The organism is Paraburkholderia fungorum (assembly GCF_046027605.1).
Classification (GTDB): domain Bacteria; phylum Pseudomonadota; class Gammaproteobacteria; order Burkholderiales; family Burkholderiaceae; genus Paraburkholderia; species Paraburkholderia fungorum_F.
This window is the reverse complement of sequence record NZ_JAQQEF010000001.1, coordinates 56,800-172,142: the sequence shown is the minus strand read 5'-3', so window position 1 is coordinate 172,142 and position 115,343 is coordinate 56,800. Positions and strand designations below refer to the sequence as shown.

Annotated in this window: 96 protein-coding genes and 3 pseudogenes (1 of these 99 running past the window's edge); 73 read left to right on the top strand and 26 right to left on the bottom strand. The window is 62.0% G+C overall.

From position 1 onward, the window contains the following. Nucleotides 1-383 precede the first annotated feature (383 nt). From PQR53_RS00770 to PQR53_RS00760, 3 genes are all read left to right on the top strand, one after another. Complete coding sequence (locus PQR53_RS00770; protein WP_408450606.1) at nucleotides 384-1,475, top strand: TIGR03118 family protein; 1,092 nt, start codon at nucleotides 384-386, stop codon at nucleotides 1,473-1,475. A 352-nt stretch (nucleotides 1,476-1,827) separates the two neighbouring features. Then, nucleotides 1,828-1,956, top strand: coding sequence for a hypothetical protein (locus PQR53_RS00765; RefSeq protein ID WP_408451172.1), 129 nt, complete (start codon nucleotides 1,828-1,830; stop codon nucleotides 1,954-1,956). Nucleotides 1,957-2,171: 215 nt separating this feature from the next. Then, a complete protein-coding gene (locus tag PQR53_RS00760) occupies nucleotides 2,172-3,338 on the top strand; it encodes a porin (RefSeq protein WP_408451141.1) in 1,167 nt (388 codons plus the stop codon). Between the two features lie 55 nt (nucleotides 3,339-3,393). Here the strand turns inward: PQR53_RS00760 and PQR53_RS00755 are convergent, their stop codons facing one another. Continuing rightward, entirely contained in the window at nucleotides 3,394-3,651 is a 258-nt protein-coding gene (locus PQR53_RS00755) for a hypothetical protein (RefSeq protein ID WP_408450604.1), read from the bottom strand. 138 nt (nucleotides 3,652-3,789) lie between these two features. Between PQR53_RS00755 and PQR53_RS00750 the strand changes: the two are divergent. Beyond that, a pseudogene (locus PQR53_RS00750) lies at nucleotides 3,790-4,107 on the top strand (histidine kinase); the annotation flags it as partial. Nucleotides 4,108-4,296: 189 nt separating this feature from the next. Here the strand turns inward: PQR53_RS00750 and PQR53_RS00745 are convergent. The 3 genes from PQR53_RS00745 to PQR53_RS00735 form a co-directional block, all read right to left on the bottom strand. Beyond that, entirely contained in the window at nucleotides 4,297-5,619 is a 1,323-nt protein-coding gene (locus PQR53_RS00745) for an SUMF1/EgtB/PvdO family nonheme iron enzyme (RefSeq protein ID WP_408450602.1), read from the bottom strand. A 131-nt stretch (nucleotides 5,620-5,750) separates the two neighbouring features. Further along, a complete protein-coding gene (locus PQR53_RS00740; RefSeq protein ID WP_408450600.1) occupies nucleotides 5,751-6,407 on the bottom strand; it encodes a helix-turn-helix domain-containing protein in 657 nt (218 codons plus the stop codon). Nucleotides 6,408-6,791: 384 nt separating this feature from the next. Then, complete coding sequence (locus tag PQR53_RS00735; RefSeq protein WP_408450598.1) at nucleotides 6,792-7,259, bottom strand: universal stress protein; 468 nt, start codon at nucleotides 7,257-7,259, stop codon at nucleotides 6,792-6,794. Nucleotides 7,260-7,552: 293 nt separating this feature from the next. Between PQR53_RS00735 and PQR53_RS00730 the strand changes: the two genes are divergently transcribed. Further along, nucleotides 7,553-8,242, top strand: a complete 690-nt coding sequence (locus PQR53_RS00730; RefSeq protein ID WP_408450596.1) for a FadR/GntR family transcriptional regulator — start codon at nucleotides 7,553-7,555, stop codon at nucleotides 8,240-8,242. Nucleotides 8,243-8,488: 246 nt separating this feature from the next. Here PQR53_RS00730 and PQR53_RS00725 read toward each other — a convergent pair whose 3' ends face one another. Beyond that, the gene (locus PQR53_RS00725) at nucleotides 8,489-9,082 is read right to left on the bottom strand and encodes an acyl-homoserine-lactone synthase (protein WP_408450594.1); all 594 of its coding nucleotides are present in this window, start codon (nucleotides 9,080-9,082) and stop codon (nucleotides 8,489-8,491) included. Between the two features lie 155 nt (nucleotides 9,083-9,237). Between PQR53_RS00725 and PQR53_RS00720 the strand changes: the two genes are divergently transcribed. Continuing rightward, nucleotides 9,238-9,555: a helix-turn-helix domain-containing protein gene (locus PQR53_RS00720; protein ID WP_408450592.1), complete on the top strand. Its 318-nt coding sequence runs from the start codon at nucleotides 9,238-9,240 to the stop codon at nucleotides 9,553-9,555. On the opposite strand, the gene PQR53_RS00715 is transcribed toward PQR53_RS00720, so the two are convergent. Continuing rightward, a complete protein-coding gene (locus PQR53_RS00715) occupies nucleotides 9,539-10,243 on the bottom strand; it encodes a helix-turn-helix transcriptional regulator (RefSeq protein ID WP_408451140.1) in 705 nt (234 codons plus the stop codon). The genes PQR53_RS00720 and PQR53_RS00715 overlap by 17 nt on opposite strands. A gap of 750 nt (nucleotides 10,244-10,993) precedes the next feature. Here PQR53_RS00715 and PQR53_RS00710 point away from each other — a divergent pair. The 6 genes from PQR53_RS00710 (at nucleotide 10,994) to araD (ending at nucleotide 18,233) form a co-directional block, all read left to right on the top strand. Next, entirely contained in the window at nucleotides 10,994-11,938 is a 945-nt protein-coding gene (locus tag PQR53_RS00710; protein ID WP_408450590.1) for an SMP-30/gluconolactonase/LRE family protein, read from the top strand. Nucleotides 11,939-12,212: 274 nt separating this feature from the next. Further along, nucleotides 12,213-13,382 (top strand): extracellular solute-binding protein, encoded by a 1,170-nt coding sequence (locus PQR53_RS00705; protein WP_408450588.1) that lies wholly within the window; start codon nucleotides 12,213-12,215, stop codon nucleotides 13,380-13,382. A gap of 142 nt (nucleotides 13,383-13,524) precedes the next feature. Next, on the top strand, nucleotides 13,525-14,604 hold the full coding sequence (locus PQR53_RS00700; RefSeq protein ID WP_408450586.1) for an ABC transporter ATP-binding protein: 1,080 nt from the start codon (nucleotides 13,525-13,527) through the stop codon (nucleotides 14,602-14,604). Then, the gene (locus PQR53_RS00695; protein ID WP_408450584.1) at nucleotides 14,601-15,488 is read left to right on the top strand and encodes an ABC transporter permease; all 888 of its coding nucleotides are present in this window, start codon (nucleotides 14,601-14,603) and stop codon (nucleotides 15,486-15,488) included. Before PQR53_RS00700 ends, PQR53_RS00695 begins: the two co-directional genes overlap by 4 nt. Beyond that, nucleotides 15,488-16,417 carry an ABC transporter permease gene (locus PQR53_RS00690; protein ID WP_408450582.1) on the top strand — a complete coding sequence of 310 codons (930 nt, stop codon included), beginning with the start codon at nucleotides 15,488-15,490 and terminating at the stop codon, nucleotides 16,415-16,417. The genes PQR53_RS00695 and PQR53_RS00690 overlap by 1 nt, the downstream gene beginning before the upstream one ends. 76 nt (nucleotides 16,418-16,493) lie before the next feature. After that, nucleotides 16,494-18,233: an L-arabinonate dehydratase gene (araD, locus tag PQR53_RS00685; RefSeq protein ID WP_408450580.1), complete on the top strand. Its 1,740-nt coding sequence runs from the start codon at nucleotides 16,494-16,496 to the stop codon at nucleotides 18,231-18,233. Between the two features lie 19 nt (nucleotides 18,234-18,252). On the opposite strand, the gene PQR53_RS00680 is transcribed toward araD, so the two are convergent. Together PQR53_RS00680 and PQR53_RS00675 are read right to left on the bottom strand one after the other, a co-directional pair. After that, nucleotides 18,253-18,858, bottom strand: coding sequence for a short chain dehydrogenase (locus PQR53_RS00680; protein ID WP_408450578.1), 606 nt, complete (start codon nucleotides 18,856-18,858; stop codon nucleotides 18,253-18,255). 207 nt (nucleotides 18,859-19,065) lie between these two features. Continuing rightward, nucleotides 19,066-19,518 (bottom strand): DUF3005 domain-containing protein, encoded by a 453-nt coding sequence (locus PQR53_RS00675; RefSeq protein ID WP_408451139.1) that lies wholly within the window; start codon nucleotides 19,516-19,518, stop codon nucleotides 19,066-19,068. Between the two features lie 325 nt (nucleotides 19,519-19,843). On the opposite strand from PQR53_RS00675, the gene PQR53_RS00670 reads away from it, so the two are divergent. The 3 genes from PQR53_RS00670 to PQR53_RS00660 all read left to right on the top strand — a co-directional run bounded on the left by PQR53_RS00670 (nucleotide 19,844) and on the right by PQR53_RS00660 (nucleotide 22,173). Further along, a complete protein-coding gene (locus tag PQR53_RS00670; RefSeq protein ID WP_323046938.1) occupies nucleotides 19,844-20,077 on the top strand; it encodes a hypothetical protein in 234 nt (77 codons plus the stop codon). A gap of 175 nt (nucleotides 20,078-20,252) precedes the next feature. Beyond that, nucleotides 20,253-21,182 (top strand): serine O-acetyltransferase EpsC, encoded by a 930-nt coding sequence (gene epsC, locus PQR53_RS00665; protein ID WP_408450576.1) that lies wholly within the window; start codon nucleotides 20,253-20,255, stop codon nucleotides 21,180-21,182. 187 nt (nucleotides 21,183-21,369) lie between these two features. After that, complete coding sequence (locus PQR53_RS00660; protein ID WP_408450574.1) at nucleotides 21,370-22,173, top strand: AraC family transcriptional regulator; 804 nt, start codon at nucleotides 21,370-21,372, stop codon at nucleotides 22,171-22,173. Nucleotides 22,174-22,639: 466 nt separating this feature from the next. On the opposite strand, the gene PQR53_RS00655 is transcribed toward PQR53_RS00660, so the two are convergent. The 3 genes from PQR53_RS00655 to PQR53_RS00645 form a co-directional block, all read right to left on the bottom strand. Further along, a complete protein-coding gene (locus PQR53_RS00655) occupies nucleotides 22,640-23,155 on the bottom strand; it encodes a metal-dependent hydrolase (RefSeq protein ID WP_408450572.1) in 516 nt (171 codons plus the stop codon). Between the two features lie 141 nt (nucleotides 23,156-23,296). Further along, a complete protein-coding gene (locus PQR53_RS00650; RefSeq protein WP_408450570.1) occupies nucleotides 23,297-23,650 on the bottom strand; it encodes a sugar ABC transporter ATPase in 354 nt (117 codons plus the stop codon). Between the two features lie 295 nt (nucleotides 23,651-23,945). Continuing rightward, nucleotides 23,946-25,097 (bottom strand): porin, encoded by a 1,152-nt coding sequence (locus tag PQR53_RS00645; RefSeq protein WP_408450568.1) that lies wholly within the window; start codon nucleotides 25,095-25,097, stop codon nucleotides 23,946-23,948. A gap of 636 nt (nucleotides 25,098-25,733) precedes the next feature. Between PQR53_RS00645 and PQR53_RS00640 the strand changes: the two genes are divergently transcribed. After that, nucleotides 25,734-26,306, top strand: a complete 573-nt coding sequence (locus PQR53_RS00640) for a hypothetical protein (protein ID WP_408450567.1) — start codon at nucleotides 25,734-25,736, stop codon at nucleotides 26,304-26,306. 189 nt (nucleotides 26,307-26,495) lie between these two features. Further along, on the top strand, nucleotides 26,496-28,478 hold the full coding sequence (locus tag PQR53_RS00635) for a PhoX family protein (RefSeq protein WP_408450565.1): 1,983 nt from the start codon (nucleotides 26,496-26,498) through the stop codon (nucleotides 28,476-28,478). A 110-nt stretch (nucleotides 28,479-28,588) separates the two neighbouring features. On the opposite strand, the gene PQR53_RS00630 is transcribed toward PQR53_RS00635, so the two are convergent. Then, nucleotides 28,589-29,023 (bottom strand): hypothetical protein, encoded by a 435-nt coding sequence (locus tag PQR53_RS00630; protein WP_408450563.1) that lies wholly within the window; start codon nucleotides 29,021-29,023, stop codon nucleotides 28,589-28,591. Between the two features lie 251 nt (nucleotides 29,024-29,274). On the opposite strand from PQR53_RS00630, the gene PQR53_RS00625 reads away from it, so the two are divergent. The 6 genes from PQR53_RS00625 (at nucleotide 29,275) to ggt (ending at nucleotide 36,121) form a co-directional block, all read left to right on the top strand. Continuing rightward, complete coding sequence (locus PQR53_RS00625; RefSeq protein WP_408450561.1) at nucleotides 29,275-29,970, top strand: CDP-alcohol phosphatidyltransferase family protein; 696 nt, start codon at nucleotides 29,275-29,277, stop codon at nucleotides 29,968-29,970. After that, a complete protein-coding gene (locus PQR53_RS00620; RefSeq protein ID WP_408450559.1) occupies nucleotides 29,967-30,788 on the top strand; it encodes a HalD/BesD family halogenase in 822 nt (273 codons plus the stop codon). The genes PQR53_RS00625 and PQR53_RS00620 overlap by 4 nt, the downstream gene beginning before the upstream one ends. Next, on the top strand, nucleotides 30,785-31,804 hold the full coding sequence (locus PQR53_RS00615) for a flippase-like domain-containing protein (RefSeq protein ID WP_408450557.1): 1,020 nt from the start codon (nucleotides 30,785-30,787) through the stop codon (nucleotides 31,802-31,804). The genes PQR53_RS00620 and PQR53_RS00615 overlap by 4 nt, the downstream gene beginning before the upstream one ends. Nucleotides 31,805-31,830: 26 nt before the next feature. Next, a complete protein-coding gene (locus PQR53_RS00610; protein ID WP_408450555.1) occupies nucleotides 31,831-32,595 on the top strand; it encodes a phosphocholine cytidylyltransferase family protein in 765 nt (254 codons plus the stop codon). Nucleotides 32,596-32,859: 264 nt separating this feature from the next. Next, nucleotides 32,860-34,263, top strand: coding sequence for an MFS transporter (locus PQR53_RS00605; protein WP_408450553.1), 1,404 nt, complete (start codon nucleotides 32,860-32,862; stop codon nucleotides 34,261-34,263). Between the two features lie 124 nt (nucleotides 34,264-34,387). Then, nucleotides 34,388-36,121 carry a gamma-glutamyltransferase gene (gene ggt, locus PQR53_RS00600; RefSeq protein ID WP_408450551.1) on the top strand — a complete coding sequence of 578 codons (1,734 nt, stop codon included), beginning with the start codon at nucleotides 34,388-34,390 and terminating at the stop codon, nucleotides 36,119-36,121. A 191-nt stretch (nucleotides 36,122-36,312) separates the two neighbouring features. Here the strand turns inward: ggt and PQR53_RS00595 are convergent, their stop codons facing one another. After that, complete coding sequence (locus PQR53_RS00595) at nucleotides 36,313-37,359, bottom strand: S1C family serine protease (protein WP_408450549.1); 1,047 nt, start codon at nucleotides 37,357-37,359, stop codon at nucleotides 36,313-36,315. A 286-nt stretch (nucleotides 37,360-37,645) separates the two neighbouring features. Here PQR53_RS00595 and PQR53_RS00590 point away from each other — a divergent pair, with 286 nt between their 5' ends. Next, nucleotides 37,646-38,125: a VOC family protein gene (locus tag PQR53_RS00590; protein ID WP_408450547.1), complete on the top strand. Its 480-nt coding sequence runs from the start codon at nucleotides 37,646-37,648 to the stop codon at nucleotides 38,123-38,125. A 192-nt stretch (nucleotides 38,126-38,317) separates the two neighbouring features. Beyond that, nucleotides 38,318-39,244 carry a polyphosphate kinase 2 gene (gene ppk2 / locus PQR53_RS00585; protein ID WP_408450545.1) on the top strand — a complete coding sequence of 309 codons (927 nt, stop codon included), beginning with the start codon at nucleotides 38,318-38,320 and terminating at the stop codon, nucleotides 39,242-39,244. Nucleotides 39,245-39,375: 131 nt separating this feature from the next. On the opposite strand, the gene PQR53_RS00580 is transcribed toward ppk2, so the two are convergent. Then, the gene (locus PQR53_RS00580; RefSeq protein ID WP_408450543.1) at nucleotides 39,376-40,962 is read right to left on the bottom strand and encodes an inorganic phosphate transporter; all 1,587 of its coding nucleotides are present in this window, start codon (nucleotides 40,960-40,962) and stop codon (nucleotides 39,376-39,378) included. A 411-nt stretch (nucleotides 40,963-41,373) separates the two neighbouring features. Here PQR53_RS00580 and PQR53_RS00575 point away from each other — a divergent pair, with 411 nt between their 5' ends. Then, entirely contained in the window at nucleotides 41,374-42,243 is an 870-nt protein-coding gene (locus tag PQR53_RS00575) for a CHAD domain-containing protein (RefSeq protein WP_408450541.1), read from the top strand. A 136-nt stretch (nucleotides 42,244-42,379) separates the two neighbouring features. Here PQR53_RS00575 and PQR53_RS00570 read toward each other — a convergent pair whose 3' ends face one another. After that, nucleotides 42,380-43,435, bottom strand: coding sequence for a VTT domain-containing protein (locus PQR53_RS00570; protein WP_408450539.1), 1,056 nt, complete (start codon nucleotides 43,433-43,435; stop codon nucleotides 42,380-42,382). Nucleotides 43,436-43,767: 332 nt separating this feature from the next. Here PQR53_RS00570 and PQR53_RS00565 point away from each other — a divergent pair, with 332 nt between their 5' ends. Further along, entirely contained in the window at nucleotides 43,768-44,673 is a 906-nt protein-coding gene (locus PQR53_RS00565; RefSeq protein ID WP_408450537.1) for a DMT family transporter, read from the top strand. A 41-nt stretch (nucleotides 44,674-44,714) separates the two neighbouring features. Here PQR53_RS00565 and folE read toward each other — a convergent pair whose 3' ends face one another. Next, nucleotides 44,715-45,347, bottom strand: a complete 633-nt coding sequence (gene folE, locus PQR53_RS00560; protein ID WP_408450535.1) for a GTP cyclohydrolase I FolE — start codon at nucleotides 45,345-45,347, stop codon at nucleotides 44,715-44,717. 123 nt (nucleotides 45,348-45,470) lie between these two features. Continuing rightward, complete coding sequence (locus tag PQR53_RS00555; RefSeq protein ID WP_408450533.1) at nucleotides 45,471-46,400, bottom strand: LysR family transcriptional regulator; 930 nt, start codon at nucleotides 46,398-46,400, stop codon at nucleotides 45,471-45,473. A 1,139-nt stretch (nucleotides 46,401-47,539) separates the two neighbouring features. Between PQR53_RS00555 and PQR53_RS00550 the strand changes: the two genes are divergently transcribed. From PQR53_RS00550 to pcaC, 5 genes are all read left to right on the top strand, one after another. Next, the gene (locus tag PQR53_RS00550) at nucleotides 47,540-48,244 is read left to right on the top strand and encodes a 3-oxoacid CoA-transferase subunit A (RefSeq protein WP_179740586.1); all 705 of its coding nucleotides are present in this window, start codon (nucleotides 47,540-47,542) and stop codon (nucleotides 48,242-48,244) included. A gap of 11 nt (nucleotides 48,245-48,255) precedes the next feature. Next, on the top strand, nucleotides 48,256-48,915 hold the full coding sequence (locus PQR53_RS00545) for a 3-oxoacid CoA-transferase subunit B (RefSeq protein ID WP_179740587.1): 660 nt from the start codon (nucleotides 48,256-48,258) through the stop codon (nucleotides 48,913-48,915). Nucleotides 48,916-49,455: 540 nt separating this feature from the next. Continuing rightward, nucleotides 49,456-50,835 carry a 3-carboxy-cis,cis-muconate cycloisomerase gene (locus PQR53_RS00540; RefSeq protein ID WP_408450531.1) on the top strand — a complete coding sequence of 460 codons (1,380 nt, stop codon included), beginning with the start codon at nucleotides 49,456-49,458 and terminating at the stop codon, nucleotides 50,833-50,835. Nucleotides 50,836-50,840: 5 nt separating this feature from the next. Further along, a complete protein-coding gene (pcaD, locus tag PQR53_RS00535) occupies nucleotides 50,841-51,632 on the top strand; it encodes a 3-oxoadipate enol-lactonase (RefSeq protein ID WP_408450529.1) in 792 nt (263 codons plus the stop codon). Beyond that, entirely contained in the window at nucleotides 51,629-52,030 is a 402-nt protein-coding gene (pcaC, locus tag PQR53_RS00530; RefSeq protein WP_323045984.1) for a 4-carboxymuconolactone decarboxylase, read from the top strand. Before pcaD ends, pcaC begins: the two co-directional genes overlap by 4 nt. A gap of 53 nt (nucleotides 52,031-52,083) precedes the next feature. Here pcaC and PQR53_RS00525 read toward each other — a convergent pair whose 3' ends face one another. Next, nucleotides 52,084-52,785, bottom strand: coding sequence for a TetR/AcrR family transcriptional regulator (locus PQR53_RS00525; protein ID WP_408450527.1), 702 nt, complete (start codon nucleotides 52,783-52,785; stop codon nucleotides 52,084-52,086). Nucleotides 52,786-53,179: 394 nt separating this feature from the next. On the opposite strand from PQR53_RS00525, the gene PQR53_RS00520 reads away from it, so the two are divergent. The 11 genes from PQR53_RS00520 to PQR53_RS00470 all read left to right on the top strand — a co-directional run bounded on the left by PQR53_RS00520 (nucleotide 53,180) and on the right by PQR53_RS00470 (nucleotide 67,305). Continuing rightward, nucleotides 53,180-54,787, top strand: a complete 1,608-nt coding sequence (locus PQR53_RS00520) for a 6-hydroxynicotinate reductase (RefSeq protein ID WP_408450525.1) — start codon at nucleotides 53,180-53,182, stop codon at nucleotides 54,785-54,787. Nucleotides 54,788-54,845: 58 nt separating this feature from the next. After that, nucleotides 54,846-55,784 (top strand): UPF0280 family protein, encoded by a 939-nt coding sequence (locus PQR53_RS00515; protein ID WP_408450523.1) that lies wholly within the window; start codon nucleotides 54,846-54,848, stop codon nucleotides 55,782-55,784. Further along, a complete protein-coding gene (locus PQR53_RS00510) occupies nucleotides 55,760-56,350 on the top strand; it encodes an amino acid synthesis family protein (RefSeq protein ID WP_408450521.1) in 591 nt (196 codons plus the stop codon). Before PQR53_RS00515 ends, PQR53_RS00510 begins: the two co-directional genes overlap by 25 nt. Nucleotides 56,351-56,410: 60 nt before the next feature. Then, on the top strand, nucleotides 56,411-56,995 hold the full coding sequence (locus PQR53_RS00505; protein WP_179740595.1) for an amino acid synthesis family protein: 585 nt from the start codon (nucleotides 56,411-56,413) through the stop codon (nucleotides 56,993-56,995). A gap of 18 nt (nucleotides 56,996-57,013) precedes the next feature. After that, nucleotides 57,014-58,954 carry an ABC transporter permease gene (locus PQR53_RS00500; RefSeq protein WP_408450519.1) on the top strand — a complete coding sequence of 647 codons (1,941 nt, stop codon included), beginning with the start codon at nucleotides 57,014-57,016 and terminating at the stop codon, nucleotides 58,952-58,954. Next, entirely contained in the window at nucleotides 58,951-59,760 is an 810-nt protein-coding gene (locus PQR53_RS00495) for an ABC transporter ATP-binding protein (RefSeq protein WP_408450517.1), read from the top strand. The genes PQR53_RS00500 and PQR53_RS00495 overlap by 4 nt, the downstream gene beginning before the upstream one ends. After that, nucleotides 59,757-60,470, top strand: coding sequence for an ABC transporter ATP-binding protein (locus tag PQR53_RS00490; protein ID WP_408450515.1), 714 nt, complete (start codon nucleotides 59,757-59,759; stop codon nucleotides 60,468-60,470). Before PQR53_RS00495 ends, PQR53_RS00490 begins: the two co-directional genes overlap by 4 nt. Before the next feature lie 74 nt (nucleotides 60,471-60,544). Then, a complete protein-coding gene (locus PQR53_RS00485) occupies nucleotides 60,545-61,744 on the top strand; it encodes an amidohydrolase family protein (RefSeq protein WP_408450513.1) in 1,200 nt (399 codons plus the stop codon). A gap of 31 nt (nucleotides 61,745-61,775) precedes the next feature. Further along, entirely contained in the window at nucleotides 61,776-62,282 is a 507-nt protein-coding gene (locus tag PQR53_RS00480; RefSeq protein WP_408450511.1) for a (2Fe-2S)-binding protein, read from the top strand. Beyond that, nucleotides 62,279-65,893, top strand: a complete 3,615-nt coding sequence (locus tag PQR53_RS00475) for a molybdopterin cofactor-binding domain-containing protein (RefSeq protein WP_408450509.1) — start codon at nucleotides 62,279-62,281, stop codon at nucleotides 65,891-65,893. Before PQR53_RS00480 ends, PQR53_RS00475 begins: the two co-directional genes overlap by 4 nt. Nucleotides 65,894-66,096: 203 nt before the next feature. After that, nucleotides 66,097-67,305 (top strand): ABC transporter substrate-binding protein, encoded by a 1,209-nt coding sequence (locus tag PQR53_RS00470; RefSeq protein ID WP_408450507.1) that lies wholly within the window; start codon nucleotides 66,097-66,099, stop codon nucleotides 67,303-67,305. A gap of 726 nt (nucleotides 67,306-68,031) precedes the next feature. Here PQR53_RS00470 and PQR53_RS00465 read toward each other — a convergent pair. Continuing rightward, nucleotides 68,032-68,283 (bottom strand): hypothetical protein, encoded by a 252-nt coding sequence (locus tag PQR53_RS00465; RefSeq protein ID WP_007178046.1) that lies wholly within the window; start codon nucleotides 68,281-68,283, stop codon nucleotides 68,032-68,034. A gap of 294 nt (nucleotides 68,284-68,577) precedes the next feature. On the opposite strand from PQR53_RS00465, the gene PQR53_RS00460 reads away from it, so the two are divergent. Then, a complete protein-coding gene (locus PQR53_RS00460; protein WP_408450505.1) occupies nucleotides 68,578-69,105 on the top strand; it encodes a DUF6496 domain-containing protein in 528 nt (175 codons plus the stop codon). Between the two features lie 100 nt (nucleotides 69,106-69,205). On the opposite strand, the gene aptA is transcribed toward PQR53_RS00460, so the two are convergent. Then, nucleotides 69,206-70,534, bottom strand: coding sequence for an omega-aminotransferase AptA (aptA, locus tag PQR53_RS00455; protein WP_408450503.1), 1,329 nt, complete (start codon nucleotides 70,532-70,534; stop codon nucleotides 69,206-69,208). Nucleotides 70,535-70,752: 218 nt separating this feature from the next. On the opposite strand from aptA, the gene PQR53_RS00450 reads away from it, so the two are divergent. Continuing rightward, on the top strand, nucleotides 70,753-72,168 hold the full coding sequence (locus PQR53_RS00450) for an aminotransferase-like domain-containing protein (protein ID WP_408450501.1): 1,416 nt from the start codon (nucleotides 70,753-70,755) through the stop codon (nucleotides 72,166-72,168). 12 nt (nucleotides 72,169-72,180) lie between these two features. Here the strand turns inward: PQR53_RS00450 and PQR53_RS00445 are convergent, their stop codons facing one another. Together PQR53_RS00445 and PQR53_RS00440 are read right to left on the bottom strand one after the other, a co-directional pair. Continuing rightward, on the bottom strand, nucleotides 72,181-72,804 hold the full coding sequence (locus PQR53_RS00445; RefSeq protein WP_408450499.1) for a LysE family translocator: 624 nt from the start codon (nucleotides 72,802-72,804) through the stop codon (nucleotides 72,181-72,183). A 365-nt stretch (nucleotides 72,805-73,169) separates the two neighbouring features. Continuing rightward, nucleotides 73,170-73,931 (bottom strand): FadR/GntR family transcriptional regulator, encoded by a 762-nt coding sequence (locus tag PQR53_RS00440; RefSeq protein WP_408450497.1) that lies wholly within the window; start codon nucleotides 73,929-73,931, stop codon nucleotides 73,170-73,172. A 730-nt stretch (nucleotides 73,932-74,661) separates the two neighbouring features. Between PQR53_RS00440 and PQR53_RS00435 the strand changes: the two genes are divergently transcribed. From PQR53_RS00435 to PQR53_RS00375, 13 genes and pseudogenes are all read left to right on the top strand, one after another. Beyond that, nucleotides 74,662-75,078: a tripartite tricarboxylate transporter TctB family protein gene (locus PQR53_RS00435; RefSeq protein WP_408451138.1), complete on the top strand. Its 417-nt coding sequence runs from the start codon at nucleotides 74,662-74,664 to the stop codon at nucleotides 75,076-75,078. A gap of 6 nt (nucleotides 75,079-75,084) precedes the next feature. Then, a complete protein-coding gene (locus PQR53_RS00430; protein ID WP_408450495.1) occupies nucleotides 75,085-76,641 on the top strand; it encodes a tripartite tricarboxylate transporter permease in 1,557 nt (518 codons plus the stop codon). A 160-nt stretch (nucleotides 76,642-76,801) separates the two neighbouring features. Then, on the top strand, nucleotides 76,802-77,689 hold the full coding sequence (locus tag PQR53_RS00425) for a fumarylacetoacetate hydrolase family protein (protein ID WP_408450493.1): 888 nt from the start codon (nucleotides 76,802-76,804) through the stop codon (nucleotides 77,687-77,689). A gap of 116 nt (nucleotides 77,690-77,805) precedes the next feature. After that, nucleotides 77,806-78,807, top strand: coding sequence for a tripartite tricarboxylate transporter substrate binding protein (locus tag PQR53_RS00420; RefSeq protein ID WP_408450491.1), 1,002 nt, complete (start codon nucleotides 77,806-77,808; stop codon nucleotides 78,805-78,807). A 2-nt stretch (nucleotides 78,808-78,809) separates the two neighbouring features. Beyond that, a complete protein-coding gene (locus PQR53_RS00415) occupies nucleotides 78,810-79,280 on the top strand; it encodes a (2Fe-2S)-binding protein (protein ID WP_408450489.1) in 471 nt (156 codons plus the stop codon). Continuing rightward, nucleotides 79,277-81,436 (top strand): xanthine dehydrogenase family protein molybdopterin-binding subunit, encoded by a 2,160-nt coding sequence (locus PQR53_RS00410; RefSeq protein ID WP_408450487.1) that lies wholly within the window; start codon nucleotides 79,277-79,279, stop codon nucleotides 81,434-81,436. Before PQR53_RS00415 ends, PQR53_RS00410 begins: the two co-directional genes overlap by 4 nt. A 42-nt stretch (nucleotides 81,437-81,478) precedes the next feature. Continuing rightward, the gene (locus tag PQR53_RS00405) at nucleotides 81,479-82,159 is read left to right on the top strand and encodes a molybdate ABC transporter substrate-binding protein (RefSeq protein ID WP_408450485.1); all 681 of its coding nucleotides are present in this window, start codon (nucleotides 81,479-81,481) and stop codon (nucleotides 82,157-82,159) included. A 197-nt stretch (nucleotides 82,160-82,356) separates the two neighbouring features. Beyond that, a complete protein-coding gene (locus PQR53_RS00400; RefSeq protein WP_408450483.1) occupies nucleotides 82,357-83,526 on the top strand; it encodes a porin in 1,170 nt (389 codons plus the stop codon). Nucleotides 83,527-83,751: 225 nt separating this feature from the next. After that, a complete protein-coding gene (locus tag PQR53_RS00395; RefSeq protein WP_408450481.1) occupies nucleotides 83,752-84,522 on the top strand; it encodes a molybdate ABC transporter substrate-binding protein in 771 nt (256 codons plus the stop codon). Nucleotides 84,523-84,708: 186 nt separating this feature from the next. Then, nucleotides 84,709-85,656 (top strand): alpha/beta hydrolase, encoded by a 948-nt coding sequence (locus tag PQR53_RS00390; RefSeq protein WP_408450479.1) that lies wholly within the window; start codon nucleotides 84,709-84,711, stop codon nucleotides 85,654-85,656. Nucleotides 85,657-85,825: 169 nt separating this feature from the next. Beyond that, nucleotides 85,826-85,939, top strand: a pseudogene (locus PQR53_RS38940) (IS6 family transposase); the annotation flags it as partial. Nucleotides 85,940-86,217: 278 nt separating this feature from the next. Then, a complete protein-coding gene (locus PQR53_RS00380; RefSeq protein WP_408450475.1) occupies nucleotides 86,218-86,967 on the top strand; it encodes a hypothetical protein in 750 nt (249 codons plus the stop codon). 150 nt (nucleotides 86,968-87,117) lie between these two features. Further along, nucleotides 87,118-90,357, top strand: coding sequence for a CHAT domain-containing protein (locus tag PQR53_RS00375; protein ID WP_408450473.1), 3,240 nt, complete (start codon nucleotides 87,118-87,120; stop codon nucleotides 90,355-90,357). A 90-nt stretch (nucleotides 90,358-90,447) separates the two neighbouring features. Here PQR53_RS00375 and PQR53_RS00370 read toward each other — a convergent pair whose 3' ends face one another. Next, nucleotides 90,448-91,230 carry a hypothetical protein gene (locus PQR53_RS00370; protein ID WP_408450471.1) on the bottom strand — a complete coding sequence of 261 codons (783 nt, stop codon included), beginning with the start codon at nucleotides 91,228-91,230 and terminating at the stop codon, nucleotides 90,448-90,450. Between the two features lie 548 nt (nucleotides 91,231-91,778). Between PQR53_RS00370 and PQR53_RS00365 the strand changes: the two genes are divergently transcribed. The 6 genes from PQR53_RS00365 to PQR53_RS00340 all read left to right on the top strand — a co-directional run bounded on the left by PQR53_RS00365 (nucleotide 91,779) and on the right by PQR53_RS00340 (nucleotide 99,890). Next, nucleotides 91,779-93,278: a metallophosphoesterase gene (locus PQR53_RS00365; RefSeq protein WP_408450469.1), complete on the top strand. Its 1,500-nt coding sequence runs from the start codon at nucleotides 91,779-91,781 to the stop codon at nucleotides 93,276-93,278. A gap of 2 nt (nucleotides 93,279-93,280) precedes the next feature. After that, a complete protein-coding gene (locus tag PQR53_RS00360; protein WP_408450467.1) occupies nucleotides 93,281-95,302 on the top strand; it encodes a CHAT domain-containing protein in 2,022 nt (673 codons plus the stop codon). Between the two features lie 51 nt (nucleotides 95,303-95,353). Next, nucleotides 95,354-95,938: a hypothetical protein gene (locus PQR53_RS00355; RefSeq protein ID WP_408450465.1), complete on the top strand. Its 585-nt coding sequence runs from the start codon at nucleotides 95,354-95,356 to the stop codon at nucleotides 95,936-95,938. A 7-nt stretch (nucleotides 95,939-95,945) separates the two neighbouring features. Further along, a complete protein-coding gene (locus tag PQR53_RS00350; protein WP_408450463.1) occupies nucleotides 95,946-97,313 on the top strand; it encodes a TRAFs-binding domain-containing protein in 1,368 nt (455 codons plus the stop codon). Nucleotides 97,314-97,786: 473 nt separating this feature from the next. Beyond that, complete coding sequence (locus tag PQR53_RS00345) at nucleotides 97,787-99,133, top strand: hypothetical protein (protein ID WP_408450461.1); 1,347 nt, start codon at nucleotides 97,787-97,789, stop codon at nucleotides 99,131-99,133. A gap of 103 nt (nucleotides 99,134-99,236) precedes the next feature. Further along, a complete protein-coding gene (locus tag PQR53_RS00340) occupies nucleotides 99,237-99,890 on the top strand; it encodes a hypothetical protein (RefSeq protein ID WP_408450459.1) in 654 nt (217 codons plus the stop codon). Between the two features lie 182 nt (nucleotides 99,891-100,072). Here PQR53_RS00340 and PQR53_RS00335 read toward each other — a convergent pair whose 3' ends face one another. Continuing rightward, nucleotides 100,073-100,429: a phospholipase D-like domain-containing protein gene (locus tag PQR53_RS00335; RefSeq protein WP_408451137.1), complete on the bottom strand. Its 357-nt coding sequence runs from the start codon at nucleotides 100,427-100,429 to the stop codon at nucleotides 100,073-100,075. Nucleotides 100,430-100,491: 62 nt separating this feature from the next. Between PQR53_RS00335 and PQR53_RS00330 the strand changes: the two genes are divergently transcribed. Continuing rightward, entirely contained in the window at nucleotides 100,492-100,923 is a 432-nt protein-coding gene (locus tag PQR53_RS00330) for a response regulator (protein ID WP_408450457.1), read from the top strand. A gap of 68 nt (nucleotides 100,924-100,991) precedes the next feature. On the opposite strand, the gene PQR53_RS00325 is transcribed toward PQR53_RS00330, so the two are convergent. Further along, nucleotides 100,992-101,321: an ArsR/SmtB family transcription factor gene (locus tag PQR53_RS00325; protein ID WP_408451136.1), complete on the bottom strand. Its 330-nt coding sequence runs from the start codon at nucleotides 101,319-101,321 to the stop codon at nucleotides 100,992-100,994. An 87-nt stretch (nucleotides 101,322-101,408) separates the two neighbouring features. Here PQR53_RS00325 and PQR53_RS00320 point away from each other — a divergent pair, with 87 nt between their 5' ends. The 5 genes from PQR53_RS00320 to PQR53_RS00300 all read left to right on the top strand — a co-directional run bounded on the left by PQR53_RS00320 (nucleotide 101,409) and on the right by PQR53_RS00300 (nucleotide 106,577). Then, a complete protein-coding gene (locus tag PQR53_RS00320) occupies nucleotides 101,409-102,506 on the top strand; it encodes an NADH:flavin oxidoreductase/NADH oxidase (protein ID WP_408450455.1) in 1,098 nt (365 codons plus the stop codon). 86 nt (nucleotides 102,507-102,592) lie between these two features. After that, nucleotides 102,593-103,279, top strand: coding sequence for a dihydrofolate reductase family protein (locus PQR53_RS00315; RefSeq protein WP_408450453.1), 687 nt, complete (start codon nucleotides 102,593-102,595; stop codon nucleotides 103,277-103,279). A 504-nt stretch (nucleotides 103,280-103,783) separates the two neighbouring features. Next, nucleotides 103,784-104,212, top strand: a complete 429-nt coding sequence (gene phaP, locus PQR53_RS00310; RefSeq protein WP_408450451.1) for a TIGR01841 family phasin — start codon at nucleotides 103,784-103,786, stop codon at nucleotides 104,210-104,212. A gap of 626 nt (nucleotides 104,213-104,838) precedes the next feature. Further along, nucleotides 104,839-105,288, top strand: coding sequence for a DUF2844 domain-containing protein (locus PQR53_RS00305; protein WP_408451135.1), 450 nt, complete (start codon nucleotides 104,839-104,841; stop codon nucleotides 105,286-105,288). An 11-nt stretch (nucleotides 105,289-105,299) separates the two neighbouring features. Beyond that, nucleotides 105,300-106,577, top strand: coding sequence for a DUF3443 domain-containing protein (locus tag PQR53_RS00300; RefSeq protein ID WP_408450449.1), 1,278 nt, complete (start codon nucleotides 105,300-105,302; stop codon nucleotides 106,575-106,577). Between the two features lie 458 nt (nucleotides 106,578-107,035). On the opposite strand, the pseudogene PQR53_RS00295 reads toward PQR53_RS00300, so the two are convergent. Beyond that, a pseudogene (locus tag PQR53_RS00295) lies at nucleotides 107,036-108,100 on the bottom strand (zinc-binding metallopeptidase family protein); the annotation flags it as partial. A 402-nt stretch (nucleotides 108,101-108,502) separates the two neighbouring features. Between PQR53_RS00295 and PQR53_RS00290 the strand changes: the two are divergent. The 3 genes in view from PQR53_RS00290 to PQR53_RS00280 are tightly spaced (at most 47 nt apart) and all read left to right on the top strand, a layout consistent with a single transcriptional unit that may run on beyond the window. Continuing rightward, nucleotides 108,503-111,979, top strand: a complete 3,477-nt coding sequence (locus PQR53_RS00290; RefSeq protein WP_408450447.1) for a transglutaminase family protein — start codon at nucleotides 108,503-108,505, stop codon at nucleotides 111,977-111,979. Between the two features lie 47 nt (nucleotides 111,980-112,026). Further along, complete coding sequence (locus tag PQR53_RS00285) at nucleotides 112,027-114,696, top strand: circularly permuted type 2 ATP-grasp protein (RefSeq protein WP_408450445.1); 2,670 nt, start codon at nucleotides 112,027-112,029, stop codon at nucleotides 114,694-114,696. After that, nucleotides 114,693-115,343, top strand: the 5' portion of a protein-coding gene (locus PQR53_RS00280; protein WP_408450443.1) for a transglutaminase family protein. The gene runs 240 nt beyond the window's last position; 651 of the gene's 891 nt are visible here — the first part of the coding sequence; its start codon is at nucleotides 114,693-114,695; its stop codon lies off the right edge, out of view. Before PQR53_RS00285 ends, PQR53_RS00280 begins: the two co-directional genes overlap by 4 nt.

Sequence of the window (115,343 nt, the reverse complement as noted above, 5' to 3'; positions counted from 1 at the left end):
ATTGGCTATGGGTTGCTCATCTGCGAGAGCTGGCATTGCCCGAAAGCCAGGCTGACGCTTGAAGTGCTGCATTCCCACAATGCTTCACAACCGGGAGACCGGTGTGCCCGCGAGGGTGCGCTCACGCTCAGGGGCGCGCATCACCCCCCCACAGTTTGAACCTCAGGTGGCTCAAATACGGATCGCACGGAATAAACACGCGTGCTTGATCGTTCAATGCGCAATGACGACGCACTGCCGACGCGAAGGTCGCGGGGCAAGGGTGCCATCGACGCCGCCGCGGCTTGGTGCGTTCGTTCAGAACAGAAAAGGGTCGACGCGCGTTTTCAGTGGTCGTGCCGCGCGGGGACTATGAGCAAATCATTTAAAGTTCAGGAGGTGACATGCATAAACTTGCAACTGTTCTCTCGCTTGCTGGAGCGGCCACGCTCGCGCTTGCTGCGTGCGGCGGCAATTCAGACAACAACATGCCCGCGGCGATCGCCGGTACATTCAAGTCGACCATTCTCGTGTCCGACGGCAGCGTCGCCGCGCAGCACGTCGACCCCAATCTGCAAAACGGCTGGGGCATCGCGTTCGGTCCGACCACCCCCGTCTGGGTATCGGACAACAATACACAGAAGTCGTCGCTGTATGACGGCAGTGGCGTGGTGCAGTCGCTCGTCGTCACACTGCCGCCGGCCGCAAGCGGTCAGCCCGCGAGTCCGACTGGCATCGTTTTCAACAGTACGACGGACTTCGCCGTCACGGCGAATGGCGCAACCGGCAACGCGGCATTCATTTTCGCCACCCTCGCCGGAACGATCGCGGCCTGGTCGCCTAAGGTACTGGCGATGCAGGCTGTCACAGTTCACGATGACGGCGCGGGCGCAGCGGAATACACAGGCCTGGCGATCGCCAGCAACGCCGGCGCAAGCACGCTGTACGCCGCCGATTTCCATAACGGCAAAGTCGATATGTTCGACAAGACTTTCACGAAAGTCTCGGCTGCCGGCGCCTTCAGCGATCCGAACGTACCGGCGGGTTTTAATCCGTTCGGCATCCAGGCCGTCGGCAATACGATTTATGTGGCCTATGCGAAGCTCGGGCCCGATGGTCACAGAGATCAAAGCGGTGCAGGCAACGGCGTGGTGGATGCATTCGATACTGCCGGCCACCTGGTCAGGCGCATCGCGTCAAACGGGCCGCTCAATTCGCCGTGGGGAATCGCCATGGCGCCGGCCAATTTCGGCGCGTTCAGCAATGACCTACTGATCGGCAACTTCGGCGACGGCACCATCAATGCGTTCGATCCTGTGACTGGCGAGTCGAAAGGGCCGCTCACGCAGGCCAATGGTTCGAAAGTGACACAGCCCGGACTCTGGGGCCTGGCGTTCGGCAACAACGTCGACAACCAGCCTTCCAACACGCTGTTTTTCGCGGCGGGGCCAACGGCGACGACGGGTGTATATGGACGGATAGATTCGTCGATGTAGCCGGCTGAAAGTCCAGGCGTTCGGTGCGGGAGCTGGGCAGTAGTGGCGCTTTTCGACGATAGTAAAAGACCGAAGGAAAAGGTCAACGTATTGGAATGAACCAGGACCCACCATCGTTATGGACAGTAACGTGACAGGGCGACGCCATATGGCGCTGCCCGTACAGCCCGCACTGCGGGCTTTTTTTAACCGGGTTCGAAGCGTGTCCGGGTGCGTGACGTAAGTTGCTCCCGCCCGAGAGCGACTCCGGGTCGCCAAAATACTGTCTCGATGGCGACCATCAGTGCTCAGAGAGCGAGTCACACGAAGCGACGAAGGAATCGCGACGACACTAGACACGGTCGACCTCAAGATGCAAGTCGACACGAGCGGGCGCGTGCATGTGCGTCGCGTGAACGTGACGGGCAACACGCGTACGCGCGACGAAGTGATACGCCGCGAAACGCGCCAGATCGCCCATCCATATCCTCCCGATAACTAATCCCGGCTAACGCTTGTTCAGCCGCGGTCGCTCACGTTATGCGAGCTGCAAGAACTCTCGCGGACTCGTTTTCTGAAAGTCAGAGGAATAAATTGGGCCGGCGTTCGTTTCGTTCATTGGCTTTGATTTGCCCTCTTTCTTCTGCTTCGGCATCGTCGGACCTGCGTGTGCTTTCCACGCGCTGCGGGCGACGCCGGCATCCTGCGAGTTTGCTAATGAAAAAAGTCATAGTGACATGTGCTTTTGTTGTGTCTGTCCCTGCCGCGCACGCGCAAAGCAGCATTACCTTATACGGCATCATTGACGAGGGCTTCGAAGCAATCAGCAATGCACCTGTTGCCGGCAGCAAAAGCGGCGGCAGACTGTTTCGACTCGATGCCAACAACGGGCTGAATGGGTCCCGTTGGGGACTCAAAGGATCCGAAGATCTCGGCGGCGGCCTCAAGGCGATCTTTACGCTCGAGAGCGGCTTTGAACTCAACACCGGCAATCTCGCGCAAGGCGGCGATGAATTTGGCCGTCAGGCCTTTGTCGGATTGTCGAGCGACCGGTATGGCGCCGTGACGCTCGGGCGGCAATATGATCCCATCATCGACTACGTCGGAATATACGAGTTCGGTGATTCAAATCTTGGCTCGGATCACGCGGCACATCCCGGCGACCTCGACAATTTCAACTTCACACGTCGCCAGAACAATTCAGTCAAGTATCAGAGTCCCAACTACGGCGGTTTGAGTTTCGAAAGTCTCTATAGCTTCGGCGGCGTGCCAGGCTCGCTTGCAACCAACCAGGCGTACTCTTTCGGAGCCCATTTCGTGAGAGGCCCGCTTGGCATGTCCGTGGCATATTCACACGTCAACAATCCGGCGGCGTCCTTGTTCGGGAGCAATCCAACCGATACCGCGACGTCGAATGGGCTGACCGCGAGCCCGATCTACAGCGGCTATGCGTCGGCAAGAACGTACCAGGTAGTGGCGGCCGGCGGTTCTTATAGGTTCGGACACGTCGTCGTCGGCGCGACCTATTCGAACATTCGCTATTCGAACATTACCGCGCTTAGTGGAAGCAGTGCGGATTTCAACGACGCGGAAGTCAGCCTGCAGTACCTGATTGCCCCGGATTGGTCGGTTGGAGCGGCCTATAACTTCCTGAAAGGGAACGCCGTGACTCAAACCATTGGGGGCGCCAAATACAATCAGATCTCCGCCGGTGTGAATCACACGCTGTCCAAGCGCACCGATGTCTATATTTCAGGCGCATGGCAGACGGTTAGCGGAGACGACTCGACCGGGCACGCGGCGGTCGCGAACATCGCCGATTTGCCGCCTTCTTCGAATCGTCATCAAGCGGTCGCTCGCGTCGGAATCCGGCATAAGTTCTAGTCTTACTGCGTGATCCGCATTCGGCTGCCGAGTGGCAGGCAACGCAAGGCGGCAATCAGGTGCGAGGCAGACTACGTCTGAATCCTGCTGAGGCCCAGTCACTGGCCTCGGGATCGGTGAGCGCTTCTTGTGCCGGCACCCAGCGCAGGCCAGACTCTGTAGCCAGGGCAACGGAAAGTTTCCCAGCTTCGAACGCGATGCCGACGTAGCGACCGAGCTTGCCCCGGAAGGACGTCGGGGCCCAGAGCACCGTACGTTTCAGGGGGAGGATCTCGCGACGGGTCGTGCGACCCTTGGTGGAGATCTGCTTCATGGTTTCCTCAGCGCAAGCGCAATTGAACTCAAAACGACAGACGCCATCGGATTTGCCGTCCTCGTCTCTGCGCGCAGCTGGCGCAGATATATTCAGCAGAAGGCGCGGACGATCCAGGCCTAGATCGAGCAGGCCGAAATGCGGATCGCGTACGAGGAGCAGAGGTCCCGTGCCCTACAGGCCGAAATAGAAATCGAGAAAGAGCGCTCGCGGCGCCTGCAAGCTGAGGTCGACGCGGCGACAGCGCACGCCGCGCTGATGGAAAGAGAGAAAGACCTCGCCCAATCGCAACTGAAGTTGTTGCGCAAACAGATCGAGCCGCACTTCTTTTTCAACACATTGGGCAGCGTGCAGTATCTGGTTCAGAAGGATCCGCCTGCGGCCGTGCGCATGCTTACCCACCTGATCCGGTATCTCCGGGCGACGCTTTCGCAGATGAAGGGCGAATCGTCTTCACTTGGCTCTGAGTTCGAGTCGGCACGCGCGTACCTCGAGATCATGAAAGAACGTATGGCAGCTTCTCGCTTGACTTCCAATACGGTTGCTTTTCTATTTGAATGGCTGCTCTTGTGCGATCGAACCAATCCGCCTCAGGATTGTCCCCCTATCGACCTGTCCGAGAAAATCAGACCACTGCACTATTGCTTAAATGGTCAACGCCTTCACACACCGAAATCCCGCATACACATACTGGTAGTGCGGCTGAAACCAGTTCCGGAAAGCCGGCCGCAACATGCATTGCGCGGTGCGCGGCGAACCCCCTTTGATCACGTAATGCTGCCCGTCGAAAAAGTTGGCGGAGTAGCCCGGATAGAACGGAAACGCTTCAAATCCCGGCAGTGCGTCGAACACCGTCGAGGTCCACTCCCAGCCATTGCCGAACTGACCTTCCACGCCGAACGCGCTGACGTTGTCGGGATGCGCATCGACCGGTTGCGGGTCCCAGCTGCGGAAATCGAAATTGCCCGACATCGCGTGCGGTGCGCCGTGCGCGGCGCGTTGCCATTGTGCTTCGCTGGGCAGTGCCTTGCCGGCCCAGCGCGCGTAGGCGCTGGCTTCGGCATGACTCACGTAGGCGGGCCAGTCGAGCGGCAGCGGCACTTCGTCGAACATCGTGCGTAGTGTCCATGCACTGTTCTGATCGCTTCCCGCTTGCTTCGCCCAGCAGGCCGGATGCTCGATATGTTCGGCTTCCTTCCAGGCCCAATCCTTTTCCGTCCACCACCTGGGTTCGCGATAGCCGCCTGCCTCGATGAACTCGCGAAACGCGCCGTTCGTCACCATGTGGCGGTCGATCTCGAACGCCGGCACCTCGACGCGCATTTCGCCGAACTCGTTGTCCCAGCCAAAATGCCCGCTCTCGCGCGACATGCCGAGCACCGTTGCACCGGCCGGCACGCTGACCATCGACGACAGCGCTTCGCGCGGTTCAGATCGCGTAAGCACCGGCTCCCGCAACTCGGAGACCTTCTGCGCGAGCGGCAACTGATGCAGCATGTACGCGAGCGTTTCAGCGTGCATCAGCCGATGCTCGATCGCGACGTTCAGCAGCTGCGCGGACGCCTGAGCCTGTGTGCCTTCCCGGCCGACCCGCGCCGAGTCGCTCAGCGCATCGAGCTCGCGGTCGATCTGCTCGCGGGCGCGCAGCGCGTAGCCACGCACGGCGTCGAGCGACGGCCAGTCGCTGGGTTGGTCGGTGGGAAAGCCGCCGTCGACAGGATCGATCCCGAAAGCGAACAGCTGGTCGAGGTGCGGATCGAACGCCGGCAGATCGCACACGCGCTGATCGAAAAGATTACGATCGAAAGCTTCCAGATGGCCGACGTAAAACACGATCCGGTGGCGCTCGCGGATCGGCCGTTCGTACAGAAACTCGGGTTTGACGATGGAAAACAGGGCGTCCGTAATTTGACGCGCGTCGATCAGACGCTGGACTAGCGGGTGATGCGGAGCGGGGTCGCGATTCATTTCGCCAAGTCTCCTTGCGGGGGAGGGACTAAAGACTGTACCCGCTCGCAGGAGCCGTGCCAAGACGAATGCGCGCTAAAAAGCAGTTCGACCGAGACCTGGCTGCGCGGGCCAAGTCCTGCGCGCAAGGCTTATACCTTCTGCAAGCCTTCCAGATCGACGATCCGGATGTGTTTGCCTTGTGTGTCGATCAGGCCGCGCTTTTGAAATCTTGACAGGGTGCGGCTGACGGTTTCGAGCGTCATGCCGAGGTAGCTGCCCATGTCCTCACGCGTCATGCGCAAGTTGAATTCCGCCGATGAATAGCCGCGTTGCGCGTTGCGTTCCGACACGTCCAGCAGAAATGCCGCCACGCGTTCGTCCGCGGAAAGTGAGCCGAGCACCATCATCTGCCCAGCTTCGCGGACGATCTGCTCTCCCAGCAGTTTGTGCAGGCGGTCCTGCATCGAACTGATTTCCCGGCACAAGGACTTGAGGGCAGGGTAGGGAACGATACAAACGGTGCTGTCTTCCAGGGCGACGGCGCTGCATGCATGCGTGTCTTCACTGATGCCGTCGAGACCGAGCGCTTCGCCCGCGAGGCGCAGCCCGGTGACCTGTTCGCGGCCGTCGCGGTGCGCCATGACGGTTTTCATCGAACCGGAACGCACGGCGTAAATACTATCGAAGCGGTCGCCGCTGCGATACAGTGCTTCGCCGCGCTGCACAGAGCGCGCGGTGCAAATGAGTGCTTCGAGTTTGGTGAGTTCGTCGGGCGATAGGCCTTGTGGCATGCAGAGCGCCCGCATCGCACAACTCGAACAGCGCGCGGCGGTGCGTGCTGTTGCTCTCACCGGCGCGGCACGACGGCCGCCGCGCGCCGGCGGAGAAATCAGACTGGGATCGGCAGCGCCAGAGGAGCGAGTCACAGCGTTAGGAGTAAGCATGGTCTGCAGCCATTGTCAGGGTAACGACCCATTGTCCCACCGCTCATGGCCCCCGCTTAGCGACAAAATGACGCGTTTGGACAGTTAGGCATCTTGAGCGATGTCACCCTTGCGTTGCTGTTTGTGGTTATGGACTGCTATGCATCATCGCGAGCGTGCGCCGTTCCGATTTTGGAGATAAAAGCTGCGCGTGCCGCTGCTCCATGCGGCACAAGCACGCGCTTTGCAATGTGCGTCACCACGCGTTCAGGTGGCTTCGCCTTCCTTACCTGCCGCGGACGGAATCAACAGGACGGGCAGGCTCGCCTGACGCACGCAGCGCTCTGCGACGCTGCCGAGTATCAGTCGCTGAAAACCGCGCCGGCCATGCGTGCCCATCACCAGCAGATCGGCGTTGAACTCGGCAGCCGCTTTTAGCACGACCACCGAAACATCGTCGAGCGAGGAGGCCTCGCCCACCGCGAGTTCACCCTTGACACCTTGCGCCGCCATAGCCTGGGCGAATTCCGCGCCGAGTTCCTTGCCCTCCTCGATCAGGCGGTTACGCAGAACGGACGGGTCGTAACCGGGCGCTTCGAAATACATCGGCGTGTTTTCGACCACGTAGAACGGCTGTATGACGGCGCCGGTGGATTTCGCGAGCGCGAGCGCTGCTTCGAATGCACGGCGCGAGGTGTGGCTGCCGTCGACCGCTACAAGGATGCGTGTGTACATATCGACTCCGCGTCTGAAGGAATTTGGATGCCGCGCCGTTTGGCCGGCCGGGCTCGTTGACGACTGATTGATTATCGATGCGAGCTTAAATGATCGCTGAAAAAGATGCATCCAGTCAGGATGTAAATCAAATACTTGTCAAATTTCAAGATGGTAGCGCTTTACGCGGCAAATACCGTGTAGCGGGCGTCTGCGGCATTCCTGTGGGACGAGGGCGCATATAATGAACGAAGATAGGGCCAGGTTTGCCTTACAATAAAAACCTATTCAGACAAGCTGCTTTCGCACCGCTGATGAACGAGCGTAAAACAACGGGTTTGCCCGACAAGATATACGGCGACATACTCAATCGCATTCTTGAAGGCGAGTATAAGGAAGGCGAGCGGCTGCCCACCGAGCATGCGCTGGCCGAACGCTTTGCGACGTCACGGCCGACCGTACGCGAGGCGCTCGCACGCTTGCGCGCGGACGGCATCATCATGACGCGGCACGGTTCAGGCACCACGGTTGCCCGGCGGCCGGACCCGGATGTGCGCCGCTTTGCGCCGCTCGAAACGCTGTCGGACATCCGCCGCTGTTATGAATTTCGCATCGTGACCGAAGCGGGCGCGGCGGAGCAGGCAGCGCTCAAGGCCGATGCCGACGACATCGCCGCGATCCAGCATGCGTGGGACCAACTGGAACGCATCATCGAAACTCAAGGCATCGGCGTGCAGGACGATTTCATGTTTCACCTGGCGGTGGCGCGTGCGTCCAGAAATCCGTTTTTCATCACGGTCATGTCATTCATCGAAGAACAGATTCTGTTCAGCATGAACCTGTCGCGCAATCTTTCGCTCGTGAAGACGTTGGCGCGGCGGCGGCTCGTGCAGGCCGAACATCTGGCCGTGCTCGAGGCGATCCGCCGTAAGGACGGCCCCGCTGCGGGGAGGGCCATGCGCGCGCACCTCGAGAATGCGCTCGAGCGGATGTTCGGTTCCTGATATTCCGCGCGTCTCGTCCCGTGGGCCGCCACTATGGGATAGGGGCTAGTTTGCTGCTGCGGGGCAGCCTCGACATTGCGTCCCGGCGCCCGGAAACCGGCGCCCGGCGCCCGGAAACCGGAAACCGCAGCCGAGGCAATCGCAACCTTGCAACGGCGCTCCGGGCACCCACACCCCGCGTATCTTCGGTCACGCGAGCCGCACCCCGGGCAGCCACACGCTCCGAAGCGGACTCGCCCCCAAACGCTAAGCTGCAGCAGCCATCGGTCCGAACAGGGCTGTGCGGGTCTTCGGACTGACCGCGATATCCAGTGCCACCGCCCGTTCCACGCCAATCTGCAGCGGCGACCCGAGCCGGCTGATGTCAATTCCGGTCTTGCGCAGCAGCCGTTCGATCGGCGTCGTGGTCACCGTGACGTAGCGCGTGATGCCCATCCGGTCGGCGAACGTCACGAGTTCGTGAATTGCCTGCATCGTCAGGTCGGCGAAGCCGAACGATTGCTCCTCGCCGCCGGTTTCGATCGCGAACCGGCTCAATTCCCAGATATGCCGCCCGACCGGCGCATCCGCGCCATGCAGCAGTTGCGGGAAGGTGTCCTTCAGCATGTTCGGCCCCTCCGTCGGCATCAGGCGCCAACAGCCCCGCACCTGGCGGTCGTCGCCCTGAATCAGCATGTAATGCGGCCCGAGCGCGTCGTAGCCGTCGATCTCCATACCCGCAATGGTGGGAATGTCCCACCCGAGCCGCCCGTGAAAGACCCGAGCCCGCAGGCGATACATCTCGTTGATGTCCGCGTTGTTGAATTCTTGCCGCATACCAATCCGGATCGCTGTTTGCATGACGTTCTCCTGAACGTGTTGGAAATACCCAATACGCAAGGAAACTTATGCATTTTGAATCGTTCTGCCACCTACCTACCTAGATAGGTGTGCATGCTGATCGGATAAAGCAGAATTCGAGATAAGCCTCAGCCCTCAACCGACGGGACCCAAAAATGGAACTTCTCGAGAATCACTGGCAAGCACAACCTTCCGTCCACACCCGTCCTGCGGAGCCTTCTTCGGCGGTGGATCGCGTTCTGATCATTGCCTACCGCAAGAAGAAAAAAGAGAGTCAGCGCCGCTTCTGGGCACGCTTCGGCGTGACGCAGTCACGGGGTAGCCGGTTCGAATCGGGCGCCGAGATTCCGGCGCCGGTCTCGATCTTGTTAGGCCTCTATTTCACCAAAACTGTTTCCGACGCCGATCTGGGCCGCGCGGAACGGGTGCTGTACAGCCGCGACGCAGCCGCCTTGCTCAACCCGGGTCAATAAGCCCCAACTGCGCGGCGATTACGGCCGCCGCGCGTCGCGAAGTCACGCCGAACTTGGTCCTGATGTTCTTCATGTGGAAGTTCACCACGGCTTCCGAACAGCTCAGGATATGGGAGATTTCCCACGTGGATTTGCCGCGCGCGGTCCATTTCAGACATTCGCGTTCGCGCGGCGTCAGCTTGGGCAACAACGTCTGAGCGTGCGTATTCAAATGGCGCTGACTGGTATCGATCACCAGATCGCGCAGCAACACCAGATTCGGCAATGCAACGTTGACATGGCGCCAGAAGGCGTCGGTCGGGTTGCTGTCGTTGACGAAGCACATCATGCCGGCTTCCTGGTTCGGCCCATGAATCGGCAATGTCACGCCCGCTCGCAGCCCGTGCGCACGGGCTTCCTCGTACATCGACTGCTGCGGCGCGGTCGTAAAAATGTCCGGCGACCAGATCAGCGGCGCGGCGCGCGTCGCACAATGCGCAACAGTCGGGTCGATGTGGACGAGCCCCTGCTCGTCGTAAGTGCGCCGCCAAGTCGGCGCGTAGGTGCTGCGCACATAGGCGTCTTCAAGGCGAATGGTCGGACGCGGCAGCATGGCGATCAGAAGCCTGTCGAAACCCCACGTGTCGGCAAGGCCCGCGATCGCACTGAACCATTCCGCTTCATCCGCGGCGTTCAGTAGTGGCGCCATTTCCTCGATAAAGTGTAGCGACAATTTAGTTCTCTTAGACTCGCAAACATCCTGTTGCGGTTAATTGCGGTACGACATTCCGTCCGGCTGTTTTTCTATCTTCACAATCTATCACTAAAAATCATTTTTCAAGCCGAGGGCGATTTCTAAAAACGGCATCAGCGTTGGCTGCCGACAAAGAAAACAACCGACTCCTTATAACGGATTTTTTGACCCAATTAACATTCACGGGTCGATAAAGTGTGTAATTTTCTCGTAGTAGCGGTTTTCATGATTTTCTGATTAGCAGTGTTATTGTCAAACCAATTTGAATGACTGTGGACGTCGAAAACTTCGGGCGAAACTACGTTAATTGCCGAATTGGAAATCTCCGCTTAACTCCTCCGTTATTCATAAACATCCCTTGCTAAGCGCTATTGTCATATAAAAGCGACGCGCCGGAGCTTGCCGGCTTCGCTTTCTCGCTTTGACGCCGACCCAGCAGACGCGATGGCATTAGTACGCCAGTTGTTTGACAACATTGTGAGGCCGATGCTAATTTGAACGTCCAGTCCCGTGTGTTTGAGGCGTGCGACGCAGATCCAGCTAGCATGGGAGTGTCAGTTCGCGCCGAAGCCACGTTGCATTGATGCCGCATCGGCGTCGCGTTAGCATCGATCACGCGCGCCTGCGCCGCAGCATGTTGGCATGCCGGGCGCAACGCGCTGCCACCTGCTTTCCCCATCCATTTCCATTACCCAAAGCCTACGTATGACCGACAACAACCGCCGCTATCCCGATCCCTCTGTCCGTGTGCTCGATCCGCGCTTCAAGTCGCTGATCCTGGCGTCCGCTTCTGTCGAGTGTCTGTATCAGGGCGCGCGCTGGTCGGAAGGGCCGGTCTGGTTCGGCGACGGACGTTATCTGCTGTGGAGCGACATTCCCAACGACCGCATCCTGCGCTGGGACGAAACCAGCGGTGCGGTGACCCCGTTTCGCCAGTCGTCGAACAATGCGAACGGCCATACGCGCGACCGCCAGGGCCGCCTCGTCAGCTGCGAGCACCTGACGCGCCGCGTCACGCGCACCGAGTACGACGGCTCGATTACCGTGCTCGCCGACCGTTACCGCGGCAAGCGTTTCAATTCACCAAATGATGTGGTCGTGAAGTCGGACGGTTCGATCTGGTTCAGCGATCCGACCTTCGGCATCGACGGTTTCTATGAGGGCGAGCGGCAGGAGTCGGAGCTGCCCGCGTGTGTGTATCGCATCGACGGCCAATCCGGCGAAGTGACCGTCGTCGCCGACGACGTACTGGGCCCGAACGGCCTCGCGTTTTCACCGGATGAATCAGTGCTGTACATCGTCGAATCGCGTGGCGTGCCGCGCAAGATTCGTGCATTCGACGTGGACGTCGGCGGTGATAGCACGGCGCTGTCGAACAACCGTGTGCTGATCGACGCCGGCCCGGGCACGCCGGACGGCTTTCGCGTCGACGTTCACGGCAATCTCTGGTGCGGCTGGGGCATGGGCACTGACGAACTCGACGGCGTGCGTGTCTTCACGCCGCAGGGCGAGCCGATCGGCCATATCGCGTTGCCGGAACGCTGCGCGAACGTCTGCTTCGGCGGGCGCCATCGTAACCGGTTGTTCATGGCGGCAAGCCACGGGTTGTATTCGCTATATGTGAATACGCAGGGCGTTCAGGGCGGATGAATGCGCAGCCTGAACGCGCAGCGTAGGTGTGACTTGCCTGACCACCCGGTGCGCCACGCGCGCACCGACTCCGGGTTTGCCCTTGTATAAAACGCGCAAACCGTTGAACCACAAGGATTACGTAACAAAATAGCCACTTTCGTGCACCGGACCCCGCGGCGAGTATTTGCTTGACATCGACAGTTCCGCTTCGCTATGTTCCATTGGTAGAGAGAGACACCGCCAGCAGCGCATCTGACCGGCGGACTTCCATACCAAGAAGCGAGGAGACGCAATGACTGTTTCAGGCAGGTTGGCGCTCAGACTGGTGACCGTATGTTTCGTGGCAAGCGCCACATGTGCATCCGTGGCGCACGCCGCGGATCCGGTAACGCTCAATATCGTCGACGTGGCCGGCGATCTTCAGCTCACGCAAAAGGGTTTCGAGGCTTTCAAGGCGAAGTATCCGAATCTCGTCGCCAATCTCACGTTCACCAATGCACCCGCCCCGCAGTTGCCCGGCAAGATCAAGGCGATGCAGGGCGCCGGCCGCTCCGATATCGACCTCGTCCTGACCGGCACCGACGCGCTGGCGGCCGGCATCGAACAGAATCTCTGGATGAAGCTATTGCCGGACAATGCCGCGGCATTCCCCGGCGTGCTCGACAAATACGCGCCCGGTCCACGCAAGATGCAGGATCTCGCGCAAGGCTACGGTCTCGAAGTCGCTTATATGCCGGCGGGTCCGCTGCTGGAATACAACCCCGCCAAAGTCAGCGATCCACCCAAAACGCCTGAGCAACTGCTGCAATGGTGCAAGGCCCATCCGGACAAGCTGATCTACGCGCGGCCGGCGAACTCGGGTCCGGGCCGCACGTTCCTGATGGGCCTGCCTTACATACTCGGCGACAAGGATCCGCAAGATCCGATTCATGGCTGGGACAAGACGTGGGCCTTCCTCAAGCAACTGAACGATTGCATTCCTTACTATCCGGGCGGCACCTCGGCGGTGATGAAAGAGCTTGGCGAAGGCACGCGCGACATGACCGTGACGGTCACGGGCTGGGACATCAATCCGCGCGCGCTGGGCATCGTGCCGGCGGAATTCCGTGTGCAGGCATTCGACAACATGACGTGGGTGAACGACGCTCACTACATGGTGATTCCGAAGGGCGTGCCGAAGGAAAAGCTCGAGGTGATCTACAAGCTGATGAACTTCATGCTCGAACCGGCGCAACAGGCCATGACTTATGACGATGGTTATTTCTACCCGGGCCCCGCGATCAAGGGCGTGAGCGCCGATCAGGCGCCCGCGCATAGCCAGGAAGTGCTGAAAAAATACGGCCGCCCGGAATACGCGAAGCTGCTGGCCGAGCGTCCGCATGTCTTGCCGTTGAATGCGACCGCGATGGTCGCGGCTTTCAAGAAGTGGGACAGTGACGTCGGCGCGCAGAAGACCAAGTAACCGCTGACTGAGTCCGGGCTACTCGCGCGGCGAGTCTGCCCGGATTCGCGTGTCATGCATGCTGGAAGCCGCCGGAAGCATCACGCGCATCCGGTCTATCAGGTCTTCGCGATTCGTGCGCCACGTGTATCAGGAAACCGCCATGAAGCATCACTTTGAACAGTTGCGGCTCGATTCGGTGAGCCGTAGTTTCACGAATGCGGAAGGCCAGGCGGTCGCGGCGTTGCAAGGTCTCGATCTGAATATCCGGCGTGGCGAATTCATTGCGTTGCTGGGGCCGTCCGGTTGCGGCAAATCGACGGCGCTCAATTGCATCGCCGGTTTGCAGCCATTGAGTGGTGGCGGCATCTGGCTCGACGAGAAACGCATCGACGTTTTGCCGCCGGAGAAGCGCGGCTTCGGCATGGTGTTCCAGAACTACGCGCTGTTTCCGCATATGAGCGTGCTCGATAACGTCGGCTTCGGCCTGAAGATGCGCGGGGTCGGCAGGAGCGAGGCCGTGCGCCGGGTGCGGGAAGCGTTGCAGCTCGTGCAACTGGTCGGCCATGAACGCAAGCTGCCGGGACAGCTCTCCGGTGGTCAGCAGCAACGCGTGGCGATAGCGCGGGCGATTGTGATCGAGCCGCCGTTGATCCTGATGGACGAACCGCTGTCGAATCTCGATACGAAACTGCGCATTGAAATGCGTGCCGAGATTCGCCGCATCCATAGCCAGCTCGAACGCGCGACGCTCTACGTCACGCACGATCAGGACGAAGCGCTTTCCATGGCGGACCGCATCGTCGTGATGAAAGAGGGCGTGGTGCAGCAAATCGGCACGCCGAAAGAGGTCTACACGCGGCCGCAGAATTTGCATGTGGCGCGTTTCATGGGCTATCGCAACGTGGCCGAATTTGCGCTCGAAGGCACGCAGGGCGAGAGCGTTGCGCTCAACGCGAACGGCGTGCGTCTGCTCGGCACGCCGATGGCCGGGTTCTACAGCAAGCGTGTGAGTGTCGCGTTGCGCCCCGAGGATATGGAGCGTGCGGCACCTGGCGCGGACAACGCCTTCGACGCGCTGGTGACAACCGTGGAATACGGCGGCCGCGATTCATTGCTGCGGGTGAAGACCGCGTTCGGCGACCTGTGGGCGCGCATCGCGGGAGAGTTCGAAGAGGGTGAACGCATCAGCTTGCGTGTACCGCCGTCACGCACGCTCGTCTATGACGGAGAGGCCGCATGAACACGCCCACGCTGTCGCCGCCACGCGGACCCTTTGCGCCCCGCGACGCCAAGGCGTGGCTGGTCACGCCGGCTTTGATCTTCATCGTCGCGTTGTTCATCTATCCGTTTGCGTATGGTTTGGTGCTGTCGTTCCGGCCGATGAACGGCGGCGGACTGTGGGCCAACTATCTGACGTTCTTCACCGACACGTCGATGTGGCCGACCGTTCTCGTCACGCTCAAGCTCGCTGTGCCGGCTACGCTGATCAATGTCGGCGTGTCGGTTCCCGTGGCGTTCGCGCTGCGTCGCAATTCGCCTTATCAGAAATTCGTCACGACGCTGCTGGTGATTCCCGTCACGCTTGGCACTGTGCTGATCGCCGACGGCATGCTCACCTACTTCGGACCAAACGGCTGGTTTCCGCAGGCGTTGCACGGATTGCACCTCTACACCAGTGAAGTGCGTCTGACGCATAACTTCTGGGGCGTGCTGATCTCGCTGATCGTGTCGGGTTTTCCGTTTGCGTTTCTACTGACGCTGTCCTACGTGACCGGCATCGATCCGACGCTCGCGAGTGCGGCCGCCACCCTTGGCGCGAGCCCGTGGCAACAGTTTCGCCGCATCTATCTGCCGCTGCTGGTGCCCGGTCTGACGATGGCCGCGTGTTTATCGTTCGTACAGGCGTTCTCGGTGTTTCCATCAGCGGTGCTGCTGGGGGCGCCTGCCGGGCCGACGCGCGTGATGTCGATCGCCGCAGCCGAAGCCGCGTTCGAAAGCTACGACTATTCGCTTGCTTCGGCGATCGCGATGGTGATGGGCTTCGTGCAACTGCTGGTGGTTGCCGGTATGCTCGGGGCGCGCCGTTTCTTCTATAGCGGCCCGGTGACAGGAGGCAAAGGCTGATGGCTAGCGATCAGCACGCCGCGCGTTCTTCCTGGTCCGGATCTTCATCGAACGAGAACAACCACGGCGACCAGCAACCCAGCAAGCGCGTCAAGCAGCGCGCCAGTGTATCGGGCCGTATCTGGCATGTGCTGGTGTGGGGCGCAATGGTGTTCTTCCTCATCAACGTGGTGTTGCTGATTGCGACCGTCGCGGTGAATTCGGTGGCGACGCGCTGGTTCGGCACCTTGTTGCCGCAAGGCTTCACGCTGCATTGGTATGCGCAGGCGTGGAGCGACTTCCAGTTGGCGAGCGTGTTGTGGGTCACCGTCGAAGTGGTCGGCGCGGTGGTGGTGCTGTCGGTCGTGCTCGGCGTGCCCGCGGCGTATGCGCTCGCGCGCGTGCAATTTCGCGGCAAGCGCATGGCGATGCTGATTTTCCTGTTGCCCTTGATGGTGCCGCCTGTGACGTACGGCATTCCGATGGCGACGGTGATGTACAAGGTCGGTCTGGCGGGCACGCTAAGCGGCGTGATTCTGGCGAATCTCGTGCCGGCGCTGCCATTCGTGATCCTCGTGATGACGCCATTCATCGAGCAGATCGACCCCAATCTCGAATCGGCCGCGCGCATTTTCGGCGCGAACACGTTCCGCTATTTCCGCTATGTGCTGCTGCCCTTGCTGGTGCCCGGCATGCTGGCGGCCGGGCTGCTGGTGCTGGTGCGCACCATCGGCATGTTCGAACTGACGTTCTTCACAGCCGGTCCGGCGACGCAAACGCTCGTGGTCGCGCTGTACTACGCTGTATTTTCAACCGGCGTGCGTGCTCCGCAATCGATTGACGCGATGGCGATGATCTACATGGCGATCACATTGATCTGGGTGCTGATCGCGCTGCAATTCGTCAGCCCGACGCAGATCGTCTCGCGCGTGAAGGAGCAGAAGCACTGAGGCGCGGAAGCACGGAAGCACGCCCCGAAAATGAAGCCCCTTTGCAGGGGCGACGCAGGACATCGTGGAGCAGACGTTGACGAACAGAAAGAAACCCGAGGAACTGCGCAGCCACCGCTGGTACGGCGTGAACGATCTGCGCTCGTTCGGCCACCGCTCGCGCACCGCGCAAATGGGCTATAGCCGCGAGGAATACGCGGGTAAGCCAGTAATCGCGATCCTCAACACGTGGAGCGAAATCAACGCTTGCCACACGCATTTCAAGCAACGTGTCGAGGAAGTGAAGCGCGGCATCTGGCAGGCGGGCGGCTTTCCGGTTGAACTGCCGGTGCAGACGCTTTCAGAGCCGTTCCAGAAGCCCACCACGATGCTCTATCGCAACTTCCTCGCGATGGAAGCCGAAGAAACGCTGCGCTCGTATCCCGCTGACGGCGTCGTGCTGATGGGCGGTTGCGACAAGACGACGCCCGCCTTGCTGATGGGCGCGATCTCGATGGACCTGCCGGCGATCTTTCTGCCCGCGGGGCCGATGCTGCGCGGCAACTGGAACGGGGTCACGCTCGGCTCGGGTTCGGACAGCTGGAAATACTGGGCTGAACTGCGCGCGGGGACCATCACGGAAGAAGACTGGCGCGGCGTCGAAGGCGGTATCGCGCGCTCGCCGGGACACTGCATGACAATGGGCACCGCGTCTACCATGACGAGCGCTGCCGAAGCGCTCGGCTTTACGCTGCCCGGTTTCGCCTCCATTCCCGCAGCGGATTCGCGGCATGCGCAGATGGCGGCGAAAACCGGCATGCGCATCGTCGAGATGGTGTGGGAGGACCTGAAGCCATCCGACCTGATCACCAAGGGTTCGATCGACAACGCCGTGACCACCTGTCTCGCGCTTTCCGGTTCGACCAACGCAATCGTGCATATGATCGCGCTCGCGCGCCGTGCCGGTATCGAACTGACGCTCGATCGCTATGACGAGCTCTCCGGGCGCACGCCGGTGCTGGCGAATATTCGTCCGACCGGCGCGTATCTGATGGAGGACTTTTTCTATGCGGGCGGCTTGCCGGCGATGCTCGCCGAACTGGGTGATCTGATCGACCGCTCGCAGAATACCGTGAATGGCCGCACGCTTGGCGAGAACCTCGAAGGCGCGACGATCTTCAACGACGAAGTGATCCGCCGCCGCAGCGCGCCGCTCCTGCCCAATAACGGCCTCGCGGTACTACGCGGCAATCTCGCGCCCGACGGCGCCGTGATCAAACCCGGCGCGGCGGACTCTCATCTGCTCGTGCATACGGGCCGCGCGGTGGTGTTCAAGGACTATAACGACATGGCCGGGCGTATCGACGATGAGGCGCTCGACATCGACGAGAACAGCGTGATCGTGCTTCAGCATGCGGGGCCCGTAGGCGCGCCGGGTATGCCCGAATGGGGACAATTGCCGATCCCGCGGAAGCTGCTGCAAAAGGGGGTGCGCGATATGGTGCGCATATCCGACGCGCGGATGAGCGGAACGAGTTATGGCGCGTGCGTGTTGCATGTCGCGCCGGAGTCGTTTGTCGGCGGCCCGCTTGCGCTGGTGCAAAGCGGCGATCTGATCGAACTGGACGTGCCGCGGCGCATGCTCAACCTGCTCGTACCGGAGGAAGAACTGGCGCGTCGCCAGGCCGCGTGGGTCAGACCCGAGCCGCGTTTTACGCGCGGCTACGGGGCCTTGCATCAGGCGCATGTGCTGCAAGCGGATAAAGGCTGTGATTTCGATTTCCTGCAGCGCGGCGGCGCGCAAACCGATGCAACCGGCGAGCCGGAGATTCACTGAGTTGCCAAGGACTAAGGGCTCAATACCCCACGCGATACACACGGCCTGTTTGCGCGCCTTCAACGCTGCGCAGATAAGCCTGCGCGGCACGCTCGGCCGTCACCGGCTCGAAGCCGCGGAAGTAGGGTGCATAAGCGTCGAGTGCTTCGGTCAATACCGTCGGGCTCACCAGATTGATACGAATGCCGCGCGGCAATTCGATCGCGGCACCTCGCACGAAACCTTCCAGGGCCAGGTTGACGGTGGTCGCATTCGCGCCTTCGCGAATCGGTTCGTCGGCGATAATGCCGCTCGTCAGCGTGAACGAGCCGCCGTCATTCAGGTATTGCTGGGCCGTCAGCACCACGTTGATCTGCCCCATCAGCTTGTCGCGCAGCCCCACCCAGAACTGCTCGACGCTCATCTCCGGCAGCGGGCCGAAATGCACTTTTCCGGTGGCGGTGACAACGCCGTCCACCTTGCCGATCTCGCGAAAGAGTCCCTCGATGCTGGCCGGGTCGGTGCTGTCGACGCGATACTGGCCGCGCGTCGCACCCACTTCAATGACTTCATGGCGCGCTTTCAATGCCGCGCTGACTGCCTGACCAAGCGTGCCGGTTGCGCCTATCACCACGATCTTTTTCATGTGCTGCTCCGTTGAGGTTTGGATGTGCAGTCGATTGTGTCTGGGTTCGGCGCGCGGAAAAAGCCGGTTCGGCTTGCAGGTCCTGCAACCCCGAGTTTCTAATCCACGATGAAACGCGCGCCCTGATTCAAACGGCGCGCGTTTTCGAATTGACTGAGTAGCTGGTACGAGCGGCGCAATTCAAACGAATATGCGTCGCGCGAAGGCTTATTTCACCCGATGTAATTCGATCAGGCGAGTGGGCCGCAAATGATTCAGGGCGTAATGAATGCGGCCGCGTTCATTGCGGCTGCCGACTGGGCGCGGATCATCGAACTGATGATCTGCTGAATAGGCACCTTGTGGCTCGATCATGCCTTTGTCGATGACCGTATAGCCTGGTTCGAGCGCCAGCAGTAGATGATTGCCGCCAATCCGGCTGTCGAAGCCGGCCATGCCGTCGTGTGCCTCAGGCACGCTGTTGCTGAGCGTTGCGTTGGTGGTTGTGATTTCGTCGGGGGAGATCGGGCTGTGGCCGGCGATGCGGGCTGCTTCGAGATTTTTGCCGTCGGTGTCGACGGTGCTGTCGTGCGTGCGGTCGTTGTGCAGTTCCGTCGTGCTCGGGCCAGTGGCGCCCGGCTGTTTGATCGCGTCTGCTGGCTTGTTGATATCGCTGTTCATCATGCTTTCTCCATTGAAGAGGACATGGTTGAAAGTGCAGCAAAACCCGTTCCGCCTCGCACGATGCCTGCGTGCGCGTGAGTCGCGCCATGGTTACGCCGCGGTTACGCATAGGGCATTTCAGCAGGCGATTGCGTCCGGAATTCTTTTCGTTTTTTTTAATGGACGCATATTTTCTACAGAGTATGATCTTACTCCGACGAGCGAAGCGCGGTTCAATTGGAGATATGCGTTGGCGGCATGCGTTCGGTTGTTTTTACATGACCGGCACCAACAGGCGCGCGCTACTCAAAACATTTTACGGGGCCGTCAGGGCGGGTGACACATGCACTTCGATGCTGCATTCACACATCGCGGCTATTTGCTGAATTGCGCGCCGGCGCGCGCGTGCGATGGTACTTGGCAACCTTATGTAGTCATCTCCCGCTCGAGCGACGGCGAACTGGTCGCCAACCGTTTTTTCCCCATTGACTTGCGCTTTCCAGATGAAGCCACCGCCATCGCGCATGCACGCGACTGGGCGGTGCGCTGGATCGATGCGAGCAGCGTGACCATCTGAAGCAACCTCCCGCATGTGGGCCTGCATGCCGGGTTCTCGTGTGGCGCTGCGTGAGCAGCATGACCCTCTGAGCACACTGACACGCGCGGGGCTGCATCCGGGCAATCGTGCCACGCTGCGCGAGCTGCGGCAAAACGCGGTAATCTCTTGGGACCATCATCCTGAACCGTGCTTTATGCCTAACGTGCCTACCCACAACTGGGGTCTCGAACAGATCGTCGCGGACCTGCGTGCTTCGCGCGAAGAATTGCATCGCACGCGGCATCCGCTCGGCATTCGCGAACTGCCGTCGCGCGAAGCGGTAATCGGCATCGTCGCCGGCTTGCGCGCGGCGTTGTTTCCCACGCACTATGGTGCCCCCGATCTCACCGACGAAACGGTCGACTACTACGTCGGCCACACGCTCGAAAGTACGTTGCGATTGCTTGCCGAACAGATCCGGCGCGCCTTGCGTTTCCTGCCAGAGTTCGGTGAAACGCCCGATGCGGATTTGCGGGAGCGCGCCTTTAATGTCGCACGCGAATTCGGCACGCAGTTACCCGGCATTCGTGCGTTGCTGGTCAGCGATATTCAGGCCGCTTTTACCGGCGACCCGGCTGCGCAGCACATCACGGAAATTCTGCTGTGTTATCCCGGCGTGTGGGCGATGACGCACCATCGTCTTGCGCATGCGCTGCATCGTCTTGGCGTGCCCTTGCTCGCGCGCTTCATCAACGAGATCGCGCACTCCGCGACCGGCATCGACATCCACCCGGGCGCGACCATTGGCCCGAGCTTCTTTATCGACCACGGCACGGGCGTGGTGATCGGCGAGACTGCGATCATCGGCGAGCGCGTGCGCGTCTACCAGGCCGTGACACTCGGTGCGAAGAGCTTCGCGGCGGATCTTGACGGCACGCTGGTCAAGGGCAATGCGCGTCATCCGATCGTTGAAGACGACGTCGTGATTTATGCAGGCGCGACGATTCTTGGCCGCGTGACGATTGGGCGCGGCTCGGTGATCGGCGGCAATGTGTGGCTTACGCATAGCGTGCCGCCGGGCAGCAGCGTATCGCAAGGTAAGATCCGCGAGGGCGAGCGTACGGACGAGGGACGAGGTGGATGAAGGGGCGGGCTCGCGCGTCGTTCCGTAGTTTGCCGCACGGAACGGCGTGCGGCTTGCAGCGGCGACCCGCGGACGACCCGTTTTGCAATTGGGTGTGCGGACCGCGTTGCGGTTCTGCGTCGGGTTTCCTCTGGCGCTCCACTTAGTCTTCTGAGAGGCGAGCTCATTGTCACGCAACCGCGTTCACATGCCTCGTTGTGCGATTGCTGGCGTCGAAGCGACGGTGGCGGAAACGACGCATTCGTTTCCGCGCCATTCGCACGATCGCTTCGGGGTGGGTGTGATCGTGACTGGGGGGCATCGATCGGCAAGCGGGCGGGGCGTGGTTGAAGCGCGCGCGAATGACGCGATCATGGTGAATCCGGGGGAAGTGCATGACGGCAGCCCGCTCGACGAGCGAGGACGTGCGTGGCGCATGTTGTACTTTGAGCCATCGATGTTGGGCGATGTCGCCATCGAGCTGGGTGGTGTGGCTGCGCGCGAGATTGAACTGACGCAACCGGTGGTGCACGATCAGTTGTTGAAGGTACTATTCGAGCGCCTGTTTGCGGTATCGGTGGAAGCGCAGTCCGTGCCGGACCCTTTGATCCGGGAGGAGGCGATGCTCGAGTTGCTTGGGCACCTGATTCAGACCCACGCAACCACGCGTGCACGTTCGCGATTGGGCCGGTCGTTGGGCCCGATTGCACGAGCTAGGGCCAGGATCGACGACGACCCATCATCACCGTTGACGCTAACCGACCTTGCTGCGGACGCCGGCATGAGTCGGTTTCAGCTACTGCGAGGCTTCGCGCACGAGATGGGATTACCGCCGCACGCGTACAGGATGCAGCGCCGAGTGGCGCTTGCGCGGCGGTTCATAGCGAGCGGCGCTACGCTAGCCGATGCGGCTGCCGCATCCGGCTTTTCTGACCAGAGCCACATGACCCGAGCGTTCGTACGATTGTTGGGCGTTACGCCTGCCAACTACGCTGCCGCGACGCGCGCATAACGATGTCATGAGTTATGGGTTGAACCGGGACCAAACATGACGCAATCGACGGCGCCGGTGAAGCACCGAAGAATCTTCCGGCGCGCGCAGCACACCGAAAGCATGACACCTTTGTCGAACAGACGCAGATGACTCGCACGAGACCGGAATGAACCGTCGGCCTTCCGGTGTCCATTCCGGCGAGCACGCAGTGCGAGGCGGGAAGTATGACTGCCTGGTCACTGACGCCGAATGCGCGAGGGCACAGATTCCAGATGCACCACTACCGCGACTGCGCGGGGGACCCGCTTAAGAACTCGCGGTGTGAGCCGCTTTCTTTTGCCTATCTTTTCTTTGCGGCCGGCAAAGAAAAGTAGGTGCCGCCCCGCACAGGGGCAACACAAATAGACCACTAACAAATCAAGAAAAGGCCAACCCCACAGGCCCACAAGACAACAAGCGCCGCAAAGGCAAAAAAAACCAACCCTCACCCCACCCGCAAATACCTCAAAACCGAAACCCCCTGCACCCCGTGCACCCAAACATGCATCCCAACAAACCAGGCCACCACCCAAGCCCCGGCAACAACAATCAAATCACAATGCCCGCTATTCCAGAGTTTCAAAGAATGCCGCCGAGCGATCCACGGCACCCCCAAAGGATTCGGCCAATCGGCCAACAGATGCATCACTCCGCCGCAAGCAAACCCAAACGCCGGCGCAGCATAACCAGACCGCCCAATCCAATGATAAGAAACAGCGAGCAACACACCCCACCCCACACCCCAATGCGTCAACGTACGATGCGTAATCCACAACCGCCGTGTACGTGACCACCACGCCACCTCCAGCCAGTCAGGCGCCGTACTCCCCGCCACCCCGGCGATAAAACTCAACAACACGCCGATATGAAACAAACCGCCGCCGCCGAGCCGGGCGACAACCGCCGCGGCGATGACACCGGCTGCAAACCCAGTCGCGTGATGTGCTTTGTTGGATGCCATCGAACCTCACGACGCAGCGCGCCGGATAAAAGCCAAAGGGCGGCTATGTTCGCAGATGCCCGGATAAAAAAATAGCCGACCCGCGAGATAAAAATTCGCGCATCGGCGTGGCCTTCCACAACGCAAGGGGCAACCAGAAACTCAGGTCGCGCAGCGTGCAATATCGAAGCGCATTTCCGGCTCCGGCGGATCGTCCGGCGCATTCGCGGGATGCATCACCTTGATGACCGAGCCGGCGTTGAGCGGCGTCAGCGTAACGAAATACGAGTTGTTCGAATCCGAACCGACTGCGATCTCAGTCGCGCCACCTACGCGCGACATACGCACGCGTGAGAGCCTGCTTTCGAGGCAATCGGCGATATAGGCGGGGGCGCGCTGCGAAGACACGTACATCATCGGCAGGGACGCATCGCGGGCGGGGCCGCTGGAAGAACCGCAGGCAGCGAGAAACGCGGTGACGGCAGCAGCAGGGGCAAGCAGGAGAAGTCTTTTCATGGTCCGATCGTCGGCGTCCCCGGTCGGGCGCGGGAACTTGGGGCGCGGGCGAAGCGCGACGCGATTGAACGCAACGTCATGCTTCGCGACGAAGCCGCCGTTCAGCCGCAGCGACGTTGCGGCAAGGAAGGCAGCCGGCCTCAGTATACCCACCGCGTGCTTGCGCCGTCACTATGGCCACGTCGAAACGTAGGAACGTAAGCCCCATGAAAAAACCCGCGCGGAAATCGTGTCTCGCGCGGGTTCGCTTGCAGAACGGACTGATACACCGCTCTGCACATGCAGCCAGAAAAACTTAGAAGCGGTGACGCAGGCCGACAGCCGCAGCAACCTGATTGCCGGTCGACGACGGCGCCAGCGTGTTGATCGACGCCACGTTCGCGCCGAAGTTGCCGAGTTCGCCGGATGCATGCTGGTACACGCCTTCCACGTACACATCGGTGCGCTTGCTCAGCGAGTAGTCGCTTTGCAACGACACCGTCTGCCACTTCGGATCGCCCGAGCCGTTCGAACCCGACATCTTGCCGTCGGTGAAGGTGTACGAAGCCGCGAGGCTCAGTGCCGGCGTCAACGCATACTTGCCGTTCAACTCGAAGTTGTCCAGGTGCAGGTTCGTGCCCGACACGCCGGGCAGCGTCACACCGCCCACATCCACGCCGGTGATGCCGTCCAGTTGCGTATGCGTGTACACGAAGCCAGCCGTAGCCGGGCCGTAGGTGTAGTTGATGCCCGCGCCGAACGTGCGTTGCAGGTTCGCCGCGACAGCCGCTGTGCCGTCGCCTTGCGAGACCGCGCCGCCCACGTTGGCGTTGCCCGAGTTGTTCAATTGCAGGTAAGCCGCGGCTACGCTCAACGGACCGTTGTCGTACGAAGCGCCGGCGCTCCATGCGCGGTTGTTCGAGAACTGGCCGGCCGAATTGCTGAAGCCGTACAGGCCGCCGAATTTGAGGCCGCCGTAGTTCGCGCTCGTGTACTTTACGGCGTTCTTGACCGAGAACGAGTTGTCCAGATTGTCGTTATCGAACGGGTGAGCGGCCAGGTTGTTGCCGTAGCCGGCGCCGGCTTCGGACAGCGGCGCGAGGTAATCGACCACGGAGTCGTATTGGCGGCCGAGCGTCAGCGTGCCGTACTGATCGCTCTTAAGACCGACGAAAGCCTGACGATTGAACATCGTGCCGTTTTCCGTGTCCGCGCCATTGTTCAGGTTGAAGCCGTTTTCCAACGTGAAGATCGCGTGCAGACCGCCACCGAGGTCTTCGTTGCCACGCAGGCCGAAGTAGGTGTTCGACACCGAACCGCTACCTTGTTGCCAGTTGCTGTGGCCGCCCTGGTTGTTCGAGTAGACGAGACCGGCGTCCAGCGTGCCGTACAACGTGACGCTGCTTTGGGCGTGAGCGGTGATGGCGAACGCGCTCATGAGGCCTGCAGCGATGAGGATTTTTTTCATGTTCAGATAACTCCGGGGGAGACAGTGCATAGAGAATCGAATTCCAGTGCTAACCGGCGATTGCGCCGGCTGGCTGACGATCCGCTGCGAAGTGTATTCCTGCTATTCCTATCGTTAAGCGCGTATGACACAACAATTAATTTGCAAATTCGTAATAGCGGATTTGGAGTGGGGTAAGTGCGAGTAAATAAAAGAAAAAATCTTCGAATGCGTTGGCGCTGTAATTTTTTGTCAAAATATGGATGTTGCTCGCTCGCGACGCCCCGGCTGTGTCATATCCAGTAAGGATTCGAGCGTATCAGTCGAGTTGAATTCGGTTCATTATTTTTTCTGCAATTCACTCTTCCAAGTCGTATGGTCCATCACGATGACTTACAGATCTACAATTCTCTTCACCCCCTGACCAGGGGTGACTTTTTCATCTTTATATACGCGGCTTTCGGGCCGCGTTTTTTTTCGATTTATTTATCGATCGGTTTATAAGTTCCCGCCAATAGTGAAACAGATTATTTCGATTGAAGGGAAGCATGCCGCGGCTTGTCCGTTCGTCAGAGGGGCACATTCGGCACGGGCGGGACGGGTAGAATTGCAGGCTTGAGATGTGTTTCCGCCCCTGCGACTGTGAGTAACCCTGCAATGATCGATACACCCCTTCCTTCGTCCGACACCGCTGCTGATTCCACGACGGAAGGCGCGTCCGAAATCCACCTTGACCCGAACGAGGCCCAGCAGGAAAGCCAGCCCGAAACCCTGCACGAACCGCGTTTGTGGCGTGACGACGGCTGGACCGCGCGCGTCATCAAGAATGAAGACGATGAGGGCTGGGCCGTCGAAATGATCAAGGACGGCGAAGCGGAGCCGGCGCTCGTCGGTCCGTGGACGATGGGCCGCAACAAGAAAGATCCGAAGCCGCTCGACACGTCGGCGTTCAACACGCTGGTGAAAACCGCGTCTGAAGTGCTGCGCCGCCATGAACAGCAACTGCGCGCCCAGTTGCATAAAGAAGTACGTGTGGCCAGCGCCGACGGCAATGACGAACTCGACATCACGCTCGATATCGTCCCCGACGAAGACGAACCGTACGCGCTGCTGACCGCAATCGACACTTTCGGCGAACAGCTCGCGCAAGTGCAGGTCGCGCCGAACTTCAAACTGAGCAAGGCGAGCGCTGCTGCGTGGGTCGAAAACGAATTCCGCCGTCCAGGCTAGACCGGCGGCCGCAAGGTTAGCCAACGAATAGCTGAATAAAATATTACTAACTACTGTCAATATACTTTCACATTCGTTTCCTAGAATCCTCGCGTCATAGCGGCGCGGGCGTGAACCATGTGGTTTTGGGTCTGAGTGCGTGCCGGCTGTGCATACACCCACGCTACCCAAACCCTGGATCACGACAACATGGCAGAGCCGTTAGACTTTTCCCGCCGCAAGGCCCTGAAATTCATCGTCGGTGCGCCGATGCTGCCGCTAGGCGGCCTCGCGACGGCGTCGATGCTGAGCGCATGCGGTGGCAGCGACGATCTGGCCGCTGCGCCGGCCAAGCCCGGCGCGCCGGTCGCGAACTTCAGCTCGGCCTCTTTCACCGGCATGAACGCGCCGTCGCTCGCCAATCCGGCATCGATGGCGACCACCACGGTCGGCTCAGGCCTGACGGTCTCGTACGCCGACGGCTCGAAGAAAGCCTTTAAGCTCGCCTACCAACCGTTCTTCGTGACCGGCGACATGGTGCCGGATGGCAAGGGCGGCAAGGTATTGGCGGGCGGCTACTTCGACATCAACAACCAGCCGATCTATGACGATTCGGTGCCGGCGAACAAGCGCCAGTTCTTTTCGGACTCGCCGGACGGCACGTCACTGCTGAAGATCGACGGCGCGAAAGTGGCCGGTGTGAAGGGCAACGCGGTGTTCGCGGTGGTCCAGTTCGAGTACACCACGCGCGACCAGAACACGAACGATATGTACGGCCGCCTGCCCTCGCCGATTGCCGTGCTGACGCTGGATCAGGACCCGGCCACCGGCAAGCTGGCGCTGGTCAAGTACCACAATGTCGACACCTCGGGCGCAAACGGGCTGTGGATCACGTGCGGCGCCAGCCTGTCGCCGTGGAACACGCACCTGTCGAGCGAGGAGTACGAGCCGGACACCTACACCACGAGCAGCGGCAACAAGGAGCAATACGCCGCTTTCGCCCGGAACCTTTATGGCGACGCCAATAAATTCAATCCCTACCTGTACGGTCATCTGCCTGAGGTCACGGTGAATCCGGACGGGACCGGCAGCATCAAGAAGCACTATTGCCTCGGCCGCATCTCGCACGAACTGGTGCAGGTGATGCCCGACAACCGTACTGTGCTGATGGGCGACGACGCGACCAACAGCGGGCTGTTCATGTTTGTCGCCGACAAGGAGAAGGATCTCTCCGCCGGCACGCTGTACGTGGCGAAGGTCGGCGCGGGCTTTTCGATTGACCCGAACGCCGCCGGTGCTGATCTGGCCTGGGTCAAGCTCGGTCATGCCACCAGCGACGAAATCGAGGCGATGGCCCGCTCCCTGAAGCCGGCCGACGTCATGGATGTGAAGTGGGAGGATCCCGCCGACAGCAGCTACACGAAGATTTTCGGCGACGGCAAGGCGCAATGGGTCAAGGTCCTGAACGATAAGGCCGCTCGCTTCCTCGAGACGCACCGCTACGCGTTCCTCGCGGGCGGCAGCATGGGCTTCACGAAGCTGGAAGGGACCACGGTCAATATCAAGGACAAGATCGCTTACTCGGCGCTGCAAAACATCCAGGGCTCGATGGTCAAGGATCCGACTGGCAAAAACGCCGGTGGCTGGAATGCCGAAAGCAATATTTCGGTCGACAAGAAGCTGGCTGCTGGGGGCGTCATGCAGCACAAGCTCGGAGGCGGTCAGCGAGATCTGGGCGGCGCAGCGATCAATAGCGAATGGGTGCCCGTGCACACCAAGGCACTGCTGGTGGGCAAGGACATCGCCGGTGACGCGCTGGGTAATACCGGCGATCCTGAACGAGTGGCCAATCCGGACAACCTCAAGTTTTCGGAGAAGCTGCGCACGCTCTTTATCGGCGAGGACAGCAGTCAGCACGTCAACAACTTCCTGTGGGCCTATAACGTCGACACGGGGCAGCTCACGCGCCTGCTGTCGACACCGGCGGGCGCGGAGGCCACGGGGCTACATGTGGTCGACGATCTGAACGGCTGGACGTACATCATGAGCAACTTCCAGCACGCCGGCGACTGGGGCGATATTCACAAGGACGTGAAAGTCACGCTCGAACCCCTGATCCGCGCCAACTACAAGGACCGCTTCGGCGCGGCGGTAGGGTATCTGACCGCGGATCCGGCGGCGATCAAGCTATAAGGACGAGCCGGGCGACCGGCGACGCATAGGCCATCTGGCCGCGGCGCCAGCGAGGGGGATTCTCACGATAATTTGCGGTTTCCCCCTTAGCTGGCGTATGAATTGGCCGTTCAACTCCGCTTGCAGAAAATCGCCGTCACGAGCGGCGCCACGCGATGCACGATCGCCGTGCTGCCGGCCTCGGCCAGCGCGCTATGCACCTTGGATTCGCTGCCGAACACCACGACGCCGTAGGCCGAGCGGGCCACCGGCTCACCGTCGCCGACGCGAAACAGCGGGTCGTCTTTTTCGTAGCCGACCACCGCAAAAACGCGAAACCCAAACGCAGTCAAATCAGCACCGTGCACGGGCGAAAACGCATTGATGGAGTTGCTTTCGACCCGCGTCGGTTTCGGATCGATCATCTGCTGCTGGGCGAGATCGGCGATGAACTGATGACCACTCTCATTGCAGTTCAGCGGCGCATCGAGGGCCGCGGCGGAGCTGGCGAGCGGCAGCGTGATAGCGGCCAGCGCAAGGAGTACAGACGAAAAAAAGCTTTTCATAGGCGTGAATGGCGAGCCGTACGTATTCGACGTAGTGCGTAGTGTGTTCGCAACGGGCAGCGGCAATCGCTCGCGGCCCGAAAGACGTTGCGCATCGAAGTGATCCGGCGTGACAGGCGCAACTGGATTCGCACTTTAACGTGATTCGCCAGATTTTGCCCTATGGCTGGCACGCGTCGGAGACGACTGGCCCTTCAGAAAACGTTAAGGAATAAAGCAAGCTTTGGCGATCCCGTATATATTTCCGGGTTATGAATTCGCGACCATCAATTCCAACTAACGTTCCGGCCCCCAGAACATGGGATGCCAGGCTGGCCCGCCGACTTGTCACGCCGCTTGTCAACACCTGGGTCACGCCGAACCACCTCACCACGCTGCGTCTCCTGATCGGGCTCGCCGGCGCGTTTTGCCTCGCGCGCGGGGGCTTTGCCTGGGCTAACTCGGGCGCCTTTCTGATCGTGCTGTCGAACTTCGTGGACCACACGGATGGCGAACTCGCCCGCATCGGCGGCAAGTCGAGCCGGATCGGTCATTTTTACGACCTGGCCTGCGACGCGCTCGTGACGGTCATGTTATTCGTCGGCATGGGTATGGGGTCGACGCCTGTCGGCTCGTTGAACATTGCTCCCGGATGGCTCGGTGCCGTGGCGGGCATCGCAATCGCATTGATTTTCTTCCTGCGCATGCGCATCGAAGACATGGCGGGCAAGGCGGGTACCAAACAGGCATCGGTGGGCGGGTTCGAAACCGAAGATGTACTGTATCTGCTGCCCATCGTCACGCTGACAAGCGTCGTTACGCCGTTCGTGGTGGTTGCGTCGATCGGCGCGCCGCTCTTTGCTGCCTGGGTTGTGGTCGATTACTGGCGCGTCGTGCGCCGCGCCGCACGCTCGGCGGTCGTCCCCGCGAAGGCGTCGGAAACCAGTCAAATGTGGGCCAGTGAATGAGTATGCACGCCGAAGACGACGTGATCGCACCGATTTCCGCTGAACGTTCATCCGTGTCGGCGCAGGCCGAGCCTGCGCCGAACGCTGACCGCGCCGTTGCGAGCCGCACGCGCACGTTCGACACACGGCGTTTCTCCCAGGAATTCGCCGATCAGGGCGCGTTCCTGTACCTGGAAGATTTCCTCGCACCCGAAGTCACCACCCAGCTCGTTCAGAGCGCGCGGGGGCTCCTCGACGAAGTGAATCGCAATTATCTGCCGGGGCACAAGCAGGGCGGCAGCGTGAGCCGCCATACGATCGACCGTCTCGCGCCGTTCATCGCCGAGCTGTATCGCTCGAAAGAATTGATTGGCTGGCTCGAGCAACTGAGCGGCGACAAGCTGCAGGTCTCGCCCGCGGACGATCCGCACGCCTATGCGCTGTACTACTACACGCGTGCCGGCGACCACATCGGCTGGCACTACGATACTTCGTACTACGACGGCCGCCGCTATACGCTGCTGCTCGGCGTGATCGATGAATCGTCGTGCCGGCTCGATTACGAATTGCATACGCGTAATCCGGACGTGCCGGACCAGCCGGGCTCATTGCAGATTCCGCCGGGCGGCCTGGTGTTCTTCGACGGCGACAAGCTGCGTCATCGCATCACGCCGGCCGGCGCGAACGAACTGCGCGTGTCGCTGACTTTCGAATACGTGACCAACCCGAACATGCGTCCGTGGCGCCGTTTCATCTCGAACATGAAGGACGCGATCGCGTACTTCGGATTCCGCCAGGTCTTCCGTCAAATGACGAAGCGCGGCAAGGACCACGCATGACACGCGCGGCCCTGATTCTGCTGTCGATCGGGACGGCGCTTTTTGTCGGCCTGCTCGCGTGGCAGGGTTTCGGTTCGGTCGCCTCGGCGTTGGCCGCGGCCGGCTGGGGGCTCGTACTTGTCGCGGCGTTCCACGTCGTGCCACTGGTGCTCGACGCCGGCGCGATTTCGGTGCTGTTCCAGCGCCAGCGCGACGGTGTCCATCACGACGTCACGCTGCGCGACGCATTGTTCGCCCGCTGGATCGGCGAATCGGTGAATAGCCTGTTGCCGGCCGGCCAGATCGGCGGCCCGGTGGTGATGGTGCGGCAACTGTCCCAGCGCGGCATGCGCATGCGCGACGCGGCCGCCGCCATCACCGTCAGCACCACCGCGCAGGCGCTCGCGCAAATCGTCTTCGCGCTGCTCGGGCTGCTGCTGTTCGGCGCTTACGCCGCGCACGGCGCGCTTCACGACCTGCGAACCGCCACGCTCATCGCCACCGGCGTGCTGGGCGCGATGATCGCGGGCTTCTATTATGCGCAGCGCCGCGGCCTGTTTGGCCGTTTGCTGGGCGTGCTCTCGAAGGTGTTCGGCAAGCGCGACTGGTCGTCGTTGATGACCCGCGCCGAAGCCGTCGACGCCGCCGTGCAGGCGATGTACCGCGAGCGTGGCCGCGTCGCGGCGAGCTTCGCGCTGAGTCTGGCGGGCTGGATCGTCGGCACGGTCGAGGTGTGGCTCGCGTTGCGCTTTCTCGGCCATCCAGTCGACTGGGTCGATGCACTTCTACTCGAAAGTCTCGGACAGGCGATTCGCGGCGCAGCGTTCATGATCCCCGGTTCGCTGGGCGTGCAGGAAGGCGGTTATCTGCTGCTCGCGCCGCTCGTGGGCTTGCCGCCGGATGCGGCGCTGGCGTTGTCGCTCGCCAAGCGCGCGCGGGAGATCCTGCTGGGTTTGCCGGGTCTACTGGTTTTGCACTTTAGCGAACGAAGCTGGCAACGGCGGCGCGCCACGGCGCGCGTGCCGGTTGTCGATTAAACTCCGCATTTTTTCAAGGACTGCGCATGCGTGCCATCATCCTCGCAGCGGGCCTCGGCCTGCGTCTCCAGCAACCGCCGCAGGCACAGTTCCCGAAGTGCCTGTTGCAGTTCGACGGCATGAGCCTGCTCGAACGGCATCTGCAAATGCTTGAAACCGCCGGTGTGACGGACGTCGTGCTGGCGCTCGGCTTCCAGCCGGAATCGGTGCAGGCGGAACTGGAGCGGATCAACTGGCCGCATCAGGTGGAAACCGTGCTGAACCCGCGCTACGACCTGGGTAGCGTGCTGACGGTGCACACGGTGGCCGACGCTCTGACGCGCGGCGGCGACGTGCTGCTGATGGATGCCGACGTGCTTTACGACGAGCGGATTCTGAGCGCGCTGGTCGCGGGCGAAACGGTCAACCGGCTGTTGATCGACCGCGATTTCGAAGCCGGCGACGAACCCGTCAAGCTGTGCCTGAAAGACGGCGTGCCGGTCGAACTGCGCAAGCAGTTAGCCGTCAATCTCGAGTACGACACTATCGGCGAATCGGTGGGCTTCTTCCGCTTCCGCCAGGAAACCGCGCAACGTTTCACGGAGATCGTCGCGGGCTACGTGGAGAGCGGTCGGGCCAACCTGCCGCACGAAGAAGCGGTGCGCGACCTGCTGCTGGAGCGCAGCCAGGTGTTCGATACGGCCGACGTGACCGGCTCGCCGTGGATCGAGATCGACTTCCCGAACGACGTGGCGCGCGCGAGCACCGAGATTCTGCCGCAGCTGCAACCGCTGGTCAGCGCATCGCGCTAAATCCCGCTCCATTCCTGAATGGGGTGCTGTTTTGCATGGTGAGCCGTTGGTACCCCGGCTCACCATCGCTGCGTTGTTTCGTTTCTTTCCCACTCTGTTTTTCGTAGTCCGTGCTGCCTCGTTGCGCGCGCAACGATCAGACGCGGGATAGCAGCGCAACAAGCGTGCGAGTGCGAAAAGGCATCGCTCTCGCAACATCTGTTGTCGATGCAATGCGATAATCGCCGCTTTACACCGGCGGACCTGCAACCCGTCGTCATGCCAATGCCTCTCGCTTTAGGCACTTTCATCGTTCCGCTGATCGTCGCATGTGCGATGTTCATGGAAAACATGGACGGCACGGTCATCGTGACGTCGTTGCCGGTTCTGGCACGCGATCTCGGCCAGGATCCCATCACCCTCAAGCTCGCCGTGACGGCATATGTCATCGGCCTTGGCGTCTTCATTCCCATTTGCGGCTGGGTTGCCGACCGCTTCGGTTCGCGCACGGTGTTTCGCACGGCAATCGGCATCTTCATGGCCGGTTCGCTGATGTGCGCGGCGTCCACTTCGCTGGACACCTTCGTGATTGCGCGTTTCGTGCAAGGCGTCGGCGGCGCGATGATGGTGCCGGTGGGGCGCATCATCATTTTCCGCTCGGTGCCCAAGTCGGACTTCATTCGCGCGGTCAACTATCTGACGGTGCCCGCGCTGCTCGGGCCGGTGGTGGGTCCACCGCTCGGCGGCTTCATCACGACCTATCTGCACTGGCGTCTGATTTTCTTCATCAATATTCCAATCGGCCTGCTGGGTATCTGGCTTGCAAACAAGCACATCGCCAACGTGCGTGAAGCGCATCCCGGGCGGCTCGACTGGACCGGTTTCGCGTTGTCGGCGAGCGGGGCTGCATTGTTCATGCTGGGACTCTCGCTGGTGGGCGGCGAACTCGTGTCCAACACGGTATCGGTCAGCATGTGCGTGATCGGCGTGGTGCTGCTGGCGATGTACACGCTGTATGCGAACCGCGTCGAGTTGCCGGTGCTCGATTTGCGGCTGTTGCGCATTCCGAGTTTCCACGCGAGCGTGGTGGGCGGCTCGCTATTTCGCATCGGCCTCGGCGCGGTGCCATTTCTGTTGCCGCTTGCATTGCAGGAGGGCTTGGGCATGACCGCGTTCAAGTCGGGGTCGATCACCTGCGCGTCCGCGTTCGGTTCGCTCTTCATGAAGGCGGCGGCGTCGCGTATTCTCGGCCGTTTCGGTTTTCGCACGGTGCTGATGTTCAATGCCGGCTGCGCGGGTCTCGCCATCGCTGTCTACGGGTTGTTCTTTCCCGGCACGCCACATTGGTTGATCTGGTGTGTGGTGTTGTTCGGCGGCTTCTTCCCGTCGTTGCAGTTCACCTCGTTGAATAGCCTGGCGTACGCGGACATTCCGAGCCGCGACGTGGGACGGGCGACGAGCGTCGCCAGTGTGATCCAGCAGATTTCGCTGGGGCTCGGCGTGACGATCGGCGGCATCGTGCTGCAGATTTCGCACAACGTGCAGGGTCATTCGACGATCGTCTTCTCCGACTTCTGGCCGGCGTTTCTGGTGGTCGGTTTGTTCTCGTTCCTGTCGATTCCAGTGACCGCGCGCTTGCCGCAGGGGGCGGGCGATGAAATCGCGCGGGGCGCTCGCGGCAGCGTCTGAATTTGTGTGCCGCAACATGCACCATATGCGTGCAATAGGCTTCGCAAATGGCGGAGCGGCATGTTATAAGCCCAAGGCAGCTTTTGTTATTGTCAGATGAAGAAGTCGTCTTGGGGGACATCCAATGAAGTTGTTTCACAATGCCAAATCGTCCGCTAGCGGACTTGCGCTAGTCGCACTCGTCACTGTTTCAACGGGCTTTCTCGAAGCCACCCCGGCTTTTGCCAAAGCACCCGCGAAAGCGCAACCGGCGCTTCTGACGGCCTTCGCTATCGCGGTGGCCGACAAGTACAGCGCCGACGCCGCGGAACAGATCTTCAAGGAAGGCGGCAATGCCGTCGACGCAGCCGTTGCGATCGCCTTCACGCTTGCCGTGACGTATCCGGAAGCGGGCAATATCGGCGGTGGCGGCTTCATGACGCTCTATGTCGATGGGAAGCCGTACTTCCTCGACTATCGCGAGCGCGCTCCGCTCGCCGCGACGAAGAACATGTATCTCGACGACAAGGGCGAGGTCATCAAGGGCATGAGCCTGTTCGGCTATCGCGCGGTAGGTGTGCCGGGCACCGTCGACGGCATGTGGCAGGCACAGCGCCGCTTCGGCAAGCTGAAGTGGAAGCAGGTGCTCGCACCGGCCATCCACTACGCACGCGACGGCTTCGAAGTCAGCGAGCAATTGCAGCAACGCCGCGACGACGCCGCGAAAGATTTTGCCGGCAAGACCAACTTCGACACCTACTTCGGCAACCTGAAGCAGGGCGTCAACTTCAAGCAACCGGATCTCGCCGCCGTGCTGCAGCGCATTTCGGATCAGGGCGCGAAAGATTTCTACCAGGGCAAGACGGCCGATCTGATCGCGGCGTCCATGCGCGGCCACGGCCTGATTACGAAGGCCGACCTGCAGCAGTACAAGGCGGTGTGGCGTCAGCCGATCCAGGCGGACTGGAATGGCTATCGCGTGATCACAGCGCCGCCCCCGAGTTCGGGCGGTATCGGTCTCGTGCAGTTGCTGAAGATGAAGGCCGATATTGCGCCTGACTTCAAGGACGTCACGCTCAACTCGGCACAGTACGTGCACCTGATCGCGGAAATCGAGAAGCGCGTGTTTGCCGATCGCGCGCAGTATCTCGGCGATCCGGACTTCTACAAGGTGCCGGTCGCCCAACTGACCGACGACGCCTACATCGCCAAGCGTGCCGCGGAAGTGAATCCGGATACGCCGTCGGACACCAAGAGCGTGCAGCCGGGTCTCGGCACGTCGATGCCTGAGAAAGCGGAAACCACGCATTTCTCGGTGATCGACAAGTGGGGTAATGCCGTGTCGAACACCTACACCATCAACGGCTACTTCGGTTCGGGCGTGGTGGCGGATCGCACGGGCATCGTGCTGAATGACGAAATGGACGACTTCTCCGCGAAGCCGGGCGTGGCGAACATGTTCGGCGTGGTGGGCAGCGACGCGAATTCGATCGAACCGAAGAAGCGCCCGTTGTCGTCGATGAGCCCGACGATTCTGACCAAGGACGGCAAGGTCTCGCTCGTGATCGGCACGCCGGGTGGCTCGCGCATCTTCACTTCGATCTTCCAGGTGATCAACAACGTCTACGACTTCAACATGCCGTTGCCGGACGCCGTGGCCGCGATGCGCTTCCATCACCAACTGTTGCCGCCGAACACGATCTTCTGGGAGCCGTACAAGCCGATCGACGGCGAACTCGCCAAGCAGATCGAAGCCAAGGGCTACACGCTGAAGGGACAGGATTTCAGCGGCGACATTCAGGCGATCAAGGTCAATGGCGATACGCCGGAAGCCGCAGCCGATCCGCGCGGCCGTGGTGTTACGCGAGTGATCCAGTGAGCGTTTGATCTAACTCGTTCTGGTGCATCTGAGCGGCGCATCTTTGCGGATGCGCCGCACGCAGGAAAAAGGCCTCGCGTTCGATTGAGCGCGAGGCCTTTTTTATCCGCGAGGTTGTTGGAGCGTGAGGCTTTTTTACCCTCAAGCTTGATTGAACCTGAGGCCTTTCCCGCCGCTAGTCCTCGGGCCAATCAGCTTGTCTGTTCGACCGGCGTCAGGGTCAATTCGAGCCGTTGTGCGCCACGCAACACAGTCACGTTGACCGGCTTGTCGATCCGCGACGCGTCGAGCGTGCGTTGCAGGCTATCGACGTCTTGCACCGCGAGCGTATCGATCGCGACGATCGTGTCGTCGGTACGCAGACCGCCGAGCGCGGCGGGACTGCCTTTGACGAGTTCCATGACGTGCACGCCACTCTCCACGCTCAAACCGAAATAGCGCTGCACGCGGCGCGACAGCGGCCTCGTGGTGCCGGCCACGCCGATGTACGCGCGCCGCACGCGGCCGTGCGCGAAGATCTGCATGATGACCCACTTGGCCGTATCGATCGCGGTGGCGAAGCAGATCGCCTGCGCGCCAGGAATGATCGCGGTGTTCACGCCGATTACCTGGCCGGCCGAATTGATCAGCGGGCCGCCCGAATTGCCGGGATTGAGCGCGGCATCCGTCTGGATCACGTCGTAGATCATGCGACCCGAATTCGAGCGCAGCGAGCGGCCGAGTGCCGAGACCACGCCGGTTGTCACGGTTTGGGCGAGGCCGAGCGGATTGCCTACCGCGATTGCAATCTGGCCAACCCGCAGCTTCGACGATTCGCCGAGTTCGACGTGTGGCAATGGCTCGGGCGAGCCGATGCGCAGGACTGCCAGATCGCTGCCGGGGTCGTCACCGACCAGATCGGCGTCGAATTTCGCGCCGTCGGCGAGCGTCACCGTGATGTGCGTGGCGCCGTGCACGACGTGGCTGTTGGTGAGCAAATAACCATCGGGGGTGAACAGAAAGCCCGAGCCGGTGCCGCCGCGCGCGCCACGGCTGTCACGCCCAGACGGCGCGCCAGGCAGCCGGCGTTCGACGGCAATGAAGGCGACCGCCTGCTGCACGCGTTCCAGCGCGCCGATTACGGTGCGGGAATAGGCGTCGAGCAGGGCGTCGTCGGATAAGGCGTTGAGTGGATCGGACCCGGGGGCGTCGGATGCGGCGCGCGACAGGTCATCGATGAAGCGCGGACGGCTTCCCATGGCGATGCTCCGGATAAACGGAAATCGAGATGCGGGGCGGCGGGCGGGTTTTCAAGTGCGGGGCGGGGGTGGGGCGCGGGGTGTGAGACACTTTCTGATGCCGGCAGGCGCGAACGCCGGGTCGTTCGCCAGGCTGGAACCCCGGCTGAGGCGTCGTCCGACGCCGGGGGCGTAGCAGGAGCCGGCACGGCCAGCAGAACCAGCAGAACCAGCAGAACCAGCAGAACCCGGGCACACGCCATGCAAGCTTTTCAGGGTTCGCCATGCCCACAAGGAGACAGCCGCTATGAACTCGCCCTCGTCATCCGCATCCTCTGCCTCGTCGAGCGCGTCTGGTTCGTCGAACTCGTCGGATGCGTCAAGCGCTTCACGCGCGTCAAACGCCCCCGCGGATTCGACAGATCCAACCGAGCCACGCATCGAATCGCTCAGCGCCATCACCCTCGCCACCCGCGATATGCCGCGCGCGGTGCTGTTTTACGACGCGCTCGGTTTTCCGATCAAATTCGGCGGTTCGCACGAAGCATTCACATCGTTTGCATTCGGCGGTTCGTATCTGAACCTGATCGTCGATACGCGCGCGCCGGTCAACTGGTGGGGCCGCGTCATCCTCTATGTCTCGGATGTCGACGCGCTCTATCGGAAGGCGCTGGCGGCGGGTTTGAAGCCGTCGCTCGAACCGTCCGATGCGCCATGGGGCGAGCGCTATTTCCACATTACCGATCCCGACGGCCACGAAATCAGCTTCGCGAGGCCATTGCGGTAGCGCCTGGCGGCCGCGCTAAACTCGCTATCATGGCTGTTCAACAGGCACGCAGGCCACCGGCGAGCGTCGCTCGCTCCAAGCCGCGGCTGACGCGCCGGTAACACGGCTGACACTTCGCGCTTCGATAATCGAACCCATTCGCGACGCGTATGCGCCGCGCGCCTAACCATTTCCGTTGCCAGGAGAGTCGCAATGAAAGAGCTGGATCCGAGGCCCGAGGCCGAAGTCATGGCAGAACGGCAACGCCGTTTCGAGGAAGACCTCATCGACGCGTACGACGAGGAACTCGAAATGGAAGTCGACGACCGCATCATCGACGGTGCCGAGGGCTTTACGCCTGAGCATCGCGAGGCGCGCAAGATGTACTTTCGCGAGCTGTTCCGGTTGCAGGGCGAGCTCGTCAAATTGCAGGACTGGATCGTGCAAACCGGCCATCGGCTGGTGGTGATTTTTGAAGGACGCGACGCGGCCGGCAAGGGCGGCGCGATCAAACGCATCACCCAGCGGCTCAATCCGCGCGTGTGCCGCGTAGCGGCGTTGCCGGCGCCGAACAATCGCGAACGCACGCAATGGTATTTCCAGCGCTACGTGTCGCATTTGCCGGCCGGCGGCGAAATGGTGCTGTTCGATCGCAGCTGGTACAACCGCGCGGGCGTCGAACGCGTGATGAATTTTTGTAGCGACGACGAGTACGAAGAGTTCTTCCGCTCGGTGCCGGAATTCGAAAAGATGCTGGCGCGCAGCGGCGTGCAGATTCTCAAATACTGGTTTTCGATCACCGACGAAGAACAGGAAATCCGCTTTCAGAACCGCATCCACGATCCGCTGAAGCAGTGGAAGCTGAGTCCGATGGATCTGGAAAGCCGGCGCCGCTGGGAAGCTTATACGCAGGCGAAAGAAGTCATGCTGCAACGCTCGCACATTCCCGAGGCGCCGTGGTGGGTGGTGCAGGCGGTCGACAAGAAGCGCGCGCGCCTGAACTGCATTCAGCATCTGTTAAGCCAGGTGCCGTATCACGAGATCCAGCATTCGCAAATCGAATTGCCAGCACGGGTTTATCACGACGAATACAGCCGCCAGCCGGTGCCGGCCTCGATGATCGTGCCCGAAGTGTATTGATTCAACGTCGGCTCATTGAAATAAAAAAGCGCGGTGTGCAGACCGCGCTTTTTTTTGCCTTCATGTCGGATTGATAACCGGCACCCACGGTTTCAGCGGCGCCACCGAGTACTTCAGCGGCGCCACCGATTTCAGAACACCATCCGGAACACCCAGTACAAGCCTGCCGCCAGCGCGATCGAAACCGGCAGCGTCAGCACCCACGCGAGGATCAGGCTGCGCACGGTGGCCCACTGCAAGCCGGAGCCGTTGGCCGCCATGGTGCCCGCCACGCCCGACGACAGCACATGCGTGGTCGAGACCGGCAAGCCGTACATATCGGCCGCGCCGATCGTCAGCATTGCCACCAGTTCGGCCGATGCGCCCTGTCCATAGGTCAGATGCTGCTTGCCGATTTTCTCGCCGACCGTGACGACGATGCGTTTCCATCCGACCATCGTGCCGAGACCCAGGGCGATGGCCACCGCGACCTTGACCCACGTCGGGATGAACTTGGTGGCGTGATCGGTTTGCGCCTTGAAGTTGTCGATCACCTTGGCGTCTTCCGGTGAGAAGGGCGGCTGTTTGTTCTTGTCCATGAGGCGGATCGCCTCGGACGCCACATACATGTTGTTGCGCACGTTATCGACGATGCTTTGCGGCACGGCCGCCATCGACCCCGACGCGCTGACCTGTCCGCTGATCTGGTTGGTCAATTGCTGCAGGGCGGGCAGCGTGGCAGGTGTCAACTGGCGGGTGCGCACATAGGCTTCCACATCGGCGCGCGGATTGGCGGACGGCGCCGCGCCCTGGGTGTATTTGGCGAGCGTGGCCGAGGCCTGCTGCGCGACAGCGACGAAGGTCTGCGTTTCCGCCGGGGTGACCGCCTTGTTCAGCGCGTAGGCCGTCGGCACCGTGCCGATCAGGATCAGCATGATGAGGCCCATGCCTTTCTGCCCGTCGTTCGAACCGTGCGCGAATGACACGCCCGTGCAGGTCAGAATCAGCAGGCAGCGAATCCAGAACGGCGGCGGTTCCTTGCCCTTCGGCTCGGCGTACAGCGCGGGAATCCGCACCACGGCCTTCAGGATCAGCAGCAGCAAACCGGCGGCGAGGAAGCCGACCAGCGGCGAAAACAGCAGCGACTTGCCCACGCCGAGCGCCTGATTCCAGTCCACGCCGCTCGTACCGTTTGAGCCGTGCATCAGCTGATTCATCAGGCCGACGCCGATGATCGAGCCAATCAGCGTGTGCGAGCTCGACGACGGCAGTCCGAAATACCAGGTCCCCAGATTCCAGATGATCGCCGCGATCAGCAGGGCGAAGACCATCGCGAAGCCGGCACTGCTGCCGACTTGCAGAATCAGTTCGACCGGCAGCAACTGCAGAACGCCGAATGCCACCGCGCCAGATGAAGTAAGCACCCCGAGGAAATTCCACCCACCGGACCAGACCACTGCGATGTTCGGCGCGAGCGAATGCGTGTAGATCACCGTGGCGACCGCGTTGGCCGTGTCGTGGAAGCCGTTCACGAATTCAAAGCCGAGCGCGATCAGGAGCGCCACGCCGAGCAGCAGATAGGGCAAATACGAAGCTTCGCGGACGGGTTGCAGATCGTCCGCCAGATGCATGGCGCAATACGCGGCGCCGATTGCAATCACGGCGAGGAAAACGATGAGGCCGAGATTGCGCCCCTTTCCATTTGCAGTGCCTGGTTGCGGGTACGAAAGTTCCGGCATGACGTGAGCCCCAAAGTGTGTCGCGGAACTACCGATCCTGCGGGGCCAGTATGTCGCAATGATGACAGTGGCGTGACGCTTATGCGGGCCGGTTTTTCGCGGAAAGGTGCGTGGAGATTGACGCTACGAGAGAGACCGCTACCTGCGCGGCGGCCGAGGATGATAAGCGGTCCGAAAAGAACTAGGCGTGAAGCGCACCTACGGGGTGAATGGATTGTCCGGTTCAGCCTCCGGCGACGCCGCAGGCAGACTCGGGCGATCCGGGCGAACCACGATTTGTGGCGGATTGCGACCCATGCAAGGCACGGGTTCCTGCGGGCATGCTCGTGCAGTTTAGGCGACGTTTTGGCGGATATCCACCGGGACCTTTTTTTGCTAGCCTCATATAAATGGACTTTTGAAAGGCGTCCAATGAACCAGCAGATCCGGAAAATCGACAGTCAGGCTGCGGACAGCAAGCCGGCCGGCACCGAAGCCTCGGCGCAAGAGGCTTTCGCGTCGTACGCGGCGCCTCTCGTCAGCGACGCGATCGAATACGCTAACGCCGTGCACGAAGACGCCTCGCCGGAAGCGTTGCACAAACTGCGCGTCTCGCTGCGGCGCTTGCGCTCCTTGTGGTGGGCGTTCGAACCTTTGCTCGACAAAGGCGAGAACACGCGCCAGCGTGCGTTGTACAAGTTTCTGGCAACGGCGGCCGGCAAGACGCGTGATTGGGACATTCTGATCGAACTGATTGCAGAGGAAGAGGGCGTTGCGCCCGAGCTGGCGCCAAAACTCCAGGAGGCTCGCGGCGAAGCGTTGGCGACGAGCCGCGAAACGCTATCGAACGCGGACGTCAAACATCTGTTAAGGGAGGCCTTGACGGGTGCCTCCAAGGAATTGAACACGGCGCATGAGCGCGTACCGCTGCGGAAATTCGCCAAAAAGCGCGTGAGTGATTCGGAGCGTTCGTTGAAGAAGCGTATGAAACGCGCGTCCCGGGCGAAACGTTCCAGCTATCCGTCGTTTCACGACGTCAGAAAGGCGGGCAAGAAACTGCGCTACCTGCTCGAGTTTTTCGAACCCGTTCTGAAGGGGGGACGCAAGCGTGTCCTGAAGCGTTTGAAGCAGATTCAGAAACGTTTCGGTGCGCTGAACGATATTGTCGCAAGCGAAATGCTGCTGCGCGACAACGTGGCTTTACTGGCCGGGTCCGGCGATGTCGATGCGGTGCTTCACTGGTTCAGAAAGGAGCGCAAACGCCGGATGCGCTCGGCGGCCGGATTGCTGCGCAAACTGTGATGCGCTTTCGAGGTGCTGCTCGTTCGGTAACCCGGCTTGAAAGCGACATTGGTGATTGCGCGAGTTTCGTCGCAGTGAGCGCGGCGCGGCGGAACTGTTTGGTTCGTTGGTGACCGTCGGTGGGCCGGCCCGCCGCTCACGAGCTTTGAGCCCGCCGAGGGGCGAGGCCGCGCAAGGTGATCGCCTCGCGGGCCGCACCGTAGATCGCCGTCGTACGTCCGCCGACGGCCAATTCCTCGGCGAGCACGAGCGGCTCGACGGGAAACCCTCGTTTTTGCCAGGCATCGAGGCCGCCTCGCAATGCGCGAATCCGCGTGTAGCCGTTCAGGCGCATCCGTTGGGTGATCTCGACTGCTGTCGCGCTGTCGGGGCAAATGCAGTAAATCACCATGTCATAGGCGCGTAGCGCGCCGTCGATCTGTTCAGGCGAGTGCGGGTCGAGCGCCAGCGCGCCGGGAATAGGGGGCAGCGCCTGTTGCGCCTCGCCAGCCGATGCAAGTGGGCGGGCATCCAGAACCTTCGGAGGCACGATGCGACGCCATCCGCCCGCTGTCGCTTGTGACGCTGCCGCGGAAGCGGCGTCCGCGAAACGGCGTCGCTCGCGGCGTCGTTGTTGCAGGCGGTACACCAGATAGGCCAGCGCCGCGGCCAGCAGAATGTCGATCACCGTGCCACCGCGTGCCTTGACGAGGTCGAGCAGCATATGCAACTGCCGTTCCGCCGCGGCGCCGCCAAGCAGCCAGAAGGTGGCCCACGCCAGGGCGCCGGCGAGGTCCCACACGGCGTAGATGCGGGTATCCACGGCCGTCGTGCCCATTAGCGGCGGAGTGATGAGTCCGAGGCCCGGGACGAACTTCGAGATCGCCACAAGCGGCACGCCGAAACGTTCGAATAGCGAGCGTGCTCGCGCGACTCTGGAATCCACGGCCGGCGATATCCGCTTGAGCATGGCGATCAGTTTGCGGCCGTAGATGCGGCCGGCGGCGAACCAGGCGCCGTCGCCGATGAGCGCGCCGAGCACGGCGGAGAACAGGATCGGCCAGAACGACAGTGTGCCCGCGGCGATCGCCGAGCCTGCGAAGAGGAGCACGGGCACCGCGGGGATCGGCACGCCGAGGCGTGTCAACAGGACGTTGAGGAACACGACTGCGCCGCCCCAGGTGGATACCGCCGATGACGGGAACGCTACCAATTGCGGAACTCCTGTTATTGCCGTTGGGCCGCGTTGCGGCGGGAGCTTGTTTTGCGAGGACGCAAAGTGTGTTCCTGAAGCGTTTATCTGCTTGCCTGCCGGTTTTGTTCGTTCGCGTTCCGGATGGAGTCGTTCTTCGATCAGGATACCCGATGGACCTTGCCCGCGGCGCTCGCTTCCAATCCGGCCATGAGCGAAAATCGCGCCACTCTTTGTGAAGCGGACGCGCCAACACGTTCCGTGGGCCGGCGCTTTCTCTGCAATTTCGTTCAAGACCGCGCGCGTGCGCCGCCTCTAATCTGGCTGCTCGTTCAAAGGAAGAGGACAGCGGCATGAACTCACGGTATGTCGGTTACCTGTTTTGCGCGCTGGCGATGATCGGGGTCGGCAGCACGGTTGTCGTCAGCAAATCGATCGCAGGCGGATTGCCGCCGTTCAGCGCGACTGCATTGCGTTTTGCAATCGCGTTTCCGTTGTTTGTGCTGGCGATGCGCTGGCGTGGCGTGCGTTGGCCGCGCCTCGACAGACACGATACGTTGCTCGTGATTGCGCAGGCGGGGGCGGGCAGCGTCGGTTATACGGTGTTGCTCATCAGCGGTATGAAATTCGCCTCGGCCGCCGATGCGGGCGTGATTGCCGGTACTTTGCCGGCTGTCTCGGCCGGGGTCGCCATGCTTGTGCTGGGTGAGCGCCCCACGCCCGCGTTGATGGGTGCGATTGTTCTCGCCACGTTGGGCGTGCTGGTGTGTACCGCGCGTCTCGACGATTTCACCGCGCCCCGTGTGGCCAGTTCGCTGGCAGGTAACGCGCTGGTGTTCGCGGCGATCGTCTGCGAGGCGCTTTTCATCCTGCTCAATCGCAGGTTGCGCGTGCCGGTTGCACCGCTGCAGCTGTCGGCTTTGATGTGCGGCATCGGTTTCGCGGTGGCGATCGTGCCGGCGTGCTTCGAAGGGCCCTGGAGCGTGCCGTTCCATGCAAGCGCGCTGTACGGCGTGCTGTACTACGCGCTCGTGCCGACCGTGGCGGGCTTTGTTCTCTGGTACGCGGGCGCGGCGCGCATTAGTGGCGCGGAAGCCGGACTCATGACCGCGCTCGTGCCGGTGAGCGCGGTGGCGCTGGCGGCCGTTGTGTTGCGGGAGCCGGTGAGCGCGGCGCAACTTGCCGGCGTTGCGTGCGTGCTGGGGGCGGTGTTGCTGGCCACCTTCGGCCAGATGCGCACAGTGCGTGGCACGGCGTGAAGCGAGAGCCGGACCGAATCGCGGTTCGGGCGTCAGGTAATTCAGGTATTGGCGACCGCGACCACACCCGGATTACCCACGATCGACAAAAACTCGCGCCGCGTCGACGGATCGGTACGGAACGTGCCCAGCATGCGCGAGGTGACCATCGTGACACCGGCTTTATGGACGCCGCGCGTGGACATGCATTGATGCGCGGCTTCGAGAATCACGCCGACGCCCGCCGGTTGCAGCACTTCGTTCAACGTATCGGCGATCTGCACCGTCATCTTTTCCTGGATCTGCAGACGCTTGGCGAACGCATCGACGAGGCGCGCCAGCTTGGAGATGCCGACCACCCGATGCTGAGGCAGATAGGCCACGTGCGCCCGTCCGATGATCGGCACCATGTGGTGTTCGCAATAGCTCTCGAAGCGGATATCTTTCAGCACGATCATTTCGTCGTAGCCGTCCACCTCCGAGAAGGTGCGGGCGAGGATCTCGCGTGGGTCGACCTGATAGCCCGCGTAGAACTCCTCGTAAGAGCGCACCACGCGAGAGGGTGTATCGAGCAGGCCTTCGCGTTCCGGATTGTCGCCGGCCCAACGTAGCAGCACGCGTACGGCTGCTTCAGCTTCCTCGCGGCTGGGGCGTTCTGCTGCGGGTTTGGTTTTCTTTGCTTTGCTGCTGGCCATCCGTCGCTCCTCTGGGATCGCGCGTCGACGGTAAGCGGAGCGCGCGGGTTCAATGAGTGCGGCCATTGTTCCATGTTTTGCGCCGTGTCGTGCCGATGCCCCTTTCGCCACTGGGGTGCGAGCTCACTTCGGCCACTCGTCCATATCGTCGTTGAAGAGTTCGGCGACGACGCCGCGCAGCCAGCTTGCCCGCGGATCGTTATGGAACTTGCGATGCCAGTGCTGTCGCAGATCGAAGCGCGGTAGTGGCAGCGGCGGCTCGACCAGCATGATCGACGCATGCTCCGACACGTACGCGAAGCCGATTGCGTGCGGCACCGTGGCGAGCAGATCGGTGCGCGCGAGGATGAACGGCAGACTCATGAAGTGCGGCGTTTCGAGTACGGCGCGGCGCTTGATGCGTTTTTTCTCCAGGTAATGTTCGAGGACTTCCTGGCTGCGTCCTTCGGCGCGCACGACTGCGTGGCCCGACGCCACGTACTGAGGCAGTGTGAGGGGCGCTTTCGAAAGGGGATGTCCCGTGCGCATCAGGCAGATGAATCGATGGGTGAAGAGCCGTTGCTGGAAGAAGTTGTTGCCCGACAGATCGGGGAAATAGCCTACGGCGAGATCGACGTCGCCCGATTCGAGTCCACGTTCCACGTGCGAGGGCGAGAGCGACACCGAGCGCAGATTGGCATGGGGCGCGCGTTCGGCGAACAGTTGCAGGAGGCGCGGCAGGAAGACGATTTCGCCGACATCGGAAAGTGCGAGGGAGAAGGTATGGGTGCTGGTGGCTGGATCGAAGTCTTGTACGTCGAGCATTCCTTTCTCGATACGCAGAAGCGCGTCGCGGGCGGCGGGGAGGATGGCGAGCGCGCGCGGCGTGGGTTCCATACCTTTCGATGTTCTGACGAAGAGCGGGTCGTTGAAGTATTCCCGCAGGCGGCCCAGCGCGGTGCTGACGCGGGGTTGGCTGACGCCGAGTTGGTCCGCTGCGCGGCTGACGTTGCGGGTGTCTTCCATTGCTACGAGGTAGGGGATCAGGTTTAGATCCAGGTTTGTGTCGGGCATGGGGGTTTTTGCCTGCGGCCGCTTTCGGGTTGGGGTATCTGGTTTTTGTATAGAGGGTAGAGGAGGGATGCTGGTTTGGGATAGTGGTTTTTTTTGCCTGTGCGGCGCTTGTTTGTCTGTCTGCCTACGGCGTGGGCCTTTCCTTGCTTTGTTATTGGTCTATTAGCGTCGCCCCTGTGCGGGGCGGGCACTTACTTCTCTTTGCCGCCGCAAAGAGAAGTAAGCAAGAGAAAGCGGCTCAAACCGCCAGTTCTTAAGCGGGTCCCCCGCACAGTCGCGGTAGTGGTGCATCTGGAATCTGTGCCCTCGCACATTTGGCGTCAGTGACCAGGCAGTCATACTTCCCGCCTCGCACTGCGTGCTCGCCGGAGCGGGACATCGGGGAGATCGGCGGGTTTGTCGTTTAGCACCGTGTGTTGCCGTGTATTGCCTCTTCGCCTCTATTGATCCTCTCGCTTGCCGCTGTCGCCTGGGCGTATCGCCGGGGCGAAGCCGATGGCTCCCCACCACGCGCAAACGAAGCCGCTGGTTTCCCATGCAGACCGATCCGCGACGCACGCAGTGCGGAGTGGGCGCTGATGAGCGCTTTGTCACAGGCGTTGAATGTGCGGGGGCACGGATTCCAGATGGACCACTACCGTGACTGTGCGGGGGACCCGCTTAAGAATTAACGGTTTGAGCCGCTTTCTCTTGCTTACTTCTCTTTGCGGCGGCAAAGAGAAGTAAGTGCCTGCCCCGCACAGGGGCGACGCTAATAGACCGATAAGAAAACAAGGAAAGGCCAACGCCGTAGGCAGACAGACAAACAAGCGCCCCGCAGGCACCAGCTTAAGCCCGTAGGCAAACAAACAAAAAGCGTCGCGCGGACACCCCCGCCGGGCAGGCCAAAAACCTATGATTAAGGGGAATCCCCTGCCTTGACAACCCGCCCGAAGGGCAACCATAATCCCCTAACCGTTCGCTAATCGAATCCATGTTCATATATCGAACAAATCGACAAAGCGAACAACCCAAAGGCGCCAGCCCGCACCTCCACCCGGCGAGCCGCCGCCAGCCCAGGCCCGGAGACCGTCCGCACAAGCCCTTGCCTGCAAAGGCAGAAGCCCAGCGGCACGCAGCGCCCCAAAAGGAAATTCGACATGATCAACAAGATTTTCGAGTCACTTCAATCGGCAGTCGCCGATGTCCACGACGGCGCGACCGTCATGATCGGCGGCTTCGGCACGGCCGGCATGCCGTCCGAACTGATCGACGCGCTCATCGAACAAGGCGCGCGCGAGCTCACCATCGTCAACAACAACGCCGGTAACGGCGACATCGGCCTCGCGGCGCTGCTCAAAGCCAAACGCGTGCGCAAGATCATCTGCTCGTTCCCGCGCCAAACCGATTCGTATGTGTTCGACGCGCTCTATCGCGCCGGCGAAATCGAACTCGAACTGGTGCCGCAAGGCAACCTCGCGGAACGCATCCGTGCAGCAGGCGCGGGTATCGGCGGCTTCTTTACGCCCACCGCTTATGGCACGAAACTCGCCGAAGGCAAGGAGACGCGTCTGATCGACGGCAAGCATTACGTGCTGGAGTCGCCGCTGCATGCGGACTTCGCGTTGATCAAGGCGTTCAAGGGCGACCGCTGGGGCAATCTGGTCTATCGCAAGACCGCACGCAACTTCGGCCCGATCATGGCGAGCGCGGCAAAAACGGCCATCGTGCAAGTGTCGAAAGTGGTGCCGCTCGGTGAACTCGATCCGGAAAATATCGTTACGCCCGGCATTTTCGTGCAACGTGTGATCGAAGTGCCGCAAGCCACGCACCAAGCCGAACTTGCATCCGCGACCGCCGCCTGAGGAGACCCGACATGAAAAAACTGACCCGCGATGAAATGGCCAAGCGCGTTGCCCAGGATATCCCTGAAGGCGCGTATGTGAACCTCGGCATCGGTGTGCCCACGCTGGTGGCCAACCACCTCGCCGCCGACAAGGAAATCTTCCTGCACAGCGAAAACGGTTTGCTCGGCATGGGCCCGGCGCCCGCCAAAGGCGAGGAAGACGACGAACTGATCAACGCCGGCAAGCAGCATGTCACGTTGCTGACCGGCGGCGCGTTCTTCCATCACTCGGATTCGTTCGCGATGATGCGCGGCGGTCATCTGGATTTCTGCGTGCTCGGCGCGTTCCAGGTGTCGGCGAAAGGCGATCTGGCGAACTGGCACACCGGCGCGCCCGACGCGATTCCGGCGGTCGGGGGCGCGATGGATCTGGCCATCGGCGCGAAGCAGGTCTACGTGATGATGGAACATCTGACCAAGCAGGGCGAAAGCAAGATCGCCGCCGAATGCACCTACCCGGTGACGGGCGTGGGCTGCGTCGACCGCATCTACACGGACCTGGCAATGATCGACGTCACCGACAAGGGCCTGGTTGTACGCGAGATCTTCTCGGACATCGACTTCGACGCGCTGCACAAACTGACCGGCGTGCCGCTGATCGACGGCACGCAAGCGGCGCGCGCGGCCTGAGCATCGGGGCGGCAGTCACTGGCACAAAGGCGTGTGGCGAAGTCGAAACGTTAGCGAGGCGACGGCAGCGCTTCCGCGGTCATCGCAACGTTGGCGAGGCGATGGCAATGCTGATGGGGTCACCGCAACGCAGGCGAGGCAACGGCAACGCTTACGTGGTCACCACAACGCAGGCGAGGCAACGGCAACACTTACGTGGACACCGCAACGCCGGCGAGGCGACGACAACGCTTCCGCGGTCACCACAACGCCCGCAAGGCGACGACAACGCTTCCGCGCCACCACGCCACGCAAGCGGGCACGCCAACCACGTCCGGAACGCGCATGAAGCCTGCCCCATGCGTGTGATTAGCTGCTACAGCGCTACGGCAAGCCGTCGCATCAGCATTCGAAGCAGAATGCGCTGCGACGCCGCCTGCGGTACGCTCTCAATAGATAGCGCCCTGGTACACGCTGGACGCAGCTTGGGTGTACATCCACACATGTCCAGATCGCCCTGGTGAAAAACCCTTTACCTTCGACTCCCTCATCGACGCCATCATGCTCGACTCCAGCGCCCGTCTGACCGGCCTTCTTTGCGGCACACAGCCGATGAACGACATCTGGGCGCCGCGTGCCACGCTGCAACGGATGCTCGATGTCGAAGCAGCGCTCGCGCGCGCCTCGGCTGCCCATAACGTGATTCCGCAGTCCGCCGTGGCGGCGATCGAGGCGGCCTGCCAGGCCGATCAACTCGACGCCGACGCTCTGGCGCGCGACGCGGCACTCGGCGGCAATCTCGCGATTCCCCTCGTCAAGCAACTCACCGCGCGCGTCAAGGCGGCGGACGCGGAAGCATCGAAGTACGTCCATTGGGGCGCGACGAGCCAGGACATCATCGATACCGCGACGGTGCTGCAACTACGCGACACCTTCGATCTGCTCGACAGCGGCTTGCAAGCCACCTGCGACGCAGTGGCACAACTCGCGGCCACCCATCGCGCGACGCCGATGATCGGCCGCACCTGGTTGCAGCAGGCGCTGCCCATCACGCTCGGCCTGAAATTCGCGCAATGGCTCGACGCGTTGCTGCGGCATCGCGAGCGGCTCGATGCATTGCGCGCGCGCGCGCTGGTGCTGCAATTCGGTGGCGCGGCGGGCACGCTTGCCAGCCTTCGTGACGCAGCGCCCCAAGTCACGCAATCATTGGCGCGAGAACTCAAGCTTGCTGTGCCCACCTTGCCGTGGCACACGCAACGCGATCGCATCGCCGAAACAGCGGCGCTGTTCGGCATGCTGATCGGCACGCTCGGCAAAATCGCGCGCGATATCTCGTTGCAGATGCAAACCGAAATCGACGAACTCGCCGAGCCCGCCGCGGCAGGCAAGGGCGGTTCGTCGACGATGCCGCATAAGCGCAATCCGGTGGGCTGCGCCGCGGTGCTGACCGCCGCGACGCGCGCGCCGGGGCTGGTGGCCACGGTGTTCGCCGGCATGGTGCAGGAACATGAGCGCGCGCTCGGCGGCTGGCAAGCCGAGTGGGACGCGCTGCCAGACCTCGCGCGCCTGGCAGGCGGCGCGCTCGCGAACATCGAGCAGATTGCCGCGGGTCTCAACGTGAATGTGCCGCGCCTTGCCGCCAATCTTGATGTCACGCACGGCCTGATTCTCGGCGAAGCGGTGATGCTCGCGCTCGGCGACAGCATCGGCCGGCTCGATGCGCATCATCTGGTTGAGCGCGCATCGAAAGCGGCAATCGCCGGAAACCAGACGCTGTTCGACGTGCTCTCGGCGGATCCCGCCGTGACCGCACACCTTTCGCCCGAGCACCTGAAGCAACTGCTCGACCCCGCTCAATACGTCGGCCAGGCGCACGCTTATGTGGACGCCGCGCTGGCACTTCATCACGCGCGCGCGAGCCGCGCTACTTCCAAGGAGTAACCCGCATGCCCTACGCCGCAGTCAACGGTATCGAGCTGCATTATCGAATCGACGGGGACCGTCACGGCAACGCGCCGTGGATCGTGTTGTCGAATTCGCTCGGCAGCGATCTGTCGATGTGGACGCCGCAAGTCGCGGCGCTGTCGAAACACTTTCGTGTGCTGCGCTACGATACGCGCGGTCATGGTCACTCGGAAGCGCCGAAAGGTCCCTACACGATCGAACAGCTGACCGGCGACGTGCTCGGCCTGATGGATACGCTGAAAATCGCACGCGCGAATTTCTGCGGCCTGTCGATGGGCGGGCTGACCGGCGTCGCACTGGCCGCGCGTCACGCGAATCGCCTCGAGCGCGTGGTGCTGTCCAACACGGCGGCGCGTATCGGTTCGCCGGAAGTATGGGTGCCGCGCGCCGCGAGGGCGCGTACGGAGGGCATGCTCGCGCTGGCTGATGCTGTGCTGCCGCGCTGGTTCACCGCCGACTACATCGAACGTGAACCGGTAGTGCTTGCCATGATTCGCGACGTGTTCGTGCACACCGACAAGGAAGGCTACGCATCGAACTGCGACGCCATCGACGCCGCCGATCTGCGGCCCGAAGCACCCGGCATCAAGGTTCCGGCGCTCGTGATCAGCGGCACGCACGATCTGGCCGCGACGCCGGCACAAGGCCGTGAACTGGCGCAGGCGATTCCGGGCGCGCGTTATGTCGAACTGGACGCCTCGCATATTTCCAACATCGAGAAAGTCGACGCCTTCACGAAGACTGTGCTCGACTTTCTGACGGAGAAAAAATGAACGACGAAGACCGCTACGAAGCCGGACTCGAGGTGCGCCGCGCGGTGCTGGGCAGCGCGCACGTTGACCGGTCGCTCGCCAATCGCACTGAATTGACGGAGGAATTCCAGAACTTCATCACCCGCTATGCATGGGGCGAAATCTGGACGCGCGAGGGATTGCCGCGCCACACGCGCAGCTTGTTGACCATCGCGATGATGGTCGCCTTGAACCGGAGCGAAGAACTCGCCTTGCATTTGCGCGCAGCGAAGAACAACGGCGTGACGCGCGAGCAGATCAAGGAAGTACTGCTGCAAACCGCAATCTATTGCGGCGTGCCGGCGGCTAATTCTGCGTACCACCTCGCCGATAAACTGTTCCGCGAAGACGACGCGGCAGCGGCAGCGCCCAAGCCGTAACGGCGCAGTTCCAGAAATCCGGAGCCTGAAGCGACCGTCAAACGAAACGCGCTTCAGGCAATCCTGCTTTCATGCACCACTGCGGTTTCCGCCGGCAATTGCAAACGCACCGCGCGCAACACCGTGTCCTTGATGACTTCGCGCCAATGCGCGAGCGCCGCCTTGTCCATCAGCGGTTCACCGAGGAACGCACCTAGCGTGTACTGATTGGCGTTATAGAAATAACCGAGCGACGCGATCATCAGGTACACATCACGCGCCTTGACGTCGCTACGAAAAACGTTCTGCGCTTTGCCTGCGTCCAGTAACTTTTGCACGACCGAAATCGCATAGCCCGAAATCTCCTTCAGCTTTGACGATTTCTTCGCATGCTTGCCCTGATGCAGATTCTCGCTCGACAGCAGGGTGACGAATTCCGGATGATCGAGGTAGTACTGCCAGACGAATTCGACCATCTGCTCGAGGCCATGCACGGGATCGTGCAGATCGAGATCGAGCCTGCTTTCGGCTTCGTTGAACTGCGTGTAGATCGTTTCCAGAACTTCGACAAACAACTGTTCCTTGCTGCCGAAGTAGTAATAGATCATGCGGTCGTGCGAACGCGCGGCCTTCGAAATACTTTCGACCCGGCCGCTTGCATAGCCTTGTTTTGCAAAGACTTTGATTGCCGCTTTGAGAATCTTGGCGCGCGTATCTTGCGCCTGTTTCGCTCGGATGCCGATAGCGCCCGGCTTGCGGGCGGCAGTGGAACTCATGGCGGTCTCGGAACTCTTTGTTAGCGTCAGGTTGAACGGCATGCGCCGCAGCCGCTTACGACCCACTCAGCTACGCTTTGGCATGGCGCGCCTTCATCATACAGCCCATCTCACGCGCGACGGAATGCCCTGCACGATCATGCGCTTCGGCGTAGATTGAAGCGTCATTCGCGCGCCGATGCCGCGCCGCAGCATTCAGGCGTGCGCCGGGAAACTCGTTGCGCAGTCTATTTTGATCGAGTAGATTTCAAGCAAGTTTGGTGTAGCGGATACTACACGAACGGTGAGTGACCGCAACATGGAAGACCGCGGATCACGCGAAAGTCCCTTGAAACAGGGGCTATTCGTCAGCCGGGCAGGACCGATTGTAATGTCGTCGTATGGGAACCCCGCCATGACAGAGCATACGAAGGTCGATTTCGGCGCGGAGAGCGTTGACGGCGAAATTGCCTCGACGCCCGGTCCCACCGTGCTCGAGAAAGCGGCGCCGCGCAGCGAGCGGATGGCGTCGAACAAGATCGAATGCAATGCGTGCCCGGTGTTGTGCCAGATATCGGAGGGCCGCACGGGTGCGTGCGATCGTTATGCGAATGCGGACGGTCGGCTGATTCGCGTCGACCCGGTGGTGTTTCTGTCGCGCGCTGCTGCCTTGCCCGGTGCGAGCCTCGGCAAAGAGGATGCCACGGTCGAATTTGGTGCATCGTCCGAAGTGCACGATCCCGCGGCGGAACAGGCGTTGTTCGTCACCGGCATTGGTGCATCGTCAACCTATCCCGACTACAAGCCCGCGCCTTTCATCGTTGCCTCGAAGCGTGACGACGTCGACATGATCACGGTCGTCACCGAGGGCATTTTCAGCTATTGCAGCTTCAAGGTGAAGATCGATACCGACCGCTTTCTTGGGCCGGAGCAATCGAACGTGCGTTGCCATGGCGAGATCGTCGGCCATGTGACCACGGCGGAGTATGGCTCGCAGATGCTGAGCCTCGGCGGTGTCCATCATCTGACCGGCGGCAGCAAGAAGGAAGGCCGCGTGACGTGCGACATGATGCTCGCGCTCGGCAATAAGGAGGCGGTCGAGCTGAGCATCGACGGCGGCGCAAGTCTGGTAATTCGCGCGGGCGCGGCACCGATTGTCGACGGCGTCGAAGAGCAGCGTATGCGCGTGGGCTGCGGGTCGGCCACCATCGGCATCTTCGCGAAGCAATGGTTCGGGCATGCCGACGAAGTGGTGGTGGTCGACGATCACATTACCGGTGTGCTCACCGAACACCAGGCCGGCCGCTGTCTCGGCATGACGCGCTCAGGTCTGAAAATTCGCGGACGCAAATCGACGCCGGGACGCTATTTTCAGGTTGCGAATCCCGGCACCGGCTGGGGCGGGACGGACATTCAGGACCCGTTGGCGATTGTCGAAGGCTTCGATCCCGCCGTGGCGAAACCGGGCCTGCGCTTGCTGATGGTATCGACCACCGGCGAACACGCACAGTGGTATGAACTTGATCGGGACCTCGTGCCACGCATCGCGGCCATGCCGGATGCGGTGCGCCGCACGGTCGAACGAATCGGCGAGAATTGCGAGCCGTCGCTCGCGACAGTGCTGTTCCTTGGCGGCGCGGGCGGCAGTCTGCGAGCCGGGGCAACGGAGAATCCGGTGCTGCTCACCCGCGCCATCAAACAGAAGCTGGTGAACGTGACATGCGGCGGTGCGCCGGCCTATGTGTGGCCGGGCGGCGGCATTACCGTGATGGTTGATGTCTCGCGCATGCCAGATCGATCGTTCGGCACCGTGCCGACGCCCGCGATCGTCGCGCCGATCGAATTCACCATGACCTATGATGCGTATCGCGATCTCGGCGGCCATCTCGACGCGGTGCGTTCACTGGCAAGCGTGCTGGCGAACGGGCCGGAGCATACGGAAGGGGCGCCGCTCGCGCGCAGGACCCTCGCGCGTCATCCCGACAACCCGTGGCCGCCCGCCATGCCGCCGATGCTCGGCTGACAGCGGCAACGTGACCGACACGACGCACGCAACGAACACGCCAAACACGCCAAACACGATGAACGCAACCCGCACCCAACTCGACGCGGCCCGCTGGCATTGGCAGCACGGCCCGATCGATCTGATCCTCAGCGCGGACGGCGAACCCTCGGCCGTGCAGGCCGCCTACGACGCATGCTGGATGCGCTTTGTCGACGTGTTGCCTGCGCTGGTCGGCGAGTTGAAGTGGCTTCGGCAGCCTGTGCCGAGCAGTGCGGCGCATGACGACTGCGCGTTGAGGGGCACCGTAGCCCGCCGGATGTGGGGCGCATGTCATCCGCACCGCGCGCGCTACATCACGCCCATGGCGGCCGTTGCCGGCAGCGTCGCGGACGAATTGATCACGGCGTTCGCACGCGACGGCATATCGCGCGCCTTCATCAACAACGGCGGCGACATCGCGTTCCATTTGACCGAAGGGCAGCAATACCGAGTAGGCGTGTTCGCCGATCTGGCGCAGTTCTCTGGCGCCAGGCTGTCAGGCGATCAGGCTTTGGACGCCAACCTGACGCTTAACGCCGCCATGCCGATTCGCGGCGTCGCGACCAGCGGCTGGCGTGGCCGCAGCTTTAGCCTCGGAATTGCCGACAGCGTGACCGTGCTGGCCCGCAACGCCGCCAGCGCCGATGCCGCCGCCACGGTGATCGCCAACGCCGTCAATCTCGAGCATGCGGGCATCGTGCGCAGGCCGGCTTCCTCCTTGAAGGACGACAGCGATCTCGGCGACATGCTCGTGACTGTGGATGTGCCGTCCTTGCCTCAACCGCTGATCGATTTCGCGCTGGCACGCGGCGTCGATGCCGCGCAGCGTTTACAGGCACAAGGCTTGATCGAGGGCGCCGCACTGTTCCTGCAAGGACGTGCGCGAGTGGCTGATATTCATCACAATGGCGCGTTGTTCAAGCATCGCGCTGAAATAACAACGGAGGCTCCGTGTTCGAAATACGCCGCGTGCTGACGCACGTCGAAGACATTTTCCACGAGTTCGGCCCCGCGCCCGCGCAACCGCTCAGGCGCGGCGCGATTGCCGCGGTGATGACCAATCCGTTCGCCGGACGCTACGAAGCCAGCATCGAACCGGCGATGGAAGCGCTCAAGCCAATCGGCTTCGATATGGCGCAACGGCTGCTGGCGGCGATGGCCGTGCCGCACGCAACGATCGAAAGCTACGGCAAGGGCGCAATCATCGGCTCGCGCGGCGAACTCGAGCATGGCGCGTTGTGGCATGTCCCCGGCGGCTATGCAATGCGCGAATTGCTGGAGAAAAACGGTGTGCCGACCAACGCGATCGTGCCGTCGACCAAGAAAGTCGGTGCGCCTTCCACCGCGCTCGATGTGCCGCTGACGCATGTCAACGCGAGCTACGTGCGCAGCCATTTCGACGCGATCGAAGTGCGTGTGCCCGGTGCGCCCGCCGCGGACGAACTGGTGTATATCCTCGTGATGAGCACGGGCCAGCGCGTGCACGCGCGCGTCGGTGGGTTGGCGAAAGAAGCGATCGTGGGTAAGGACGGATTGCGCTGAAAGGCGCCGAATATGCGTCGAAGCACGCATCGAAGCACGCATTGAAACACGGAGATCGAAATGGCAATCAAGCTTCGCAAGCTGGTCGTGCAGGTGGATGAAACACGCATTGAAATGGGCCAGGCCATCGAGCCGCCGGCACGCCGGGCAGTCGCGATTGCGGTGATCGACAATCCCTATGCGGGCCGCTACGAGGCCAGGCTGGATGCGCTGATCGAAGCCGGTGAGGAGCTGGGCGCATTGCTCGGCAACAAGTGTGTCGAAGCGCTAGGCATCAAGCCGGGCGACGCGCAAAGCTACGGCAAGGCGGCGATCGTCGGCGAAGCGGGCGAACTGGAACATGCGGCGGCGATCCTGCATCCCAAGCTCGGCGCCCCGTTGCGAGTCGCGGTCGAAAAAGGCGCGGCGCTGGTGCCGTCGGCGAAAAAAATGGGGACGCTCGGCACCGCGATCGACGTGCCGCTTGGCCACAAGGACGCGGCCTTCGTGCGCAGTCATTTCGACGCGATCGAAGCGCGAGTGTCGGACGCGCCGCGCGCGAATGAAATCGTCGTGGCGGTGGCGGTGACGGCCTCGGGCCGGCCGCTGCCGCGCATCGGCGGCTTGCAGGTGAGTGAGATCAAGGGCGAAGACGGTTTGCGCTGAGTTTTCTTAAGGGTCGCGATGCTTTCGAATTTGCTGGTACAGCTGGTCAACGGACTCGCCGACGCGTCGACGCTGTTTCTCGTCGCCGCGGGTTTGTCGTTGATCTTCGGCGTGACGCGCATCGTCAACTTCGCGCACGGCTCGTTCTATATGTTCGGCATTTATGTCGCGTATAGCATGGCGAGCCGCTTCGGCCATACGGCGGGCGGGTTCTGGCTGTCGGTGCTGGCTGCCGCGTTGGTGGTTGCCGTGCTCGGCGCGTTGGTCGAAATGATCGTGTTGCGGCGCATCTATCAGGCGCCCGAGTTGTTTCACCTGCTGGCGACATTCGCGCTGGTGCTGATTTTCCGCGACGCCGCGCTGTGGCTGTGGGGCCCGGAAGACCTGTTCGGTCCGCGTGCGCCACATCTGGCCGGCGTAGTCGATTTTCTCGGCCATCCGCTGCCGACCTACGATATCGCGCTGATCGTGATCGGGCCGGTGGTGTTGCTGCTGCTGTGGTACGCGTTGACGCGCACGCGTTGGGGCACGCTGGTGCGCGCCGCGACGCAGGACCGCGAGATGCTCGGCGCGCTTGGCATCAATCAGGCGTGGCTGTTCACCGGGGTGTTTTTCGTGGGCGCTTTTCTCGCGGGATTGGGCGGCGCATTGCAAGGACCGCGGATGTCGGCGAATCTGTCGCTCGATCTGGAGACCATCGGCAATGCGTTCGTGGTGGTGGTGGTCGGCGGCATGGGATCGATTCCAGGTGCGTTCGTCGCCGCATTGCTGATCGCGGAGATCAAGGCGCTGTGCATCGGCATTGGACATGTATCGGTGTTCGGCATCGACCTGTCGTTGAGCCGCTTCACGCTCGTTGCGGAATTTGTCGTGATGGCAGTCGTGCTGGTGGTGCGGCCTTGGGGTTTGTTAGGGAAGGCGAGCGCCGCGGTGCGGGGCATGGCCGCACCGGAAGCGCCATTGCGGCCCGCCGGCAAGCGCCTGAAGTGGTTGGCGGCCATCGCGTTGCTGGCGTTGGTACTCGCGCCGCTTGCGGCCAATGCGTTTCCCTACATGCCTGTGCTGCTGGTTGAAATCCTGATCGCCGTCCTGTTCGCGACAAGTCTGCATTTCATCATGGGCCCCGGCGGCATGCATTCGTTCGGCCACGCCGCGTACTTCGGGTTGGGCGCATACGGCGCCGCATTGTTTCTGAAAGTTCTCAATCTACCGATGGAAGCCGCATTGCTGCTCGGCCCTCTACTTGCCGTGGCGGGTGCGCTGGTGTTCGGCTGGTTTTGCGTGCGACTCTCAGGTGTCTATCTCGCCATGCTGACGCTTGCGTTTGCGCAGATCGTCTGGTCGGTCGTGTTCCAGTGGGACGACGTGACGGGCGGCAGTAACGGCATTCTCGGCTTGTGGCCGTCGAACTGGTTGTCGTCGCCGGTCGCTTTTTATTATCTGACGCTCGTCTGCGCCGTGATCGGCGTGTGGCTGCTGCGCAAGATGCTGTTCTCGCCGCTTGGCTACGCGATGCGGGCGTCGCGCGATTCGGTGCTGCGCGCCGAGGCGATCGGCATCGACGTGAAACGCGTGCAGTGGGCGGCGTTCGTCGTCGCGTCGCTGTTTTGCGGGCTCGCCGGATCGCTTTATGCGTTCTCCAAAGGGACGATTTCACCGGAAGTGATCAGCGTGAGCCGCTCCGTGGACGGCCTCGTGATGGTGCTGCTCGGCGGCTTGCAGACGCTGACCGGCCCGATCGTCGGCGCGGCCGTGTTCACGTGGCTGCAGGACACCGTCGCGCGGCAAACCGATTATTGGCAGGCGTTGTTGGGCTTTGCGATCCTGCTGCTCGTGATTGCGTTTCCGCAGGGTATCGTCGGTTTCATTCGTGAGCGGTTTGGCGACGATAACGCGGATATGGCCGAGAAGGACCCCACCTCACGCACCCAGGGCGCTGCGATCAAGGAGGGGCTGTGAGTTTGCTGCGCGTATCCGGCCTTTCCAAATCGTTCGGCGGCCTGAAGGCTGTCGACAATGTCTCTTTCGATCTCGAAGCCGGTCAACTACTGGCGCTGCTGGGCCCGAATGGCGCGGGCAAGTCGACCTGCTTCAACATGGTCAACGGGCAACTGCAGCCGTCGTCCGGTTCGATTCGGCTGAACGATCACGAACTGGTCGGCATGCGGCCACGCGATATCTGGCGTCTTGGCGTCGGCCGCACGTTCCAGATTGCCGCGACCTTCAATTCGATGACCGTGCTCGAAAACGTGCAGATGGCGCTCGTCTCGCGTGAACGCAAGACCTTCGGCCTGTGGAAACCCGCGGGTTCGCGCTACGCCGACGAAGCCATGACGTTGCTCGAACAGGTCGGCATGGGTGCCGACGCGAACCGCGCCTGCGGCGTGCTCGCCTACGGTGACGTCAAACGCGTTGAACTTGCTATCGCGCTGGCAAACCGCCCGAAGTTGCTGCTGATGGACGAGCCCACCGCCGGGATGGCACCCAAGGAGCGCAACGAGTTAATGGCGCTGACCAAGCGCCTCGTCACCGAGCACCAGATCGGCGTGTTGTTTACCGAGCACAGCATGGACGTTGTATTCGCCTACGCCGACCGGATGATCGTGCTCGCACGAGGCAAGCTGATCGCCGAGGGCGACGCCGAAACGATCCGCAACGACGCGCGCGTGCAGGAAGTTTATTTCGGCACCGGCAAGACCTTCCAGCCACGCGCGCCGCTGCATGAAGCGGCAGGCGGTCATCAAGGACAGGGAGCGCTGCAATGAGCGAGCCGATGCTGAAAGTGTCCGGCCTCAATGCGTTCTATGGCCGCGCGCACATTCTGTTCGACGTCGGCTTCGAAGTCGGCCGGGGCGAAGTGGTCGCGCTGATGGGCCGCAACGGCGCCGGCAAGTCGACGACGATGAAAGCGGTGATGGGTCTGCTGCCGCGCCGTCAGGGAGAGGTGCGCTTTCGCGGGCAAAACATCACGGCGTTGCAGCCGTATCGTATCGCGCGCATGGGCATGGGTTTCGTCCCCGAGGATCGCCGCGTGTTCGCCGATCTGACCGTGATGGAGAACCTCGATACAGGCCGTCAAGCGCCGCGCGAAGGGGCACCGGAGTGGACGCCGGAAAAACTGTTCCGGCTCTTCCCCAACCTCGGCGAAATGCCCAGGCGCCCCGGCGGCCAGATGAGCGGCGGCGAGCAGCAGATGCTCACCGTCTCGCGCACGCTGATGGGCAATCCATATCTGGTGCTGCTCGACGAACCCTCCGAGGGCGTCGCGCCCGTGATCGTCGAACAGTTGGCCAACATGATTCTCGAACTCAAGCGCGAAGGGCTGTCGATTCTGTTGTCGGAACAGAACCTCCACTTCGCCGAGCTGGTGAGCGACCGCGCGTATGTCCTCGAAAAAGGACAGATCCGTTTCAGCGGCACGATCAGCGAACTTGCAAGGAACGAAACAGTGAGGCGCGCTTATCTGAGCGTGTGATTCCATCGGCGCATGAAACGTGCAGCGTGTGCACGAGACACGGCGCCCGGTAGTCGTTGCGAAAGGAGAGGCAGATGGCAGCAGAGACGTTGACAGGCTTGTCGGGCAAGGTCGCGGTAACGAACATCGGGCTACTCTTATCCGGCGACATCGACCAGCCGATTCTCGACGCGAACACGCTGGTGATCGACGACGGCGTGATCGTCGCGCTCGGCCGGGAGAAAGATTGCGACCTCGAAGGCGCACGGACTACCGTCGACTGCAAAGGCACCACGGTCGCGCCGGGCCTGATCGATTCGCACGTGCATCCGGTGTTCGGCGACTGGACGCCGCGCCAGAATCAGATGGGCTGGATCGAATCGAATCTGAACGGCGGCGTGACGACCATGATCTCCGCCGGCGAAGTGCACCTGCCTGGCCGTCCGAAGGACGTGCTCGGCGTCAAGGCGCTCGCGATCACCGCGCAGCGTTCGTTCGAAGGCATGCGTGGCGCGGGTGTCGGCGGCGGCGTCAAAGTGATGGCGGGCGCGCCGGTGATCGAGAAGGGCATGGTCGAAGCAGACTTCAAGGAGCTCTCGGAAGCCGGCGTGAAGCTGCTTGGCGAAGTCGGCCTCGGCAGCGTGAAGGGCGGCGAGGAAGCGGCGCAGATGGTCGCGTGGGCCCGCAAATACGGCATTCAAAGCACGATCCACACGGGTGGTCCGTCGATTCCAGGTTCGGGCCTGATCGATAGAGACGTGGTGCTGGCCGCCGACGCGGACGTGATCGGCCACATCAACGGCGGCCATACGTCGCTGTCCTATCGGCACGTATGCGATCTGTGCGAGCAATCGAGCCGCGCGCTGGAAATCGTTCACAACGGCAATGAGCGGATCGCGCTGCTCACCGCGCGTCACGCGATTGAATTGAAATGCCCGCATCGAATCATTCTCGGCACCGATAGTCCGGCGGGTTCCGGTGTCCAGCCGCTCGGCATTCTGCGGATGATCGCGCTGATTTCCAGTCTCGCGGACGTGCCTGCCGAAATCGCGTTCTGCTTCGCGACCGGCAACACTGCGCGGCAACGCAACTTGCGCCAGGGTTTGATTGAAGTGGGCCGTCCTGCCGATCTCGTGTTCATGGATCGCGCGCAGCACACGGCGGCCGATACGTTGCTGGAAAGCGTGCAGCTCGGCGATATTCCCGGAGTCGGCATGGTGATGATCGACGGTTTGATTCGCTGCAGGCGCAGCCGTAATACACCACCGGCGACCGAAGTGCCGGTGGTGCTTTGAACGCGCGCCGCACGGCGTGGCCGGTGTTTTCATGAACGGTTCGGCGCCTCTTACGCTGCACGTCAACGGCGCGACGCATCGCGTCAACGCCGGCGCCGACACGCCACTGCTTTATCTGCTGCGTAACGATCTCGCGTTGAACGGTCCGAAATTCGGCTGCGGCCTCGGCGAATGCGGCGCGTGCACGGTGCTGCTCGACGGCATGCCGACGCGCGCTTGCGTGACGACCGCGAAGGTCGCCTTGGGCCGCGAGATCACCACGCTTGAAGGGTTGGGCACGCGTGCCGCACTGCATCCCGTGCAGCAGGCGTTTATCGAAGAGCAGGCCGCGCAATGCGGGTATTGCCTGAGCGGCATGATCATGACCGCCAAGGCGTTGCTCGATCGCGATCCGCATCCGAGCGTCGAGACGATCCGGCGGGAGTTGTCGCGCAATCTGTGCCGCTGCGGCACGCATGTCGAGATCGTACGCGCGGTGCAGCGCGCGGCTGAATTGCTGGCTGCGCAGACTTCCTTGCATCAAGGAGTGCGCGCATGACGGGGCCGGATTTTAGCGTCGATCGACGTTCCGCGCCGTTGTCGCGGCAGCAGCTCTATGACGCGCGGAATGTGCTTATCATCACGCGGCCACCCCAGGCGCCGGTGAAGCCTGCGATGGGTCAACCGGGGTCGCGTTCGTCGTTCGTGCCTACCGAGGCGGACATGTTTCTGGTGGTGCGCGACGACGGCAGCGTGGTGGCGTTCAATGGTCATGTGGATCTCGGGACCGGCATCGGCACGGCGCTCGCGCAGATCGTCGCGGAAGAACTCGATGTGCCGTTGACGCGCGTGTCGGTCGTGCTCGGCCACACCAGCGAAGCGCCGAATCAAGGGCCGACGATTGCGAGCGCGACGATCCAGATATCGGCGGTGCCGTTACGGCATGCGGCGGCGCAAGCGCGGCAATTCCTGCTGGCGGAAGCGGCCGCGCGATGGAACGTAAGCACAGAGCAACTCGAGGTGCGCGACGGTGTGGTTTTCAATCGCGGCGACGATACGGCAAAAGGCCTTGGCTACGGCGACCTGATCGCTGGACGGCGCATCGAACTGACACTCGCCACCGACGCGCCGTTGAAGTCGCCGGACGCGTACAAGATCGTCGGTAAGAGTATGCCGCGCGTCGATATCCCGGCGAAGGCAACCGGCGAATTGAGTTTCGTGCATGACGTGCGCGTGCCGGGTATGTTGCACGGGCGCGTTGTACGGCCGCCGTATGCCGGTGTCGCACAGGGCGACTTCATGGGCAATAGCCTGCTGCGTGTCGACGAGGATTCAATCAGCGATTTGCCGGGCATCGTCAAGGTGGTGGTGATTCGCGATTTCGTCGGCATCGTGGCCGAACGCGAGGAAGTCGCGCAGCAGGCCGTGAAGCGCTTGCGTGTGCAGTGGAAAACTGTGGAAGGTTTGCCGCCGCTCGAAACCAGCGAGGAAGTGGAAGCCGCGCTCAGAGCAAACCCCGCCAAACGACGCGATCTGCTGATCCAGGGCGATGTCGACGCTGCACTCGAGCAGGACCCGGCCCAAACGCTGGAACGCACCTACGTATGGCCGTTTCAGATGCATGCGTCGATTGGACCGTCGTGCGCGGTGGCCGATTACCGCGATGAAAAGCTGAAAGTCTGGTCGGGCACGCAGAATCCCCATTCGTTACGCGCGGATCTCGCCTTGTTGATGGCGCTCGACGAAGCGCACATCGAAATCGTGCGCATGGACGCGGCGGGCTGCTACGGCCGCAATTGCGCCGACGACGTCGCCGCCGACGCCGCGCTGTTATCTCGCGCAAGCGGCGCTCCGGTGCGTGTGCAACTATCGCGCGAAGACGAGCACGCATGGGAGCCGAAGGGCGCCGCGCAATTGATGGATGTGCGTGGTGCATTAGGTGCCGAAGGCGAACTCGCGGCATACGACTTCGCGACGCGCTATCCATCGAACGACGCGCCCACGTTGGCGCTGCTGCTCACCGGCACGCTCTCCGCACAGCCACAGATATTCGAAATGGGCGACCGCACGTCCGTGCCGCCGTACGATTACCGCACCATGCGCATCGTCTGCGACGACACGCCGCCGATCGTGCGAGCGTCGTGGTTAAGAGGCGTGTCCGCGTTGCCGAACACGTTCGCGCATGAGTCTTTCATCGACGAACTCGCGGCGGAAGCGGGCATCGATCCGGTCGAATTTCGTTTGAAGCATCTGACCGATCCGCGCGCGATCGATCTGGTCAAGGCGGTGGCCGGGAAAGCCGGCTGGCAGCCTCGCAACATGGCTTCGAAAGAGGATGTCCCGCAAGAAGGCGACATTCTGCACGGAAGAGGCTTCGCTTACGCCCGCTACGTGCACAGCAAATTCCCCGGCTTTGGCGCGGCATGGTCCGCGTGGGTCGCCGACGTCGAAGTGAATCGCAAGAGCGGCGAACTTGCGGTGACGCGCGTGGTGGTTGGCCAGGACACCGGCACGATGGTGAATCCGGACGGCGTACGTCATCAGATACACGGCAACGTGATCCAGGCCACCAGCCGCGCGCTGAAAGAGCGCGTGACGTTCGGCGAGAACGCGGTGACGAGCCAGGAGTGGGGCGCTTATCCGATTCTGACGTTCCGTGAAGTGCCGGTGATCGAAGTGGTGATGATGCCGCGCCACGGCGAGCCGCCGATGGGCACGGGCGAATCGGCGTCGCTGCCTGGCGCCGCGGCGATCGCCAACGCGCTGTACGACGCCACAGGTGTGCGGTTTCGCAGACCGCCGTTCACACCTGAGACGATCCGCGCCGCGCTCGCCGATGCGCAAGCGCAAGACGCGGCGGCGCGCAAGAAGAAACGTCGGCGGTTCGGCTTGCTCGGCACCATCGCCGCGGGCGCGGCCGGTTGGCTGGGGGTGTTGGCTATGTCGCCACAGGCCGTTGCGCCGATTACGCCGCCGCTTGCGAGCGCGTTCGCGCCCGATCTGGTGGCGCGCGGCAAACTGCTTGCGTCGCTGGGCAATTGCGCGGTTTGCCATACCGCGCACAACGGCGTGCCGAACGCGGGCGGCAAGCCGCTCGATACACCCTTCGGCACCGTCTACAGCACCAATCTCACGCCGGACGGACAGACCGGCATCGGCACATGGTCGCTGGAAGCATTCGTGCGGGCGATGCGGCAAGGTATCAGCCGCGACGGGCATCGCTTGTATCCCGTGTTTCCCTATACATCGTTCAGGAACACGTCCGACGAGGATCTGACGGCGCTTTACGCGTACCTGATGGCGCAAACGCCGGTGCGTTCCCGTCCGCCGGAAACGAAGCTCGCGTATCCCTTCAGCGTGCGTCCGTTAATGGCTGCATGGAATGGGCTTTTTCTCGGACGCAACACGTTCACCGAGAGCGCGAGTCAAAGCGCGCAATGGAATCGCGGAGCGTATCTGGTGAACGGCCTCGGCCATTGCAGCGCATGCCATACCCCGCGCAATGCATTTGGCGCCGAGAAATCCGGCGCGGCATTCATGGGCGGCGGCATCGCGGAGGGGTGGGAAGCACCTGCGCTGTCGACGCTTTCCAACGCGCCCGTGCCGTGGAGCGAAGACGAACTGTTCAGCTATTTGCGCCACGGTCATGCGCCGCTGCACGGCGTCGCGGCCGGGCCGATGGCGCCCGTCGTCAGCGATCTGGCGACGCTGCCCGACAGCGACATTCGCGCGATGGCGACGTATCTGGCGTCCTTGAATCCGCTTGAGCCCAACGCGAATCCCGAGGCGATGGCGCGTCAATACGAGCAGGCCAGCACGATTACGAGTACGGCAACAGGCCTTGGCGCACGTCTGTTCGACGGTGCGTGTGCGGCCTGTCATCACACCGGCAGCGGGCCGCAATTGTTCGGTGCGCATCCGTCGCTGGCGCTTAACACGAATCTGCACAGCGCGACGCCTGATAATCTGATTCGCGTGATTCTCGAAGGTATTGGCTCGCCTGCGCGCCCCGAACTCGGTACGATGCCGGCTTATCGCGACAGTTTCAACGACGTCCAGATCGCCGAACTCGTGACCTACCTGCGTCAGCAATTCGCCGGTGGCAAGCCGGCATGGCAGGACGTCGCGGCGAGCGTCGCCAGAATTCGCGCGACGCCGCGGGCGGAGTGAAGCCGCTCAATGCATCGCAGTAGGGTTCGCATGCATCACGAGCGGTGCCGTTTGTAGCTCGGCTGGCAACACAACTTGCAGCACAACTCGAAGCACGGCTCGAAGCACGGCTCGCGGCACAACTCGCTGGACGAATCGCGAAACGCTTGAACGCTTGATAAAAACGACCGCATTCCCGCAATCCTTTTGATACGGAGAAACGCATGACCACGCGCGCAGGATGGCTCTCTCGCCTCACGGTTTCAACGGTTCTATCGCTTGCCGCCGCCGGCGCGAGTGCACAGCAGACCATCAAGATCGGTGAAATCAACAGCTACAAGGCGCAGCCCGCCTTTCTCGGGCCTTACAAAAACGGCTGGAATCTCGCGCTGGAGCAGGTGAATGCGGCGGGGGGCGTGCTTGGCAAACAGCTCGAAGTGGTGTCGCGCGACGACAACGGCAATCCGGGCGACACGATCCGCGTCGCGCAGGAATTGATTGCGCGGGAGCAGGTGCAATTGCTGTTCGGCGGTTTCCTGTCGAACACGGGCCTTGCGCTGACCGACTTCGCGAAGCAGAAGAAGATTTTCTTCCTCGCGGCCGAGCCGTTGACCGACAAGATTGTTTGGGCGGATGGCAACAAATACACGTACCGTCTGCGTCCTTCGACGTATATGCAGGTGGCGATGCTGGTGCCGGAGGCGGTGAAGCTGAAGAAGAAACGCTGGGCGTTGGTGTATCCGAACTACGAGTACGGGCAATCGGCGGTGGCGACGTTCAAGAAGCTGATGACGGCGGCGCAGCCGGACGTGCAGTTCGTCGCCGAGCAGGCGACTCCGCTGGGCAATGTCGACGCGGGTGCGGTTACCCAGGCGCTAGCCGATGCGAAGCCGGATGCGATTTTCAACGTGCTGTTTGGCGCCGATCTCGGCAAGTTTGTGCGTGAGGGCAATACGCGCGGTTTGTTCAAGGACCGCAGTGTGGTCTCGTTGCTGACGGGCGAGCCGGACTATCTCGATCCGTTGGGGGCGGAGGCGCCGACTGGCTGGATCGTGACGGGGTATCCGTGGTATTCGATCGATACGGCGGCGAACAGGAAGTTTGTGGATGCGTATCAGGCGAAGTATCACGATTATCCGCGGCTCGGGTCGGTGGTGGGGTATTCGGCGCTGATGTCGATTGCGGCTGGGATCAAGAAGGCGGGTTCCACGGATTCGGATAAGCTCGCTGCGGCGTTCAAGGGACTTGGGGTGGAGACGCCCTTCGGGCCGATTACGTATCGGGCGCAGGATAATCAGTCGACGATGGGGGCTTTTGTTGGTGTGACCGGTGTCAAGGATGGGAAGGGGGTGATGACTTCTTATCGGTATGTGGACGGCGCTAGTGTGCAGCCGTCGGACGGTGAGGTTAAGAAGTTGCGGGCGGGGGAATGATTGGTTTTTTGCCTGCGGCATGGGCCTTTCCTTGAGTGGTTGCCCGCGGGGCGCTTTTGGGTTGTGTGCCTATGGCGTTGGCCTTTCCTTGCTTTGTTATTGGTTTATTAGCGTCGCCCCTGTGCGGGGCGGGCACCTACTTTTCTTTGCCTGCCGCAAAGAAAAGTAGGCAAAAGAAAGCGGCTCAAACCGCCAAATCTTAAGCGGGGCCCCCGCACAGTCAAGGTAGTGGTGCATCTGGAATCCGTGCCCTCGCACATCCGGCGCTAGTGACAACGCGCTCATCAGCTCCCACTCCGCACTACGTGCGTCGCGGATGGGTCTGCATGGGAAACCAGGGGCTTCGTTTGGGAGCAGAGCGGGCCGTCGGCTTCGCCTCGGCGAAGCACCCAGTTATCCTAAAGATTCACTCTGCGAGCGAATGAAGTACGAAAAAGACGGCGCATGAATAACGCTTCGGCGCGCGCAGCGCCGCCGGAAGTATGACGCCCTTGTCACACACGTCGAATGTGCGAGAACGCAGATTCCAGATGCACCACTACCGCGACTGCGCGGGGGACCCGCTTAAGAATTAGCGGGGTGAGCGGTTTTCTTTGCTTATCTTTCTTTGCCGCGGCAAAGAAAGTAAGTGCCGCCCCGCACAGGGGCGACGCTAATAGACCAATACCAATTCAAGGAAAGGCCAAAGAGCCAGATCAAGGAAAGCGCCGCTAGCAAAAAAAACCACTACTCCTCCGCATCATGCTCAATCACAAACCGCTTCAAATAAGCCAGCACAGCGGCTTCCACCGCCCGATGATCGGCGGTGCTCTTGGACCCCGCATTCTCCTCATCGCCAAATAACGTGGATGGCGCGTTATGCACGTCCACTTCCTGGCCTTCGCGGAACACGCGAATCTCATGAACATCCTCGGCGTATTCGGCGATCCAATGCACGCCTTCGATATGCGCTCCTGCACGAACGGTAGGTATCTTCATGGAGGTCATCTCCCGTCGGGTCCGGACCACGGCGCCAACCCTTGCTATTACCATACGCCGTCCACGTGCCGCACGCGAGTCCCGCTCGCCAATTTCCTGAAGTTTTCGCTGCGTCGCAAGCCGTTTTCCGAACTTTTATAGCGCCGTGGACCGCGCCCCAGCAATCGCTCACGCTGAGCCAAAAGCACAAAATTCCCGTCAGACGGCCCTTCCGATCGCATCCGCCATCATGGCGAACCGCCCCGGCACACGCGTTGCTGCGTGTCATGGACCCACATCCACCGGAGGACCGTCATGCCCGAACAGAAAACCATCAAGCGCGCCCAGGCCGACAAGCGTGCCGGCAAGTCATCGAGCACCCAGGCCGGGGAATTCGTCAAGGAACAGGTCGATAAGGTGCGCGCCGGCAAGCATGGCGTGAGGTCGGCGAAACAGGCGATCGCAATCGGCCTGTCGGAAGCGCGCCGGGCGGGCGTCGCCGTGAAGTCGCCGAAGAGGGGCGCCACCAGCGAGGCAACCCGCAAGAAAGCCGAAAAGGACAATGCAGCAGGCCAGCACAAGAGCACGGCGAAGAAGAAAAGTGCGAGCAGCGAATCGACAGCCACGCGCTCACGTGCTGCCACCAATGCATTGAAGCGTGAAAGCACCGCCGGTGCATCGCACACCGCCATGTCGAAGCAGACCAGGTCGGCCGCAGCCAAACGTCCCGCGGCCAGCCGTTCCGCAGCAGCGAAAAAAGCCGCCGCCACGAAAGGCGCCGCCGGCCGCTCGGCAGCCGCCAAAAAGGCTGCGCACACGCGGGCTTCACGCACCCATCACTGAAGCCGTTGTCTGAGAGGGAGAGACGCAGAGGGAAAGATGCAGCCGGTAGAAGCGATGCGCACGCGTTTTCGCGCGCGCATCGTCAAGCTTGCTGACTGCCTTACTGCACCGTCGCCAGCACGTCGCCCACCGTCTTGAAGAGATGCGCGATCTGCTCTTCATCGATGATAAGCGGAGGCGAAAACGCGAGGATGTCGCCGGTAAAGCGCACCAGCACGCCCGCCTCGAAGCACTTCACGAACGCTTCGTAAGCCCGCGCGCCCGGCGCGCCGTCACGCGATTCGAGTTCGACGCCGGCGATCATGCCCAGATTGCGCACATCCTTCACATGCTTCGCGCCCTTGAGCGAATGCGCCGCGGCTTCGAATTTCGGCGCCATCGTCGCGGCGCGCTCGAACAGGCCTTCGCGGCGATACAGGTCGAGTGTCGCCACCGCGGCCGCGGCTGCGGCCGGGTGGGCCGAATACGTGTAGCCATGGAACAGTTCGATCGCGCCTTGCGCGCCGGCGTTGACGATCGAGTCGTGGATCGTGCGGCTCGCCGCCACCGCGCCCATCGGGATCGCGGCGTTGTTGATGGCCTTGGCCATCGTGATCAGGTCTGGCGTCACGCCGAAATACTCACTCGCCGTCGCCTTGCCGATACGGCCGAAACCGGTGATCACTTCGTCGAAAATCAGCAGGATGCCGTGTTTGGTGCAAATCTCGCGCAGCTTCTGCAGATAACCTTGCGGCGGAATCAGTACGCCCGTTGAGCCGGCCACCGGTTCGACGATCACCGCGGCAATCGTCGAGGCATCGTGCAGCGTGACAATACGCTCGAGTTCGTCGGCGAGATGTGCGCCCCACGTGGGCTGCCCCTTGGTGAACGCGTTGTGTTCAAGGTTGTGCGTGTGCGGCAGATGGTCGATCGCCGGCAACAGTGCGCCGGAGAATGTCTTGCGGTTCGGCGCGATACCGCCGACCGAAATGCCGCCGAAGCCCACGCCGTGATAGCCGCGCTCGCGGCCGATCAGACGCGTGCGCTGGCCTTCGCCGCGCGAGCGGTGGTACGCCAGCGCGATTTTGAGGGCGGTGTCGACCGATTCCGACCCGGAGTTTGTGAAGAAGATCCGGTCCAGGCCGTTCGGCATCAGCTCGGCAACTTTCGTGGCCGCTTCGAATGCCAACGGATGGCCCATCTGGAAGGTCGGCGCGAAATCGAGCGTCGACAGTTGCTGGGTGATCGCGGCGACGATTTCGTCGCGGCCGTGGCCAGCGTTCACACACCAGAGACCCGCGCAGCCGTCGAGCACTTCACGCCCGTCCGTGGTGCGGTAGTACATGCCCTTGGCCGATTCCAGCATGCGCGGCGCGGCCTTGAACTGGCGGTTGGCGGTGAAGGGCATCCAGAAAGACGACAGGTCGTCGATGACAGGGCGCGAAGTCATGGTTTTCTCCTCGAAGTGGTAGCGAAACTGTAGCGCCCGCGGTTTAATGGCGGCATAAACAGTTGACGCAGTGTGGCGCTAACTGTGTTGGTGGAATGGCGATAACTGTGTCGATCGCGCCGCGACGCAATTCGGCGTTTATCGGGCGCCCGCATCGCTTGCTCCATCTATTTGGCCACTCAGCCGGCCGTCGCGACCGGCCTTTCAGCCCGAATCAAATGATCGAACTACAACTTGAGCGCGACCGGCGCGCCGCCCCCACGCTCGTCGAGCAGGTCGTGCAGGGTTTCGCGGATGCGATCGAGGCGCAATCCCTGCGCGCCGGCGCGCTGCTGCCGTCGGTGCGGCAGTTGGCGCAAAGCCACGAACTGAGCACCTTCACGGTCACCGAGGCGTACAACCGTCTTGTTTCGATGGGCCTCGTGGTCGCGCGGCGCGGTTCCGGTTATCGCGTGGCGGCGCGTGCGCAGCCCGCGCGGGTCGCGCCCACCGACTGGCAGCCGCCCAGTCTCACCGCGACCTGGTTGCTGTCCGACGTGTTCGCCGACCATTCGGTGCCGATCAAGGCGGGCGGCGGCTGGCTGCCGAACGAGTGGATCAACGAAACGGGCTTGCAGCATGCGCTGCGTGCGATGAGCCGGGTGCCGGCGGCGCGGCTCGGCGACTACGGGCATCCGTACGGCTTCGCGCCGCTGCGTGAGCGGATCGCCGAGCAACTCGACCGGCGCGGCTTGCCGGTCGACATCTCCAACGTGCTGCTCACGCAGGGCGCGACACAAGGGCTCGATCTGATCGTTCGCACGTTGCTGCGCGCGGGCGACACGGTGATCGTCGAAGATCCCGGTTATTGCAATCTGCTGCAGATTCTCAAACTGGCGGGGCTGGTGGTGCATGGCGTGCCGCGCACGCCGGCCGGCGTCGATACCGACGTGCTCGAAGCACTGGTCGCGCAACACAAGCCGAAGGCGATTTTCGTCAATACCACGCTGCAGAATCCGACCGGCGCGACCTTCGGCATGTCGGCGGCGTTCCGGCTGTTGCAGATCGCCGAGCGGCAGCGCATGTGGGTGATCGAAGACGATGTCAGCCGCGAACTGGCGCCGCCCGGCGCGCCCATGTTTGCCGCGATGGAAGGCTTGCAGCGCGTGCTCTATGTAGGCGGTTTTTCGAAGACGGTGACGCCGGGGCTGCGCTGCGGCTACGTGGTCGCCGAACGCGCGGTGCTGCGCGAACTGGCGCGTACGAAGATGGCGGTGGGCTTGACGTCGTCGGAAGCGATCGAGCGGATCGTCGACAAGGTATTGCTCGAAGGGCGCTACGCGCGTCACGTCGAAGCGGTGAACGAGCGGCTCAAGCTCGTGCATGCGCGCGTCGAAGAGCGGCTCGACTCGCTCGGTCTCGAACTGTTTCACCGGCCGCGCGCCGGGCTGTTTCTGTGGGCGCGGCTGCCGATCGAACCCGAGCGCGCCGGCGAAGTGGCGACCGCCGCGCTCAAGCACGGCATCTGGCTCGCGCCCGGCTCCTACTTCCGTCCCGACGATGCCCCAAGCGCCTGGTTCCGTTTCAACGCGCCGTACTCGACCGATGACGCGTTGTGGCGCTTCATCGAGCGAGTCGGGCAGGGTGCGATCTAGGGATGCGTCGTCTCAAGCGGAGTGGCCGAGCAGCTTCAGTGCGATCGGATACAGCGAAAGCACCAGCAGCAGCGCCATCACCACATTGAAAATGCGCAGCCGTTTCGGGTCCGACAGCACGCGCCGCATCGCGGTGCCGAAAGCGGCCCACAGGCAGATGCACGGCAACCCGACCACATAGAAAATCACCGCCATCGCGACCGCGTTCATGCCGGTGCTCTCGCTCAGGTGGATCGTGGTCGCGGCGGTCAGCACCATCATCCACGCTTTCGGATTGACCCACTGGAACGCGATGGCTTCATAAAACTTCATGGGCCGGCGATCGCCATTCCTGACCTTCAGCTCGCCCGACGTGCCGATTTTCCACGCGAGATACAGCAGATACGCGACGCTCGCGACTTCGAGCACCGTGTACAGCACGGGAAAGTGCACGAAGGCTTCGCCCAGACCAATCCCAACCGACAGCATCAACAGCACGACGCCGGCGCTGATCCCCGAAACATGCGGCAGCGTGCGGCGAAAGCCGAAGTTGACGCCCGAGGCCAGCAGCATCGTATTGTTCGGCCCGGGCGTGATGCTGGTGACGAGCGCGAATAGAATGCCGGCGGGCAGCGCGCTGAGGCTGAGGTAAGACATGGCGAGGCTCCGATAATGGCCGAGAAGACCTTTGGAGCATTCTAGCGGCGCTTGCCGGTACAGTACCTGTACGGTTTGCGAGATGGTGTCCGGTACGGGCGGTCTGAGATCTTCGCCGCCGCAATCACCAAGCCGTAGTGTCTGAATTGAACGGTTTATAGGGCCAATTTTCTGATCGTAGTGGCGAGGCGAAGGGCGGCTATTACATAAAGCTGGAATACGCCTCGTGTTGCGTATCCATTAGAGTCATGTTGGATTGTGGTGAAAATAACGCAGGCGAGCGAGAAGCCTCCCGTCTGCTGATCTTCATTCCGCGCACTGCGCGGTGAGAAGCTGCGCCTTGAAACTTTCGATATCCACCGCTCTCACTTCGTTTTAAAGTCGCGCGGCACTTGAACTCGCCAGCGGCTAAAGCTCGCCGGATCGAGACTGTCCGCCACGTGTCCAAAGTCGAAAAGATTACGCCGTACGTTCACCAGGTGAGTGACCATGAAATCGCGTGCACTGGCCGCATCGCGTTCCTTGAGCGCTGCCAGCAATTGCCGGTGCTCGCGCTGATAAGCGAGTCGTCGCTCAGGCGTAAGGCTGCGTTTCTTTAACAAGCCCCATTCGCCATGTTCGCGGACTTTCAGAATCAGATTGAAGACGCTGACCATGAAATTGTTGTGTGCGGCCTCCGCGATCTTGTGATGAAACTCGGCGTCCCAACGTTCAAACTCCTCGAGCGTCTTTGCCTGCTCTGCGCTTACGCAACAAGCTTCCATCGCTGCAAAATCTGCCGGCGTGCCATTGCGCACCACCAGGTCGATCAGGCCCGGTTCGAAAATCAGCCGTGCGTCCATCAGCTCGGCGGGACTCACTACAGTTTGTGGTTCCGTTGCCTTGGGTATTTTTTGCTCGATATTCTCGGCCACGTAAGTGCCGCTGCCCACGGTCTGAGTGATCAGGCCCATGTCTTTCATCTGCGCCAGCGCGCGTCGCACCGTCGAGCGGCCGACCGCGTAGGCCTCGCTCATCTGCCGCTCGGTGGGCAAGCGTTCGCCCGGATGCCAACGACCGTCGCGGAGGTTGGACAGCAGGGCTTCCTTGAGCGTGTAAACCGGGTCTGAAACGGGATGTTCGGGCATTGGATAAAAAGCTGTAACGGGTTCCACGAATCATAAGGCAATGACTGCGAGGTTGGTGCAAATTGGTTTCACTCGTGCGCGTCGCCAGATGTCCCCGGTTTTCCCCACCCCAGTATCGCCGTTCGCAATGGAATGCGGTCAGCACAAACGAAGACGTGCCGACAACAGCGCCAGCGTGAGCATGGCCGCCGCCATGAGCACTGCCTGGATTGACGGGAAAACAATCGATTGCTAGTATGGCTCCGTTTGGGTTGATAATAAACCAAATTGAACCAATAGGAAATCTCGTGCGCGTTGTTTCCCTGCTCATCGACCACCGTCAAGTCGTTGTCGCTGTCGCCGCTCCACAGCGCCATCGAGGTTCCCCGCCTACCGCCTCACCTCAGGTCCCGTCATTCCTCAAGACACGCGATGTCATGACCAGGCAGCGGATGCCCGAGTCTCCTGTCGATACCGTCGCACAAAGGACGTTTTTGACTCGTCAGGGAAGCAGCGGGAAAGCGCCATTGAACCCGTTAAGCAGGGCAACCGGACAAACCAGGTCGTGGCAACCCTAAAAAAACGAGGGTGAATCGCTACGCCGAAAAAGACAGCGTTTTATCAGTACGCACGCTCCGGAAAGAACCGGCGCGAAGGCAAATTACAGGAGACAAGTAACGTGAATACCAAGACGGCGCATGCATTCGGCTTTCTGCATCGCTATAACAAAGATCTCTATGCGGGCGCCCTGATGCTCGTGCTCGGTCTCGGCGCGATCTATGCGGGGCGTGGCTATAACGTGGGCAGCCTGAGTCACATGGGCTCGGGATTCTTCCCTGTAGCAGTGGGGACCGTTCTCGTTTTGTGCGGCCTCGCGATCGCATTTTCTGCCAAAGCCCCAGACGCCCATGCCACTGCGGAACCAGCGCTCCCGCCCGAATGGCGCGCCTGGTGCTGCATCGTGATAGGCATCGCCGCCTTCGTTGTGCTGGGCCGATACGGCGGCCTGTTACCCGCCACCTTCGCGATCGTGTTCATTTCAGCACTCGGCGACCGGGACAACACCTGGATGAGCGCGCTCATTCTCGCCGGCGCGATGTGTGCGATCTGCACCGTCGTATTCTGGTGGGCGTTGAAACTGCAGTTTCCGTTGCTGTCCTGGGGTTGAATCACGATGGGTCAATCTCTGTTGGACTTGATGCAGGGTTTCGGCGTCGCGCTTCAGCCCCACAACCTGATGTGGTCGTTCGTCGGCGTGTTGATCGGCAACCTGATCGGTGTACTGCCGGGCATGGGCGCGTTGTCGGCCATTTCCATGTTGCTGCCGCTGACCTACACGATGCATCCGATTCCCGCAATCCTGATGTTGGCGGGCATCTTCTATGGTTCTCAATACGGCGGCGCGATCGGTGCGATCCTGCTCAACCTGCCGTGTCATCCGCCGCACGCCGTGACCTGCCTGGACGGTTATCCCATGACCAGGCAGAACAAAGGCGGCACGGCGCTGGGCATCGCCATGCTAGCTTCGTTCTTCGCGGCGTCGTTCGGCATCGTCGTGATGGTTTTCGCCTCGCCGCTACTGGTCAGCGTGGCCTTCAAGTTTGGGCCGACCGAACTGTTTTCGATCATGCTACTGGGCTTGCTGGCCGGTGGCACCATGTCCCGGGGCTCGGCGCTCAAGGGAGTGGCGATGACGGCCGTAGGGCTGCTGATCGGCATTGCCGGCACAGATGTCAACAGCGGCGTGATGCGCCTGACCTTCGGTCTGCCACAGCTTTCCGACAAGGTCGAACTGGTGGCGCTGGCGCTCGGCCTGTTCGGTGTGGCGGAATTTTTGCGCAACGTCAATCGCATGGAGTCGGTGGGCAGTGGCACGAAGGTACGCTTGCGCGACATGCGACCCAGCATGGCCGAACTCAGGCAAGCGTTCTTGCCGATGGTGCGTGGCACGTTCATCGGCACGTTGTTCGGCGCGATGCCGGGCACCGGTCCTACCATCACCACGTTCCTCGCTTACGCGGCTGAGAAAAAGCTCTCCAAATCACCCGAACGGTTCGGCTGCGGCGCTCTCGAGGGCGTCGCTGCGCCGGAGGCCGCGTCGCATTCCAAGACTCAGGTGGACTTCATTCCAACCATGAGTCTGGGCATTCCGGGCGACGCCGTGATGGCGCTGATCCTCGGCGCGCTGTTGATCCAGGGTATCCAGCCAGGTCCGCAACTGATCACCGAGCACGCCGACCTGTTCTGGGGGCTCATCGCCAGCTTCTGGATCGGCAATGTTCTGCTGGTGGTTCTGAACGTGCCGCTGATCGGTGTCTGGGTGAAGCTGCTGCGGGTGCCTTATCGCTATCTGTATCCGTCGGCACTGTTTTTCATTGCGGTGGGCGTTTACAGCACCAACAACAGTCTGTTCGAGGTTGGCGAAGTGCTGGTGTTCGGCGTAGTCGGCGCCATCTTTGCCGCGCTTGATTTTCAGGTCGCGCCGATCCTGCTCGGTTATGTGCTCGGACCTATGGTGGAAGAGTATTTCCGGCGCGCGATGCTGCTCTCGCGCGGAGACCTGGCGGTCTTCATCGATCACCCGATCAGCGCCTTTTTCATCGCGTGCAGTGCTCTGCTCATCCTGGTGCAACTGTATTTTTGGGTGCGCGGCATAAGGAAACGCGCTGCCCAACGCCGCTCATTGCACGCGACGAAACGAGCCACCGTCACCGACAACACTTCGGCGTGAGTCGCGATATATTGGTTGCAATTGGTTTTAATATTTCTTGATTCATGTCGTTTGTTTTTCATAAAAACGCAGAAGAAGGCCAGTTTACGAAGCAGGTGGGGCTTGTAGAATGGTTGCGTTTGGAATATATTCAACCCAAACGTAACCAATAGGAGATTTGATGCGCTTTGCCTCCCTGCTTATCGACCGGCGTCACGCCCCGGTCGTCATCGCCGACGACCTGCAACGCTTCGTCGAGGTTCGTCACCTTCTGCCCGGCTTTGACGGTGACATGATCGATCTCATTGCCCAGGTTTCGTTGCCGGACCAGCAGTTCGCCGCCGCCGTGCAACGCACTGATCGCTGGCAAGCCGTCGGTACCCACGAGTTGCTCGCCCCGCTCGAGGTGCGCCGTAACATCTTCTGCGTCGGCAAGAACTATCACGAACATGCGAGGGAGTTCAGCCAGTCCGGGTTTGACACCTCCGCCCAGCAAGGCGAGTTCGCTCCGCCCGCGCCCGTCGTCTTCACCAAGCCCGCTTCTACCGTGGTCGCGCATCGCGCCACCGTCAAAGCCTTCGAGCACCTCACGTCCCAACTCGACTATGAGGTCGAACTCGCTGTCGTCATCGGCAAGCCGGGCATAGGCATTTCCAGGGCCAATGCCCTTCAGTACGTGTGGGGCTACACCATCGTCAACGACGTCACAGCGCGCGACCTCCAGCAAAAGCATCGTCAATGGTTCATCGGCAAGTCATTGGATACCTTCTGTCCGATGGGCCCCTACCTGGTTTCCGCCGAGGGCATCGACAGCGCCAACCTGAACGTGCGTTGCTGGATCAACGACGAACTGCGTCAGAACGCCAACACCAAAGACCTCATCTTCGATATCCCAACTATCATCGAAACCCTTTCGGCCGGCATGACTTTGCTGCCCGGCGATGTCATCGCCACCGGCACCCCCGCTGGCGTCGGCATCGGCTTCAAGCCCCCCAGGTTCCTCAGGAAGGGCGATGTCATGAAGCTCGAGATCGATCACCTCGGCTCCCTCGTCAATACCATTGGATAAATAGCGCGCGGCATCTTTTTCAATGATCACGGCGCTCGCGCGCACCACGCCGGGCGGGCGTCTCGTTACTGCGGCACGCAGTGGCGACGCGGACAAAAAATATCAGGAGGCACGTCATGAACAATCGTTGGAGCACTCGCTCCTTTCGCCGGCGTATGGGCCAGGCCTTGACGCTTTGCGCACTGGCGTCGACATCGATCGCGAGCTTTGCGGCCGACGACTATCCGAGCCGTCCGGTCACCATCATCGTGCCATTCGCGGCGGGCGGGTCCGCCGACGTATACGCACGCATCGTCGCGCAACAACTCAGCGCTCAATTGAAGCAGTCGTTCATCGTCGACGACCGGCCTGGCGCGGGTGCCATCATCGGGACTGAGTATGTGGCGCAGTCGAAGCCCGATGGCTATACGCTGCTGTTGATCTCCAACACGCACACCGTCAACGAAACGCTCTACACGAACAAGCCATTCAAGTTGATGAGCGATTTCGTGCCGGTGGCACCGATCAATTCTTCCGACCTGGTGCTGGTGACACGGCCGGGTCTGGGGGTCAATAGCGTCGCCGACCTGATCAAGCTGGCGAGGAGCGAACCAGGAAAACTGTCGTATGCCTCGTCCGGTTACGGCACGCCTTATCACATGGCCGGCGAGCTGTTCAAACAGATGGCCGGCGTCTCGATCCTGCATGTGCCTTACAAGGGCAGCTCGAATGCACGTACCGACGTAATCGGCGGCCAGGTCGACATGATGTTCGATGCCACCACCACCATGGCGGGCTTTATCAGCAGCGGCAAGGCCAAGGCGCTGGCCACCACCGGCACGGTGCGTTCGGACCTGCTGCCGAATCTGCCAACCGTCGATCAGTCCGGGGTGCCTAAGTACAACGCCGTGATCTGGCTCGGCCTGGTGGCGCCCAAAGGCACGCCGCCCGCGGCGGTCGACAAGCTCAATGCCGCGCTGACCCGGATCGTCGCCACTCCGCAAATCAAGGCGTCCTGGCAGAAACAGGGCGCCGACACGATGTCGATGAATCCGGCTCAGTTCACGCAATTCATGAATGACGACATAAAAAAATGGGCGCAGGTAGTCAAGGTTTCGGGTGCGAAGGTCGACCAGTGACCATGGCCGCGACTACGCGCATTCCGGTTACGGTCAATGGGACCGGGCATGGCTTCGATCTGGACGGCGACACCCGTCTGCTCGACGTGCTTCGCGATGAACTGAAGCTCAAAGGCACGCGCTTCGGCTGTGGGGAAAACCAGTGTGGCGCGTGTTTCGTCCTGGTCGACGGTTTTGCGGTGGCGTCATGCGACACACCGCTTTGGGCGCTGGCGGGCAAGCATGTGACCACCGTCGAAGGTTTGGGCAACCCGGCGGCGCCGCATCGCTTGCAGCGGGCGTTCATCGCCGAGCAAGCCGCGCAATGCGGCTACTGCAGCTCGGGCATGCTGATCGCAGCGGCGGCCCTGCTCGAACGCTGTCCGCACCCGACAGACGTCCAGGTTCGAGAGGCCCTGGACCGCAATCTGTGCCGGTGCGGCAGCCACAATCGCATCGTGCGCGCCGTGCTGCGTGCCGCGTCGTCGTTGTGAACGCTCTCACCGCCGTCTCCACCGAAGCGACAGGCGTACGGATCAGCGAGCGGCCGCAGAGTCTGCGCGCCAATCCTTGCCTTGGCGCGTGGCTGCGATTCTCCAGCGAGGGATACGTCGAAGTGTTTTCGGGCAAGGTCGAGTTCGGCCAGGGCATCGTCACGGCGCTCGCGCAGATCGTTGCCGAAGAACTGGATGTCGGCATCGATCAGATTCGCATGCGGCCGGCCAACACGGCGGCGAGTCCCGACGAGGCTGTCACCTCCGGTAGTCTTTCGATACAACACTCCGGCACCGCGTTGCGACACGCCTGCGCGCATGCCCGCGCCTTGCTGCTCGAACGTGCTGCGCGTTTGCTGCAAATGTCGACGGAACGGGTGCATCAATTAACGGTAAAGCGCGGTGAAATCACGGCGCCTCACGGCGTTCTCGCGAGTTACTGGGACATCGCCGGCGATGTTCAATTCGACGTTGATATCGATTGCACGATTGCCGTGAAAGCGGCCGCCGCCTACACCATCGTGGGCGCGCCGGTGGCGCGCGACGATCTCGCGGATAAATTCCTGGCGGTTCCGCGTTTCATCCAGGATATCGAGCTGCCGGGCATGTTGCATGGACGCATGCTGCGTCCGGGCTCGCGCGCGACCACCCTGCTCGCGCTCGACGATGACGCAGCACGCGCGGTGTCCGGCGTGGTGCAGGTAATACGCGACGGCTCGCTGGTGGGCGTGCTGGCCACGTCGCAACGCGCCGCCATCGAAGCCATTGACAAGCTGCGCCGGCACGCCCGCTGGCAGCACAGCGAGCCCCTTCCGGAACAACAGAAGTTGAGCGTCTGGTTGCAGCAGCAACCAGTGGAAACCACCGTGGTGGCCAACCGGCAAAGCGCCGCCCCCGACGTGGCACGCACCTTGAAGATGACCTGCGACAAGCCGTTCCTGGCGCATGCTTCGATCGGCCCCTCGTGCGCATTAGCTCGATTCGACGACGAACGCCTGGAAGTGTGGAGTCATAGTCAGGGCATCTTCAATCTGCGCGCCGACCTGGCGTTGAGCTTCGGCTTGGCGGTATCGGCCGTGGTGGTGCAGCACGCGGAAGGCGCCGGCTGTTACGGGCACAACGCGGCCGACGACGTTGCCTACGATGCCGCGTGGCTGGCGCGCGCCGCGGGCGGCCAGCCCGTCCGAGTCCAGTGGAGCCGGGCGGACGAGCTGGCGTGGGCGCCGTACGGCCCAGCCATGGTGATCGAACTCGAGGCGGATCTCGATGAGGGCGACCGCGTGGTGGGCTGGCGTCATAGCGTCTGGAGCAACGGCCATGGCACGCGGCCGGGTCGCGGCAGCACCCCCGCGTTGCTGGGCGCCTGGCATCTCCAGACGCCGTTCGAAGCGCCCGGGGCAGTCAATCCCCCGCTGGCCGCGGGTGGGGGTGCCGAGCGTAATGCGGTGCCGTTCTACGATTTTCCCGCGTGGAACATCGTGAATCACCGGGTGCTGAGCATGCCGCTGCGAACCTCGTCGTTGCGTTCGTTAGGGGCATTTGCCAACGTGTTCGCGCTTGAGTCGTTTGTCGACGAGCTGGCCGAAGCGAGCGCCAGCGAACCGCTCGAATGGCGCCTGCGGCATTTGTCGGACGCCCGCGCCCGAGCCGTGCTGCAGCGCGCGGCGCTGCGTGCCGGCTGGCACGAAAGGGATAAGCAGGAAGGCATCGGCTATGGCATTGCCGTGGCGCGGTATAAAAATTCCGGCGCGTACTGCGCCGTGGTGGCACGCATCGAGGCAGGCGTGCAGATCGTGGTCACCAGACTGAACATTGCCGTAGACGTGGGCACCGTCATCAACCCTGATGGCGTCGCCAACCAGATCGAGGGCGGTGCACTACAGGCTGTGAGCTGGACCTTGAAAGAAGAAGTGCGATTCGACCGGCAACGCGTCACCAGCGATAGTTGGGAAACCTATCCGATTTTGCGGTTCACTGAAGTTCCCGCGGTCGAGGTCGATATCGTGCCGTCGAACGCACCTGCTTGTGGGGCGGGCGAGGCATCGTTGGGTCCGACCGCAGCGGCCATCGGTAACGCGGTACGCGATGCACTCGGCGTAAGAGTAACCAGCCTGCCCTTGAGTGCCGAGCGAATCATCGCGGCATTCGACCATTAATCCAATCAGACGGGAGTCACTGTAACTATGGAATTGAATATTTTGAGCGCCGGCGCGGCCAAAGGTATTGTTCAGGCACTTGCGGAAGAATTCCGCTCGAGCACGGGTGCCAGTCTCAACGGCACCTTCGGCGCGGTCCACTCGATCCGCGAAAAGCTGGATGCTGACGAGCCTTGCGACGTCATCATCCTGACCGGGAAAATGATCGCGGAGCTGGACCTGGAGCGACGCGTGGAATTCGCTTCGCGCGCCGAGCTGGGACGTGTCGAAACTGGCATCGCAGTGCGCACCGGCGAACCGCTTCCGGCCATCGCCGACAGTGAGGAATTGAGCGCCAGCTTGAAACACTCGAAGGGGGTCTATTTTCCGGACCCGTTACGCGCCACCGCCGGCATTCATTTCGTTGCTGTGTTGCGGAAGATGGGTATCTACGACAACGTCGAGCCGTTCTTCCGGCCTTTTCCGAGCGGCGCGGTGGCCATGGCGAACCTGGCGCAAAGCGGCGAGCCGGGACTGATCGGCTGTACTCAAGTGACCGAGATCCTGTATACCCAAGGCGTTTCGCTGGTCGGGCTGTTGCCCAAGGAATTCGAGCTGTCGACGGTCTATTCGGCAGCCGTCAGCAGCAAGGCCGCGAACCCGGAACTGGCACGCGCCTTCGTCCAGTTCCTCACCGGCAGCGAGACCCGCACGCTGCGCGCATCTAGTGGCTTCGACGTTTAGTGTGCCGCGCGTGAGCGTTCCAGGCGCACGGTAGCGGCGCGCCGTTCACTACGGCGCGCCGCTTCAACGGAGATCGTTTTAACCGGCAGTTGAGGCGGAGGACAGATTCAGAACCATACCTAACTCAATATATTAATTAGTACAACATATTCAATAAGTAAATTGACAACCGCATGCAAAAGAGAATGGAGGCGATAGTGAAAAAATCATTACTGGCATTGCCGATACTGGCTGTTTGTGCGACGCACGCGAACGCACAGAGCAGTGTCACGCTGTACGGGCTTCTTGATGAAGGGTTGATGATCAACACCAACGCCAAGAACGTAGTCAACGGAAAGAATGTTGGCGGCCGTCAGTTTCAGGTAGATTCCAACTCGGGCTTGCAAGGCAGCCGGTGGGGCTTTAGAGGTTCCGAGGATCTGGGCGGCGGGCTGAAGGCGATCTTCACACTGGAATCCGGTATCAACGTCAGCACCGGCGCGTTTGGCCAGGGCAACACGGCTTTCGGCCGCCAGGCGTTCGTGGGCATCTCCAGCGCGAGCTATGGCACGGTCACGTTGGGGCGGCAGTACGACAGTGTCAACGATTACATCGGCAGCTACGGCTTTGCGCTCTCGTATGGCGGTTCGAGCACCGAGCATCCGGGCGACATCGACGACGTCAATCACTCCGTCCGCGCGAACAACACCATCAAATACGCGAGTCCCAACTTCCGTGGCCTGCAGTTCGGCGGCATGGTCACGGTGGGCGGCATTGCAGGTGAAATCTCGCAGTCGAGCGGCTATGCATTGGGCGCGAACTATAACCACGAAGGCTTTGGCCTCGGCGTGGCGTACGAGTACTTCAAGAACCCGTCTGCACCGGGCGCCATTTTGAACGGCAACGTGAACGCGACGACTTTCAACTCGCTGAATTCCGGTTATCTCGGGGCGAAACCCGCGAATTCGTTGCAGATCATCGCTGTGGCTGGCAACTATCAGATCGGACCGGCGCTGATCGGCGCGGTGTATTCGAACACGAAATACCAGAATATCGGTGCGTTCGGCGGCGCGACGGCGACCTTCAACGACTTCGAATTGAACGCGTCCTATCGGTTCACGCCGGCGCTGCTTCTGGCGGGTGAGTACAACTACACGAAGGGCAACGCAGTGCGCGGGGACATCGGCGACCAGAAGTACAATCAGTTCTCGCTGGTGTTGGACTACCTTCTGTCGAAGCGCACGGACGTCTACATGGAAGGCACTTACCAGACGGCAAGCGGCACCAGTTCGACGGGCGCGGCGGCGGTGGCGGATATCGGCGCCCTCGGCGATTCGTCGAACAACCATCAGGTCGTCGCCCGGGTCGGGATGCGCCACAGGTTCTGACGTCGTAGCGTGGGGCGTGGCCTCAAAGACACATGGCCGCCACGATTGTGGCGGTCATTGTCATGAGTGCCGTTGCCGCACCGACGCATAGCAGAATCGGGCACTCCGATGCTGAGGCGACTCGCCGCCTAAAATCAGCTATCCCGATAGAGTGTGTGTTCGAGCGTATGGCGCTCGACAACCTGACAATGCCGTACTCAACGATGCTCACCGGAGCACTTTCTTATGAAGACGAAAGCAGGACTTCTGCTTGCGATCGTATTGGTCACGATGCAGTCCGCTCACGCGGCGGATCTGGTCGTTCTCTCAGCGGCTGCGATGAAAGGCGCACTGGAGAACCTGCCCGAACAATATCTGGCTGCAACAGGCGATCGCGTGCGCGTCATCTACGGCACCGCGGGACAGGTGCGTGACCGGGCAATATCGGGGCAGGCTTTTGACCTCGTCATCGTCCCGCCTGAGCCCCTTGCCAAACTGACCGAGCGCCATCTTGTCAGGAAGGGTTCACAGGTCGATGTCGCGCGCGTGCGGCTCGCAGTCGCAGTCAAAGCGGGTGCCGCCTTGCCCGCGATCGCTGACGACCGGGCGTTCACGAAAGTCCTGCTCGATGCCCCTTCGATCGGGATGGCCGACCCCGCCACCGGTGCCACCTCCGGCATCTATCTGGCCCGGTTGATTGACCGTCTCGGGATTGGTGGCACGGTGGGTCCCAAGGTCAAATATTATCCGGAAGGACAAGCCGCCATGGAAGCGATGGCACGAGGCGAAGTGTCGCTCGGTTTAGGACAGACCAGCGAAATCAAGCCCGTGCAGGGTGTCAGCCTCGTCGGGCCGATCCCGGAAGATTTGCAACTCGTAACGACCTACACAGCGGGCATAGGTACAAAGAGCGAGCATCCGGACGCAGCGCAAAAACTGCTTTCCTATCTCACCGGACCAGCAGTGCAAACGTCTTTGAAGGCGAACGGATTCGACCTCGTCTCACCCGCTAATTGACTCATTCCGTACCACGGCACACGCCATGGAGTCGAGACAAAGGGGAGTGTTGCCCGGGCTCGGCGGAATGGGCACAAGGATTGTTAACGTCTTAATTCTCATAATCGGAAAAAAACAATGAGCAACACGAAAGACACGCAGATGGTCCAGCGACGCCGTTTGCTGCAAGGCGCGGCGCTAACACTGATGGCCACGGCAGTGCCGCTCTCTGCCAATGCGGCGGCGCCGCAGATCATTGCCGAAGATCACTGGGCGCAGAAAGGCGCGGTGAAACTGTATCTCTATCGCAAGCGACTCGCGGACGACCGCAACGCAAGTTCCGGCCGCAAGCCGGTGTTATTCCTTGTGCACGGTTCGTCATTTTCGGGCCGTGGAGGCTTCGACCTGCAAGTGCCGGGTACGGAGAACTACTCGTTCATGGACGAGTTTGCTCGCTACGGCTTTGACGTCTGGACCATGGACCATGAAAACTACGGACGCTCGTCGCAGACGGATTCAAACTCCGATGTCCGCTCCGGTGTCGAGGACCTGAAAGCCGCGATGCCGGTTGTCGAAAGGGTGACTGGCCAAAAAACGTTCATGTTCTATGGCCAGTCGTCCGGCGCCCTCCGGCTGGGTGTCTTTGCGATGGAAGAGCCGGACCGCGTGGAGCGCATGGTCCTGGATGCGATCACCTATACGGGCGAGGGCGCACCGGAAATCATGAGGCGGCGCGCGAACATCGCGGCCCTGGAGGCCAGCAACTCCCGTCCAACCTCGCAGGCGAGCTTCGATGCCATCTTCGCCCGCGACGACCCGTCGACAGTCGATCCAAAAGTACCGAAGGCATTGGGCGACTATGAACTCAAGCTCACCAACCGGACGCCGAACGGCACCTACATCGATATGGCAATTCATATGCCGATGGTCGACCCGAAACAGCTGCAGTGTCCCGTTTGCATGACGAGAGCCGAGCACGACGGCAATGCGACCGATGCGGAACTGCTCGATTTCTTTTCGCAGTTGCCGAACAAGGACAAGCAATTTTGCGAGATCAAGGGAGTGGCTCACATTGCGGTGCTGGGCATCAACCGGCATCGTATCTGGCATGCGATGCATGCCTTCTTCACGATGCCTCCGCAGCGTTCAGCCTGACTTAAAGGAGAGCGTGAAAAAGGTGGGGAGCCGTTCGAACATCGACCGCCATCGAAATTGTCGAAACGTGTATTCGAATAGGTGCCTCCGAACGTGGCCACGACAAATTCTGGTGCAAATCGGATGCGCCTAGCGGTTACGCTTGAGTTTTGAAGCGCGCGAGCCTGCAATGAGTAAGCTGACCGACAGCGACTGGTTGTTTAACGGTCGTCATTTCGACCGTGAAGTCATCCTCTTATGCGCTCGTTGGTATCCGCGTTCCAAGCTGCGCCTGCGCGATTTGAAAGCCGCGCTTATCGGCCAATTACCATGCAGCAAAAGACAGACTCGCGCGCTGCCGGCGCAACCCTGCCGCGGCAGGTTGTCAGCGGGCTTTTTTGGCCTATGATCAGTGATACGTATTATTCCGGTCACTGTGGAATCAAGATGCATGTCGTGCGATGCGCCGTCGAAGTCGACAGGAGAGAGAAGGCCCAGGCCATCAAAATACCGGCACGATAGTTCTCTACTTCGACGTTCTAACCAGGAAGCCGAATCAAATGATCCGATGAGGAGACGGGCATGGATTCATTCGAGCGCCTTTTGGGCGAAACGGTTGAGGAACTCGGCGAGCGCGCGGGGGGATCGCTCGACGACGAACGCCGGGATTTCGACGCAGCACATCCAGACACCGGAAACATGCTGCTCGGACCGTTGCCGCCGATCTCGGACCGCGCGGTCGATCTGATCATCGCTTTCGAAGTGACGAGCGAGGCCGTGTACGAGAAGCGCTATCGCCATCCGGTGTGGCCGGGTGGAAATTCGGGCGCGACTATCGCCATTGGTTTCGACGCGGGCTACGTCACCGCCGCGGAATTCGAATCGAACTGGCAAGCCTTGCTCGATGCGGGCGCCATCGCGAAGATGAAGGGCGTATGCGGATTGACCGGCACGAAGGCCCAGCAGGCGCTGCCCAGCGTGAGCGACGTCGACGTCAGCTTCGCCGCGGCCCATACGGTATTTCGCGACGTCACGCTGCCCCGCACCACCGCGAAGGTCGCCGCGGCGCTTCCCGGTTCATCCGAACTTTCGCCCGACTGCCTGGGCGCGCTGGTGTCGCTGGTCTATAACCGCGGCGCATCGTTTTCGCTCGACGGCGACCGCTATCAGGAGATGCGCGCGATCAAGCTGGACGTCGCCAACAATAACCTCGCGGATGTGCCCGTCCAGTTGCGCAGCATGAAACGCCTGTGGGCCGATCAGCCCAACATGGCGGGTCTCGTGCGCCGGCGCGAACTCGAAGCGGTCCTGTTCGAAAGCGGTCTGCCCTGAGCGCCGCGCCGCTCGCCGTGCCTGCGCCGCGGGCGCCGCCTGCCGTTTGCCGCCTGCCGTTTGCGGCCATTTTCCCCTTCTACCGAGTCGTCGAGACAGCCCGGCGTGCGGCATCCGTGCGCGCGGGTGAGCAAGTCAAAGGAGACCGATATGCCCGTGCGTTCCATCAACGGCCTGCAGTACTACCTCGTGCTGGTCGACGAAGACGGCAGAGAGCGCGCCGAAACGGACGGCAGCCAGATGAGCGAAATCATCCGTCAGCGTGTGGCGGATCCCGCGCGGCCCGTGACCGACGTGTTCATCACCAGTCACGGCTGGAAGGGCGACATTCCTGGAGCCATCCAGCAGTACGACCGATGGATCGGCGCGATGGCCGAGGTTCGGGGCGACATCGAGAAGGTGAAGGCGCGCCGCGCCGGATTCACGCCGGTCATCATCGGGCTGCACTGGCCGAGTCTGCCTTGGGGCATGGAAGACGAGAAGGCGCAGGACGCGCAGGCGCTGCTCGGCCCGGGAGCCGCGCCGACCAGGAACGAGGATGAGGGCGTCATCGTGCGGCAGCTCTCGCAGGGGCTGCCGCCAGAGCGGGCGATGCAGGTGACGCAGTCGGTGCGGACCATTCTCGACTACGCGAAGAGCATGCCGCAGGGCGCCCCGAAGGATGCGCTGCCGTCTGCTATCGAGGCTGCGTATGAGCGGCTCTATGGCGCTTCGGGATTACATTCGGGCAACCTCGGCGGGCGGCCGGGCGCCGATCACGACAACTTCGACGCCGGCGTGATCGCGCAACAGGCTGGCACCCTGAGCAGCGGCGACGGGCCTGTTGCTGGGTTGCTCGGGCTGCGCGACATCGTTCTTTCGCCCTTGCGTCAGCTGTCCTTCTGGAAGATGAAGGACCGCGCGCGCTCGTTCGGCGAGTCCGGCGCTCACAGCATGCTGATATCGCTTCAGGACGCCGCGCCGCGCGCGCGCTTTCATTTGATGGGGCATAGCTTCGGCAGCATCGTGGTGTCCGCGATGGTTGCGGGCTCCGGCGGCGGCGGCGCGCCGGTCCTCAGGCGCCCGGTCGATACGCTCTTTCTCGTGCAGGGTGCGTTGTCGCTCTGGGCCTATGCCGCCGACATACCGTATGCGCCAGGCACGGCTGGGTACTTCCGGCGCATCGTGGAGCGTGGTCTCGTGCGCGGGCCGATCGTCACGACGCGCTCCAGATTCGACACCGCCGTTGGAAGGCTTTATCCGCTCGGCGCGCGGCTGAAGGGACAATTCGTGCTCGGCGATTCCTATCCCGAATACGGCGGCATCGGCGCGTTCGGCATTCGCGGCGACGACGGCGCGCTCGATTCCGTGATCCAGGCGGTCTCGGATTCCTATCGGTTCCAGTGCGGAACGATTCACAACATCGAGGCGAGCCGCATCATCTGCAATGGCGACGGCGCGTCCGGCGCGCATAGTGACATCGCTCATCCGGAAGTCGCGCATCTTTTCTGGGAAGCCGTGCTGGCCAGCGCCGAGGCCGCGACGCTAGTGATGCCCGCCGGCGGGCCCGGCGCCTTCCTCGGCACGATCACGCCGCCGGCCGACCCCAAGGGCGCCCCCGGGCTCGGCGGCGTGATGACCGACCCGTTCCAGTCATACCAGCCCGCGGCGCCTGACTCTGGTTTGCTTGGCGGCGCCGGCTTGCCGCAAAGCGCCCCGCCTCCAAGATCGGCGGGGGCCGCTTCGCCAGGAGGAGCGGCCCCCGCTGCGTCCGCCGAGTCGGACGCAGCCCGGGCGCCTGCGAGCGATCCTCGCTATATCAACGCCAGTTTCGAGGAACTCGGACCCACCGAACCCCTGTACAAAGGCAATTGGTACACGCTCGCGTTCAACGTCGATGTGGAGCAGTCCGGCGAGCTCGCGTCGGCACAACTGGCGGTGCCCACTGAAACGCTGTTTCCGGCCGGCGTCGAGCAGATCGCGCTGACGGTGCAACTCGAGAGCACCGATTTCGACGTGTCAGGCAACACGGCCGTGATGCGCGTGACAAAAACCGGACCATCGCGCACCAAGGCGCGCTTCGATCTATCGCCGTTTCACGACGGCCCATGCCGCCTCACCGCGATCATCTCGAAGGACGGCAATTTCGTGCAGCAGATCGACCTGACCATCGTCGTCGGGCAGACGCGTGTGGCGTCGGCGGTCAGCTCGCGCGGGCGACGGCTCACGGCCAGCGCCGCACTGCAGCCGCGCGATCTCATGTTCCTGATCTCGCCCTCGTCGGGCGGCTATGACTGCGTCGTGTGCGGGCCGGTGGCGATGCGCGCACGCCTGCCGATCACCGCAGCGTTCATCGACGACGCGATCAAGGTCGCGCGCGAGGCGCTCATGACGGTCGTCCTGCAGCAGGATGCGAACGGGCGCTATAGCTTTCAGTCCGGCGTCGACATTCCCAGGGATCAACTCGATATCGCGCTCGGCGTCATGGCGCGCGCCGGCGCGAGCTTGCTGAAAAAGCTCTTCGAAGGGCCCGCGGCCGGCCCCGATTCCAAAGCCATCGCCGCTTTGTTGCGCAAGCTCGGCGGCGATCGGGACAGGCCGCTCAAGCTGCAGATTGTCGCGGAGAGCATGCCGGTGCCGTGGGGCATGCTGTACCTTGGCAGCGTCGCGCAGGGCATCGCGCTGGACTGGTCCAACTTCCTTGGCATGCGGCACATCGTCGAGCAAATTCCGCTGCAGGAGCCGATGATCACGGTCGACAACACCATCTGCAGCGATCAGCCTTGCCTGAACGTGGGCGTGAACTTCAACGACACCATCGACGCCCAGATGGGCATGCCGTTCGTGGTAACGCAGCGCCAATACTGGAGCGGCCTGCCGCCGGCGCGCGTGAAGGTGAGCGCCCGTTCCACCTGGACCGAATTGATGCAGGCGCTGAACGACGGCGAAACGCCGCAGCACATCATCTACTTCTATTGCCACGCCGAGTCGAGGGGGCTGGCGGAGCGGGGCGGCCCTTACGCGTCGAGCATCGCACTGACGGACGCGGCGCGCACACTGACCGACATCACGCTCGATGCGGGCACGGAGGTGCAGCTTGCGGGCAGTCCGCTCGTGTTCATCAACGCCTGCGAGTCGGCGGAGATGTCACCGGCGTTCTACGACGGCTTCGCGCCTTATTTTATGAGCAAGGGCGCGCGCGGCGTGATTGGCACCGAATGTCGCATGCCGGCGCTTTTTGCGGCGGAGTGGGCGGGCGCGTTCTTCACCCGGTTCCTCCAGGGCAATGCGCTCGGAAGGACGTTCCTGGACCTGCGATGCAAGTTTCTGAACGAGCACAACAATCCGCTCGGCCTGCTATACGCCGTGCATTGCGATGCCGACACGCGGGTCGCGCCAATGGTGCCCTGAGCTCGACGGTGAAGGATGCGTGGTGGAGGCGCAGTGCGACGCCGCTGCCGGTCGTGCCGGCGGCGCGTAGCGGGTCGTCGTTGCGCACGTCTAGTCGAGATCGGGCAGCGTGCTGATGTAGTTCTGGACGTATTTCTGCAGGCGGGTGCGCAAGTCGTCCTTGATGAAGTCCACGACGGCCATGTTGATCTGGGCGCCCGAGCGCGAGCTGGAGAAGCTCACCGATTCATCGCCGCCGCGGAACACGAGCACTTGCGTGATCGCGGCGTTCGCCTCGAGCGAAAAGGACATCAGCGTGGCCGCAATTTGATCGCCTTGCTGCTGCGTATAGGAGAGCTGGAAATTCGACGTCTTCGACGCCTTGGTCTCGCGATTGAAGATGGTGATCCACGGATGCGGCTCCGTGGCGGCCAGCTGCGAGAGAATCATCTGCACGATCTTTAGCGCGCCCGGCGCGCCGCCCAGAGCGATCTGCGCGACTGCGAGGATCGCTTCATGAACCTCGAACTGTATGCCCTGCCGTTCGATCCTGGTATTTTCCTCCTCGGTCAGAATCCAGCCGAGACTGCGCAGCACCTCGCCGTAGGCGCTGTGATAGGCCTGGGCATCGCTCGCATCGATCTGCTTTTTCTTCACGACCAGTTGCGCGAGCAACAGCGAATTGGCGATGACCTCCCGCGATGCGACGGGCATGCCGGTCTCGGTTGCGAGCACATTCGAGCCGACAACGATGGCTTGCGTGCGTGACTGGTCGAGCGGATTTTCTTCGCCCTCCAGCAATCCCGGACCTGCCGCCGGGACACCCAACTCGCCCGGTTCGGGCAATTCGGTGCTGAGAAGATATTCCCTGGCACTCGCGGCGGTTGCTGACATGGTACTGCTCCGTTGAGTGATGGGTGTGCGGGCGGCGTGTCTGTCATGCACCAGCATGCGTGGCGCGAAACCACGGCTTGAGTCGTTGCGGAAATCCGCGCTTTGTCGCGCGGCAACCGGGGAGCGCTTCGAGTGCTTGCGCCTTTCGTATCCGGCGCGCTCCGGATTCCTTCTTCGGATTGCTCAATGGTTATAGTGCGCCGCGTGGGAATATCAAGTTCGACGCTTGCTCGACTGCGTGGTGACACACCGTTGCGCCCGTCGCCGGGACGGTGATTTATGCATCTGCTGATCCATTGAACAGCACACCGTGCGACGACACGATGCTCATGCTGATAAGGGCGCCTACGAAGCATCCTCGCATGTGTGGTACTCGACTGGAGCCGGTTTTATATGTGCGCCGCCACACATTGGAGCGCACATCGCGTTGCAGGGCTTGATTCGCGTCGTCTATCTTCTTCTTACCAAAGAGGCGCGCGACGGCGCGCTTACAACGCGGCACACATCCCGCGCCTCGCGTTGCTGGACCTCGACAACGGGAGGTCGATTTGAATCCGGTTCACAGCGTCGATCAGCTTTACATCATCTCCGATCTGCATCTCGGCGGCTCGGTGGGATTCCAGATCTTCGGCTCCACGACCGAACTGGTGTGGTTGATCGATGATCTCACCAGGCGCGATCCCGGACAGGAGATCGCACTCGTCATCAACGGCGATTTCATTGATTTTCTGGCGGAAGACGAGGCCCGGTATTTCGATTCGGACGGTGCGGTTGGAAAACTGGAACGCATCGCCCTGCAGGATCCCACGTTCAAGCCGGTGTTCGAAGCCTTGACGGTGTTTCTCAATCAGGACGGACGCCGCCTGATCGTGAATCTGGGCAATCACGACCTCGAACTTGCGTTGCCCTGGGTGCGCGAGCGGCTCGTGCAGATCCTGACGGGCGATACCTTGTCTCCCGGAGGAGCGCATGCGCGCCTGCATCTCGTGCTCGACGGAACGGGCGTGCATTGCAATGTCGGCGGCCAGACCGTGCTGTGCGTGCACGGCAACGAAGTGGACCGCTGGAATCCAGCCGACTTCGAGAAGATTCGTCAGATCGGCCGGGACAGGCAGTTCAATCGCCCTGTCGAGCCGTGGATTCCCAATGCCGGCTCGCGCATGGTCATCGACGTGATGAATCCGATCAAGCGGCAGTATCCGTTCGTCGACCTGCTCAAGCCGGAAGTGGAGGGCGTCGTGCCGACGCTCGCCGCGTGCGGGCCCGAGACGATGCGCGACTTCGGCAGCGCCATGAAACTCGCGAGCGTGGGTCTCGCGCGCGCCTGGGCCGGGGTGTACAAGCCGGGCGGCATGCTTGGCGCGGAGCACATTGCGGCAGGAGAGCCCGTGCAGCCCGCACCCATGCCCGGCGGTCTGCTCGATTCGCCGGAGCGGCCCGGCGCACGTGAGGCGCGCGACGGCCGCGCCATGCTTGCGATGGCCGATGCGCTGGTGCGTCAGGGCGTCGACCCGATCGCGTTCGTGGCGCAAGTGCAGGGCAAACGCCTCGACATGGCCGGCGCATTGATCAAATGGTCGCACGATGCGCCCACGAGCGAAGTGTTGCGCGAGGCGCTCGAGAAGCTCGACGCGGATCGCAGTTTCGACATCACGGATCGAGACGACACCGCCGTGCAACTCGACAAGGAGATCGGGCCGGAGATAGACATCACCGTCGCCGGCCATACGCATCTGGCGCGTGCGCTGAAACGCAGGAGGGGCGCGGGCCTGTATTTCAACAGCGGCACGTGGGCGCGCCTGATTCGTCTGGACCCCGACGTGCGCGGCAACCCGCAGAAATTCGCCAGGGTTTTCGAAACGCTCAATGGGGGCAACATGACGAAGCTCGACGCGTTCGGCGATCTCGTCATCAAGCCCTGCACGGTCGTGGCCATATGGAAGAACGACGACGGCAACGGCGCCAAAGCCGAACTGCGGCGCGTGAAACAAGTCAACGGCGACGCCTTCGAGCTCGAAGCCATTCCTAACAGCCTGCTGGAAAAGTGACAATGCGCAAAATCACCCTCGAACTGCTCCGCCAGGGTCCGTCGCACAATCAACTGCTGTCGCCTCTCACGGCTTACATCGCATTGTGCGAGAACCATAGCGCGGTGACGCTGCACGTTCCGTTCGAGCACAACCAGATGCTCTACCGGTTGCGCGCGCTCAGCTATCAGCTCGGAGCGGAGGCGCGGGAATTCCAGCTCGGCGACACGGCGGCGGTGCTGGGCAAGCTACTCGGCGAAATTCCCGGCCTCACCGCCGATCTCAACCGCCGCGGCACCGACGCCGCTGCGGGCGATGAGCAGGTCACGCATCTGCGGCTGATCCTGTCCGCTTCCGAACTCGCGCTCCTGCCGTTCGAACTCGCGACCGCGCCCAGCGGCTTTCCCGGCGAAGGCCAGCCGCTTTCGCTGCAGACGCAGCAACCCATCTGCATCACGCGCGAGACGCGGCGCGTGCCCGAGGGATATCTGCGCTGGCCGAGCAAGCCGCGCATCCTGTTCGCCTATGCTTCGCCGCCCGGCTTGCTGGAAGTGCCGGCCGCGGCGCACCTGCTCGCGCTGCGCGAAGCGCTTACGCCGTGGCTCGCGCTGTCGGATGATCTCGATGACGACGAGCGGCTCGCGATCGTCGAGGAACGGTTGTCCGTGCTGCCGGACGCGACCGTCGAAAGCCTGGAACGCACCTGCGCGTCCAACGATTACACCCACGTGCACATTCTTGCGCATGGCGTCGATCTTCTGTCGGGATACGACCGGCGTTTCGGTGTCGCGCTTGCGTCGACGACTGATCCGAAGGGCTTTGAAGTCGTTTCCGGGGCACGCCTTGCGAGCATTTTGCGCACGCCGCGCCGCGATAAGCCGGGCAAGTTCGTGCGGCCGGCCGTCGTGACGCTCGCGAGTTGCAGCAGCGGCGCGGTCGGCGACGTGACGGGCGTCGGTGCGAGCATCGGACACGCGCTGCATGAGGCGGGCATTCCGCTCGTGATCGCGAGCCAGTATCCGCTGACCTTCGGCGGATCGGTGATGCTCGTGCAGGATCTTTATCAAGGCCTGCTGTGGGGCGAGGACCCGCGCAAGCTGCTGGTCGGCCTGCGCAGGCGGATGCATTCCTGCTTCAAGGATCAGCACGACTGGGCGAGCATCGTCGCGTACGCATCGCTGCCGCCGAACTTCGATGATCAACTGGCCGACGCGTGCATCCAGCAGGCCATGAGCAGCATCAACAATGCGTTGCGTGTGTCCGATCGTGTGATGGCGGCGTTTTCTGATCTGGAATCCGGCTCCAGCGATCGCCCCCAGATGCTCGACGAAAAGCGCAGGGAGATGCTCGGGCACGTGCAGAAAAAAGTCGCCTACGCCAAGGAGCGGCTCGAAGCGGCGAATGACGCGTACCCGACTCACAGGGCGAGAATCCTGGCGCAGCTCGCGAGCACCGAGAAGCGCGAGGCGCAGATGCTCTACCACTCACTCAAGATGGGTTCCCGCACGACCAAGAAAGCCGGCAAGGAGGTGCTGGACAAACTGGAGCGCTCGCGAGCCTGGTACTGGCAAGCCTATCTGCTGAACCGGTCGCATCCCTGGGAACTGGTGCAATATGTGTCGCTCACGTTATTTCTGCGGACGCTGGGCCGGCTGCCGCTCCCGGACTGGGCGGAGTCCAAGGTCAGGCCCTTATGGATCACAGCGGACGCGCAATCGCGCAACGACGCGGAGAACGGTTCCGTGCAGGATCGCGCTTGGGCTCACGGCAACATCGCGGAACTGAGCCTGATCGAACCCTGGCTGCACGATACGCCGCACGAGCCTGGCGCGCCGACGATAGACAAGGCGGTGCAGGCTTGCCGCAATCTGGTCGAACTGGCGGGCGCATCGTCGTTTCACGTGTACTCCACGCGGCGCCAGATCCTTCGCTATCTCGAATGGTTCGGCCCGATGGTGGGCAAAGAATGGCCAGGACTGGAATGCCTCGCGAAGCAAATGCTCACTGTGTTGCCGGCCGGCGAAGAGCCCGAATGGAACTATTGAGGCTGGCTCGTATCGCACGCCATTCCACGCTCATCGACAAGGATTTGAAACGTGCCTGAAAATTTTGCGCCGAAGCGCGTCTTTCTCTTCAGCGGACACATGATCGATCGTCCCGACCGTGCGCAACCGCGCTTCCCGCCGGAGCGTGAAGCCGCGGTGACGGCGGACATCGCCGCGCGGCTCACGAGTTGGCAAGCCGGCCCCGGCGACCTCGCCATCTGCGGCGGCGCGTGCGGCGGCGATCTGATTTTCGCGGAACTAGTGCTTGGTTACGGTGCGCATCTCGATCTCTATCTGCCGTTCGAGCCGGAGGTGTTCGTGAAGGAGTCCGTCGACTTCGCGGACTCGAACTGGCGCAAGCGCTTCGATGCCGTTCGCGCGCACGAGCGGGCGGCCACCTTCGTCCTTGCGGGGCCGCGGACCGACGAAGAGCGTCAGGCGTCGCCCTACGAGCGCGATAACCTGTGGATGCTCCAGCGCGCGCTGGCGTGCGGGGCCGAGAAAGTGCATTTCCTTTGCGTATGGGACGGCCAGGCGGGCGACGGCCCCGGCGGCGTGGGCCATATGTACGAAGCGGTCAAGGCGGCTGGCGGCGAGGCGCAGGCGCCTATCCATCCACTCGGATCGACACAGTGAGGCAGTCATGCCGAAACCGCTTTGCTTCGTCATCATGCCGTACGGCCGCAAGCCGACGCAGGCCGATCACGCGCGGGGCCCGGGAGAGATCGACTTCAACGCATTGTGGGACCGTGCTTACGTGCCCGTGATCGAGGCGCTGGGCTACGAGGCCGTGCGCGCGGATCAGGACACCGGCTCGATGATCATCACGCAGATGCTCGAGCGCATCTACTATGCGGATCTCGTGCTCGCCGACATGACCATCCCGAACGGGAACGTCTATTACGAGGTTGGCATCCGGCATGCGTCAAAAGAGACGGGCTGCGTGATGCTCGCGGCGGACTGGTCGCAGCCGCTGTTCGACGTGGCGCAGATGCGCACGGTCCGCTATCCGCTGCTGAACGGCGATATCGACGAAGCCACCGCGCAGGTCATTCGGGAACGCATCACGTCCGGCATCAGCGCGCTGACGGACGGCGAGTCGCCGATGTTTATGGCGGTCAAGGGTTTCCCGAGCGACCCGGATCCCGCCCTCGCATCGACGATGAAGCAGCGCATGATGGACCTCGCCGTATTTCAGTCGGCCGTGCGAAACGTTCGTCTGCTGCCCGAGAAACAGCGCATGGCGGCGGCGCAGGAACTCGTAAAGCGGCACGGAGTGCCGCCCCTGATGGCGAGCGTCGTGTTTGCGCTGTTGCTGCTGCTGCGGGATTCGATCGACGACCGGGCCGACTGGAGCAAGCTGCTCGCCTTCATCGACTCGCTGCCAAAGGAATTCCGCGATAAGCCCGAAGTGCAGACCCAGCGCGCGTTCGCCGTCTCGGAGACGGGTGACGTGCAAGGTGCAATCGACCAGTTGACGGCCTTGCTGGAAATAGCCGGGCCTTCGGCGGAACGACTCGGCTTGCTGGGCGGGCGGTACAAGCGGCTGTACCAGAAAGCCGTCGACCCGCGAGAGCAGTCGAGATTGCTCGACCAGGCGATCGACTGCTACGAACGCGGCATGGATCTCGACCTCAACCAGTACTACTGCTCGTCGAATCTCGCGCGGCTGTACTGCAAGCGCAATCGCGGCGACGACCAGAAGCGCGCGCATGTCGCATCGGCGCTCGCGAGTGCCGCCTGCGACCGTACGTTCCGGCGCGGTATCACCGACGAATGGTTGCGGCCGACCTGGCTCGCTCTTGCCTTCGACGATGGGAACGCCGACCTCGCGGAAGACCTCGCCGAAAAGGTCGCCAGGGAAGACGTGCCGCGCTGGAAGATCGAGAGCGTGCTGACAGATCTGCGCGTGAGCACGCGGTTGGTTGCGGACGAGGCGCAACGCGCGCGGCTCGCCGCGGTGGCCGACTGGTTGGCGGAGCAATCCGGTCTCAAAAGCGGCGGACCATGACGCGCTCGCGGCGCGGCCGCGGAGTTTCGTCAGCTATCGGCTTTGTGATGGAACGGAAGGGGCGTTCCACACGGCGTCGCGGCTGTTCAGGCGAGGACGGACGGTGTTCTGGGATCGCTGGCTTGTCTCGTTTGAAAATTCGTCGATCGGATCGTCTTGTATATAGGGCACATGGTGCGCTATCTCACTTAACGAGGTAAGAGGGTTGTCCTAGGCTTTCTTCCTGAAGAATACGGCCGAAACACATGTTCGCATGCGCTGGGTTCCTGGTGAGAAGTTCGCAAGCGGTCGGCAAAAAAGAACTCCGCAATGACGCAAGTTGCTTGCCACGAGCGTTTTAACCGGCATGCCGAACCACTCGATACAAGAGCAGATTCAAAAACGACCATAAGAGAATCGTGTTGCCATGACTCAGCGTCAATCGCTATCTAACCAGGTTCGTCCGCGATAACACGCGGCGCTGGAGGTGGGAAATGAGTCCGGTCAAACTGTTTGTCAGTCACACTTCACAGTACGGCCATCTCGCGAGAAGCCTGAGAATGTCGCTTCAGGCGTTGCAGCCCAATGAGCTGCTCGACGTGAAAATACACGAAGAAATGCCAGGCGGAGTGGAGTGGCGCAAATGGATTGAAGACACCACCCGCGCGGCCCATGCATTCGTCATGCTCTACCCGCATGAAGACATGGACATGGGCTGGCCCAATTTCGAAGTTGCGCGCTTCTTTGGGCGAGAGGCCGATCGCGAGAACAGAGTTGTCTGGATTCGCAACCCAGGCATGAAAAAATGGCCGGCTGTTTTCGAGCCCTACCAGGCATACGATGCCACGGCAGACGGGATATTCAAGTTCTTCACGGAAACCTTCGTCGGCGGGATATTCACTGAAGGCGAGCCGCTCAACGCTGAGATCGGCGAAATCACGAACCGCTATTACGAACTCGGGAGAACGGCGGCGCGTGAGCTGGCCGACCAGTTCGCCGAAGCGACCATCAGACCGCAATTCCACGCGAGGCGTATACAAATTTCAATGGCCTACGACAAAGGCCGGTTTAACCCGGAGCGCTCGCAGGTCGACGGCAACGCCGACGGCATGAAGATGATCGGCATGGGAGCCGACGCGGAAGTCAACTGGGCTAGCGTTAGAAATGCGGTCCCTGAGTCCATCACGTGGCCGACCGAACTTGAACGCGAAATCACGTCGTTCGCCGCGGGTGCGCTTCCGCCGTGCCTCTCTCCGTTCGCAATTGAAGACGGAATCAGTATTCCGGTCATCACGAAGAGCGAGACGCTTCAGTCGCGACTTCATCGTATTTCCGTGATTTTTGTCGAAGCCGATGTCGGCAAGTTACGGTCGATGCTCGACTGGATAATGCCGCCAGCAATGCCGGGTCAGGTGGCGACGTTTATTCGCGTCGTGCGTTTGATGCTCCGGATTCGCTACGACATTCTCGAGCCGCGGTATCAGGAAGTGAAATTCGAGACGCCGGTGCGCGAGCGCAGACTTGCGATCTGCAACGAAGTGCTGAGCGAATACAAAGCCGTGAATAAAGAGTCGGTCAGGGCAGGTATGCAGGGCGTCGAAGCGTTCTATATGTTATTCGACCCGTCGCTTAGGGAGAAGCTGGATGAAGCGATCGCCGAGTATATCGGCGCGATCCGGGAACTGAAGCGATACGCGCAGAAGCTGGAAACGGCAGAACCGCCGCCTGCAGACGACGATGTGGAACTGTGCACCATCTTCAAGAGCCTGCGAAGCAACAACGCCCATTGGCTGCAGATCGCCGGAAGCCAGTTCGAGAAATTCGTGGGGATGTGGCAGTGAGCATTGCGTGGCGACGGCAATCGCGAATTGTGTCGTCTGACGGGTTCGATACAAAATAAACGGTATATACTGTTTATACTGTTATCAACACGGAGGTAAACACATGACGGCACCCGTCACCCCGCAACCCACCAAAAAAGCGTTTCATTTCCCGACGAGCCCGACCGGGCAGGAGAAGGAAAGCGCAGAGCCGGCGGTCGCGCCAGAACAGTTGGTAGAAACGGCATCTGTCGTTAAAAAGGCGACCAAAGTGAAGCGCCCGGCATCTGCGGAGACGGCTCCTGCCGTTAAAAAGGCGGCCAAGGCGAAGGCCTCGGCCGCTGCGGAAACGGCGCCTGCCGCTAAAAAGACAGCCAAGCTGAAGCGCTCGGCAGTTGCGAAGACGCCGTCCACCGTCGAGAAGGCGGCGAAACCCAAGCGTCCGGCAAGCGCGCAAGCAGCGCCGGCCGTCAAGAAGGAAGCCAGGCCGAAGCGTGCGGCAGCTAGCAACGCCGCGCCGGCTAGCGTTGCGGAAGCAAAAAAGGCCAAGCCGCCGAAGAAAGAGAAAGTCGTGCGCGACAGCTTCACGATGCCAAAGTCGGACTACGACAGGATTGCGTCCCTGAAGCAGAAGTGCCTCGACGCGGGCGTGTCAGTCAAGAAGAGTGAGCTATTGCGCGCAGGGTTGATGATGCTGGAATCGGCTGCGCCGCAGCGCCTGCTTGCCGCGGTGTCATCGCTCGAAACGGTGAAGACGGGACGTCCCGCGAAGGATTGAACCCGGCATCGTCAGCCGGCACGAAATCTGGCTGGATTCGTGCCCGCCCGGGCGGTGTCGGCTTGCAGCGCATCCGGCTGCAATGTCTCGAGCCGCGGGGGCGGGTACGAAGCAACATCATTACACCGCCATATTGCTGGCAGGTGACGGACAAATTACGTCGCGCCGCCGCCAACAGCGCTTCAGCTCCCCACAGGCGAAGCCAGATAGCGCCAGTCGTGCAGGAAAATCTGCTCGAAATAAGCGGCGGCATCGGCGCTATGAATGATCAGGCCCGCATCGCGATTGCGCAGCGTGCCGTCCGCCGACCAATTCTGACTGCTGACCAGAACGACCTTTCCGTCGACAACGATCTCCTTGTTGTGAACGTTCGCTTGCCTGCGCAACACGGATGACGGCACCCCCGCTCCGACCAGTTTTTCGACCCTGCGTCGTTCTGAAACTGACTGGTGATCAGACGCACGTCGAGGCCGCGGTCGACGAGCGCTTTCAGCGCTGCAATCAACGCGTCGTGTTGTGCTCCGCCGCCATGACAGCACTTTCAGATCACCGTGGTACGCAGCTTGCTGGCAACTCGTGTTTTTATAGCAAGCTGCCACACATGTCCCGAACACTCTCTACTTCCCAAAGGTGGAGCGCCCGCGAGGTCCGGGTATTGCACGAAGTGCCGCGCGTACTGGTCGTCGACGACAACGCCAACGCCGCCGAAGCGCTCGCCACCTATCTCTCGTTTGAAGGCGTGGAAGCCCGTACTGCCAACGGTTGCAGCGAGGCGCTGCGCTGCGTGAAGGATTGGGTGCCGGATGTCGTCGTGCTCGACATCATGATGCCGGAGCGCGACGGTTACGAAACCGCGAGCGCGCTTCGCAGCTATCTTCCGACGCAGAGCCTGGGCATCGTCGCGTTCACTTCGCTCGATGAAGACCACGTAAAAGAAACCGGCAAGGCGCGTCATAATTTCGACGGCTATTGTCAGAAAGGTACGGCGCCGACTGCATTGCTCGCGCTGATGCGCAAACTTTGGCGCGAATAGGGCGGTGAATCGAGCTGCGCTCTGCGTCGCGCCGCGCCATCGCGCCCTGGTCGATCTTCAATCGACCATCAAGCCGGTTCGTTCAACACCGGCTCATTGACGATCTGCTTGATGATCGCCTCCATCAAGCCCGGAAACTGGGCATCCAGTTCAGCGCGCCGCAGCGAGTTCTGATGCACGGTGCCGGCAACGCGCGTGCGCACCAGTCCCGCTTCACGCAGGATCCGGAAGTGATGGGACACGCTCGACTTGGGGCGCCCGCCGTCGAGGTCGCCGCAGGTGGCCTCGTCGATCGTTGAAAGGCGGCGGACGATCTCGAGCCGCACCGGGTCGCTAAGCGCATGGAAAAGCCGTCCAAGCGTGAAGTCCTCAGCGGCAGGATGGGTATATGTGCGCATTGAGCAGGTAATAAGGGTTTCTGCCATACTCCGTAGTTCGATCTTTATCGAACTACCGTACAAGCCTATCCACAGGAGTTTAGCCTGATGTCAGCATTATTTCAGCCCTACAAGCTTAAGGACGTTTCCTTACGCAACCGCATCGCGATTCCGCCGATGTGCCAGTACACCGCTGAAGACGGCCTGATCAACGACTGGCACCGCGTGCACCTTGCCGGATTGGCACGCGGCGGCGCGGGGCTGGTGATCGTCGAGGCGACGGCGGTGTCGCCGGAGGGCCGGATCACGCCGGGCTGCGCGGGTATCTGGACCGACGAGCAGGCGCAGGCTTTCGCGCCGGTGGTCGCGTCGATCAAGGCCGCCGGCGCCGTGCCGGGCATTCAGATCGGCCACGCGGGCCGCAAGGCCAGCGCCAACCGCCCGTGGGAAGGCGACGACCACATCGCCGATAACGATCCGCGCGGCTGGCAGACCCTTGCGCCGTCGGCGATCGCCTTCGGTGGCGGGCTGCCGAAAGTGCCGAAAGCAATGACGCTCGACGACATCGCCCGTGTGCGCGAAGATTTCGTGGCCGCCGCCCGGCGTGCCCGTGATGCGGGCTTCGAATGGCTCGAGCTGCACTTCGCACACGGCTACCTCGGTCAAAGCTTCTTCTCGACGCACTCCAATCAACGCGACGACGCATACGGCGGCAGCCTTGAAAATCGCAGCCGCTTCCTGCTGGAAACCCTGGCCGCGGTGCGCAAGGTGTGGCCTGAGCATCTGCCGTTGACGGCGCGTTTCGGCGTGCTCGAGTACGACGGACGCGACGAGGAAACGCTCGCCGAATCGATCGAACTGGCGAAGAATTTCAAGCGCGAAGGGCTGGACATGCTGAGCGTCAGCGTGGGCTTCTCCACGCCGAAGGCGGCCATTCCGTGGGCGCCGGCGTTCCTTGCGCCGATCGCCGAGCGGGTGCGCCGCGAAGCCGGTATCGCCGTCTCGTCGGCATGGGGCATCGATACACCGGAACTGGCCGAGCGCTCCGTCAAGAACGAGCAATTGGACCTGGTGATGGTCGGCCGCGCGCATCTGGCCGATCCGCACTGGCCGTATCACGCAGCGCGCAAGCTGGGTATCGAACGTGCGTCGTGGACGCTGCCGGCGCCATACGCGCACTGGCTCGAACGGTACGCCGTCGCTTAAGCGCTCCGCCAATCCGCGAATCCGCCAATGGCGGAACAGACCTTGCTGAAGGCTCCGTGTATTCACCTTACACGGAGCCTCATCGCATGAAACCGTTCATCGTCGTTCACATGATGTCCTCGCTAGACGGACGCAGTCTGACAGACGGCTGGCATCTCGACTTTGCTAGCGATCTGTACGAAAACACCGCGGCGACGTTCAAAGCCGACGGCTGGATCTGTGGTCGCGTCACCATGCAGGAGATTTCACACGGCACGGATTACCCGAAAGGGCTCGCGAAAGGCGCCGTGCCGCGCACTGATCGTATCGTCGAGCGGAACGCGGAGCAGTACGCGATTTCGATCGACCCCCAGGGCCGGGTTGCGTGGAAGAGCAACACCGCGCTCAAGTCGCACATCGTCGAAGTGCTGACCGAGCAGGTTGCGGACGATTATCTTGCCTATCTTCAATCGATCGGCGTTTCGTATGTGTTCGGCGGACAATCTGAAATCGATCTCGGCAAGGTCGTGCAGACGCTCGGCCGCGAACTCGGCGTGAAGAAGCTCATTGTGGAGGGTGGTTCGCACGTGAGCGGCGCGTTTGTGAACGCGGGACTCGCCGACGAAGTCAGCGTGTTGATCTTGCCGCTGGTGGATGGCCGCAGCGAGCATCCGTCTTCATTCGAAGTAGCCATGGACAAATGGCAAGCGCCGGCCTATCTGAAGCTTGAGTCCGTTGAGAAAGTCGAGCACGACGCACTCTGGCTGCGCTATACGAAGTCGGTGAAAGCGTGAAAACGCGCGACTGGAGGGAACCGCAAAAGCATCAATTCAAGGCAAGCTTGATGATGCAGCAAAGAACGAACACGAGAAGGGCGGCGGCGACGGCCATGTTCAACGGATAGCGCATTGTTCACCAGGCACAGGCGTTTCGGTGCTCTTATCCTAATCACCTGACGGAAGATGAAAAGTGGGCAGTGAGGCGCTATGTGCGAAAGCTAACGCAGCGCGGCCAAACGGCCGCGCTGCGTTTCGGCGGGAGCGCTTCCAGCTTGTTCAACACGCAAAGGGCGGCCGAATCCATCGACGTTCCCGCAAGGAGACGCTCGACGTCAGGGTGTGCCCGCTGGCGCAATATGCCCGGATGGCGCATGATTGAAACAATGTGCCGTCCGACCCCAGATGCCATAAACCTGCGCGGGAGGCGCGGCGCACGCGACGCCACTGGTGCAGATGTCGAAGCCGCCCATCGCGGCGATGCACCGCCGGCGAGTATTCAACCGTTAAGGAGGATTTCGCATGAGCCAACCTGACGCCGCCAATCCATTTGGCGATTTCACCAAAATGCTGGAGCAGTTCAAGCTCCCTGGCTTCGACGTACCCGCCATCATGGAAGCGCGACGCAAGGACGTGGAGGCACTGGTTCAGGCGAATCAGACGGCCTTCCAGGGCATGCAGTCGCTCGCGCAGAAACAGACCGAGATGTTGCGTGCCACGCTGGCCGAAATGCAGTCGCTCACGGGGCAACTGTCGGCTGGCGGTGCAGCACCTCCGGCGAAAGCCGCGGAGTTGATCCAGCAGAGTCTCCACAAGTCGCTCGCCGATATGCAGCAGTTGGCGCAGGCCGCGTATCAGACGCAGGCCGAGTCGTATGCGGTGATCGCAAAACGCGTAGAAGAAAATGTGCAGGAGCTCAAATCGCTCTTGCAACAGCAACAGAAAAAGTAACGGCCGCGGGCCGTGTCGAATCGCCTAGTGCGAATTCGGCGCGAGTTGCGGAAGTCGCGATGAAATAGCGAGAAGCTCGCCAGGAAGTAGCCGATGCCGCGAATAACGTCACGTTATTCGCGGCATTTTTATTGCCTCGAATCACATTAAGATCGCGATTTTCTCTTCACACAAAAGCAGCGTGTGCGCGTCGCTATGATCAGAGGAAACAGCGCGGCAGACGCGGATTATTCAGCGAACGCTTACACTGCCCGCCGCATGCTGACATGCATCGATAAATTTCTGGGGCGCGGGTGTTACTTTTTGCGTGTGTTCGCTTTAAACACGTCTGATCGGTAAAACAGGCATCGAAGCGCCGCCCCTTGGTGATTCTGTCCTCAAACATCAAACGGCATAAAACGTCGCGGCATTCGCCCAAGGTTTAAATCATCCCGCAAACGATTGCCACGGCACTGCGCCGTGCCTAAAGTTTCGCGCCGCCACTCCGTAGACGCATTCACGCAACCCAACCGGTGTGACTGCAACTCCGGCACCGCCGGTTATGAGTGCGCCCCTGGATTCCCGTTCGTGCCTGGCTCGCCCGCCGGGCCCGAGCGTTTCAACTCGAAGGACATCTCTTGAAACCGGTGCTCTCTACAAGCATTGCTCGCGCAATGCTCGGGGCAAGCTGCGCGCTGTCGTTTGCCGCGCACGCCACGCTCGGCCAGAACGTCAACACGGTCGACAGCGATCAGACACGCCTTCACGCAGTGGCTCATACGGCCACTACGCAAAGCGCGTATTCGGTACATCTAATGACCATGCCGTCCGGCACGCTGGTGCGCGAGTATGTCGCGCCCAACGGCATGGTGTTCGGTGTCGCGTGGCAAGGCCCAACGCTGCCGGATCTGAAATCCATGCTGGGCAAGTCGTTCGACCAATACGTCGCTGCCACGGCGACGCGTCGCGGCACGCCGCTCGCCGTGTCGACCCGCGATCTGGTCGTGTATTCCGGCGGTCACCTGCGCGCGTTTGCCGGCTATGCGTATCTGCCGCAAGCGGTGCCCGTGGGCGTCGACGTCGGCGTCATTCAATAATGGAGCGGATCATGCGTTATAGCGCTTCGTTCGTGTCCCTGCTGTGCGCGATGCTGCTCGCGTTGCTCGTCAGTGGCTGCGGTGGTGGAGGCGGCGGCTCCAGCGGTGCCGGCTCTTCAGCGAATTCGGGGAGCACGACGGGGCTTTCGGCCGGTCCTACTGTCAGCAATACCTCGCCTTCGCCTCAAGTGTTGGCAGCCAACGCAGTGCGCGTGACCGTCGACTCCGGCGTGAGCAATGTGCCGAACATGCCGTTCGTCAGCATCACGATTTGTGCGCCTGGCACCAGCCAGTGCCGGACCATCGATCACATCCTGGTGGATACCGGCTCATGGGGCGTGCGGGTGTTCGCCTCGCAATTGCCCGCATCGATGACGCTGCCGCAACAGAAGGACAGCTCGGGCAATCTGGTTGCCGAATGCATGCAGTTCTTCGACGGCTACACGTGGGGTTCGGTGAAGCTCGCCGATCTGCAGATCGCCGGTGAAACGGCGGCCTCGCTGCCGATCCAGGTGATCGATCCGAACTATGCTTCGTTGCCCTCCGATTGCGCGACCTACGGCGCATCGCGCAACACGCCGGAGACGTTGCAGGCCAATGGCATTCTGGGCATCGGCGTGTTCAAGCACGACTGCGGCGCGAACTGTGTGCAGCAGGCCGTGGCCGGTACGTACTACGGTTGCAACGGCGCCGCATGCACGTCGATTCCGCTCGCCGAGGCGCTACAGGTCGCGAACCCAATTCCATACTTCGCTACCGACAACAACGGCTCCCTGCTGAGCCTGCCGATGGTATCTGGCGGTGCGCAATCGGTCACAGGGCAACTTGTATTCGGCATCGGCACGCAGGGCAACAATGGTCTCGGCAGCGCGCAGGTGGTCGGCGTGAGTCCGTCGAATGGCACGTTTACGACGGTGCAGAACGGTATGACGTATTCGAACAGTATTCTGGACAGCGGCTCGACCGGTCTGTTCTTCCAGACCAGTGCGTTGCCGGTGTGCGCGAGTCCCAATAGCGCGTACTACTGTCCGCTGTCGACCGAATCGTTGAGTGCGATGATTCAGGGGGTGAACGGCACGACGAGCACGGTGAATTTCGCGGTGGGCAACGCTACGACGATCTCGCAGACGTACACCGGCGATTCGGCGCTGCCGCTGCTGGCGGGACCGGCTTTTGTGACGTCGTCGATTTTCGACTGGGGCCTGCCGTTCTTCTACGGGCGTAACGTGTATGCCGCCGTCGAGCAGCAGGCGACGCCGGGTGGCACGGGGCCTTACGTCGCGTATTGAGCGATAGCCACGTTTGGCTTTGAGGGAAAGAGCCCGCTGCAGGGTGACTCGGCAGCGGGCTTTATTTATGGGTTCGTGAAGCGTGTCACTTGCGGGCAAAGCAAGCAGGCACACCCATCGCGCTAACGTCGCCGCGCGGCCCGCTTGGGCGGTGCTGCTTTCACGGTGCTGGATTCGGACTGCAACGCCGGCGTTGACGGCGCGACCGCTTGCATGGCTGGCGCCAGCGCGGAGTCTTGTGACACGACCGCCTGGGTGCCAGGCTGCGCCGGTTGTGGCGGCGTCTGATCCGTCGTCTGCGACGGTTCTTGTGGCACTGCGGCTTGCGCCACCGGCTGCGCGGCAGGTTGTGTGGTCGCCGGCGCCTCAGCCGTCGGCGACGCACCGGCTGCTGCCGTCTGCAACGTCGTCTGCACCGCCCCCGCATCAACCGCCGGCTTCGCGGCTTCGCGCGGCTGCGTTTTGTCGCCGGCCGCAGCAATCACCCGATGCACGAAGCGCAGCTTGTCCACCACCGGCGAGGCCAGCGTGAACGGATAGCCGTCGGGCATGCCGAGACTGCGATTCAGGCTGTTCAACGCATACGTGAGCGGAAACCAGCGCTTCATCAGATTTTCGAAGCTCGCATCTTCCACCGGCGTGCGGTCGGTGAGCGTCGGCTCGCTCGGGTCGTCGGGCAACAACGCGAGGCCGTACGAGGTCGAGGTATCCAGCACGTCGACAATCAGCATGTAGTGCGCCCACGTCTCAGCCCAATCTTCCCAGGGATGCATCGTCGCGTAGGCGCTGATATAGGAGGCCTGCCAGTCCTCCGGTGCGCCGTCGCGGTAGTAGGCCGTCAGCGCGTCGCCATAGTCGGCGCGCTCGTCGCCGAACAGCTTGCGGTAGGGCTCGATCCAGCGCGGATTGTTTTCGATCAGCTGACTGAAGTAGTAATGGCCCGTCTCATGGCGAAAATGACCGAGCAGCGTGCGATAGGGCTCGCCCATCGCGCTGCGTACTTTCTCGCGATAGACGTCGTCGGCTTCGGCGATGTTCAGCGTGATGAGGCCGTTGTCGTGGCCGGTCATGACCCGCGAACCATCGCCGCCGTCTTCGAGGAACTCGAAAGCGAGGCCATGCTCGGGATCGGTCTGGCGCGACGGCACGTCGAGGCCGAGCGCGGCCAGCGTGTACAGCAGCCGCCGCTTGGCCATCTCCAGCCGGTACCAGTAGAGCCGGTTGTCCGGTGCGCTCAGATTCGGGATCGTGCGCGTGAGCTGGCAGGCGCGGCACAGCGTGTCGGGTGACTCGGCGGGGATCATCCAGTTGCAGACGTTTTCGACCGCATAGTTGTGGCATTGCCGGAACAGCGCACCCTCGGCACGCGGGTGCAGACTGCGCCAGCGTCCTTCATCGGCTTCCTCGAAGGCGCTGATTTCGGCGAGTTCAGGCACATATCCGAGCAACGACTCGCAGCGTTCACAGCGAACGTTTTCGTAGAACACAAGGTGCGAGCAGCGATTGCAGTGGAAGGTTTTCATCGATCGAGCCCGGGTGATGGGTAACAACAGTCATGGAGCGGCAGGCGGGTGCATTGTCAGCGGCCGAATGCCGGTCACCGGGCCTCTCGGGGCATCCTCAAGCGCCTGCCAGAGCGAAGACGACGCGCAATCTTCATGCCGCGATTGCCAGACGTCACTGGTTTAACGCACATTACGTGCATGATCGTGCATCGCTGCTGCGCCGGTTTGGTGCGTGGCCGCCGAAAAGGCGGCGAGACGGCGCGCGGATCGATCGGGCCGACGGTTGGCAGACGCCGTAAAGCTAGAGGCAGGCGGTAATTCGCACGGTACAGGCAGTTCACGCGGTTTTGCGCGCGTGTTCTATAAACGGCATGAAGCTTGCTTTTTGGCGGGCTGCCATCCTTTGTCCAGGAGTCCGGTGTGTCCATACGCGTTGCGTTGAATCATGTCACACATTACCGTTACGACAGGTTGGTTGCGCTGTCGCCCCAGGTCGTGCGTCTCAGGTCTGCGCCGCATTGCCGGACCCCGATTCTGTCTTATTCGATGCGGGTCGAACCGGCCGAACACTTCATCAACTGGCAACAGGACGCCTTCGCCAACTACCAGGCGCGGCTGGTATTTCCCGAGAAGACGCGTGAATTCAAGGTGACCGTGGATCTGGTCGCCGAGATGGCCGTTTATAACCCGTTCGACTTCTTTCTCGAACCGTCGGCGGAACAGTTTCCGTTCGAGTATGCACCCGGCCTCGCGCTGGAACTCGCGCCGTACCTCGTCAAGCGGCCGATGACGCCGCGCTTTGCCGAGTTCGTCGCGAGTATCGACCGTACGCCGATGGGCACCGCTGATTTTCTCGTCGGACTGAATCAGCGGCTGCAACGCGAGATTCGCTATCTGATCCGCATGGAGCCTGGCGTGCAGACGCCGGAGGAAACGCTGGTAAGCGCCGCGGGCTCGTGTCGCGATTCGGGCTGGCTGCTGGTCGAGACACTTCGGCAACTGGGGCTGGCGGCGCGTTTTGTCTCCGGTTATCTGCTGCAACTCGCGCCCGACGTCAAATCCATCGACGGCCCGAGCGGCACCGAAGTCGACTTCACCGACCTGCACGCGTGGTGCGAGGTCTACCTGCCGGGCGCGGGCTGGATCGGCCTCGATCCGACTTCCGGCCTGCTCGCCGGGGAAGGGCACATTCCGGTCGCCTGCACGCCCGAACCCGGCAGCGCGGCGCCGATCTCCGGCGCGGTCGACGAATCCGAAGTCGAGTTCGAGCACACCATGTCGATTGAACGGGTACTGGAGACGCCGCGCGTCACCAAGCCGTTCAGCGAAGCGGTGTGGAACGACGTGCTGAAAATGGGCGAGCAGGTCGACGAGCGCCTGACCGGGATGGACGTGCGCCTGACAATGGGCGGCGAACCAACCTTCGTGTCGGTACGCGATCGCGACGCCGCCGAATGGAACACCGACGCGCTCGGCCCCACCAAACGCGGCTACGCGGTCGCGCTGATGGACAAGCTGCGCTCACGCTACGGCGCGAACGGTTTTCTGCATATCGGCCAGGGCAAGTGGTATCCGGGCGAACAACTGCCGCGCTGGGCAATGTCGCTCTACTGGCGCGCCGACGGCGAGCCATGCTGGCAAGACCCTGGACTTTTCGCCGACGAACGCGAGCCGGGCACTTACACAGCCGGCGACGCTCAACGCTTCCTCGCCCATCTGGCGACCAAGCTGGCGCTCGACAAAGATTGTATCCAGCCCGGTTTCGAAGACGTCTGGTACTACCTGTGGCGCGAGCGCCGTCTGCCGGTCAATGTCGATCCGCTCGACGCGCGTCTGGACGACGAACTGGAGCGCGTGCGTTTGCGGCGCGTGTTCGACGCGGGCCTGGGCGGCGCCACCGGTTTTGTCCTGCCGCTCGCGCGCGAACGCGACGTGCCGAACGAGGCGCCGAAGTGGGTCAGCGGCCGTTGGTTCTTCCGCGACGAGCGCATGTTCCTGATTCCCGGCGATTCGCCGATGGGTTATCGCCTGCCGCTCGATTCGCTGCCGTGGGTGTCGAAGACCGACTATCCGTATCAGCACGCGCACGATCCGTTCGCACCGCCCGTGCCGTTGCGCCCGGCCGCGCAATTGCGCCTGCAGTACGACGGCGAACAGCAGCGTGCCTTGAGCGCCGCCGATGCGCGGCATGCGGCCGCGTTGTCGTCGTCAGCGGCGGATTTGCTGAGCGGCATGGCGGGCAGTGGGGTGCTGGCTTTTGCGCCGCGGCCGGGCGATGACCAGGCGCCGGCACGCGGGCAGTCGTCGAAGGAAACACTGCGCACGGCGATCTGCGTCGAAGCGCGCGATCCGAAACGAGCCGCCGGTCCAAAAGCGGAAACCGAAGCGTTCGGCAGCGGCCGCTCGTTGCTGCATGTGTTCATGCCGCCGCTCACCGAACTCGACGACTATCTCGACCTGCTCGCCGCGGTCGAAGCGACGGCGGCCGAATTGCGCATGAAGGTGGTGCTCGAAGGCTATCCGCCGCCGCGCGATGCACGCCTGAAAATCCTGCAGGTCACGCCGGACCCCGGTGTGATCGAAGTGAACATTCATCCCGCTTCGAGCTGGGCGCAACTGGTCGACAACACCGAGTATCTGTATCGATCCGCGGCCGAGAGCTATCTGAGCAGCGAGAAGTTCATGACCGACGGCCGGCATACCGGGACCGGTGGCGGCAATCACTTCGTGCTCGGTGGTGCGACGCCTGCCGATAGTCCGTTCCTGCGCCGTCCCGATCTGCTGGCGAGCCTGATTGCGTATTGGCACAACCATCCTTCGCTGTCGTATCTGTTTTCCGGACTGTTCATTGGGCCGACGAGCCAGGCGCCACGGGTCGATGAAGCGCGCAACGACCAGGTCTATGAACTCGAAGTGGCATTCCGCGAGTTGCAGCGGCAGATCGATCTGCTCGGCGGGCGCGATAGTGCGAATCTGCCGGCGTGGATGATCGACCGCTCGCTGCGCAACATCCTGATCGATGTGACAGGCAACACGCACCGTGCCGAGTTCTGCATCGACAAACTCTATTCGCCCGATGGTCCGACCGGCCGCCTAGGCCTGCTCGAATTGCGCGGTTTCGAAATGCCGCCGCATGCGCGCATGAGTCTCGTGCAGCAGTTGCTGTTGCGTGCGCTGGTGGCGCGCTTCTGGCACACGCCGTACACGCAGCGGCTCACGCGCTGGGGCACGGAACTGCATGACCGCTTCCTGCTCGGCACCTTCGCGAAGATGGATTTCGACGACGTGCTCGGCGAACTCAACCAGGCGGGTTTCGCGTTCGAGAGCAACTGGTTCGCGCCGCACTTCGAATTCCGTTTTCCGCTGGTCGGCGAGACCACGGTGAACGGCGTCACGCTGACCATCCGCAACGCGCTCGAACCGTGGCACGTGATGGGCGAGGAGGGCTCGCCGGGCGGTACGGTGCGCTATGTGGATTCGTCGGTCGAGCGGCTCGAAGTGCGCGCGCTCGGTTTGAACGATAACCGTCATGTGCTGAGCGTCAACGGCGTGCCGGTGCCGTTGCAACCGACCGGCCGCGTCAGCGAATATGTGGCCGGCGTGCGTTTTCGCGCGTGGTCGCAGCCGTCGGCGCTGCATCCGACCATCGGCGTGGATGCGCCGCTCACTTTCGATCTGGTCGACACGTGGACAGGGCGCTCGGTGGGCGGATGCCAGTATCATGTCGCTCATCCCGGCGGGCGCAACTATCAGACCTTCCCGGTCAACGCCTACGAGGCGGAAAGCCGGCGGCGCGCGCGCTTCTTCGCATCCGGTCATACGCCAGGGCCGCTCACGGTCGGGAGGCCGCAGCGCAGCCTCGAGTTTCCGTTCACGGTGGACCTGCGGTACTGGTAACCTGGTAGACTGAAAAGCGGCAACACACTTTTAAGAACGACACGATCTTGGCCTTTCAATCGACTTTTCCCTTCGAAACGTCCGCGGCGCGTGCGAACGCTTCGTCCTTATTGCGGCTGTTGCCGCCCTACGAAGGACACTGGGACGAGTTACGCGACGCCTCGGGCGCGTTGCGCGAACCGTGGCGGCAATTCTTCGAGCGGCTCGGCGAAGACGGCATCGCGCGATTGGAGGATCACTACGCGTCGATCGCGCAGCAGATCCGCGACAACGACATCAGCTACAACGTCTACGCGGATAACGGCGAGCCGCGGCCGTGGGCGCTCGACCTGCTGCCGTTCCTGATCAGCGAGGCCGAGTGGGCGCATATCGAGCGTGGCGTGACGCAGCGCGCGCATCTGCTCAATGCGATCGTCGCCGATATCTATGGGCCGCAGACCTTGCTCGAACGTGGCCAGTTGCCGCCCGCGCTAGTGTTCGGGCATCCCGGCTATCTGCGTTCCGTAAAGGGCTTCACACCGCCTGGCGGGCAATATCTGCAGGTGGTCGCCGTCGATCTGGCGCGTACGCCCGCCGGTAACTGGACTGTCATGGCGCATCGCACCGAGGCGCCGTCCGGCCTCGGTTATGCACTGGAAAACCGGCTGATCGTGTCGACGCTGTTCGCCGAACCGTTCCGCGCGCTGCATGTGAGCCGCCTCGCGCCGACCTATTCGCAACTGATCGCGACGCTCGCGCAGGCCGCACAAGCCACGATGCAGCACGACAGTTCGGGCGCCGATGCTTCGCCGCATATCGCGTTGCTCACGCCGGGGCCGTTTAGCGAAACCTATTTCGAGCACGTGTTTCTCGCGCGCTATCTCGGCGTCACGCTGGTGGAAGGCAAGGACCTGACCGTGCGCGACGACATGCTGTATCTGAAGACGCTCGCCGGTCTCGAACGTGTGCACGTCGTGCTGCGCCGTCTGGACGATGCTTTCTGCGATCCAGTCGAACTGCGCGCGGATTCGAGCATCGGCGTGCCAGGTTTGTTGCAGGTGATGCGCGCGGGCAACGTGATCGTCTCGAATGTGCCGGGTTCGGGCTTTGTCGAGTCGCCGGCTTTGCATGGTTTTTTGCCGGGTATCGCCGAAGTGCTACTCGACGAAGACCTGGTGCTGCCGAGCGTGGCGACCTGGTGGTGCGGCGAAAAGGCGGCGCGCAACCACGCGTTTGCGCGCCTTGACGAAGCGTTCATCGTGCCGACGTGGCCGCTCGCCGCGCGCGATGCGCCCCCGGGGATCGAACAGGGCAAGCAGCGCCTCGCGACGTGGCGCGAACGGATCGAAGCGCTGCCCGACACCTATACGATCCAGCAGTCGCAGCGTTTTTCCTGCACGCCGCGTTATGAGGATGGCACGATCGGTCGCCGTCCGTCGGTGCTGCGCGTCTACGCGATTGCTGATGTGAACGGCGGCTGGCATGTGATGCCAGGCGGCTTCACGCGGATGGCCGCCGAGCGTCAGGCGACGGTGTCGATGCAATACGGTGGCAGCAGCGTCGATACGTGGGTGCTGTCCAGTCAGCCGACGTCGACTTTCACGCTGCTGCCTTCGCCGATGCAACCGGCCGACCTCGCGCGCAAGCATCGCACCGTGTCGAGCCGTGCGGCGGAAAATCTGTTCTGGGCTGGACGTTACGGCGAACGCGCCGAAAACAATGTGCGGCTGTTGCGGCTGATTCTCGGCTCGCTGGAAGGCAATGATGCCGACGCGATGTTCCCCACGCTGGTCGAGCTCGCGCTGCATTGCGGTCTCGTGCAATCCGGCGATATGTTCTCGCCGCATTCGCCGCAGGCATTCGAGCGCGCGCTGGTCGCGAATCTGAGCGAGAGCACCGGCGCGGCGAGCATCGGTCAGAACCTCAATTGCCAGGCGCGGTCGAGTGGCGAAGTGCGTGGTCGTTTGTCGAACGATCACTGGCGCACGATTCTCGCGGCGCGCAACGATTTCCGCGATGCATTGCAGACGTTGATGCCGGCTGCGGGGTTCAACGGCAATGGCAACGGTAACGGCGGCGATGGTGGGAGTGGTTTGTCGCAGCGCGGCGCGAATGGTACTGGCCGCGGCGATCGCTACGAACGCTATGACCGCGTGACGCTGATGAACGCGCTCGAACGTCTATCGGTGCAGTTGTCGGCGATCAGCGGCGCACAAGGCGACCGCATGACACGCGACGAAGCATGGCGTCTGCTATTCGTCGGGCGGCATATCGAACGGGTCTCGGCAATGACGTCATTCCTGCGCGTGGTCGCCGATAAAGGCCAACTCGCGACGCCGGCCGGCTTCGATCTGCTGCTGCAATTGTTCGACAGCACGCTGACGTATCGCTCGCTATATCCGGGCCGTTTCGAAGTGCCGGCTTTGCTCGACCTGCTGGTGATCGAGCCGACCAATCCGCGCGGCATCTACGGTGTCTATGAACGCCTGCGCAAGAAGCTCGACGAGATTGCCGTGGCCGCGGGCAGCATGCGGCATCGTCCGTTCGCGGAATTGATGTTGCCTGCCGCCTCGTTGCCGACGCTCGAATCGCTATGCACAGTCGACGAAAACGGTTCATACGCCGACCTGATTGCGGTGTGCAATCAGATCGGCGGCTTTGTCGGCGCGGCGGCGCATGAGATCAGCGCGCGCTATTTCAGCCATGCCAGTACGGTGGCTTCGCAGGTCTGGTCATGAAGAACGCGCCGACCGTGTTGTCCGTCTCGCATCGCACGACTTATCGCTACTCCACGTATGTGGAGACCGCCCAGCATCTCGCGACGATCCGGCCGATCGCCTGTGCGTGGCAGCGCGTGGTCTCACACACCGAAAAGATCGAACCGGAGCCGTCGTATCTGAATAGCCGTATCGATGCATTCGGCAACGACGTCCTGTATTTCGCGCTGGACGCCCCGCACGAACGGCTGCAACTCGTCAGTGAAACCACCGTGGCGCTCACGCCGCGCTGGATCGATCTCGACCCCGACGCGACGCCTGAATGGGAAGAGGTGGCGGACGAGTTGCGGTTCTGGGTCGGTGGCGAGTTCCGGCCCGAGGTGGAGTTCTGCTTTGCGTCGCCGAATATCGTGCCGCGGCCGTCGTTGCGCGCTTACGCGCTGCCGAGCTTTCCGCCCGGCATGCCGATCGCGGCGGGCGCAATCGATCTGATGCACCGGATTCACGAAGACTTCGCGTACAAACCTTCGGCGACGACGTTCGATACGCCCGCAGAGCGCGCTTTCGAATTGAAGAGCGGGGTATGCCAGGACTTCGCGCAGGTGATGATCGGCTGCTTGCGCTCGCTGGGTTTGCCGGCGCGTTACGTGAGCGGCTATCTGCGCAAC

Bases quoted from the DNA above. Each gene is read 5' to 3' on its own strand.
- PQR53_RS00770 (WP_408450606.1), top strand. From the start codon at position 384: ATGCATAAACTTGCAACTGTTCTCTCGCTTGCTGGAGCGGCCACGCTC.
- PQR53_RS00765 (WP_408451172.1), top strand. From the start codon at position 1,828: ATGCAAGTCGACACGAGCGGGCGCGTGCATGTGCGTCGCGTGAACGTG.
- PQR53_RS00760 (WP_408451141.1), top strand. From the start codon at position 2,172: ATGAAAAAAGTCATAGTGACATGTGCTTTTGTTGTGTCTGTCCCTGCC.
- PQR53_RS00755 (WP_408450604.1), bottom strand. From the start codon at position 3,651: ATGAAGCAGATCTCCACCAAGGGTCGCACGACCCGTCGCGAGATCCTC.
- PQR53_RS00745 (WP_408450602.1), bottom strand. From the start codon at position 5,619: ATGAATCGCGACCCCGCTCCGCATCACCCGCTAGTCCAGCGTCTGATC.
- PQR53_RS00740 (WP_408450600.1), bottom strand. From the start codon at position 6,407: ATGCGGGCGCTCTGCATGCCACAAGGCCTATCGCCCGACGAACTCACC.
- PQR53_RS00735 (WP_408450598.1), bottom strand. From the start codon at position 7,259: ATGTACACACGCATCCTTGTAGCGGTCGACGGCAGCCACACCTCGCGC.
- PQR53_RS00730 (WP_408450596.1), top strand. From the start codon at position 7,553: ATGAACGAGCGTAAAACAACGGGTTTGCCCGACAAGATATACGGCGAC.
- PQR53_RS00725 (WP_408450594.1), bottom strand. From the start codon at position 9,082: ATGCAAACAGCGATCCGGATTGGTATGCGGCAAGAATTCAACAACGCG.
- PQR53_RS00720 (WP_408450592.1), top strand. From the start codon at position 9,238: ATGGAACTTCTCGAGAATCACTGGCAAGCACAACCTTCCGTCCACACC.
- PQR53_RS00715 (WP_408451140.1), bottom strand. From the start codon at position 10,243: ATGGCGCCACTACTGAACGCCGCGGATGAAGCGGAATGGTTCAGTGCG.
- PQR53_RS00710 (WP_408450590.1), top strand. From the start codon at position 10,994: ATGACCGACAACAACCGCCGCTATCCCGATCCCTCTGTCCGTGTGCTC.
- PQR53_RS00705 (WP_408450588.1), top strand. From the start codon at position 12,213: ATGACTGTTTCAGGCAGGTTGGCGCTCAGACTGGTGACCGTATGTTTC.
- PQR53_RS00700 (WP_408450586.1), top strand. From the start codon at position 13,525: ATGAAGCATCACTTTGAACAGTTGCGGCTCGATTCGGTGAGCCGTAGT.
- PQR53_RS00695 (WP_408450584.1), top strand. From the start codon at position 14,601: ATGAACACGCCCACGCTGTCGCCGCCACGCGGACCCTTTGCGCCCCGC.
- PQR53_RS00690 (WP_408450582.1), top strand. From the start codon at position 15,488: ATGGCTAGCGATCAGCACGCCGCGCGTTCTTCCTGGTCCGGATCTTCA.
- PQR53_RS00680 (WP_408450578.1), bottom strand. From the start codon at position 18,858: ATGAAAAAGATCGTGGTGATAGGCGCAACCGGCACGCTTGGTCAGGCA.
- PQR53_RS00675 (WP_408451139.1), bottom strand. From the start codon at position 19,518: ATGAACAGCGATATCAACAAGCCAGCAGACGCGATCAAACAGCCGGGC.
- PQR53_RS00670 (WP_323046938.1), top strand. From the start codon at position 19,844: ATGCACTTCGATGCTGCATTCACACATCGCGGCTATTTGCTGAATTGC.
- epsC (WP_408450576.1), top strand. From the start codon at position 20,253: ATGCCTAACGTGCCTACCCACAACTGGGGTCTCGAACAGATCGTCGCG.
- PQR53_RS00660 (WP_408450574.1), top strand. From the start codon at position 21,370: ATGCCTCGTTGTGCGATTGCTGGCGTCGAAGCGACGGTGGCGGAAACG.
- PQR53_RS00655 (WP_408450572.1), bottom strand. From the start codon at position 23,155: ATGGCATCCAACAAAGCACATCACGCGACTGGGTTTGCAGCCGGTGTC.
- PQR53_RS00650 (WP_408450570.1), bottom strand. From the start codon at position 23,650: ATGAAAAGACTTCTCCTGCTTGCCCCTGCTGCTGCCGTCACCGCGTTT.
- PQR53_RS00645 (WP_408450568.1), bottom strand. From the start codon at position 25,097: ATGAAAAAAATCCTCATCGCTGCAGGCCTCATGAGCGCGTTCGCCATC.
- PQR53_RS00640 (WP_408450567.1), top strand. From the start codon at position 25,734: ATGATCGATACACCCCTTCCTTCGTCCGACACCGCTGCTGATTCCACG.
- PQR53_RS00635 (WP_408450565.1), top strand. From the start codon at position 26,496: ATGGCAGAGCCGTTAGACTTTTCCCGCCGCAAGGCCCTGAAATTCATC.
- PQR53_RS00630 (WP_408450563.1), bottom strand. From the start codon at position 29,023: ATGAAAAGCTTTTTTTCGTCTGTACTCCTTGCGCTGGCCGCTATCACG.
- PQR53_RS00625 (WP_408450561.1), top strand. From the start codon at position 29,275: ATGAATTCGCGACCATCAATTCCAACTAACGTTCCGGCCCCCAGAACA.
- PQR53_RS00620 (WP_408450559.1), top strand. From the start codon at position 29,967: ATGAGTATGCACGCCGAAGACGACGTGATCGCACCGATTTCCGCTGAA.
- PQR53_RS00615 (WP_408450557.1), top strand. From the start codon at position 30,785: ATGACACGCGCGGCCCTGATTCTGCTGTCGATCGGGACGGCGCTTTTT.
- PQR53_RS00610 (WP_408450555.1), top strand. From the start codon at position 31,831: ATGCGTGCCATCATCCTCGCAGCGGGCCTCGGCCTGCGTCTCCAGCAA.
- PQR53_RS00605 (WP_408450553.1), top strand. From the start codon at position 32,860: ATGCCTCTCGCTTTAGGCACTTTCATCGTTCCGCTGATCGTCGCATGT.
- ggt (WP_408450551.1), top strand. From the start codon at position 34,388: ATGAAGTTGTTTCACAATGCCAAATCGTCCGCTAGCGGACTTGCGCTA.
- PQR53_RS00595 (WP_408450549.1), bottom strand. From the start codon at position 37,359: ATGGGAAGCCGTCCGCGCTTCATCGATGACCTGTCGCGCGCCGCATCC.
- PQR53_RS00590 (WP_408450547.1), top strand. From the start codon at position 37,646: ATGAACTCGCCCTCGTCATCCGCATCCTCTGCCTCGTCGAGCGCGTCT.
- ppk2 (WP_408450545.1), top strand. From the start codon at position 38,318: ATGAAAGAGCTGGATCCGAGGCCCGAGGCCGAAGTCATGGCAGAACGG.
- PQR53_RS00580 (WP_408450543.1), bottom strand. From the start codon at position 40,962: ATGCCGGAACTTTCGTACCCGCAACCAGGCACTGCAAATGGAAAGGGG.
- PQR53_RS00575 (WP_408450541.1), top strand. From the start codon at position 41,374: ATGAACCAGCAGATCCGGAAAATCGACAGTCAGGCTGCGGACAGCAAG.
- PQR53_RS00565 (WP_408450537.1), top strand. From the start codon at position 43,768: ATGAACTCACGGTATGTCGGTTACCTGTTTTGCGCGCTGGCGATGATC.
- folE (WP_408450535.1), bottom strand. From the start codon at position 45,347: ATGGCCAGCAGCAAAGCAAAGAAAACCAAACCCGCAGCAGAACGCCCC.
- PQR53_RS00555 (WP_408450533.1), bottom strand. From the start codon at position 46,400: ATGCCCGACACAAACCTGGATCTAAACCTGATCCCCTACCTCGTAGCA.
- PQR53_RS00550 (WP_179740586.1), top strand. From the start codon at position 47,540: ATGATCAACAAGATTTTCGAGTCACTTCAATCGGCAGTCGCCGATGTC.
- PQR53_RS00545 (WP_179740587.1), top strand. From the start codon at position 48,256: ATGAAAAAACTGACCCGCGATGAAATGGCCAAGCGCGTTGCCCAGGAT.
- PQR53_RS00540 (WP_408450531.1), top strand. From the start codon at position 49,456: ATGCTCGACTCCAGCGCCCGTCTGACCGGCCTTCTTTGCGGCACACAG.
- pcaD (WP_408450529.1), top strand. From the start codon at position 50,841: ATGCCCTACGCCGCAGTCAACGGTATCGAGCTGCATTATCGAATCGAC.
- pcaC (WP_323045984.1), top strand. From the start codon at position 51,629: ATGAACGACGAAGACCGCTACGAAGCCGGACTCGAGGTGCGCCGCGCG.
- PQR53_RS00525 (WP_408450527.1), bottom strand. From the start codon at position 52,785: ATGAGTTCCACTGCCGCCCGCAAGCCGGGCGCTATCGGCATCCGAGCG.
- PQR53_RS00520 (WP_408450525.1), top strand. From the start codon at position 53,180: ATGACAGAGCATACGAAGGTCGATTTCGGCGCGGAGAGCGTTGACGGC.
- PQR53_RS00515 (WP_408450523.1), top strand. From the start codon at position 54,846: ATGAACGCAACCCGCACCCAACTCGACGCGGCCCGCTGGCATTGGCAG.
- PQR53_RS00505 (WP_179740595.1), top strand. From the start codon at position 56,411: ATGGCAATCAAGCTTCGCAAGCTGGTCGTGCAGGTGGATGAAACACGC.
- PQR53_RS00500 (WP_408450519.1), top strand. From the start codon at position 57,014: ATGCTTTCGAATTTGCTGGTACAGCTGGTCAACGGACTCGCCGACGCG.
- PQR53_RS00490 (WP_408450515.1), top strand. From the start codon at position 59,757: ATGAGCGAGCCGATGCTGAAAGTGTCCGGCCTCAATGCGTTCTATGGC.
- PQR53_RS00485 (WP_408450513.1), top strand. From the start codon at position 60,545: ATGGCAGCAGAGACGTTGACAGGCTTGTCGGGCAAGGTCGCGGTAACG.
- PQR53_RS00480 (WP_408450511.1), top strand. From the start codon at position 61,776: ATGAACGGTTCGGCGCCTCTTACGCTGCACGTCAACGGCGCGACGCAT.
- PQR53_RS00475 (WP_408450509.1), top strand. From the start codon at position 62,279: ATGACGGGGCCGGATTTTAGCGTCGATCGACGTTCCGCGCCGTTGTCG.
- PQR53_RS00470 (WP_408450507.1), top strand. From the start codon at position 66,097: ATGACCACGCGCGCAGGATGGCTCTCTCGCCTCACGGTTTCAACGGTT.
- PQR53_RS00465 (WP_007178046.1), bottom strand. From the start codon at position 68,283: ATGAAGATACCTACCGTTCGTGCAGGAGCGCATATCGAAGGCGTGCAT.
- PQR53_RS00460 (WP_408450505.1), top strand. From the start codon at position 68,578: ATGCCCGAACAGAAAACCATCAAGCGCGCCCAGGCCGACAAGCGTGCC.
- aptA (WP_408450503.1), bottom strand. From the start codon at position 70,534: ATGACTTCGCGCCCTGTCATCGACGACCTGTCGTCTTTCTGGATGCCC.
- PQR53_RS00450 (WP_408450501.1), top strand. From the start codon at position 70,753: ATGATCGAACTACAACTTGAGCGCGACCGGCGCGCCGCCCCCACGCTC.
- PQR53_RS00445 (WP_408450499.1), bottom strand. From the start codon at position 72,804: ATGTCTTACCTCAGCCTCAGCGCGCTGCCCGCCGGCATTCTATTCGCG.
- PQR53_RS00440 (WP_408450497.1), bottom strand. From the start codon at position 73,931: ATGCCCGAACATCCCGTTTCAGACCCGGTTTACACGCTCAAGGAAGCC.
- PQR53_RS00435 (WP_408451138.1), top strand. From the start codon at position 74,662: ATGCTCGTGCTCGGTCTCGGCGCGATCTATGCGGGGCGTGGCTATAAC.
- PQR53_RS00430 (WP_408450495.1), top strand. From the start codon at position 75,085: ATGGGTCAATCTCTGTTGGACTTGATGCAGGGTTTCGGCGTCGCGCTT.
- PQR53_RS00425 (WP_408450493.1), top strand. From the start codon at position 76,802: ATGCGCTTTGCCTCCCTGCTTATCGACCGGCGTCACGCCCCGGTCGTC.
- PQR53_RS00420 (WP_408450491.1), top strand. From the start codon at position 77,806: ATGAACAATCGTTGGAGCACTCGCTCCTTTCGCCGGCGTATGGGCCAG.
- PQR53_RS00415 (WP_408450489.1), top strand. From the start codon at position 78,810: ATGGCCGCGACTACGCGCATTCCGGTTACGGTCAATGGGACCGGGCAT.
- PQR53_RS00395 (WP_408450481.1), top strand. From the start codon at position 83,752: ATGAAGACGAAAGCAGGACTTCTGCTTGCGATCGTATTGGTCACGATG.
- PQR53_RS00390 (WP_408450479.1), top strand. From the start codon at position 84,709: ATGGCCACGGCAGTGCCGCTCTCTGCCAATGCGGCGGCGCCGCAGATC.
- PQR53_RS00380 (WP_408450475.1), top strand. From the start codon at position 86,218: ATGGATTCATTCGAGCGCCTTTTGGGCGAAACGGTTGAGGAACTCGGC.
- PQR53_RS00375 (WP_408450473.1), top strand. From the start codon at position 87,118: ATGCCCGTGCGTTCCATCAACGGCCTGCAGTACTACCTCGTGCTGGTC.
- PQR53_RS00370 (WP_408450471.1), bottom strand. From the start codon at position 91,230: ATGTCAGCAACCGCCGCGAGTGCCAGGGAATATCTTCTCAGCACCGAA.
- PQR53_RS00360 (WP_408450467.1), top strand. From the start codon at position 93,281: ATGCGCAAAATCACCCTCGAACTGCTCCGCCAGGGTCCGTCGCACAAT.
- PQR53_RS00350 (WP_408450463.1), top strand. From the start codon at position 95,946: ATGCCGAAACCGCTTTGCTTCGTCATCATGCCGTACGGCCGCAAGCCG.
- PQR53_RS00345 (WP_408450461.1), top strand. From the start codon at position 97,787: ATGAGTCCGGTCAAACTGTTTGTCAGTCACACTTCACAGTACGGCCAT.
- PQR53_RS00340 (WP_408450459.1), top strand. From the start codon at position 99,237: ATGACGGCACCCGTCACCCCGCAACCCACCAAAAAAGCGTTTCATTTC.
- PQR53_RS00330 (WP_408450457.1), top strand. From the start codon at position 100,492: ATGTCCCGAACACTCTCTACTTCCCAAAGGTGGAGCGCCCGCGAGGTC.
- PQR53_RS00325 (WP_408451136.1), bottom strand. From the start codon at position 101,321: ATGCGCACATATACCCATCCTGCCGCTGAGGACTTCACGCTTGGACGG.
- PQR53_RS00320 (WP_408450455.1), top strand. From the start codon at position 101,409: ATGTCAGCATTATTTCAGCCCTACAAGCTTAAGGACGTTTCCTTACGC.
- PQR53_RS00315 (WP_408450453.1), top strand. From the start codon at position 102,593: ATGAAACCGTTCATCGTCGTTCACATGATGTCCTCGCTAGACGGACGC.
- phaP (WP_408450451.1), top strand. From the start codon at position 103,784: ATGAGCCAACCTGACGCCGCCAATCCATTTGGCGATTTCACCAAAATG.
- PQR53_RS00300 (WP_408450449.1), top strand. From the start codon at position 105,300: ATGCGTTATAGCGCTTCGTTCGTGTCCCTGCTGTGCGCGATGCTGCTC.